The sequence below is a fragment of the Streptomyces sp. NPDC059832 genome (assembly GCF_042731715.1).
Taxonomy (GTDB): domain Bacteria; phylum Actinomycetota; class Actinomycetes; order Streptomycetales; family Streptomycetaceae; genus Streptomyces.
The window spans coordinates 87,432-202,774 of the sequence record NZ_JBHWIY010000014.1 but is presented as its reverse complement, the minus strand read 5'-3'; the positions used below and the strand labels follow the sequence as shown (position 1 = coordinate 202,774).

Below are 115,343 nucleotides of genomic sequence, written 5' to 3'. Positions count from 1 at the left end.
GCCGCGGTACCGATGCAGCGGGAGGGCCGCAGCACCGGCGCCACCGATGCCTCCGGCGCCGTTGTCTCCGACGCCGATCTGATCCGGCAGATGCGGGACGGCGACGACCTCGCGTACGAGGAGCTCTTCCGACGGCACTCCGACGCGGTGCGACGCTACGCGCGGAGCTGCTGCCGGGACGCCCACACGGCCGACGACCTGACGGCCGAGGTCTTCGCCCGCACGCTGCAGGCGGTACGCCGCGGCAAGGGGCCCGAGGAGGCCGTACGGGCCTACCTGATGACGGCCGTCCGCCATGTCGGCGCCGCCTGGACCAGGACCGCGAAGCGGGAGCATCTGGTCGACGACTTCGCGGTGTTCGCCGCGCAGGCCTCCCAGTCCTCCCAGGTGTCGGACGCGGACACGCTCGACCTCGGTGCCGATGTGCTGGCGATGCACGAGGCCGAGCAGTCGATGGCCATGCAGGCGTTCCGCAGTCTGCCGGAGCGCTGGCAGGCCGTGCTGTGGCACACCACCGTCGAGGAGGAGTCGCCCAGCGAGATCGCCCCCCTCTTCGGACTGACCGCCAATGCCACGGCGGTGCTGGCCAGCCGGGCCCGCGAGGGCCTCAAGCAGGCCTACCTGCAGGCGCATGTGAGCCAGGCCCTGACCGCGGGCGGCGACTGCGCGCGCTATGCCGACCGGCTCGGCGCGTATGCCCGTGGCGGCCTCCGTATGCGGGCCGAGCGCGGCCTGCGCGGACACCTGGAGGAGTGCTCGAAGTGCCGGCTCGCCGCGGGCGAACTGGCTCATGTCAACGCCGGGATTCCCGCGCTGCTGCCGGTCGCCGTCATCGGCTGGTTCGCCGCCGGGTACGCGCTCAAGGCCGCCGGAATCGTCGCCGGTGGCGCGGCGGGAGCCGCGGGTGCGGGTGCCGCCGCGGCGGCGTCCGGGGGGAGCTCCGCCGGGAGTGCGTCCGGTGGTGCCGCGGCCTCGGAGGGGCTCGGTGCACCGGCGAAGGCCGGTATCGCGGCGGCGGTCGTCGTGGCCGCGACGGCCGGACTGGTCTGGGCGCTGGTCGGCGACGACCAGCCGAAGCCCGAGGCCAAACATGTGGCGAAGCCGGCTGTCGTGGCGCCCCCGGCGCCGACACCGCCGCCCGCGCCGAAGCCGCCCGCGCCGAAGCCCGTCCCGCCGGCGCCGCCCGCGCCCCCGGCGCCCGCAGCGCCCACACCGCCGCCCAAGCCCAGGCCCAAGCCGACACCCACCCCGACACCGCCCCCGAAACCCGCTCCCAAACCGACGCCACCCGCGCCGACGCCACCCGCGCCGAAGCCCAAACCGACCCCGACGCCCACCCCGACGCCCACTCCGACGCCTCCCGCGCCGACCGTCTACCAGGTCAACCAGCTGAGCTACTCGATCCTGGGCGACCACACCGAACCGGAAGTGGTCTTCGGTGAGAGCAACTGGGTCTGGCAGCGTTCCCAGGTGTCGATCGGCGGCACGACGTACGCGCACGGGGTGACCGTCAACAGCAATTCCTCGGTCGTCATCCAGCTGAACAAGCAGTGCACGCGGTACGAGGCGATGGTCGGGATCGACGACATGACGATGGGGCTCGGCTCGGTGCGCTTCTCCGTCTTCAACGGTGACGGGGCGCGGCTGTGGCGGTCCCCGGTGATGAACGGCGACGACCCGGCCGTGCCCGTGGACGTCGGTATCGCCGGTCAGGGGCGGATCCGGCTCGTCGTCGAGTCCGCCCGGCCCGGTGGCTTCATGGCGCTCGCCGACTGGGCGAATTCGAGGATCAGTTGCCGGTGAGCCGGTCCGGGGTGAGGCCGGAGGTGAAACCCGGCAATTCCGGGCGCCGCGGAGCGTCCGCGCACCCCGGGGCATCCATGCACCCCGGTGTTTCCGGGAGCTCCTCCGTGATGCGGGTCAGGAGCTCGATGACGCCGTCGACGGTCAGTGCGCGTCCCGCGGCGCGCTCGGACTCGTACAGCTGAGGTCCCAGCTCCTCGCGCGCCTGCCGCTCGGCCTCGTCCACCTCGGCCTGTTGCACCACGGTCCTGGGGCCGAACAACCGCCAGTCGTCCGCCGCGGCCAGGATCCGTACAGCGGCTCCGTGGTGGCCCACCTTCGGCAGCGCGGTCGCCACGCAGTCCGCCAGATGCCCGGTGACGAGCTCGGCACACTGGGCGTCCCTCGCGGCGCGGAGTGCCGAGGTCAGGCCTCGTACCCCGGCGACCGGACCACGGCCGGGTCCCGGCTCGTGCACCGTGATCCGTGCGGCCAGCCCCTCGATCACCACCTTGAAGTGCGACGGCGGGCTGCCCCGCCCGACCGCGTACGCCGCCTCGGTGACCAGACGCCGTGCCTGCGCGATCTCCCCCAGCTCCAGGGCCGTGGTGGCGCGCAGGAATTGGCCGTAGGCGCGGGCGTCGTGCACCTGGTAGCGGTCCGCCTCGCGCTCCGACTCGGTCAGGGCCCGCTCGTACTCCGCCATGTCCCCGGTCCGGTAGGCGAGTTCCGCGATGCGGGCGAGGAGGAACGGCGCCTCGGCATGCGCCCCGACCTCCCGGGACAGCAGCAACGCCTCCTCGTACGCCACTCGGGCCTGCGGGAACCGTCCGCGCATCACGCCCGCCTCCGCGGCAGCGCCCGCGACCTGCGCGCGGATCCAGCGGTCGCCGACGCGGCGGCTCAGCTCGCGCAGTTCCGCGAGATCGTCGTCGACCCCGGGCATGCCGCCCGGCATGTCGACCGCCATGTGGGTACGGAACATCAGGGCGAGGCAGTACTCCCAGACGCCGCCGTGGACACGGGTGTTGTCGACCACCTGGTCGATCAACGCGTGGGTGTCGGCCGCCGTGCCGGTCGCGAACAGGACCATCGGCCAGAGCAGTCCCGGGAAACGGGCGGACTGCGGGCCCGAGGACCTGAACGCGTCGCCCACCCGGCACATCAGCTCCTGATGGCGCTCGTCGCCGTAAACGTCCGCGGCAGGTCGGCTCTCCACGGCGAGGAAGTGGCGCAGCATCTCCAGATGCATGCGCGGCCAGTAGCGGGGGTCACTGTCGTCGGCCGGTTCCGGCCCGAGCGCCACGGCCCGCTCGGTCCAGGTGAAACCCTCGGAGCGGAAGTTGCGCAGCCACCAGAACCACCCCATGCCGAGAACCAGTCGTACGGCTTCCGCTTCGGACGGGCTGGTGACGGTGGTCCGGTGGAGGGCGGCCCGGATGTTGTCGAGTTCCGTCTCCAGGCGTTCGATCCAGGGCAGCTGGTCGCCGGAGCGGAGGCGGGGCTCGGCCTCCTCGACGAGCGCCAGGAAGTACGCGGTGTGCGCGCTCGCGGCGGCGGCCCGTATCTCCGGGACCTCGGCGGCACGCTCGGTGGCGTACTCGTGGATGGTCTCCAGGAGGCGGTAGCGCATCTCGCCGGTGGCGGTCGGAGTGGCGACGACGAGGGACTTGTCGACGAGCGCACCGATCAGGTCGGCGGTGGAGAGGCGGGCGGAGGCCTCGGCGGCGCGGGCACTGCCGACGTCGGCCGACCCGGCAGGCACCGCTCCGGTGGGCGCCGCTCCGGTGGGCGCTCCTCCGACAGGCGCTGCCCCAGCAGGTGCTGACCGGACAGCTGCTGCTCCGACCGGTGCTGCTCCGGGTGTGATGACGGCTTCTGCGGCCGGCAGATCCCAGCTGCCCGCGAAGACGGACACCTGTCGCAGAGCCGTGCGTTCGTCCTCGTCGAGAAGGTCCCAGGACCAGTCGACGACGGCACGCAGCGTCTGCTGACGCGGCAGTACGGTCCGGCTTCCGCCGGTCAGCAGAAGAAAGCGGTCGTCGAGCCGGTCCGCGATCTGACGCGGACTGAGCATCCGCAGCCGCGCGGCGGCGAGCTCGATGGCGAGCGGCTGCCCGTCGAGCCGTCGGCAGATCTCGGCGACGGCGTCCGCATCGTGCGCGGCCTCCTGCTCGGGATCGAAATCGGGGCGTACGGTACGGGCGCGCTCGGCGAACAGCCGGTGGGCGGGGTCGGCCGGGAGCGGGCCGACCGGGCGTACGGACTCACCGGGGACACCGAGGGGTTCACGGCTGGTGGCGAGGATGCGCAGCTGCGGACAGTGGGTGAGCAGGGTCTCGGCGAGGGTGGCGGCCGCCTCGATGACGTGCTCGCAGTTGTCCAGGATGAGCAGGAAGGGGCGGATGCGGGAGCAGTGCGCCAGGTGCTCGACCAGGAGGTCGGTCGGGTCGGTGCGCAGCAGCTGTCCGTCGCGGTTGCTGTCACGGAGGAGGGCCGTCTCGCGCAGCCCGAGAGCGGAGAGCACGGCTCCGGGTACGTCGACGGGGTCGTCCACGGAGGCGAGTTCGGCGATCCAGGCGTCCGTGTCTGTCGCGGAGGCGGTGGAAGCAGAGGAGGGGGCGGTGGAGGTCGCGGAGGCCGTGCCGGCGGCGGCCTCCTCGGCGAGCCGGGTCTTGCCGGAGCCACCGGGACCGGTGAGGGTGACCAGTCGGGAACGGCTGAGATCGGCGCGGATGGAGCACAGTTCGGGCTCGCGCCCGACGAAAGAGGTGAGCCGGGGCCGGAGGTTGCCGTACACGACGGCGGGGCCGGACGGTTCGGGCGGACGCGGTTCGAGCGGACGCTGCGGGCGCGCCGCCGCCCCCGCCACCGCTCCGGACGAAACCTGCGGCGGGGCGAGCAACTCCCGGTGGAGCGCGATCAGTTCCGGCCCCGGGTCGGTCCCGAGATCGTCGGCGAGGGCGCGGCGGGCCTCCTCGTAGGCGGCCAGCGCATCGGCCTGGCGGCCCTCGGCGCGCAGGGCCCGGATCAATTGGGCCCGGAAGCGCTCGTCGTACGGGTGGGCGGCCGTCAGCTCCATGAGCTCGGGCACGAGGGTCCGCGGTCCCGCGGCGGGCCCCGCACCGCCACCCGCACCCGTCGCCGCGCACCGCAGGTCGGCCTCGATACGGCGTTCCAGCGTGGCCAGACGGTGGCCCTCGGGGCGCAGGGCGTGGCCGTGGTCCCGGTCCGGCAGATCGGCCAGCACGAGGCCGCGCCACAGGGCGAGCGCGGTACGGAGCGTGCGCGCGGCCGTCACGGGATCGCCCGCGTCGAGCTCCTCGACCCCCTGGCGGGAGAGCCGCTCGAACACGTACAGGTCGACCTCGTCGGGGCCGGCCGCCAAACGGTAGCCCCCGTGGGTACTCGTGATCGCGTCCCTGCCCAGCACCCGGCGCAGCCGGCCCACCAGTGCCTGGAGCGCGGCGGGGGCGTCCTGCGGGGGATCCGCGGCCCATACGTCGTCGACCAGATCGGCGACGGGGACGGGGCGTCCCGCACGCAGCGCGAGGGCGGCGAGGAGAGCGCGCAGCCGCGTACCGCCCACGGGCAGGGCACTGCCGTTCTCGTCTCGCGCCTCGGTGACGCCCAGGATCAGATACCGCACCGGGCCATTGTGTCCCGCGCCCCGGCCGAGGGCAGGCGGCCACCCGCACCGGCACCCGATACCCGATACCCGATGCCAGATACCCGATGCCAGATGCCAGATGCCAGATGTCCGCGCCCACGGCCCCGGCCCCGGCTCCCTACGGCTGCAGTGTCCGCCTGGCCGGAACGACTCCGCCCGCGACCGCACGCTGGCGGGGCGCCGCCGTGCCCGTCCAGCAGGTGCCGCGTCGCGACACGAGCCGACGGAGCCAGAGCTCCGTGGACGCCAGGTGCGCGAGGCCCTCCAGCGGGAGCGGTTCTCCCTCGGAGGCCGCGCGCAGGGCCTTCCGTACGACACGGGCCTCGACCAGGCCCGCGTCGGCGAGCAGCGGGGCGTCGAAGAGGGCGATCAGCTCCGGGAGGGCGGCGCGCAGACCGGTGCGGGCAGTCGCGTTCGACGTGGCGAGGGAGGGCGTGCCCCAGCCCGGCGGCAGCTCGTGGATACCCGCGCCGGCGAGCACCCGGCGCAGGATCGCGGCGCGGGCGCCCGGCTGGACCCGGAGCGATTCGGGGAGCGCACGGGCAGCGCGGACGACCTGGTTGTCGAGGTACGGGGCGTGCAGCCGCTGGCTGCGGTTCTCGGCGGCCTGCTCCAGGATCCGGTGGTCGGCGGCGTACCGGGCCAGGGCCGCCCTGGCACGGGCCTCGCCGGGACGCTGGACGGAGACGGGGCGGATGGCCGCCTCCTGGAGCCGGACCGAGACTTCGGCCAGCGCCTCCCCCGTGAGCCAGCGCGCGGCGGGTCCGGGCCGCGACCAGGCGAGGGCGGCCAGCGACGCGTCGGCGGGGGTGTCGAGGTCGGGGGCGTGCCGGTTGGCGTCCGGCAGCCGGTCGGCCGCCACTTCCAGGCCGGTGCGGTACGACGTACGGGACAGGCGGCGGGCCGCGCGGTAGACGGTCAGCGGGACGAACAGGGAGCGCGCGCTCGGGCCCTCCGCCTTGGCGAGCGCCGCGACCGGGCGCAGCAGATGGCGTCGGCGGCGGTCCATCAGCAGGTCGGCGAGGCGGGCCGGGTGGGCGTCGAGGACCTGCCGGGCGCCGCCGCCGACGAAGTGGTCGGCGCTGCCCGAAGCGAGGCGCCTGCGGTGGCGCTCGGCGACGACGAGCGACGGGGCGGGTTCATCGGTGAGCGGGCCGCCGCCCAGGTCGGCGTAGGGCAGGGCCTCCTCCCCGGCGGCGACGACCACATGGTGCAGGCGCGGGTTGGCGGCGATGACGCGGGCGCGTTCGAGTTCGTCCTCGTGTCCGCGCGCGGTGAGGTCGTTGAGGGTGACGGCGAGCAGCCGCTCCCCCGCTCCCGCGCCGTGGCCGAGGAGGGTGCCGGGCAGGCCCGGGAGTCCGGCGGCGAGCAGGGCGAGGGTGGCGGAGGCGCTGCCTCCGGACAGGTCGGCGCCGATGCCGGGGACGGGTGCGCCACGGGCGGCGCGCCGTTCGGCGGGGCCCATGCCGGGGACCGGTCCGGGGTCGGGCGGCAGTGTTTCGGGCGCGTGGCGCGGGGCCAGGAGTCTGGCGCGTACGGCTTCGACCAGCGCGTCGCGTACGCCGTCGACGGCGCTGACCGGGTCGAGCTGGGGAGCGGCCACGGCGAGGGAGGCCACCGCCTCGTAACCGGTGATCTCGCGCGAGCCCTCGCGGAGGATGAGCGCGTGGCCCGGCGGGATGCGCTTCACGCCGGCGTACGGGGTGCCGTCGCGCAGCGCCTCCGGCGTTTCGGGGCAGGCGAGCAGGGCGGCCAGGTGGCCGATGTCCAGCTGGGCCTCGATGAGGTCGGCGAGGGGGAGTGCGGCGGTGGCGTACGCCGTGCCGCCCGCCCAGGGCGTGTAGAAGACGGGGCGGGCACCCGCGAGGTCTCCGATGACGGTGATCCGGCGGCCGATCTGGACGACGGTCGTGTAGCTGCCGGGCCAGGAGGTGAGGTGGCGCAGGGCTCCGCCGCGGGCGGCGAGGAGGCCGGAGCGCAGTTGTTCGTCGGTGGCGCTGCAGCAGCCGAGGACGGCCATCCGGGCGGTGGGCGCGCCCTCGCCGGTCTCGACCGTGGTGATCCGGATCTCGTCGGGCCGCCAGTCGCCCACGGCCCAGAGCGGATCCGGGTCGCCCCACAGGAGTTGGGAGCCGACGGGGTGCATCGTGCGCCCCTCGTCGCTGGGGCCGACCGCACCGGCTGTGCCGAAGCTCGCGGCGATACTGCTCCACCCCACCAACCAACGCATCGCCGCCTCCACAGGCTGTGGACAAAACGGCGCAGCAGAGCTGCATCAGGAGAACCCCGGTAACGCGCGGCGCCGTTGCGAACATGCTGCCACGACAACGGCGCACAGGAGGGGCTCCGTAGGGCGCACGTCGGAAGGGCATGCGCCCCTGGCAAAGGCCCCGCCGGACAGGAGGGCGACCCTGCCGCGGGCGGGCGCGCACCGGGCGGGCCGCGAGCGGCGCTTCCGGCGGCATGACGTCACGCATGGCCCGCGCCAAGCGCGTCGTCCACCAACTGGCTTACATGACAGGTGCGTTGGCTTTTCCGTGTGAGCCAGATCCACCAGACGGGATCCAGCCATCCTCGAACCGCCCACGAGCCGCCCGCGCACCGTCGCCGGGCGACTGCCGGACGGTCGACGAGATGTCCGCGAAACGGGCGGCCCAACCTCGGACGACCGGCGATATTCGGCCATTCTCAGGGCAGTTCGCAACCCTTCGAAGGGGAACTCGCCGCACCAGAAGTACCCTTTCGCCCCACTTCACTCCCCGAATCTTCCCGAATGCCTCCTGGAGCCCTCCGGCAGCTGCGAAAGATCTCCACCAAAACCGCCGATGCACAGTCCGGGAGGCGTCGTTCACCTCCCGGACCGGTCCGCCGCCTGCGGGGAATGAGGCGGCAGTGTCCCCCAGCCCACTGAGTCCTATGCAGTGGGCCGACCCACGCAGCACCCATGGAAACGCCTCCGAAACTGCCCGACGAGAGCGCACGGCCAGGCGCACGGCCACACACCAGGAGCACGTACGGAGCTCGGCGCGCGGCGCCGGCACCACGGACGAACGACGCCTCCACGTGCCGTTCCCGTGCGCCGTCGAGCGGGGTCACGAGCCCGGTTCGCACAGCGGCCGACCCGCATCCGAACCGCATCCCGCCCCCGCCCGGACCGCTCCCGAACCGCTCCCGACTCCCACCCGGACCACCGCCCCCGTCCGTACGGACAACAATCCCGCCATACGGACGTCTGCCCCTTAACGGTAGGGATGCGGCGAACTACGCTGGGTTTACTGAGGTTCTCTGCAGGGGGCATATTCCTCGGGGCTCGGCCATATGCGTGTGCGGCCGGAGTGCCGGGGTTCGTCGCTGGGGAGGACACGGTACGAATGCCGCGCGCCGCAACGGTGACGCGGCGGCCGTCTGTGTGTCGAGGGGTGGCGCATGTCCAGGGAGCAACGCGGACCGAACGAGAAGCTCGGAACCGTTCTCGCCCTCGCGGGAATCAGCAACGCCGGGCTCGCCCGGCGGGTCAATGACCTCGGGGCGCAGCGCGGTCTGACACTTCGGTACGACAAGACCTCGGTGGCCCGGTGGGTCGCCAAGGGCATGGTGCCGCAGGGCGCCGCGCCCCATCTCATCGCCGCGGCGATCGGCGCCAAGCTCGGCCGGCCGGTCCCGCTGCACGAGATCGGGCTCGCGGACGCCGATCCGGCGCCGGAGGTCGGCCTGGCCTTCCCGCGCGACGTGGGCGAGGCGGTCCGTTCGGCCACCGAGCTCTACCGGCTGGATCTGGCCGGGCGGAGGGCGGGCGGCGGCGGTATCTGGCAGTCGCTCGCGGGCTCGTTCTCGGTGAGCGCGTACGCGACGCCCGCGTCCCGCTGGCTGATATGCCCCGCCGACGCGACGGTGGCACGAGAAGCGACAGCGATCGGGGCAACCGCCCTCGACACCCAAGGCGCACGGGGCGCACGGGGCGCACGGGGCGGTGCAGGGGCGCAGGGCCCGCCGGGCAGGGCGGCGAAGGGCACGGAGCCGGTACCGGTCGCACAGCCGGCATCCGGGGTGCAGCCGCGACCTGGCACCCAGGCCGCGTTGAACGCACAGGCGGCCCAGACGGCGCTGGGCACACTGGGAGCGCTGGGTACGCGACCGGCCCCCTCCATCCCCGCCCAGCCGCGCCCGGAATCCACGTCCGCGGCCCCGGCCACCACCACGGCCACCACCACCGTCATCAGCGACATCTCCCCGCTGCGGGTCGGCCACAGCGACGTCTCCAAGCTGCGGGAGGCTGCCCAGGACGCCCGCCGCTGGGACTCCAAGTACGGCGGCGGGGACTGGCGCTCCTCCATGGTTCCCGAGTGTTTACGAGTGGACGCCGCACCGCTGCTGCTCGGTTCGTACAGCGACGAGGTGGGCCGGGCGCTCTTCGGCGCGGCGGCCGAGCTGACCAGGCTCGCCGGGTGGATGGCCTTCGACACCGGCCAGCAGGAGGCCGCGCAGCGCTACTACATCCAGGCGCTGAGGCTCGCGCGCGGCGCGGCCGACGTACCCCTCGGCGGCTACGTCCTCGCGTCGATGTCGCTCCAGGCGACCTACCGCGGCTTCGCCGACGAGGGGGTCGACCTCGCGCAGGCCGCCGTCGAACGCAACCGCGGCCTCGCCACGGCCCGCACCATGAGCTTCTTCCGCCTGGTGGAGGCCCGTGCCCATGCCAAGGCGAACGACGCGTCCGCCGCGGGATCCGCGCTGAAGGCCGCCGAGGGCTGGCTGGAGCGCTCCAGGGACGGCGACGCGGACCCGTCCTGGCTGGGTTTCTACTCGTACGACAGGTTCGCGGCCGATGCCGCGGAGTGCCACCTCGATCTGAAGGCGCCCCGGCAGGTGCGGCGCTTCACCGAGCAGGCGCTGTCCAGGCCCACCGAGGAGTTCGTCCGCTCGCACGGGCTGCGGCTCGTGGTGTCGGCGGTGGCCGAGCTGGAGTCGGGCAATCTGGACGCCGCCTGCGCCGCGGGCACCCGGGCGGTGGAGGTGGCGGGCCGTATCTCCTCGGCGCGGACCACGGAGTACGTACGGGATCTGCTGCACCGGCTCGAACCGTACGGGCATGAGCCGCGCGTCGCCGAGCTGCGCGAGCGGGCCAGGCCACTCCTGGTGGCGCCCGCGTAAACGGAATCCGACGTGCCACGAGCCGGGCCGTAAAGATTCGGCGCCACGCTGGGCCCCGCTGGTTTGAGTGGGTTGTCAGTGGGTCAGTGCACTATCGGGGTGGGAGGTGGCGTGATGATGACGCACGCGGCGTACGACTGCGACGTGCTGGTGATCGGCGGCGGGATCGTCGGCCTGTCGACGGCGTATGCGATCACGCGCACCGCTCCGGGCACCCGGGTGACGGTCCTGGAGAAGGAGCCGGGCCCGGCCCGGCACCAGACCGGACGCAACAGCGGAGTGATCCACAGCGGCATCTACTACCGCCCCGGCTCGCTCAAGGCCCGCTACGCGGTGCGCGGCGCCGCCGAAATGGTCGAGTTCTGCGCCGAGCACGGCATCGCGCACGCGGTGACCGGCAAGCTGATCGTCGCGACCGAGCGCTCCGAGCTGCCCCGGCTGCACGCCCTGGTCCAGCGCGGCCGCCAGCACGGACTGCCGGTGCGCGAGCTGGGCCCCGCCCAGATCACGGAGTACGAGCCGCAGGTGAGCGGCCTCGCCGCGATCCGGGTCGGGTCGACCGGGGTGTGCGACTTCGGGGCGGTAGCGGCCCGGTTCGCCACCGAGGTGAGCGGAGCCGGCGGAGTGATCCGCTATGGGGCGGAGGTCACCGCGATCGACCGGCGCCCCTGGGGCGTGGCGGTGCGCACGGCGGACGGCGTGGTGGTCCGGGCCCGGGTGCTGGTCAACTGCGCGGGGCTGCACTGCGACCGGGTGGCCCGGCTCGCGGGCGACGACCCGGGGATGCGGATCGTGCCCTTCCGGGGGGAGTACTACGAGCTGGCGCGGCCGGAGCTGGTGCGCGGCCTGGTCTATCCGGTGCCCGATCCGGCGTTTCCGTTCCTCGGGGTCCATCTGACCCGGGGCCACGACGGCAGCGTCCACGTCGGACCGAACGCGGTGCCGGCGCTGGCCCGCGAGGGGTACGGCTGGCCGGTCGTACGCCCGCGCGAACTGGCGGACACCCTGGCCTGGCCCGGCACCTGGCAGATCGCGCGCAGGCACTGGCGGTACGGGGCGGGCGAGGTGCGCCGTTCGCTGTCGAAGCAGGCCTTCACCCAGGCCGTGCGGCGGCTGCTGCCCGAGGTGACGGAGGCCGATCTGAGACCGGCCCCGGCCGGGGTCAGGGCCCAGGCCGTGCTGCGGGACGGCACCCTGGTGGACGACTTCCTGATCCGCGAGGCCCCGCACACCGTCCACGTACTGAACGCTCCGTCGCCCGCCGCCACGGCTTCGCTGCCCATCGGGCGGGAGGTGGCACGCAGGGCGCTGCTCCGGGCACGGGAGACGGGGTGGAGACCACCCGCCGTAGAATCGGGGCATTGTGTCTGAGCCCATGAACCCCTCCGAGACTCTCTCCGGGGACTCCCCCGAGAACCTCTCCTCGTCCGCTGCCGGGATCCCGGACGATCTGCGCGCCGCCGCCTTCGAGCGGCAGCGCAGGCTGCGCCAGGAGCCGCGCTTCCCGGGCGGGCCCGCCGTCGACCCGGCCGGTTCGCACCACGAGCGCCGGATCCGCAGCTTCCAGCCGCGCCGCAGCCGTGTCACGCCCGGCCAGGAGGAAGCCCTGCTGCGGCTCTGGCCGAAGTGGGGCCTGGACATCGACGGGCAGCGCGTCCTCGACCTGCCCGAGCTGTTCGACGGGCTCCCGGTCGTGCTGGAGATCGGCTTCGGCATGGGCGAGGCCACCGCTCGGATGGCCGCCGACGACCCGGGCACGGGCATCCTCGCCGTCGATGTGCACACCCCGGGCCAGGGCAATCTGCTCGGCCTCGCGGACCGGAACGGCCTGTCCAACATCCGGGTGGCCAACGGCGACGCGATCATCCTGCTGCGCGAGATGCTCAAGCCGGATTCGCTGGACGGACTGCGGGTGTACTTCCCCGACCCGTGGCCCAAGAAGCGACATCACAAGCGCCGGCTGATCCAGCCCGAGTTCCTCGATCTGGTGGCGCAGCGGCTGAAGCCGGGGGCAGTGATCCACTGCGCGACCGACTGGGAGCCGTACGCCGAGCAGATGCTGGAGGTGCTGAGCGCGCACCCCCTCTTCGAGAACACCCGGGCGGACGGCGGCTACGCGCCCCGGCCCGCGTTCCGGCCGCTGACCCGGTTCGAGGGGCAGGGCCTGGACAAGGGCCATGTCGTGCACGACCTGCTCTTCGCCCGCAGCTGAGACCCGCACGCGGCCTCCGGCCCCGTGGCGGGCCGGGCGCCCCGTGGTCGGGCGCGGTCGCCCCATGGCCGGTCGCCCCATGGTCAGGTGTCAGTGCCGCTGGTTAGGGTCATTGCGTGGTCTCCGACGGGTCTGTCCAACAGCGGCAGTCGCAGCCGGCCGTCCCGCTCCTCGAGGAGCAGCGGGTCGGCGAGATCCTGGCTGCCGTGCCGGAGCGCAGGCACTGGCGCTACCGGCCGCGCCGCGTCGGCATGGTGTGGCGCAGCCGGACGTTCCGTGTCGCGGCCGTGTTCACGGTGCTCGCGCTCTGCGGTCTGGCGATCCTGGCCCTGGTCCGCGATCAGACCGGCACTCAGGGCTTTCTCGTCGGTCTCGGTCTCGCCGTGCTGCCCGTACCGCTCCTGGTGGCGGCGTTCCGCTGGCTGGACCGGGTCGATCCGGGTCCCTGGCGAAATCTGCTGTTCGCCTTCGCCTGGGGTGCGTTCGCCGCCGCCCTGGTCGCGATCCTCGCGAATTCTTTCGCGACCCGCTGGATAGCCACGGCCACCGCCGACCCGTCCAACGCCGACAACCTCGGTGCCACGGTCATAGCCCCGGTCGTCGAGGAGAGCGCCAAGGCCGCCGCGGTCCTGCTGATCTTCCTGTTCCGAAGACGGGACTTCACCGGGATCGTCGACGGCGTCGTGATCGCCGGCCTCACCGCGAGCGGCTTCGCCTTCACCGAGAACATCCTCTACCTCGGCAACGCCTTCGGCGAGGACCAGCAGATCGGCACCTCGGGCGTCGTATCGGTGACGGCCGCGACGTTCTTCGTGCGGGCGGTGATGTCGCCGTTCGCGCACCCGCTCTTCACGGTGCTGACCGGCATAGGTTTCGGGCTCGCCGCGGCCGGCTCACGACACCGGCGCCTCCGCCGCATCGCGCTGCCGCTGCTCGGGCTCGTCCTCGCCATGGGCATGCATTCGCTGTGGAACGGATCGGCGGTCTTCAGCCCGTACGGCTTCTACGCCGTGTACGGGGTGTTCATGGTCCCGGTCTTCGGCCTGGTGACCTGGCTGGCGATCTGGTCCCGCCGACGGGAGCTGCGTACGCTCTCGGCCGAGCTGCCCGCCTACGCGGCGGCCGGCTGGCTGACCCCGGCGGAGCCGCTCGCCCTCTCCTCGATGCGGGCCCGCGGCCTGGCCCGCGACGCGGCCCGCCGACGGTACGCCGTCGCCGCCACGGGAAGCCTGCAGAGCCCGTACGGCCCCGCCCCCGGTTCCTGGCCCGCTGCCCAACCGAGTGCCCGGCCGAGTGCTCACGCGAAAGCCGCGGCGAAGGCCCACGGGAAGGCGGCCGCGCAGGCCGTCGCCGAGTACGAGTCGTTCGCGACCTCGCTGGCCTCGCTGCGTCTGCAGGCCCGCCGCGGAGCGGCCGGTCCGGACTTCGCGGAACGCGAGCTGGAGCTGCTGCACCACCTCTGGCAACGCAGGGAGGTGGCCGCCCCCGCCCTGGCATACGCGGCCCAGGCGACGGGCCGCCTGCGCCCCTCGTACCCGCCGCCCCCGTGGGCGGTCCCGGCGCCGTACCCGCAGTACGGCGCCGGCTACAACCCATACATGCTGCCGCCGCGGCAGTCGGCCCAGAACGGGCCGGTTCAGCACTGAGGGCTTCGGCGCACCGCGGCCACGAAACCGTCGAACAGTTCTTTCCGTGGCCGCAGGCACCGGACACCCGGGCTTGCTCCGGTCGGAGCCGTCGAAGGAGCCCCACTCGTCATGCGCCATGAGGCGCCGCCGCATGCTCGGGAGCGGTGCGGTGCGGTGCGCTCAGTGCGCGTGTCAGGCGGATGCCTCGGTGAGTTCGGCCAGCTGCTGCTCGGTCAGCGAGAGGTCCGCGACGGCCACCAGCGCGGGCAGCTGCTCGACCGTACGGGCCGAGGCGATCGGCGCGGCCACGGTCGGGCGGGACGCGAGCCAGGCCAGCGCGACGGTCGCGATCTGGGCGTCGTGCTCCTGAGCGACCTTGTCCAGCGCGGCCAGGACCTTCTGGCCCCGCTCCGAGTCCCGGTACTGGCTGACGCTCTCGGCCCGCGCGCTCTCCACCGTGGCGCCCGGACGGTACTTGCCGGTGAGGAAGCCGGAGGCCAGGGCGAAGTACGGCACGGCGGCGAGCCCGGCGCGGGCGGCCGTGTCCTGGAGCTCGCCCTCGTAGGTGTCGCGGGAGACCAGGTTGTAGTGCGGCTGCAGGGCCACGTAGCGGGTCAGCCCCTCGCGCTCCGAGAAGTCCAGGGAGGCCTGGAGCCGCTCGGGGCTGATGTTGGAGGCGGCGATCTCCCGGACCTTGCCCTCCTTCACCAGCTGGTCGAGGGCGGTCATGATCTCCTCGACCGGGACGGTCTCGTCGTCGAAGTGCGTGTAGTAGAGGTCGATGTGGTCGGTGCCGAGCCGACGCAGCGACGCCTCGGCCGCGGCCTTGATGTTGGCGGGCGCGAGCCCCCGGTACGAGGGGTGGGTGGAGACCTTGGTGGCGACGACGATGTCGGCGCGGTCGGAGCGGCCGGCGAGCCACTTGCCGATGACCGTCTCCGACTCCCCGCCCTCGTTGCCCGGCACCCAGGCGGAGTAGCCGTCGGCGGTGTCGATGAAGTTGCCTCCGGCCGCGACGTACGCGTCCAGCACGGCGAACGACTGCGCCTCGTCCGCGGTCCAGCCGAAGACGTTGCCACCGAGGGCGAGCGGGAAGACCTGAAGGTCGGAGGAGCCCAGCTTACGAAGAGAAGTCATGGGTGGAACAACGAATTCCGGCGGGTCCGCTATTCCGGGCACCCGCCGTTTTCCGGACCGGTCGTGACCGATCCCAGCGCCGCTCGCAACGGGTTCCGGACCGGTATCAGGAGGTCCCCGCGCCGCTCGCAACGGACTCCCGCACCGCTCGCAGGAGATCCCCGCACCGCTCACAACAGACCGGCAGCCCTGACGTCGGGGGGTGAGCGTCAGGGCTGCCGGGGTTCATCGGGCGGGCGTCGCCTCAGGGGGTGAGGCCCTTGCCGCGGAGCCAGGCCATCGGGTCGATGCCCGAGCCGCCGGCGGTGTGGACCTCCAGGTGGAGGTGCGGCCCGGTCACGTTGCCGGTCGCGCCGACCCGGCCGATCGTCTCACCGGTGCTGACCTTCTGGCCGACACCGACGCCGATCGAGGACTGGTGGCAGAACCACAGCTCCGTACCGTCGTCGAGCTCCAGCACCGTGCGGTAGCCGTACGCACCGGACCAGCCGGCCGACTTGACCGTGCCGCTGTGGATGGCCTTGATCGGGGTGCCGGTCGGAGCCGCGAAGTCGAGGCCGGTGTGGTAGCCGGAGGACCACATCGAGCCGGCTTCGCCGAAGGTCGAGGTGATCGTGTACGAGGAGGTCGGGATGGCGTAGCTGGCGGCGAGCTTGGCGAGCCGCAGAGCCTCCGCCTTCTTCTTGGCCTCTTCCTCCGCCTTCTTCTTCTCGGCGGCGGCCTTGGCCTCGGCCTCGTCCTGCTGCTTCTTGGCCTCGGCGGCGGCCTTCTCCGCGGCTTCCTTCTCCTGGGTCGCCTTGGCCTCGGCGGCGGCGGCGTCCTGCTGCTGCTCGGCCTGCTGGAGGATGCGGGCGCGGAGCGCCTCGCCGGCGTCCGTCGTGCCCTGCTCGGCCTCGGCGGTGGTGAGGCCGGCGGTGGTCAGCGGGGCGGAAGCGGCTGCGATCTCGGCCTTGTCCGCCTCGGACTCACCGGAGAACAGGGAGCCCACGCCGGGAAGGGACTTGGCGTCGGGGAGGTTGTCCGAGATGGCGTCGGGCACGGAGATGGAGACCGGCGGCTTGCCCTGCGCGGTGGCCATGCCGCCCGCGCCGACCGCCGCTATGACGCCGACACCCAGCACCGTGGAGCTGCGGGCGAGTCCGTTGCGCTGCTTGGCGACGCGGTGCCTGCCGCGTACCGGGCGGACGGACTCCTCGGTGGGGTTCCACTCGTCCCAACCGCGTTCGGACTCACCGTCGTTGCCCTCGGCGCGGAAGTCGGCGCGGAAGTCGGCACGGAAATCGGCACGGAAGTCGCTGCCGAACTCACCGGTGAAGTCGCCACCCGGCTCGGTGCCGTAGTCGGTTCCGAACGCCGTCGCCGTCCCGGTGGGTGCGAAATCGGTGCCGTGGCCGGAGTCCGGCCGGGGGCCGAAGTCGGCGCCATAACCGGTGCCGTAGTCGGGATCGAACCGGGACGGGGCCTCGGGGGCAGGCTTGTTGGACGCCACGGGGGCGCACTCCTTTCCTTCCTTCTCGCCTACCGGGTTAGCTGACGGGTTCGGAGCAGGAAGGTCTCCTACGGGCCCCTCCGTCTCTCACGAGACACAGGTGTCCGATTCACCCCATGTAGGTGGTTCCCCGGTTCCCTTGCGGAATTCGGCGCTCGCGCACGGTGCCGCCATTGATGACGGCTGGGACGACCGCGCTGCGTTATCGAACGTTAATAGACACCGGGGCCGTATTCCAAGCTGTTCCCACTGATCGTTCACGTCTTTGGCCTGGACTTTACGGGACACAGTCGGGTGGAATCGGACGAGTTGACCGGCCCTCAGCCACTACCCCGATTCTGACGTTGCGTCAAACGTTATGCGGAGCGGCGCCTTTCGATTACGCACGGTGGCATCGCGCATTCCGCCGCCCCCACATCGCGCATTCCGCCCCTCACGTCGTCTCCGCGCCGACGATCCGCACGGTCCTCCGCCGGTCCGGCTGCCCCTCCGCGGGACGTACGACCGCGAGCAACGCCATGTCGTCGGTCGTCTCGCCGCCCGTGTGCAGCCGCACGTCATCGGTCAGCGCGGACAGCAGTTCCTCGGGCCCCGGAAAGATCCGCCCGCGCAACCGGGCCGCCGGGTCGTAGAAGACCCCTTCGGCGTTCCGCGCCTCGGAGAGGCCGTCCGTGTAGAGGAGCAGGGTCGTCCCGGCCGGCAGATCCCACTCGTCCGTCCGCTCCGCCCACACTCCCAGGCCCATGCCGAGCGGCAGCGCGGGCACGGAGGGCTTCAGCACCTCCAGCGCCCCGTCCGGGTGCAGCAGGATCGGCTCGGGGTGACCGCGGTTGACGATCCGCACCCGGGACAGCCCGGACGGGATCTCGGCCAGCACGGCGGTGATGAAGCCCTCCAGCACATCGAGCCCGCCCCGTCGCGCCTCCTCCCGGGCCAGCGCCCGCTCCAGCCGCTTCGCCACCCCCTCCAGCGAGGACTCCTGCTCGGCCGCCTCGCGGAACGCCCCGATGACCACCGCCACCGTCTCCACGGCGTCGAGCCCCTTGCCCCGTACGTCCCCGACCACCAGCCGCACCCCCCACGGGGTGTCCGAAACGGCGAACAGGTCGCCGCCGACGAACTCGTCCGCCTGCGCCGCCTCGTACCGCGCCGCGACCTGCAGTCCGCCGGTCCGGTCGGCCGGCTGCGGCAGCACCGCGCGCATCGCCGTCTCCGCGACGAACCGCGCGGAGGCCAGCTGCTCGTTGCTGCGCCGCACGACCCCGTTGATCACGACCGCGAGGACCGAGACGGTGGCCAGGGTGAGCAGCTCGATCAGCGGCACGGCCTGCGGCAACGTATTGCTGAACAGTCGCAGCGCGATGACGGCCAGCATCGAGGCGATACCGATGCGGATGGTGCTGGCCAGCGAGAAGAACGGGGCGGCGATCAGCGGAGCGGCCACGAACAACGGAATGGCGGTGAAGGTTGGCGGAGTGAGGGCGTCGAACACCAGTCCGCCGAGGATCATCAGGGCGGGCAGCGTGCGTACGAACTGCCGGGTACCGCCCCCGGCATGCTTGCCGCGCCGCTTCTCCCGCTTCCACACCTGTGGTCTCCTGCCCGGATACGCGCGCGGCTGCGGACGGTACCGCGCCCCACTCCCAGGCTCGCCGGAGCGGAACGAAGCGGCGACTCCTCCTCGGCCAATGGGAGGACATCCGAGGTGCGGACCAGAACGAATCAGGCCCGGCACGCTGCATGCGTGCCGGGCCTGAATTCTTCAGTAGCGGGGACAGGATTTGAACCTGCGACCTCTGGGTTATGAGCCCAGCGAGCTACCGAGCTGCTCCACCCCGCGTCGGTAAACACAACTCTACGCCATGTCCGGCGCTCTCTTGACCACTCGGGTTCGCCCGGCCTTCACCCGTCCGCGTCAGGACGGGTTCGTCTCGGAGATACGGGGTGCGGAAGTGGCCTTCCCGTGGACCGCCGGCGGCTTCATCGGGTTCGCGCCCCGCTGGAGCGAGTGGAGGATCGCCAGCCCCTGGCCCACGACGCCCGCCGCCATCTCGTTGACACCGTTGGTGCCGTTGAGAACGGTGAGGTCGGCGCCGGACATGCCGCGGGCGGCGGCGTCGGCCAGGGCGGGCAGGTTCTCCACGATGCGGTTGGCCGCGATGAGCTCCTGGTTGCCGTCACGCAGCGAGGCGGCGCGGACGCTGTTGGCGTCGGCCTGCGCCTGGGCGAGCGTCCGCTCGGTGTACGCGCTGCCGTCGGCCTCGAACTTCATCCGGTCGCGGGCCGCCTCCGCCAGGGTGCGCTGCCGGTAGGCCTCGGCGTCCGCCGGGCGCCGGACCTCCGCCTCCAGCCGTTGCGCGGCGAGCGAGGCCTGCCGCTCGGCCAGTGCGGTCTGCTCCTCGATGACCTCCTGCGAGGCGCGGGCCTGGGCGAGCGGCCCGGCCTGCGCGGCGCGGGCGTTGTACTGCTCGGTCTCGGCGAGGAAGCCGGCCCGCTTCAGCGCGGTGTCGCGTTCGTACTCCGCCTTGAGCGCGGCGGCCTGCTGCTCGCGCTGACTGGCCTCCTGGTCGGCCTTGGCCTCGGCGATCCGGGCCTGGCTGGCCACCGCGGCGGCGTGCGGGGCCGCGAGGTTCCTGATGTACCCGGTGGAGTCGTCGATCTCCTGGATCTGGAGGGCGTCCACCACGATGCCGAGCTTCTCCATCTCGCCGTGGCTGCCCGCGATGACCTCCTGGGAGACCCGGTTGCGCTCACGGATGATCTGCTCCACGGTCAGCCCGCCGACGATGGAACGCAGGTGTCCGGCGAAGATCCGCCCGACGAGCTCCTCCATCTGCTCCTGCTCGGTCAGGAAGCGGCGGGCCGCGTTGGCGATGGACACGGCGTCGTCGCCGACCTTGAAGACGGCCACGGCCCGGACGTTGAGGCGGATGCCCTGCTGGGTCACGCAGTCCTCGGTGATCTCCGCCTCGCGCAGCGCCAGGGAGAGCATGCGCGCCTTCTGCTTCACCGGGAGCACGAAACTGCCGTGCCCGGTGACGATCCGGAACTGGGTGTCCAAGGTCTGCCCCTTGGAACCGGATATGAGCATCGCCTCGTTGGGGGCGGGAACGTGCCAGAAGAACATCGGAGGACTCCTGCCGTATGTCACTGCTTCCGTGGGTACGTCACTGCTTCCGTGGCCACGTCGCTGCTTCGGCTCAGGACGGCAGGCGCTCCACGATCACGCCGCGCGCCGAGACCGAGTCGACGACAACGACGCGCACGTCCCTGTCGATCGACGTCGCCGACCATGCGGTGTAGGCCTCGGACCCACCCCGTACGGCCACCAGTACTTCCCCCGGCCCATCGGGCGGAATCGGCACGGTCACGCGACCGATCGCCCCGACCGGGCTGCGGGCGGACTCATCTGCCCTGTGCATGCGCCCTCGCGAGCGTCTGTGCGTACGCCGGCTCACGCCGCTTCTCACGCGGTGTACCGCACCGCTTCATGGACACGAGGCGACCCCGCCTCCTGGAGGCCCGTGCCTCCTTCGACACTTCCACGGTACTCCGCACCCGCCTCCACGGAACCTCCCATAACATCCCAGAACGTCCCACAACAGCAACGAGCGGGCGCAGATATGTGGTGGTATGACTGATTCATCATGTGCCTGCCGAATGTGTCTGACGACGCGATGAACTCGCGCTGATCGAGGAGCGATCCGTGGACGACTACCCGTTGCTCGACCTCTTCTGGACCATGCTCTGGTTCTTCCTCTGGATCATGTGGCTGTTCCTGCTGTTCAAGGTCATCGCGGACATCTTCCGCAGCCACGACCTCGGCGGCTGGGGCAAGGCCGGCTGGCTGATCGTCGCGCTGCTGCTGCCGTACATCGGCGTCCTGGTGTACGTGATCGTGCGCGGCAAGTCCATGAGCAAGCGGGACATCAAGGAGGCCCAGGACCGCGACGCGGCCTTCAAGGCGTACGTACGGGAAGCCGCCGGCACCTCCGACGCGAGCGGTGCCGATGCCACGAAGAAGGGCAGTCACGTCGACGACCTGGCGAAGCTCGCCGAGCTCAAGGACAAGGGCGCCATCACGGAGGAGGAGTACCAGCGGGCGAAGACGAAGCTCCTCGTCTGATCGCCCCGTCCGGCCCGATCCCACGCGGCGCGTATGTCTCTCTCCACCCGGTCCGGCGAACTGGCAGGGCGCCAGGGCCGCGGGGAGGCTTGAGACATCAGCCGCGGCGGGAGGCCGATCGGGGGTGCGGTCCCCATCTCGGCGCCCGAGGAGATGGCCGGCCATGAAGGGCACCACGCTCGAAACCCTGGACGCGATGCGGACCGCGCTGCGCGGTCCCGTCATCGGCCCGCAGGATCCGGAGTACCGCCGGGCCCGCACGGTCTACAACGCCATGATCGACAGGCGTCCGGCGGCGGTGGTGCGGTGCGCCGACACGGCGGACGTCATGGCGGCGGTCGACTTCGTACGGGACGAAGGCCTCGCGCTCGCGGTCCGCGGCGGCGGGCACAGTGGTGCGGGCCTGTGCCTGGTGGACGACGGCGTCACCCTCGACCTCTCACCGATGCGCTGGGCACACATCGACCCCGGCGCACGGACGGCCACGGTCGGCGGCGGCACCACGCTCGGCGACCTCGACCACGCCGCCCACGCGTTCCGGCTGGCCACGCCCTCCGGAATCCTGTCGTCCACCGGCGTCGCCGGCCTCACCCTGGGCGGCGGCCACGGCTACCTCACCCGCAGATATGGCCTGACGATCGACAACCTGCTGGCCGCGGACGTGGTCCTGGCGGACGGCACCTCGGTGACGGCGGACGGCACCACCCACCCCGACCTGTTCTGGGCGCTGCGCGGCGGCGGCGGGAACTTCGGCGTCGTCACCTCCTTCACCTTCCGGATGCACCCGGTCGACACCGTGGGCGTCGCCATCACGGTCTGGCCGGTCGACCTGATCCAGGACGTACTGCGCTGGTACCGCGACTTCCTGCCGCAGGCCCCCGAGGACCTGAACGGCTTCTTCGCCGCGCTCACCGTGCCGCCCGGCCCCCCGTTCCCGGAGGAGATCCACGGCCAGAAGATGTGCGGTGTGGTGTGGTGCTGGACGGGCGACCCCGACCTCCTCGAAGCCACCCTGAAGCCGGTCGAGGACCCGGGCCCGCCCGCCTTCCACTTCATGGCTCCGATGCCCTACACGGCCCTGCAGTCCATGTTCGACGAACTGCTCCCCGCCGGTCTGCAGTGGTACTGGCGCGGCAACTTCTTCGACCGGATCAGCGACGACGCCATCGACGTACACGCCAAGTACGCCGAGAACCTCCCCACCGATCTGTCGACCACGCACCTGTACCCGGTCGACGCCGCCGCCCACCGGCTCGGCCCCGACGACACGGCCTGGGCCTACCGGGACGCGGTCTGGTCCGGCGTCATCGCGGGCATCGACCCGGACCCGGACAACGCCGAGAGGCTCAGGCAGTGGTGCGTCGACTACTGGGAGGAGCTGCACCCGCACTCCATGGGCGGTACGTACGTGAACTTCATCGGCGCCGGCGAGACCCCGGACCGGGTACGGGCCACCTACCGCGACCACTACGACCGCCTCGCGGCCGTCAAGCGGACCTACGACCCGCACAACTTCTTCCACGCCAACCAGAACATCGAGCCGACGGCCTGATCCGGCGCGCATCAGGCTCTCCGGCGGGAACGCGGCAGAACCCTGCCGGGACTTTTAATCCGCTGGTTGTGGGTTCGAGTCCCACACGGCCTGCACATGGCGAGGGCGGAGTTCGCCCCTGCGACCTGCTCCACAGCGCCCCGACCGGTTCTGCCCGGTCGGGGCGCTCGTCGTTTTCCGGGGAGGGACCGGCGGCACCCGTACGGGGGGAGCGGGTGCCGCCGGGGTCCTGGGCGTGCTACCTCGCGAGGGAGGCGACGCCGGCCTGGGCGAACTTCTCGTCGAGGTCGCCGCTCGGGGCGCCGGCCATTCCGATGCCCGCGATCGGGGCACCCTTCGCCGTGACGGGGGAACCGCCCGCGAGGAACAGGGTGCCGGGGATGTCCTTCAGGGTGGGGGTCTGGGCCAGGCGCTGGGTCAGCTCGGAGGTGGGGGCGTTCCAGGAGACGGCGGTGTACGTCTTCTTCACGGCCGGCTCGTAGGCCTGCGGGCCGGCGCCGTCGCCGCGCAGCGTCACGACGGCGTTGCCGCCGCCGCTGCGTTCCCGCTCTGCGATCCATCCTCGGGCCGGATCCGGCCCGCCCCGGTCGACCTGCGGGGCTCCCTCCCCGGCCCTCGACAAAGGACGCATCGCTCACGCATCCAGGTCCCGTGAAGACGACCGGCACCTGCGCAGGTCAGGGGCCTTGGTCGTCATCGGTTTCGGGTGGTGTGACGGACTCTTCGGGAGGAGACCGTCCAGCGGATTTCTCCCACCGGCAGGTTCTTGCGCGGGAAGCAGGTGGGCGTCGCCATGCGGTTCTGGCGGCTCTACGGCTTGGCCCGTGCCCGGTCCGGCGCTGCGGCCGGTCCGGTGGGTGGTGTCGGGAGGAGGGTGCGGGTCGGCGACTGGGGCGGGACGAGCAAGGCTCGTCGAGGGGGAGTCGGGGACTCGCGGGAGCGCAGGCGGGCGAGGGTACGACGGGTGGCGCGGGCCGCCGCGCGGTAGAAGCGGTCCGGGAGGAAGGCGGTGTCGGCGACGATCATGGCGGCGGAGAAGATCGGGAGGCCCAGAAGGACCGCGATGCCGATGTGCATGCCCAGGAGCATCACGAGGAGGGCGTACTTCAAGCGGCTGAACAGAGTGAACGGGAAGGCGACCTGGATCAGTACGGTCAGGTAGCCGGCCGCCGCGATGAACAGCGGGTAGCTGTCGACCAGGGCGGACAGAGCCGGCCAGGGCCGGAAGAGGTCGAGGTTGACGACGTAGTGCAGGGCGGTTCCCGCCTGCCACGAGCCACCCTGCACCTTGTACAGGCCCGCCGAGCCGTAGAGCAGGCAGACCTGGGCGGCGATGACGAACATCCCGCAGTTGTGCAGGACCGTGGTCAGTGACGCGCGGGCCACGGCGAGTTGGGGCCACAGGTCGCTGCCCGCGCGCCACAGCGCCCAGCGGCCGGGCCGGCCGGTCCGGACGCGGAGGGCGGTTCGGCGCGCGTCGAGTGACCAGCGGCGTCCGCAGGCGGTCACGGTGAGGTAGAGAGCCATCAGGAGGATCAGGTTGTCTCCCCCGTCGGTCATGAAGATCGACCGCGCGTGGAACGACACCACGACGAGGGCGAACAGCACGGACGTCACCCGGGTCCGCCAACCGAGCAGGAACATCACGCAGACGGCGAGCGCCGCCACATAGCAGAGGTTGAAGTACACCTTGCTGTCGGAGAGCGTGAGGACGCTGAACCAGCCGGTCTGGTCGAACAGCCGGTTCGCCAGCGCCGGGGTCCACTGGGAGCCCGGCCCCCAGATCTCGTCCCGGTGCGGGAGTTCGCGCAACAGGAACACGAGATAGCACAGGCCGTAGCCGATGCGCAGCGTCGCGGCCGCATACAGCGAGACGGGGCGGTGAGTGAGCAGGGTGAGCAGGTCGCCGAGGTGCCGGAACGTCACCGGCACGTTCTCCGCCGTGGACGTTCGTGAGGCATCGTCCTTGCTGAGCAAGGGCATCGGAGTCCGGTCAGTGGCCATGCGCGGGCACCTTCCACCAGGGCAGATTGCGGGTGTCGACTACCGACGGCGATACCGGGCGGCGTTGGCCGGTTGCGTCAAAGGCGGCCACCGGCCGTGTGAGGACACGGAGTTGAACTCCGTCGACGGGGCCCGGCCGCGTGGCGGTGATCCGGTCCACGGCGATGTTCCGCAGGTACTCCTGCCACATCACCGCACGATCCGAGTAGGAATCGTCGCTGTTGCCGTGGGATTCGAGATAGCCCGTCCATGCCCTGCGGAGCATGTTCTGGTTGGTGTGGCTCGGGAAGGGGTTGTGCCGGACCTCGGCGTCGTCCACGGCGGTCAGGTCGAACCAGCCGCTGATCCGCTGCGAGCCGTCGGCGGTGGTCCTGACCGTACGAGCCGAGATCTGCGGTACGGACGACTCCGGCTCGGGGGCGAAGAGCCGCCAGTTCTGCTCGAACAGCGGGTACACCCAACTCTGGACCTGCCGGGCGTACCGCTGCGAGATCTGGTTCGGCGGAGCTACGTGCAGGAACAGGAAGAACATGTGCAGCAGGGACACGCACACCAACAGGACCGCGGCACCCTTCGTCACGGCGCGCAGCGGAAACGGCAGCCGCGACAACTCGTCGGGTCCGGGCTGGGCGCCCCCCTGCTGTCCCGTCACCGCGCGACGGACGGTGCCGGGGCTACCAGGCGCAATGGCGTCCGACGCCTTCACACTCACCGGCTCGCCCCCGTTCAGTACGTCTCCTGGGCCAGTCGGTGTCATCCCGGCCCTCCTCTCACAACTCTTCCGCTGAACTTCCTTGTGCCTGACGGGCGTACGATGTCCGGCCCTGCGAGCGCATCGCTGCGCCCGCACGGCCGGAACGGCGAAGCGTCAGTACTGCTGGACCGACTTGTCGTAATCCTGCTTCTTATCCCACTTATCGGACTTGCCAGGCTTGCCTTCGTGGTCCGGCTTTCCGTGCTGCGACGGCTTGCCCTCGTGGTCCGGCTTTCCGTGCTGCGACGGCTTGCCCTCGTGGTCCGGCTTTCCGTGCTGCGACGGCTTGCCCTCGTGGTCCGGCCTTCCGTGGTGCGGCGGTTTGCCCTGGCCGCCCCCGATGTTGCCGCCGGTGTTCCCGGCCGTGTTCCCGGCCGTGTTGCCCGCTGTGTTGCCCGCCGTGTTGCCGCCCACGGTTCCGCCGACGGTGTTGCCGCCGACGGTGTTGCCCGCGATGGAACTGCCGCCGATCAGGCCGCCGGTGGTGACACCGCCCAGCAGGCCACCCGTGGTGACACCGCCGAGAAGTCCGCCTGTGGTCGTGCCGGTGGTCGTGCCTGCGGTTGTGCCGGTTGTGGTGCTGCCGGTGGTCGTGCCGCCGGTGGTGGTGGCGCACGAAGGCCTGGTGATGGAGTTCGTGTCCATCGTCACGGAGCCGTTGCGGGCCAGCGCGCGGCCGGTGATCGACGCGCCGGTGTTCAGGGTGGTCGAGGTGAGCGCCATGATCGTGCCGACGAACGTGGTGTTCGTGCCGAGGGTGGCCGAACTGCCGATCTTCCAGAACACGTTGCAGGGTGAGGCGCCGTTGACCAGCAGAACCCGACTGGCGGACGCGGTGGTCAGCGTCGAGCCGATCTGGAAGACCCACACCGCGTTGGGGTTGTTGTTGGCGTTGAGGGTGAGTGTGCCGGTGAGCCCGATGGAGGACGACGCGTTGTAGACGCCGGGGGCCAGGGTCAGGCCGCCGAGGTCCGCGGAGAGACTCGCGTCCGGGGCCTGCCCCGCGGCGTTGTTGTACGCGGTGGTCAGGTCGGTCTGGGCCTGGAGCGCGACCGCGTCGGCGGAGTGTGTCGCGCCGTTCACCAGTCCTGGTGGAAAGCCGCTGATCGCCGTACCCGGGCTGACGCCCAGGTCACCCGTGACCGTTGAAGCGCCGGTGTTGGTCACGGACTGACCGGCAAGCACCGCGAAGCTGTCGGCGGTACCGAGGGGAACGGCCGTCGCGATCGCGGCGGCAGGGGTCGGTGTGACCACCACCCCGGCAACGGCGACCATCACGGCCGACGCGATCGATGTTGCCAGGGCACGCCGACCCGGCAAGCCCCGAGCACTGAATTTCATCGATGATTCCACTCTCTTCGTGGGGAGAGGCGAGAGTCCGTCGGACATCCCGCCCACGGACAGCAATTCATCAATCCCCTCTTTCCAACGGCGGCCTGAAAATGGCCATTTGCCCGAGAGGCGGGAGCCCGCAGAAAGAGATGCGTACAAGAGTAGGCATGAAGCAGACAGGGGGTGATGCGCGAACGAGTGAAACATCCCGGAGGACGTCGACCGATGCCCCGTGATCGACATATGCCCAGGTCGCAGTCATGGCTAGACAGGATCGAAGAATTCTCACGCCACGCCCGGGTGCAACCCGAAAGGACTTAAAGGCAATTAATACATAGTGTGTTGAGGTGCCAGCACGGGCACCATGGGCCGAGCCTGTTCGGCACGGCAGGACGTAGGCCGATCAAGGGAATTCGGCGCGGTTTACGCGTACGCGAGAATGGTCAGTGCGGGAAGTTGACCGCATACGCCGAGGTGCCTCCCGGTATCCGTTCGCGATTGTTCACCACGAGGCGGTACGCCCATTGGGCGGAGGGGCGGCAGACGGAGCAGTCCGCCCGGGACGGCCCATCTCCGGCCGGAGCCGAATTACCGAGACCGACGCGCCCACTCTCCAGCACGGCACTCTTCGAATTCAAAGGCTTGTCACAGCCGTACGCGATTGAGGCATTGGAGTTCAACTCGGCGGTGCTTTCGTGTGATGCTTCGCGCACGTGTACGGCAACGCGGCGGACCGGCCGGACGTGTACGGCAACGCGGCAGACATGGCCGACACCGGGTGGGCACAGATCAGACCGCTGCTGCCGGCTCCGGCCTTCGGCAACGACTTCAAGCGGCGGTCCGTGCCAGCCGGTTTCCCGACCGGCACCGTGTCTACGCGTTCTCCGGCGCTGGCAGCCGCAAGGCGCGGAGTTCCACGACCGGCTGCGCAGCCGGGTCGGCGAGGGCGGGGGTCGGTCCGCCGAGCCGACCGCCGGGGTGATCCATCGGTCGCCACTGCCTCTCTACCCGTGCTCCGATCTACCCGTGCTCCGACAAATGCCATCCGGAGCCGGACGCTATGGCTGGTTCGGAGACGGCTCATCCCGGGCGCTTTGGCGCGCGCTGGCAATGCATGCCGTGGAGGGAGCAGTTGCCACGTTGACGCTCATTGTGTTCATCAGCCCAGGTCCTGTCTGGCAGCGCTTGTGCCCGGCCTGCGGTGTGTCAACCGCACGAGCCCGCGCGTGTCCTGAGCGATCCATCCGCATGGCCAGACGTGGCGACTGCGGTGTTCGCGGCGTCGAGGCTGCGCGTAACGGCGCTGCTGGCCGGAGCGGGCGAGCCTGGCTGGAGCGGGACTCGTTCGGCCGTCTCGACGACGACTACCCCGCCTGCACGATGGGCCGGGCCGCCGAGATGCTCGGCACCACACAAGGTTTCCTTCGCGCCATCGGCGAGGCCCGCCTGATCACCCCGCTCCGCTCGGAGGGCGGCCACCGCCGCTACTCCCGCTACCAGCTGCGCATCGCCGCACGCGCCCGCGAACTCGTCGACCAGGGCACCCCCATCGAGGCCGCCTGCCGCATCATCATCCTCGAGAACCAGCTGCCCTTTCGCCTCACCAGCCTGACTTCGCCTTCATCTGCCGAGCCGGCGGTCTCCAACGAGTGGGTCACAGGGCAGCCTGGTGCGGGGCTTCGGTGCATGTGCTCGGCCGGCATACGCGCCAGGATCCGCTCGTTCCCTGCCGTCGCGCCGACAGTGCACAAGGCCCCGATGTCTACGCACCGGGGCCGACCCATTCACCATGTTGTGCCTGTGCTGCTTATCTAACATAAGGCGCTTTTGGGTAATCCCATCCTTGACCGGAAAGGGCTCAACGCCCCGTCAGTCGCGTGCCATGCCGCACCCGCCCCGGGGCATCGCTTCAGACTTCGCCCGTCTGAGTACGGTCCTGACTGGAGGACGGCTGGCTCGGTCGTCGGGGAACTGTTGGAGCGCTGGGAATTGCTGTCCGAATGGACCGTGGAGAGCTGCGAGGTACGACCAAGCGCTTCACTCAGGGGGCCTCCCCGTCGCTGAGCTGCTCGGCCGAGGAACTGGCCCTGCGGCTCCCGCTGAGCGAGGCCGAGGTCATGCTCTTCGAGACGTTCGATCCGGGCACAGGGGACCTTGGGGTGGACGGCTGGAGAATTGCCTCGTCAAGGGGGCGAAGACCAGGTGCAGGGTCGTGTGGTCAGCTGAGGAAAGACAGCCGGACTTGGCGTTCTGGGTTGTCCCGGTCGGTGTTCACGAGTACGACGGACTGCGAGGTCCCCAGCTCCAGCTCACCGTCGACTACGGGCAACGTGGCGTGTGGTGGGACCAGAGCCGGGAGCATATGGGCGCTGCTGTGGCCAGGACTGCCGTGGCGGTGTTGCCAGCGGTCGTCCGCGGGAAGAACGTCGCGGAGGGCCGCCAGCAGGTCATCGTCGCTGCCCGCGCCGGTCTCGATGATGGCCAGGCCGGACGTCGCGTGGGAGGTGAAGATGTTCAGCAGTCCGTTTCGCCCGTGAGCCACCTCTCGGAGGAACGCGGAGCATGCGTTCGTGAGGTCGTGCAGGGTCTCGGTGGAGCCGGTTGTGATGTTGATCGTGCGGGTGGTGAAGGTGCCAGTCATGGTTCACCGGTACCCGTCGCGGAGCCTGAGCGCTAACGGCCGGATGGGTTGTTCCTCCGGAACTCCGCGAGTAACGGCGACGGGCCGCGAACGCGGTGAGCGGCGAGGAAGCCGTCGAGGCTTCGACGCTCCTTCGGTGAGGGGGAGATCCAGCCTGTCGGTTGGGGTCGTCCGGTCAGCGTCTCGCCTCTCGGCGGACAACCGTTCGCCCCCGACGAGGCCGCAGGAGAGCGGCCCCCTGGCCGACTGGGCCGCTTGGGTTACCACGTGCGGCGCGTCGTCCTCGGGGCCGCTCTGAAAAGCACGGCGAGCGCTACCTCGCGGCACTCAACGCCGGTGAATCAGCAGACGCACACGAAGCCGCTGTCGCGGTTGATCAAGTGCTGGAAGAGCAGGGCGTCGGCGGAAACGAGACGGGTCCGAAACTGGAAGCCTGACCGCCCTGCCGGCCAGATCCTGCTTGCCCGACCCGCGCGCCGCCCAGACGGGGAGGGCGGTGCGGCGCCCGCCTCATCGCCCTCTCCAGGGTCACTACCCCTTCAACGTCGCGACCTGGCGAGCACGCTCGCCCAGTTCCCTTACGGCCCGGACGGGGCGGGTGGCTGTTCCTGGACTGGCGCAAGCCCGGTGACCCGGACGGTTGGCCCGAGGGATTCCCGCACCGTTCAGCCGCCGCTCTGCGAGCTGCACGCCCGCCAGGCCATGAACCAGTGCCCGCACCTGGGCCAAGGTGAGCACGTCGCGCTCCGCGTCCGATCGCCACGGCTCTGGGGGACCGCCGGAGCGCTGTACACCCTGACTGCCCAGGGCTGGCACGTCCACCCCGGCGACGTCTGGCTGCACAAATGCGACGCTCGGCAGCGCGGGCTGCTCGCCTCCAAACTTGTTCGCGAGTTGGTCGGCGTCACCATCGTGGACCTCGCCCCCTGATCTCCCGTCCGCGGCTGCATCACGCCGGCCAGCCGCGGGCGGGTCCTGCCCTTCCGTACCCGAGGCCGGCAGCGACCGGGGTCACCTTTTCCACCGGGTCGCAGCTGTGGGCGGCAATCACCGCCGCGTCCACCAGCGACAAATACGACCGCCCGGAGGTCCCCGTCATAGACGTGCCTCCAGTGTCAGGGCGGATGCCCCGCCTGCGGCGCCATCGTGGGATCCCCGCCCGGCACCCCGACCACCAGCCACCAGGCGCAGGGCTCACGTGAGATGTGCCCTGGCAGCGGGCAGTCCGCCCTGTGACCTGATGAACAACCGGAGCCCCGGCCGCGAGTGCGGCCGGGGCTCCGGCGCGTCTTGATCATTTTCCGTTCGGGCCGGCAGGGGGCCAGCTAACGATCTCGAGTCGACTCGAAACGAGATCAGCCCCAGTTCAGATGCGCTCTGACCTGGGGCTGTTCGGTAGGCCGTGTGGGACTCGAACCCACAACCAACGGATTAAAAGTCCGCTGCTCTGCCAATTGAGCTAACGGCCCTCGGCGAATCACCCCTGAGCATAGCCCGCCGGGGCCCGGCCGCCGATCGGGTATCGGCCACCGGGCCCCGTCGCGGTGAAATCCCGGGCCGTCAGAGGGATTCGTCCGGGGGGTTCGTGCGCTTGTGATCCGGTTTGAGGAACCAGTGCCTCGCCGACGCCAGCCACCATGTCGCCGCGAAGCCCAGGACCACCAGCACCGCGACGGGTGCGTAGTTGAACGTCTCCCAGGTGACCGGCGAGAGCTGCGGCAGCATGAAGAGCACCGTGATGATCACGACCCAGGCCACCGCCACGATGCCGATCGGGCGGGACCAGCGGCCCAGGTGCCAGGGGCCCGGGGTGAATTCGTCGCCCCGGAGCAGGCGGAGCAGCGTGGGGATGACGTAGGCGATGTAGAGCCCGATCACCGCGATCGAGGTCACCGCCGCGTACGCCGTGACGTTGATCAGATACGGCAGGCCCAGGGCGAGGGCGCCGGCGGCGGCGAGCCAGACCGCGGCGACGGGGGTGCGGGTGCGGGGGCTGACCGTGTGCCAGACGCGCGAGAAGGGCAGGGCCCCGTCCCGCGAGAAGGCATAGATCATGCGGCTGTTGGCGGTCACGGACGCCATGCCGCAGAAGAGCTGGGCGCCGATCACGATCAGCAGCAGGAGCTTGCCGGTGGTGGCGCCGAGAGCGTCCAGGAGGATCTGGGCGGGCGGGGCGCCGGTCGGCGAGTCCAGCGCTCCGTCGTACGACTGGATGGCGAAGGTGAAGCCGAGGAGCAGGACGAAACCCGCGATCCAGGAGGTCCAGATCGACTGGACGATGCCCCGCGGGCCGGCCGTCGCGGCGTCGTGGGTCTCCTCCGTCATATGGGCGGAGGCGTCGTAGCCGGTGAAGGTGTACTGCGCCATCAGCAGACCGATCATCACGACGTAGAAGCCGCTGCCCCAGCCGGTGTTGTTCACGAACTCGGTGAAGACGAACGACGCCGACTGGTGCGAGTCCGGCACGAAGGTCAGGGCGCCGACGATGACGGCGACACCGACGACGTGCCACCAGACGCTCACGCTGTTCAGGATCGCGACGATCCGTACCCCGAAGGTGTTGAGCAGCCCGTGCAGCAGCAGGATCGCGGCGAAGAGCAGGATCGTACGGGTGGGGGTGACCCCGAAGTCGAACTGGAGGTTCAGATACGCGCCCAGGAACGACGCCGCCCCGAAGTCGATCCCGGCGGTGACGGCGACCTGGCCGAGTACGTTGAACCAGCCCGTGAACCAGGCCCAGGCCGCGGCCGAGCGCGGCGGGGCCAGCCGGTGCGCCCAGAAGTAGAGGCCGGCGGAGGTCGGGTACGCCGAACAGATCTCGGCCATCGCCAGGCCGACGAACAGCGTCATCAGACCGACGCCGACCCAGCCCCAGGTGATGACGGCGGGGCCGCCGGTGTTCATGCCGAAGAGGTAGAGCGTGAGGCAGCCGGAGAGCACCGAGATGATCGTGAACGAGACGGCGTAGTTGGAGAATGCGGACATGCGCCGGGCCAGCGTCTGCGTGTACCCGAGCTGCGCGAGGCGCTCCTCGTCGGAGACGCCCGGTGGTGGTCGGTCCTCGCCCGTGTCGGTTGTCATGCACCCAGCAATGCCCCGCGCCGGAGCACACATGCGGTCGCCGGGGTCACGACTGGGAAAACCTGCCCCGGCAGCGGAGGAGGGCGCGGCCCGCGGGCCGTGCCCGCCATGGACCCCGGCGTCGCACGGCACACGCTTCGCATGCGCACCGGTCGCGCAGGTGTCGGCGCATGACCCTCGCAAAGCCCCCGGCCGCACCCCTGTGCAAGTGGCCGGATGCCAGCAGCGGTCACTCATGCGAGGGAAGTGAAAAGAAAAGCGGGCCCGCTCGTGAAGAGCGGGCCCGCTTCGCAGACCTTTCAGCGGACCTTCAGCAGGTCCTTACCGCGTTCAGCCGTTGCGCTTCCAGCGCGGCTTGTCGTCGCGGCGGCCGAAGGAACCGGTGTTGGTGCCGGTGCCGGTGCCACCGCGGTGGTCGTCACGACGGCCGGTCGGGCGGTCGCCGCCGCCGGAGCGGAAGCCACCGGACGGACGGTCGTCACGACGGTCGCGGTTGAACGGACGGTCGCTGCCGCCGGAGCGGAAGCCACCGGAGGGGCGGTCGTCACGACGGTCGCGGTTGAACGACGGACGGTCGTTGTCACGACGCTCGAACGAACGGCCACCACGGTCGTCACGACGGTCACTGCCACCGGAACGGAAACCACCGGACGGACGGTCGTCACGACGGTCGCGGTTGAACGACGGACGGTCGTTGTCACGACGCTCGAACGAACGGCCACCACGGTCGTCACGACGGTCGCCACCACCGGAACGGAAACCACCGGACGGACGGTCGTTGCTGCTGCGGAAGGACGGACGGTCGTTGCTTCCGCGGTAGCCGGACCCGCCGGAGGGACGGCCACTGCGCTCGCCGACACGGTCGTTGTTCCCGCGGTATCCACCACGGTCGTCACGGCGGTCGCCACCGCGGTCGTCACGGCGACCGTAGCTGCCCCGGTCGTCGCGACGGTCGTCACGCGCGGCCGGCTGCTCGGGGACGGACGCGGCTGCGACGAGCGCGGCCTCGGCCTCGGCAGCGACCTCGGCGACCGCCGCCTCCGGGTCGTCACCCCGCTCGCGCGCGGCACGGGCGACGAGGCGGTCGGCCTCCTCGCGCAGCTCACCGGCGCGGCGCTGGACGCGCTCCAGCTGCTTGGTCAGGTCGGCGGCCTCGCGCTCGGCCTGCTTGGCGGCATTGTTCGCGGAATCGGCCTGGACCTCGGTGAGCGAGCGGGCACCGGTGATCTCGGCGACCTCCGGCTCGAAGACGCCCGCGCCCTGCACGATGTGACGCGAGGCGTCGACGCCCGCGTCCTCCATCAGGCGGAAGATCTGACGACGCTGGTGCGGCAGCGCCAGCGAGACGACGACACCGGACTTGCCGGCACGGGCGGTACGGCCCGAGCGGTGCAGGTAGTCCTTGTGGTCACCGGCCGGGTCCACGTTCAGCACCAGGTCGATGCCGTCGACGTGAATACCGCGGGCGGCGACGTCGGTCGCGACCAGCGCGTTGACGTACCCCTTCTTGAAGTCCTCAAGAACGCGGGTACGGGCGCCCTGGGTCATGCCGCCGTGCAGCGCGTCCGCCTTGACGCCCGCCTCGACGAGCTGCTCGGCGATGCGGTCGGCGCCCAGCTGGGTGCGGACGAAGATGATCGTGCGGCCCTTGCGGGCGGCGATGGCGGAGGTGACCGGCGCCTTGTCCTTCGGCTTCACGACGAGGACGTGGTGCGACATGGTCGAGACGTTGCCCTGGGCGGAGTCGACCTCGTGGGTGACCGGGTTGCTCAGGTAGCGCTTGACCAGGGTGCCGATCTCGTTCTCCATGGTGGCGGAGAAGAGCATGCGCTGGCCGCCACCGGGGATCTGGTCGAGCAGCTCGGTGACCTCGGGCAGGAAGCCCAGGTCGGACATCTGGTCGGCCTCGTCGAGGACGGCGACCTGGACGTTCTCCAGGGAGCAGGCACCCCGGTTGATGATGTCGCGCAGCCGGCCCGGGGTGGCGACGAGGATGTCGACACCGCGCTCCAGCGCGTAGATCTGGTTGCCCATCGACGTACCGCCGCAGACGACCTTCATCTTCAGGCCGAGCACATCGCCGTACGGCTGAAGCGCGTCCGCGACCTGCATCGCGAGCTCACGGGTCGGGGTGAGGATGATCGCGCGGGGCTTCTTCTTCTCCGTGTGCCCCCCGGCCAGCGAGGCCAGGGTCGGCAGACCGAAGGAGAGGGTCTTGCCGGAGCCGGTACGGCCGCGGCCCAGGATGTCCTTGCCGGCCAGGGCGTCCGGGATGGTCGCGGCCTGGATCGGGAAGGGCGCCGTCACACCGTTCTGCGCGAGCTTGCGGACGATGCCCTCGGGCAGGCCCAGGTCGGCGAAGGTGACGGTCGGCTCGGCGTCCGCAGCGGCGTCGGCGGAGTCGGTGTCGGCCTGCTCGGCCAGGGGAGCGTCGGCCTCGATGGACTCGGCGGACTCGGCGACGACGGCCTCTGCGGCCTCGACGAGCTCGTCGTTCTCGATGTTCTCGGGCATGACGGTGTGGTCAGAACTGGAAATTGACATGCGAAATGCGAAACCTTCCGGAGTCTCGGCACGCGCCCGTAACTCCGTGATTCGCAATTTCGACCGCCTCAATGCGGTCCAGCCACGGCAAGGGAGAGTACGCGCCACACGGCGCGCTTCTGTTTCGGCGCCGGGCAATGGGATCAAACGATCTACTACCATACGCACTCCCCCCCACTTCGCGCAAACCAGCCTTTCCCCGCCCCCCGCTACACCGGCCCCACCTGCGGCGATACCTCGGGCGTCCGCAGCGGCGCCGACTCCGCCGACGCACCCAGCGCCTCGCTGCGCAGCTGTGCCGCCGGCGAGGCGGACGGCGGCGGTGGCGAGGGTTCGGACGGCTCCGGCTCGGGGGAGCTCGGCGGCTCGGGGGTCGCGGGCCCGGAGGGCACCGGGGATGCGGGCTGCTGCGGCACCCCGGGCCCCGGCGGTGAGGCCGAGGGGGCCGGCGGCACAGTGCCCCGGGACGGCTCCGCACCGCCCGCCTCCGTATCCGGGCGTACGCCACCGGGAGCGGTCGAGGGCCCGGTGGAGCGGCTCGGCCCGGGTGATTCGACGGCCTCCCGTTCGGAGTGCGCCTCGGCCCGGCCACCTCCGGTGCGGACCCGGCCGGTGCCCGCCACCGTGCCGCCGTCCGGCCGGGCGGCGCTCCCCCCGTGTTCGGGCGACGGCGAAGGTGCCGGTGCCGGTTTACCTCCGTCGTCGCCGATGCTCATGCAGCCGGTGGACGTGGCGACCGTCGCGGCGATGACGGCCGCCCATCGGACGGGGACGGACAACTGGCGCACGGGAGGCACCTCCGGGGTACGAGGAAGGAGCGGTACGGGAAGGAGCGGGGGCGCCGTGCCCAACTCCCGTTGCCCCGCCGGGGACACGCCCCGGACCCGGCCCGCACATCACCCGCACGCCCTCCACGCCCGGCCCGCACGCCGCCGGGCACACCCCGCGGACGCCCGGGGCGCACTCATCCGTAGCCGAGCGCGTGCAGCCTCGCGTCGTCGATGCCGAAGTGGTGGGCGATCTCGTGGACGACCGTGATCTCGGTCTCGGCGACGACGTCCTCGCGGGACTCGCACATCCGGAGGGTCGGCCCGCGGTAGATGGTGATGCGGTCCGGCAGCACCCCCGCGTACCACTCGCCGCGATCGGTCAGCGGCGTGCCCTCGTACAGCCCGAGCAGCTCCGGATCACCCGGCTCGGGCTCGTCCTCGACGAACACCGCGACGTTGTCCATCAACCGCGTCAGCTCCGGCGGGATCCGGTCCAGCGCCTCGGCGACCAGTTCCTCGAACTCTTCGCGCGTCATCTCCAGCACCCCGCCATTGTCCCGTACTACCGGTCGCGGCGCCCCGGTCCGGACCGGGGGACGACCGCCTCCGCAGGGGTGCGCGCACCGCTGCCATGTCCTCGCCGTAAACCGTTTTGGCGATAGCCGCTGCGATCCCATATGCTTCTGACGTCCCCGACGCGCTGGGAAGCGCGCAGGTGGGCCCTTAGCCCTCATCGTCTAGTGGCCCAGGACGCCGCCCTTTCAAGGCGGTAGCACGGGTTCGAATCCCGTTGGGGGCACGCTTTACCGTGTGCGAGACTTGTCTCGCACATTAGCTTGGTCCTGTGGAGCAGTTTGGAGTGCTCGCCACCCTGTCAAGGTGGAGGCCGCGGGTTCAAATCCCGTCAGGACCGCTGCAGCCCTTATGAGCTGCGTGGCTGGGTAGCTCAGTTGGTACGAGCGATCGCCTGAAAAGCGATAGGTCGCCGGTTCGATCCCGGCCCCAGCCACCACCCGAAGGCCCCGTCCACCGGACGGGGCCTTCGCCGTGTCAGACCTCTTCCCGGTCGGCCGAGTTCACACCGTCCCGGCCGCGCCACGCCCGTACCGCCAGAACCAGCAGCACCACCGCGACCACGGCCACCAGCGCCATGGCGTCCGGCACGTGCTCGCCGATGCGCTGGGCCCACTGCTCCACGGCGAACGAATCGTCCACGTCCAGCAGTCCGGGCAGCGCCGTCGTCCCGTCGTACGCGAGGAACAGCGCGCCGAGCCCGATGAAGAAGAGCCCGGACAGCAGGGTCGTGGTGTGCAGCTCGAAGCGGCCGAACCGGAAGGCCCGACCGCGCAGCCAGGCCCGGCGGCCCAGGTCGAAGCGCTCCCAGAGCAGCGCGAGCAGGAAGAGCGGGACCGCCATGCCCAGGGCGTAGACGGCGAGCAGCAGTCCGCCGTAGACCGGGCTGCCGCTGACCGCCGCCACGGTGAGGACGCTGCCGAGGATCGGGCCCGCGCAGAAGCCGGCCAGTCCGTAGACGGCGCCCAGTGCGTAGACCGATACGGCGGTGGTCGGACGGATCCGGCCGCTGAGGGCGGCGATCCGGCGCGAGGCGAAGCCCAGACCGACGATCTGGGCGATGCCGAGCACGATGATCAGCCAGCCCGCGCCGAGGACGAGCGCGTCGCGGTGGCGGTAGAAGATCCGTCCGGCGTACGAGCCCGCGGCGCCGAGCGGGACCAGGGTGGTGGCCAGTCCGGCGTAGAAGATGCCGGTACGGGCCAGGAGGCGCGAGGCGGAGTCGATGGAGTAGGCGAAGAAGGCGGGCAGCAGCAGCGCGCTGCACGGGCTGACCAGGGCGAGCAGCCCGCCCAGGAAGGCCGCGAAGTAGCCGATGTCAGCGGTCATTTCGCGTCGTCCCCGGCGCCCTTGGCGTTCTTGCCGTTCCCGGAGTCCTTGGCGTCCTCGGTGGCGCGGGCCTTCTCGGCCGCCGCCTCGATGGCCGAGGTGAAGGTCTCCATGGGCTGGGCTCCGGCGATCGGGCGGCCGTTGATCAGGAACGACGGAGTGGAGGTCGCGCCGATTCCGTACCCCTGTTCCTGGTCCTTGCCCACGGCGGCGGAGGCGGCGGAGCTGTCCGCGTCGCGGGTGAAGCGGTCGAGGTCCGCGACCCCGGCCTGCCTGGCGAGGGCCTTCAGCCGGTCCTTGCCGAACCCCTTCTCCTTGGCCCCCTCGGCGTACGCGGCGGCGTGGAACTGCCAGAAGCGGTCCTGCTGCCCGGCGGCCCAGGCGGCGCGGGCGGCGGCCTCGGACTCGGCGCCGAAGATCGGGAAGTTGCGCCACTCGATGCGCAGGGTGCCGTTGTCGACGTACTTCTTGACCAGGGCGGGTTCGGTGTCGCGGGCGAACTTGCCGCAGTAGCCGCACTTGAAGTCGGCGTACTCGATCAGGACCACGGGTGCGTCGGCGCGGCCCTGAGCGAGCTTGTCGCCGGCGTCGCGGCGGGCGAGCTTCGCCAGCTCCGGATAGACGCCGGCGTCCGGGTCGGCGGTGACATCGGCGACCGAGGAGGAGCCGGAGCCCGAGTGGTCGGGGGCGGTGGCCCGGTAGGAGACGAAGCCGAGCAGCGCGGCGGCGAGGACGACTCCGGCGCCGTAGACCAACGGCTTCCTGTTCCTGGGCGAGGGCTTGCGTGCGGACGTGGACTTGGGCATGCGGGACTCCGTGCTGGTGATGCGGAAGGGAAGGGGGCGGCCGGATGGGACGGCCGGCTACACCCTCAGCACGGAGAGCTCGACGGGAGTGGGCGCGGCGGGCGCGGGGGCGCCCGGTTTCAGCCGCACGGGTGGGTGGACCGGGCCCTGACCGGCGGCGGGCAGGCCCCACTCGGCGAGGCCGGGCGCCTGGTCGTACGCGGCACGGGCCCGCCCGGGGAGCGCGGGTTCGCCGTCGTGCTTCCTGGTCTTGCGGCAGCCCGGCGCCGGATGCCGGTCGGCGGGCGCTGCCACCGTCGGGCCGGCGTCGGCCGGAGCGTCCACGCCCGTCGCGGCGGCCACCACGGCGGTGGCGGGTGCACCGCCGCCGGGGACGGCCGTCGCCGGCCCGCAGAACAGCCCCAGTACGACCGCGAGCACCGCCGTCAGGCAGCACCACTGTGTACGGGACACGGCGACCGGCCTTTCCGGACAGGGGCAACGGGTGGTCAGCTGCCCGAAATGGTACGTGCTGTGATCCCGCGCATCCGCGCGGTGCCCATGTGGTGACCCGGGCCGCACGAAATGTGTTCGCCGTTCGTCGGGCCCGGGTGAGATCCTGGGCTCCGTATGTCTACTTCCTTCGCTGATCTCCAGAACCGGCTCGGACAGATCTCGCTCCGCGACGCGCACCGGCTCGGCCGCCGTCTCGAAGGGGCGCGCCGCATCCGTAAGCCCGAGGCCCGGCAGTCCGTGCTGGACGAGATCGCCGCCGAGGCCGGCAAGGCAGCGGAGCGGCTCTCGCTCCGTGCCGCGCGGATGCCCGCCCTGTCGTACCCGGAACAGCTCCCGGTCAGTCAGAAGAAGGACGAGATCCTTGAGGCGATACGCGACCACCAGGTCGTGATCGTCGCCGGGGAGACCGGCTCCGGCAAGACCACGCAGATCCCGAAGATCTGCATGGAGCTGGGGCGCGGTGTCCGGGGCATGATCGGGCACACCCAGCCGCGCCGGATCGCGGCCCGTACGGTCGCCGAGCGCGTCGCGGACGAGCTGAAGACGCCGCTGGGCGAGGCGGTCGGCTGGAAGGTCCGCTTCACCGACCAGGTGAACCCCGACGCCACGTTCGTGAAGCTGATGACGGACGGCATCCTGCTCGCCGAGATCCAGACGGACCGCGAGCTGCGCGCCTACGACACGATCATCATCGACGAGGCCCACGAGCGGTCGCTGAACATCGACTTCCTGCTCGGCTATCTGGCCAGGCTGCTGCCCAAGCGCCCGGACCTGAAGGTCGTCATCACCTCGGCGACGATCGACCCCGAGCGGTTCGCGCGCCACTTCGGCGAGGCACCGATCGTCGAGGTCAGCGGGCGTACGTACCCGGTCGAGGTGCGCTACCGCCCGCTGCTCGAAGAGGAGGGGGACGACTCCGACCGCGACCAGATCACCGCGATCTGCGACGCCGTGGACGAGCTCCAGACCGAGGGTCCGGGCGACATCCTGGTCTTCCTCTCCGGCGAGCGGGAGATCCGTGACACGGCGGACGCGCTGAACAAGCGCAACCTCCGCCACACCGAGGTGCTCCCTCTCTACGCCCGGCTCTCGCACGCCGAGCAGCACCGCGTCTTCCAGCGCCACACGGGTCGCAGGATCGTCCTGGCGACCAACGTCGCCGAGACCTCGCTGACCGTCCCCGGCATCAAGTACGTGATCGACCCGGGCAACGCCCGGATCTCCCGCTACAGCCACCGCACCAAGGTCCAGCGGCTGCCGATCGAGCGGATCTCGCAGGCCAGCGCCAACCAGCGCAAGGGCCGCTGCGGCCGTACCTCGGACGGCATCTGCGTCCGGCTGTACTCCGAGGACGACTTCCTGACCCGTCCGGAGTTCACCGACCCGGAGATCCTCCGTACCAACCTGGCCTCCGTCATCCTCCAGATGACCGCGGCCGGCCTGGGCGACATCGAGAAGTTCCCCTTCATCGACCCGCCGGACCACCGCAACATCCGCGACGGCGTCCAGCTCCTCCAGGAGCTCGGCGCACTGGACGCGGAGGAGAAGGATCCGAAGAAGCGGCTCACCCAGCTCGGCCGGAAGCTCTCGCAGCTGCCCGTCGACCCGCGTCTGGCCCGCATGGTCATCGAGGCCGACCGCAACGGCTGTGTCCGCGAGGTCATGGTCATCGCGGCGGCGCTCTCCATCCAGGACCCGCGCGAGCGGCCCTCGGAGAAGCAGACCCAGGCCGATCAGCAGCACGCCCGCTTCAAGGACGAGACGTCCGACTTCCTGGCGTTCCTGAACCTGTGGCGGTACATCCGTGAGCAGCAGAAGGAGCGCGGCTCGTCCAGCTTCCGCCGGATGTGCAAGCAGGAGTATCTGAACTTCCTGCGCATCCGCGAATGGCAGGACATCTACGCGCAGCTGCGTACCGTCGCCAAACAGATGGGCATCCATCCGAACGAGGAGGACGCGCCGGAGCAGGCGGTGCACACCTCGCTGCTGGCCGGGCTGCTCTCGCACATCGGGCTGAAGGACACCGAGAAGAACGAGTACCTGGGTGCGCGCAGCGCCAAGTTCGCGATCTTCCCGGGATCGGCGCTCTTCAAGAAGCAGCCGCGGTTCGTGATGTCGGCCGAGCTGGTCGAGACGTCCCGGCTGTGGGCGCGGGTCAACGCCAAGGTCGAGCCGGAGTGGATCGAGCCGCTGGCCCAGCATCTGCTGAAGCGCACCTACAGCGAGCCGCACTGGGAGAAGGACCAGGCGGCGGTGATGGCGTACGAGCGGGTCACGCTCTACGGGGTACCGATCGTCGCCCAGCGCAAGATCAATTTCGGCCGTATCGACGCCGAGGCCTCCCGCGATCTGTTCATCCGCAACGCCCTGGTCGAGGGCGACTGGCGGACCCACCACCAGTTCTTCCACGACAACCGAAAACTGCTCGGCGAGGTCGAGGAGCTGGAGCACCGCGCCCGGCGCCGCGACATCCTCGTGGACGACGAGACGCTCTTCGACTTCTACGACCAGCGGATCCCCGAGCACGTGGTCTCCGGGGCGCACTTCGACTCCTGGTGGAAGCACAAGCGCCGGGACGAGCCGGACGCGCTGGACTTCGAGCGCTCGATGCTCATCAACGAGAAGGCCGGGGCCGTCACCAAGGACGACTACCCGGACTCCTGGCGCCAGGGGAAGCTCAAGTTCAAGGTCACGTACCAGTTCGAGCCGGGTGCGGACGCCGACGGCGTGACCGTCCACGTCCCGCTCCAGGTGCTCAACCAGGTCACCGCCGAGGGCTTCGACTGGCAGATCCCGGGCCTGCGGGAGGAAGTGGTCACCGAGCTGATCCGCTCGCTGCCCAAGCCGATCCGCCGGCACTACGTCCCCGCGCCCAACTACGCGGACAAGTTCCTCGACCGGGCCGTACCGCTGCAGGAGCCGCTGCCGGTCACGCTGGCCCGGGAGCTCCAGCGGATGGTCGGCGTCCCGGTCACGGCCGACGACTTCGACCTGGGCCGTATCCCGGACCACCTGAAGATCACGTTCCGGATCGTCGACGAGCGGCGCCGCAAGGTGGCCGAGGACAAGGACCTGGAGACGCTGAAGCTCCAGCTGCGCCCCAAGGCCCGTCAGGCCCTCTCCAAGGCCGCCGCGGCCACCGCCGGGCCCTCGGGCGAGTCCATCGAGCGTTCGGGCCTCACGGACTGGACGATCGGCACGCTGAACCGCGTCTTCGAGACCAGGCGGGCCGGCCAGCCGGTCAAGGCGTACCCGGCGCTGGTGGACCAGGGCGACACCGTCGCCGTACGGCTCTTCGACACCGAGGCCGAGCAGCAGCAGGCGATGTGGCTGGGCACCCGGAAGCTGATCGTGCTGAACGTGCCGGTGAATCCGGCGAAGTTCGCCTCCGACAAGCTGACGAACCAGCAGAAGCTGGCCCTGTCCCGCAACCCGCACGGCTCCATCCAGGCGCTGTTCGAGGACTGCGCGACGGCGGCCGCCGACCGGCTGATCGGCGCGCACGGCGGCCCGGCCTGGGACGAGGAGTCGTTCCGGAAGCTGTACGACAAGGTGCGCGCCGACCTCGTCGCCCTGACCGAGCACACGGTCAAGCAGGTCCAGCAGGTGCTGGCCGCCTGGCAGGCCTGTGAGCGGCGTCTGAAGGCCACCAACAGCCTGGTCCTGGTCGACAACGTCACCGACGCCCGGGACCAGCTCGCGGCCCTCGTGCCGCCGGGCTTCGTCACGAAGACCGGGCTGCGCAGGCTGCCCGACCTGATGCGCTACCTGGTCGCCGTGGACCGCCGGCTCCAGCAGATGCCGACGGCCGTCCAGCGCGACACCACGCGCATGGAGAAGGTCCACGAGATGCAGGACGAGTACGCCTGGCTGCTCGAACAGATGCCGCAGGGCAGGCCCGTGCCGCAGGAGGTGCTGGACATCCGCTGGATGATCGAGGAGCTCCGGGTCAGCTATTTCGCCCACGCGCTGGGGACGGCCTACCCGGTCTCCGACAAGCGGATCGTGAAGGTGATCGACGCGGCGGCGCCGTGAGAGGGCCCGCCCGGACGGGCCGTTTCGGCGGTGACGGAGTCGCCACCTACGGTGAGTTCGACCTGACCCTCTGACCTGCTGTACAGTCTGTCTTCGCAGCCAGCCGCAAGGTAAGCAGCGAAAACCTGGTCCTGTGGAGCAGTTTGGAGTGCTCGCCACCCTGTCAAGGTGGAGGCCGCGGGTTCAAATCCCGTCAGGACCGCAGTAACGAAAGCCCGGATCCTTCTGGATCCGGGCTTTCGCGCGTCTTGACTCCGGCAAGCGCCGACGAGTAGTCAGACAACAGAGGCCGCCCCTGATTTCCCGGTGCGGGGCGGCGGTCCACCCGGAGGTGGCGCGTATGACTGCGTCCGCCGCACACGAGACCCGCGCGCTCCTGCGCGCCCATCTGGCCGCCGCTTCCGGCCGCCGTCACCTCACCCACCACTGCCCGGTCTGCCATCGGCTCCTGAGGCTCGCCATGGAGCCCGTGACGGCCCGTCGGACCGATTCCACCCCCGAACCGCCGGAACCGCGCACGGGGCGCCAGGACGGCGCCCTGGAGGCCGAGGACGAAAGTCCCCCGGACGGGTGACCAATGGCGGGGCTTTCCGCTTCCCGACAGTGGCAGGCTCGTACTTGGCAAGCCTCGCACAGTGTGACGGGAGTCACCGAAAGAGTTTTGCGAAGCGGTGACTTTACTCCCTTCCTACAACTGGCGAATTTAATATGTGCAATTGCACCACTCGGACGGGAGCGCCGCGGGACCATCCGAACCGTCCCGGCCCGGCCTCCCCGGACGGTCCGGAACAGTCCCGAACAGAGTCGCTCAAGCCCGCACGCCGACCCGGCCGGACCCGACCGGACGCGCGGTTTCCGGCACCCCCGGCGGACGGGCCGACGCCCGGGTTCGCGGGGGTACGGAAAGGCGCGTGGGCACAAAAAAGATCGCGCTGGACCCGGCGGAGTCCAGCGCGATCGAACGACGCACCCGTATTGCACAGGTATGACGCCCGTTGGGGCGGGCGCCCGTCATTTGGAGCTATGGGTGGGCCTGTACGGGTTGGGGGACCCGGAAGCCCGGTTGTTGCGGCGTGACAGGGGTGTGTCAGGCCTCGCTGCGCTGCTGCGGAATACCCGCAAGCAGTGCGCGGACCTCTGCCTCGCGGTACCGGCGATGTCCACCGAGCGTGCGGATGGACGTGAGCTTGCCTGCCTTGGCCCAGCGGGTAACCGTCTTCGGGTCCACGCGGAACATCGTGGCAACCTCAGCCGGGGTCAGCAGCGGCTCGGCATCAGGGGTGCGAGCGGTCATGAGCGGCCTCCTCGGGAGAACCGAACCATCTCGGTTCTTTCCTCTAAATTCTGCACCTTGACCCACGTTGCCCGAAATGGCGGACGCGGGCCGAGTCGGTTATAGGACGAACGGCTTGTCCTCGGCACTACAACTACACCATCCGTCCAGCCACGTCGGCCAAACCGATGGAATTGCCCTCCCAGGTGTTCATCAGCGACGGAAGCCGATGGACCATGCCATAGCGGACAGTCACTCCGCCGTGACGATCAGTCACAGAGCGATCAGGAGCCACCAGACCCCCCATAGCGTGCAATGCTGAGCATTCCGCCCTTAGTTGGACGGACGGATCCCTCCCCGGGCTCCTTGTCCTATTTTGGCATGAGGAGTAGGGAAGGGCGCAAGAGCCCAGTTAGTGCTATCCATCACGCTTGAGGCAAAGGCCCGGTTCGGGACGTAGGTCCTAAGACCACAGGAGTACGCTTCCGCCTCTTCGTTCCCACGCGTCACACAGGACACAGGGCAGGACACAGGAACAGACGCGGATATCGCCTCGTCAGTTCGCGAACTGACGATCTCTTACGGCCCGCCAGCGCTCCGCCAGCCGGCCGTACGCCTCGCTCGCCCCTTCGGTGTCACCCGCCTGCAGCGCCGCGATGCCCTCGGCCACATCGGCGGCCGACCGGTCCCCGGCGAGCTGCTTCGCCGACAGCGCGTGCACCAGACCGGCGTAGTCCAGCTCGACCAGCGCACGCGGATGGAACTCCTCCAGCCAGCGCCCCACGTCCACGAGCCCCTCGGTCAGCCGGCTCTCGTCCACCGACTCCCGCAGCGTCTTCAGCGTCCGGGCCAGCCTGCGGCGGGCCTGCACCATCGGCGTCCGGTACCGCAGCACCGGCGCCGCACCGTCCTCCCCCGCCCCCGCGTACTCCCGCTCCTCGTCGGAGAAGAGCACGAACCACCGCACCGGCACCTGCCACACCGAGGTACGGATCCACGGCCTGGCGTCCGGATTCCGCTCCGCCCACCGCTCGTGGTCCATGACCGCCTGCCCGCGCACCACCGGCGGCAGCACCGCGTCGAGCACCGGCCCGGGGAACATCTCCGTCAGCTCGTCCAGCGCCAGCCAGCCGCGCAGCCTGGTCCGCCACGGACAGACGCACACCACCCCGTCGACCTCGGCGACGAACGCGTCCCCGCTCTCGTGCACCGGCACCGCGACCGGCGGGGTGGCCGCCAAGTCGGCCAGCGAACGGCGCAATTCGTCCTGGGCGGTGGGGATCCGGGCACCCCCGGCGTACCGCGCCCAGTGGGCGCGTTCGGGCTCCGGGAAGGCGGCCAGCGGCTCGTACACCCGGAGGTAGGACGCGTAAGGGACGAGCACTGAAGACACCACCGACATGCAGCAAATCGTGTCACGCCAGTACTCCGCCGGGGGGTGATCCTGGGCACTGGACCAGATCCGTGCCCGCGCAGGACTTACTCTCTTGCCCAGTCGGACCGGCCGTGCCGGCCGGTCCGCGGCCCTCCCCACCTTCAGGAGGGTCATCGCCGCTTCGTACTTGGGAGTCACCACAGTGACCGATGTGACCAACGGCGTCCTGCACACCCTGTTCCACTCGGAGCAGGGGGGCCACGAACAAGTCGTGCTCTGCCAGGACCGTGCCAGCGGCCTCAAGGCCGTCATCGCCATCCACTCCACCGCCCTGGGCCCGGCCCTCGGCGGCACCCGCTTCTATCCGTACGTCTCCGAGGAGGAGGCCGTCGCGGATGCGCTGAACCTCGCGCGCGGCATGTCGTACAAGAACGCCATGGCCGGTCTCGACCACGGCGGCGGCAAGGCCGTCATCATCGGCAACCCCGAACAGATCAAGTCGGAGGAACTTCTGCTGGCCTACGGCCGGTTCGTGGCCTCGCTCGGCGGGCGTTACGTGACCGCCTGCGACGTCGGCACCTACGTCGCCGACATGGACGTCGTCGCCCGCGAGTGCCGCTGGACCACCGGCCGCTCCCCCGAGAACGGCGGCGCCGGCGACTCCTCGGTCCTCACCGCGTTCGGTGTCTTCCAGGGCATGCGGGCCTCGGCCCAGCACGTCTGGGGCGACCCGACGCTGCGTGGCCGAAAAGTGGGGGTCGCCGGAGTCGGCAAGGTCGGTCACCACCTGGTCGAGCATCTGCTCTCGGACGGCGCGGAGGTCGTGATCACGGATGTGCGGGAGGAGTCCGTACGCCGGATCACCGAGAAGCACCCCGCTGTCGCCGTCGCCGCGGACACCGGTGCGCTGATCCGTACCGAGGGCCTCGACATCTACGCCCCGTGCGCGCTCGGCGGCGCGCTGAACGACGACAGCGTTGCGGTGCTCACGGCCAAGGTGGTGTGCGGCGCGGCCAACAACCAGCTCGCGCACCCCGGCGTCGAGAAGGACCTCGCGGACCGGTCGATCCTGTACGCGCCCGACTACGTGGTGAACGCGGGCGGTGTCATCCAGGTCGCCGACGAGCTGCACGGCTTCGACTTCGACCGGTGCAGGGCCAAGGCGTCGAAGATCTTCGACACCACGCTGGCCATATTCGCACGTGCGAAGGCTGACGGCATCCCGCCGGCCGCCGCGGCCGACCGGATCGCCGAGCAGCGGATGGCCGAAGCCCGCCGCCGCTGACGGTGGCGGACGCGTCACCCCGCGTCCACGCCGACCGTTGCCTGCCGACCCGCCGACCGGCGAGACAAGACTCACGCCGGTCGGCGGGTCGCGTGCCAAGAAGAGGTTAAAATCGCAGTTGACCAGCGAGGACGGGGCTTCTCGCCGGTCTTCTTCCGGGGCGCGTGATGCGGGCGGCGTACCGTATGGCCGCGGAAGCAGGTACCGTTAAAGCCCTACGGGCACGGTCTCTCAGCCGAGAGTCCGTCCTGAAACATGAACGCGTGTCAAGACTCTGGGGCCGTCGAGCCCCGTCACCGAGGGGGTCGAGCCATGGGGCGCGGCCGGGCAAAGGCCAAGCAGACAAAGGTCGCCCGCCAGCTGAAGTACAGCAGCGGCGGGACTGACCTGTCGCGTCTGGCCAATGAGCTGGGCGCATCGCCTTCGAGTCAACCACCGAACGCAGAGCCGTTCGAGGACGACGACGAGGAAGATGACCCGTACGCACAGTACGCGGATCTGTACAACGACGACGAGGACGAGGACGAGGACGACAAGTCCGGTCCGTCGTCACAGCGCCGCGGCGCTTGACCTCGCGCTGACACATCAACCCGGTCCGGGCCTGTCCCGGACCGGGTTCTGTGCTGCCCCGGCCCGGTCCGGCCGCTCGTGCGGGGACCGGATTCGCCGAGGCCTTCCCCGGCGATGCCTTCCCCGACCGCCGGACGTGCAGGGATCCCGGCGGCCGAGGATGTAGCGGACACCGGGTTGCCCCGGTGTGCCCGCCCGTGTCTAGCGCGCGTACCCGCCGACGAGCTCCGCGCCCGAGGTGTGCGCCCCGCGCTCGGTGATCTCGCCCGCGACCCAGGACTCGACCCCGCGGTCGGCCAGTGTCGTCAGTGCCACGTCCACGGACTCGGCCGGGACGATCGCGATCATGCCGACGCCCATGTTCAGCGTCTTCTCCAGCTCCAGCTGCTCGACCTGTCCCGTGCGGCCGACCACGTCGAAGACCGCGCCGGGCGTCCAGGTGGAGCGGTCGACCCTGGCGTGCAGTCCGTCCGGGATGACCCGGGCCAGGTTGTTGGCCAGGCCGCCGCCGGTGACGTGGCTGAAGCCGTGCACCTCGGTCGTGCGGGTGAGCGCCAGGCAGTCCAGCGAGTAGATCCTGGTGGGCTCCAGGAGCTCCTCGCCGAGCGTGCGGCCGAACTCCTCGATCTGCCGGTCCAGCGACCAGCCGGCCCGGTCGAAGACCACGTGCCGGACGAGCGAGTACCCGTTGGAGTGAAGACCGGACGACGCCATGGCGATCACCGCGTCACCCTTACGGATACGGTCCGGGCCCAGCAGCCGGTCGGCCTCGACCACGCCCGTACCGGCGCCGGCGACATCGAAGTCGTCCGGACCGAGGAGGCCCGGGTGCTCGGCCGTCTCGCCGCCGACCAGGGAACAGCCCGCGAGGACACAGCCCTCGGCGATGCCCTTCACGATGGCCGCGACCCGCTCGGGATGCACCTTGCCGACGCAGATGTAGTCGGTCATGAAGAGCGGCTCGGCACCGCAGACGACCAGGTCGTCGACGACCATGCCGACGAGGTCGTGGCCGATGGTGTCGTACACGCCCATCTTGCGGGCGAGGTCGACCTTCGTGCCGACGCCGTCGGTGGCGGAGGCGAGCAGCGGACGCTCGTAACGCTTGAGGGCCGAGGCGTCGAAGAGGCCGGCGAAACCGCCGAGGCCGCCGAGGCCCGCGACCTCGGGGCGCTGCGTCTTCTTCACCCACTCCTTCATCAGCTCGACGGCACGGTCGCCGGCTTCGATGTCGACGCCCGCTGCCGCGTAGGAAGCACCTGTTGTCTCAGACATTGCCTGGGATCTTTCGTGTGGAAATACGGGGCTGGTGGCCGGAGGTGTACGGCTGGGCCGTCACGGACGACGCAGTGCGTCGGACGCGGCGGTCGCCGCCGGGCCTGCTGCCAGCTCGGTCTCCAGCAGCTGCTTGCCGAGCAGCTCCGGGTCCGGGAGCTCCATGGGGTACTCGCCGTCGAAGCAGGCGCGGCACAGATTCGGCTTGGCGATCGTCGTCGCCTCGACCATGGCGTCGAGCGAGATGTACGCGAGCGAGTCCGCGCCCATCGACGTGCAGATCTCGTCGACCGTCATGCCGTTGGCGATCAGCTCGGCGCGGGTCGCGAAGTCGATGCCGAAGAAGCAGGGCCATTTCACCGGCGGGGACGAGATCCGGATGTGGATCTCGGCGGCACCGGCCTCGCGGAGCATCCGGACCAGTGCGCGCTGGGTGTTGCCGCGGACGATCGAGTCGTCGACGACCACCAGGCGCTTGCCCTTGATGACTTCCTTGAGCGGGTTCAGCTTGAGGCGGATGCCCAGCTGCCGAATGGTCTGGGACGGCTGGATGAAGGTCCGGCCGACGTAGGCGTTCTTGACCAGGCCGGCACCGAACGGGATGCCGCTGGCCTCCGCGTAACCGATGGCGGCGGGGGTGCCGGACTCCGGGGTCGCTATGACGAGGTCGGCCTCGACCGGGGCCTCGGCGGCCAGCCTGCGGCCCATCTCCACCCGGGAGAGGTACACGTTGCGCCCGGCGATGTCGGTGTCGGGGCGGGCCAGATAGACGTACTCGAAGACACAGCCCTTGGGCTTCGCTTCCGCGAACCGCGAGGTGCGCAGGCCGTTCTCGTCGATGGCGACGAGCTCGCCCGGCTCGATCTCGCGGACGAAGCTGGCACCGCAGATGTCGAGGGCGGCGGACTCGGAGGCCACCACCCAGCCACGCTCCAGCCGGCCGAGGACCAGCGGGCGGATGCCCTGCGGGTCACGGGCGGCATAGAGGGTGTGCTCGTCCATGAAGACGAGGGAGAAGGCGCCCTTGACCTCGGGGAGCACCTTCGCGGCGGCCTCCTCGATGGTGAGCGGCTTGCCGTCGTCGTCGGTCTGGCCGGCGAGCAGCGCGGTCACCAGATCGGTGTCGTTCGTCGCGGCGACCTGGGTGGCGCGGCCGTCCTTGCGAGGAAGGTCGGCGACCATCTCGGCGAGCTGGGCCGTATTGACCAGATTGCCGTTGTGACCCAGGGCGATCGAGCCGTGCGCGGTCGCACGGAACGTCGGCTGCGCGTTCTCCCACACCGAGGCACCGGTGGTGGAGTAGCGGGCATGACCGACCGCGATATGGCCCTGGAGAGATCCCAGAGACGTTTCGTCGAAGACCTGCGAGACCAGTCCCATGTCCTTGAAGACCAGGATCTGGGACCCGTTGCTCACTGCGATGCCCGCGGACTCCTGTCCACGGTGCTGCAGGGCATACAGTCCGAAATAGGTGAGCTTGGCGACCTCTTCGCCCGGAGCCCAGACACCGAAGACGCCGCAAGCGTCCTGGGGGCCTTTCTCTCCGGGGAGCAGGTCGTGGTTGAGTCGTCCATCACCACGAGGCACGCCACCGAGTGTAGGCGAGATCGACCACTGGTCCGAATTCGCGATTCCGGGCCGGACCACCGGGGAAGCGCTCCCGGAGAGGGTTCGGGGACCGGTTCGGGCCGTCACTGGGAGTGATCATCCATCGGCCGCGGTGGAGTACGGATCGGGCCACAGGGCGGCGGTCACCCGGACCAGCGCCCGGTTACCGTCGAGTTCCGGCCATTCGGGCCGGGGCGCACACCGGGCCGGATGGTGGCGCTCGGTGAGGCGGTGGGCGGCCCTGCGCGAAGCCCGACCGAACGCGCGTTTCGTGGTGAGCCTCACATCGGGATGCCCGGGATGCGGCCTTCCGGGACCCCGGGACTCCCGCGCCGCGGTGCCGGTGGCCGGGGTGGAAGGTCCGTGGGAGGTCCGCAGTGCGAGACCGTCGTCGACAGGCGCATGGCCGGTACGCCGGGTGCGGGTGCTGCGCCGGGGCGACCGGAAGTACTGCCGGGGCAGGAGCGGGACGGACCAGTTGTTCCAGCTCGCCCACGACCACCACGAACAGGCCGGCCGCCGAGCCGGAGCTGCCGGCCGAGCCGCGGGCGTCCTGGGAGCGGATCGACGCCGGACTGCCGCCGCACCCGGCCGGGTCCTGAATCACGCCCGGGTGTCCTCCCGGGGAGCCCGGGTCACTCGCCGGGTGCCTGGGCCGTCGCGCCGAGTCCCTCGCCGTTCGCCGCGGTGAGGGACAGCGCCCGGTGGTCGACCCGGTACGTCACCCGCCCGTCCAGCATCGCCAGCAGGGTGCGCTCCAACGTCATCCGGGGGTCCGGGCACATCATCTTGGTGCCGTCGAGCCGGCCGAACGTGACAGTGGAACCGGTGACTGTCGCGTTGCCGCGGAACGAGTTGCACCCGAGGGTGCCCCGTACGGAGCCGTCCTTGCCGAAGCTCAGCCGCGCCGTCCGCTCCGTGCCCGCGGGCAGCGACGAGGCGGTCGGGCCGGACACCAGGGAGGTGACGGTCCAGGTGATGCCGGTGAGCGGGGCCGGGGGCCGGGAGGTGAGGGCGATGGAGTCGCCGGCCGCCGTGGTCAGGGTCAGGTCCCGGCCCGTGACGGCGGCGGTGAGCTCGCCGCTGAAGGCGCGGGACATGGCCCTCTCGAACCGCTCGACGTTCTTCTCGCAGCCCATCTGCGTGGTGGTGGCCCGCCGCACGGTGATCGTGTCGCCGTCCGTACGGGTCTCGGCGGTGAAGTGGTTGCAGCCGAAGTTCCCCGTGGCTCTGCCCTTGGTGTCGATCACGACGTGGGCGCCGTCCGGAGCCTCGGTCCTCCGGCCGCCGGCCGTCACCGAATCGACCTCCCAGTGGACTCCGGTGAGGCGCTGTCCGGTCCGTACCGAACCGCTGCCCTCGCCGGCCCCCTTCTCCGTACCGCAGGCGGCAAGGACGAGGAGGGCGAGCACTCCCACGGCCATCCGTTGATTCCGCATGGGCCTGGGACGGTGCGGGCGGCCGACCGGTTCCCCCTCACCCCATCAGGGGCAGCAGGGCGGCGAGATCGGCCCGCTCCCCGCTGGCGCCGACCTTCGCCTCGTCGAGCGCCCGCGCCCACTCCGTACGCCCGGTGGCGAGCCGGATCCAGGTGAGCGGATCGGTCTCGACGACGTTGGGCGGCGTACCGCGGGTGTGCCTGGGGCCCTGCACGCACTGGACGACGGCGAACGGCGGGACCCGCACCTCGACCGAGCCGCCCGGCGCCTTCTCCGCGAGGGCGTCGGCGAGCAGCCGGGTGCAGGCGGCGAGCGCCTGCCGGTCGTACGGGATGTCGAGGCCGGCCGCCTCGTTCAGATCGTCGGTGTGCACGACGAGTTCGACGGTACGGGTGACGAGGAAGTCGGCCAGCCGCATCGCCCCGACCCGTGTAGGCAGCAGCCGCTCGTCGCCGGCCCCGGGCACCAGCTCCTCGAACCGCCCCGCGACCTCCCCGTACAGCGCGTCCAGGTCGGGGTGGTCCAGGGCGAGCGCCCTGGTGTCGTCCGCGATGCGCGCGGCCCGGTCCGCGGTCGCGAACGGCCACTGGACGAGCGTCAGATCGGGCTTCGCCGAAGCGGGTTCGGGCAGCTCCAGATTCCGGGTGACGGTCGAGAGCGCCATGGTCAGATGTACGGCCAGTTCGCGCACGGTCCAGTCGCCGAGCCGGGTCGGCAGCGCGAGCTGTCCGGGCGTCAGGGTGCGGACGGCTTCCCGGACATGGGCGAACTGTGCCAGGACCGCGCTGCGGGTCCTGACCGGGTCGTAGCGGCGGGCGCGTTTCTGGGACGGCGGCATGTCCGGGAGCCTACGGCCTGTCCGGCGGACCGGGCTCGGGCAGGGCGCGCGCGCCCGGTGGACGGCTCCGGCGCGCAGGGCGGGGCGGCCCCGGCGCTCTCAGGACCGGGTGGCGAAGTCGCTCAGGCCGGTGGCGAGCAGGCCGAATCCGCGCTCGGCGAGTGCGACGGCGTCCGGCGCGATCGAGTCCGCCGACTCCCCCGCCAGCAACCGCAACTGGTTGGCGTATATGAGGGAGTTGCGGGTGCCGATCAGCTGGGCGCCCGCGATCCGGGCGATGGCCGGCTCCTCCCCCTCCTCGACCAGCGCTTCGGCGAGCAGGTCGAAGGAGCGCATGGAGAACGCGTGGGCCCGGGTGAGCAGCGCCGGGGTCTCCATGATCAGCCGGCGCACCCCGAGCACCACCGGCTCGTCGCTCATTCCGACCGAGGGATCGCGGCGCTCGACGCCGGCCAGGAACTGTCCGCGCACGGCGGCCAGGGCGGACTCGCCGGGGGCCCGGTCCCGTACCGCGCGCGCCACATCGCCGACGTGCTCCTCCATGGGAGCGAGGACCAGGTCCTCCTTGCCGGCGAAGTAGTTGAAGACAGTCATCTTCGACACCTCGGCCGCCTCCGCGATCTCGGCGACCGAGACCTTGTCGAAGCCGCGCTCGGCGAAGAGTGCGGTGGCCGCGGCCAGCAGGCGGTGCCGCGTCTGGAGCTTCTTGCGCTCGCGCAGGCTCATCCCCTCGGTCATGGGCGTCACTGTACCAGGATGAATGTTGATCCAGGATTAATTCTTGACTCGATACATTTTCTTGGGCCAGGGTGGTGCCCGGCCACAGCGGCGCCACGCCGCTCCGGAGGGGAGCCCCGTCATGTCCGCAGTCATGCCCCCAGTCATGACCGACCGTCAACGCGTCATCGGGTTCGTGCTCTGCATCGCCACGATCCTGCTGGCCGTGCTCGACACGAACATCGTTTCGTCGGCGACCGTGCCGATCGTCGGCGATCTCGACCCGGTGCACGGCGTCGACAGGATCCCCTGGCTGATCGCCGCCTATCAGCTCGCCGCGACCGCGGCGCTGCCGCTGTACGGGAAGCTCTGCGACGTACTCGGCACCAAGAAGGTCTTCGTCGGGGCCGTCGCCACCTTCCTCGCCGGTTCGGCGCTGTGCGGAATGGCCGGCTCCATGGGCGGGCTGATCGCCGCCCGCGCCCTCCAGGGCATCGGCGGCGGCGGACTGATGAGCGTCACCATGGTCGTGCTCCGTGAGCTCAAGGGCCCCGAAGAGGACGGCGGCAAGGGCGGCAGCGTCGGCGGGATCGTCGCGGGAGCGGGGATGGCGCTCGGGCCGGGGCTCGGCGGAGTGCTCGCCGACCATGCCGACTGGCGATGGATCTTCTACGTCAATCTGCCGATCGGCCTCGCCGTCCTGGCCGCGGCGGTCCGGGTGCTGAGGCTGCCCGCGCGGACCACCCGCCGCACGATCGACTTCCTCGGCGCCGGGCTCGCAGCCGCCTTCTCCACCATGCTGCTGCTGGTCACCCAGTGGGGAGGCAAGGACCACGCCTGGTCGTCCCCGCTGATCGTCGGACTCGTCGTGGCGGCCGTCGCCGCACTCGTCCTCTTCGTACGCCGCCAGGCCACCGCGGCCGAACCGGTGCTGCCGCTCGGCCTGTTCAGGATCCGTGAGCTCCGGTACGGCTTCGCCATCCAGGGGCTGGTCGGCGCGGCCATGATGGGCTCGATGGTCTACGTGATGATCTATCTCCAGGTCGTACGGGGTATCGCCGCCTCGTCGGCCGGGCTCTATCTGATCCCGATGGCGATCGGGATGACGGGCGTCGGCCTGCTCTCCGGCAAGCTGACCGCGGCCGGCTGGTCGCAGAAGACCTTCGTCGTCAGCGGTACCGTCTGCGCCTCCGCGGCCCTGGCGCTGCTCGCCACGCTCTCCACGGACACCAGCCTCTGGACCGTTCGCGCCGCGCTGCTGATGATGGGCATCGGCTTCGGACAGCTCGTCGGCCAGCTGATCCAGTTGGTCCAGGACACCGCCCCCGCCGAGCAGTTGGGCGTGGCCACCACCGGCGTGCGTTTCTTCCAGACCCTCGGCGGCGCGCTGGGCGCCGCTCTCTTCGGCACCGTCCTCAGCCGGGTCTACGCGGCCCGCGGCCCCGGCGGCACGACCAGCACCATCGGCCGGCTGACCGGCCACGCCCACCAGCAGGCGCTGGACGCCTTCGTCTCCTCGACGAACGTGGTCTTCTGGTCCGCGACCGGGGTGATGATCCTGGCGAGCGTTCTGGCGGCCCGGCTGCCGGGCCGACGCACCCCGGAACCGGCGGACGCGAATTCCGCCGCATTCACCGCGACACCGTCGCTCCACCGGTGAAACGGAATTCCATCTGCCGGAATTCTCCGCACCCGGGAGATACGAGGACGGCCCCGCCCATGAAACAGGGCGGGGCCGTCCTCGTCGGAGGCGGGTGCGTCAGGCGAGCAGAGCCGGAATGGTCGCCTCGTGCGCCGTGCGGAGCTCGTTCAGCGGAATGCTGAACTCGCCCTGGATCTCGATCTCCTCGCCGTCCACGACACCGATACGGGATACGGGCAGACCCCGAGCCCCGCACATGTCGTTGAAACGAAGCTCCTCACTCCGCGGAACGGAGACGACCGCGCGCCCCGCCGACTCGGAGAAGAGGAACGTGAACGCGTCCAGACCGTCCGGCACGACCAGCCGGGCACCCTTCCCGCCGCGCAGGCAGGACTCGGTGACCGCCTGGATCAGACCGCCGTCGGAGAGGTCGTGCGCCGCGTCGATCATGCCGTCGCGGGAGGCCGAGATCAGGATCTCGCCGAGCAGCTTCTCGCGGCCCAGGTCGACCTTGGGCGGCATGCCGCCGAGGTGGCCGTGGACGACCTCGGACCAGGCCGAGCCGCCGAACTCCTCATGCGTGTCGCCCAGCAGGTAGAGGAGCTGGCCCTCTTCCGCGAAGGCGACCGGCGTGCGCCGGGTGACATCGTCGATCACACCGAGCACGGCCACGACCGGCGTCGGGTGGATCGCCGTCTCACCGGTCTGGTTGTACAGCGACACATTGCCGCCGGTGACCGGGGTGCCCAGCTCCAGGCAGCCGTCCGCGAGACCACGGGTGGCCTCGGCGAACTGCCACATGACGTCCGGGTCCTCGGGCGAACCGAAGTTCAGGCAGTCCGAGATGGCCAGCGGCTTGGCGCCGGATGCGGCGACATTGCGGTACGACTCCGCCAGCGCGAGCTGCGCGCCGGTGTACGGGTCGAGCTTGGCGTACCGGCCGTTGCCGTCGGTCGCCATGGCCACGCCCAGGTTCGACTCCTCGTCGATCCGGACCATGCCGGCGTCCTCGGGCATCGCGAGCACGGTGTTGCCCTGCACGAACCGGTCGTACTGGTCCGTGATCCAGGACTTCGACGCCTGGTTCGGCGAGGCGACCAGCTTGAGGACCTGCTCGCGCAGCTCCGCGCCGTTCGCCGGCCGGGCCAGCTTGCCCGCGTCGTCGGCCTGGAGCGCGTCCTGCCAGGACGGGCGGGCGAACGGACGGTGGTACGTCGGGCCCTCGTGGGCGACGGACCGCGGCGGCACGTCGACGATCTGCTCGCCGTGCCAGAAGATCTCCAGCTGGGAGCCCTCGGTCACCTCACCGATGACGGTGGCGATGACATCCCACTTCTCGCAGATCTCCAGGAAGCGGTCGACGTGCCGCGGCTCGACGATCGCGCACATGCGCTCCTGCGACTCGCTCATGAGGATTTCCTCGGGCGAGAGGGAGGAGTCGCGCAGCGGCACGGTGTCCAGCTCGACGCGCATGCCGCCGGAACCGGCGGAGGCCAGCTCGGACGTGGCGCAGGAGAGCCCGGCGCCGCCGAGGTCCTGGATGCCCGCGACGAGCTTCTCCTTGAAGATCTCCAGGGTGCACTCGATGAGGAGCTTCTCCTGGAACGGGTCGCCGACCTGGACGGCCGGGCGCTTCGCGGGACCGGTCGACTCGAAGGTCTCCGAGGCCAGCACCGAGACACCGCCGATGCCGTCGCCGCCGGTGCGGGCACCGTAGAGGATCACCTTGTTGCCGGGGCCGGAGGCCTTGGCCAGGTGGATGTCCTCGTGCTTCATCACGCCGATGCAGCCGGCGTTGACCAGCGGGTTGCCCTGGTAGCAGGCGTCGAAGACGACCTCGCCGCCGATGTTCGGCAGACCCAGGCAGTTGCCGTAGCCGCCGATGCCCGCGACGACGCCCGGCAGGACGCGCTTGGTGTCGGGGTGGTCGGCCGCACCGAAACGCAGCGGGTCGACGACGGCGACCGGGCGGGCGCCCATGGCGAGGATGTCGCGGACGATGCCGCCGACGCCGGTGGCCGCGCCCTGGTAGGGCTCGATGTACGAGGGGTGGTTGTGCGACTCGACCTTGAAGGTGACCGCGTAACCCTGACCGACGTCGACCACACCGGCGTTCTCGCCGATGCCGACGAGCATCGCGTCGTTGACGGGGACCTTCTCGCCGAACTGCTTGAGGTGGACCTTGCTGCTCTTGTACGAGCAGTGCTCGGACCACATCACGGAGTACATGGCGAGCTCGGCGCCGGTGGGACGGCGGCCCAGGATCTCGCGGATCCGGGCGTACTCGTCCTCCTTGAGGCCGAGCTCCTTCCAGGGCTGCTCGACGTCCGGGGTCTCGGCCGCGTGCTTGACCGTATCCAGGCTCATGCGTTGACCAGCTTCTTGATGATCGAGGTGAAGAAACCGAGACCGTCGGTGCGGCCGGTTCCGATCAGCGGCTCGACGGCGTGCTCCGGGTGCGGCATCAGGCCGACGACATTGCCCGCGGCGTTGGTGATGCCGGCGATGTCGCGCAGCGAGCCGTTGGGGTTCATGTCCAGGTAGCGGAAGGCGACCCGGCCCTCCGCCTCCAGCTCGTCGAGCACGCGCTCGTCGGCGACGTAGCGCCCGTCCATGTTCTTGAGCGGTACGGAGATCTCCTGGCCCACGGAGTAGTCCGAGGTCCAGGCGGTCTCCGCGTTCTCGACGCGCAGCTTCTGGTCGCGGCAGATGAAGTGCAGGTGGTTGTTCCGCAGCATCGCGCCGGGCAGCAGATGCGCCTCGGTCAGGATCTGGAAGCCGTTGCAGATGCCGAGGACCGGCATCCCCGCCTTCGCCTGCTCGATGATCGTCTCCATGACCGGCGAGAAGCGGGAGATGGCGCCGGCCCGCAGATAGTCGCCGTAGGAGAAGCCGCCCGCCAGGATGACCGCGTCGACCTGGTGCAGATCCTTGTCGCGGTGCCACAGCGGTACGGGTTCGGCGCCCGCGACCCGTACTGCCCTCAGGCTGTCCTTGTCGTCGAGCGTGCCGGGAAAGGTGACGACTCCGATTCGGGTGTTACTGCGGCCCGAAGGGCCTCCCTCACGGGTGGTGGTGGGAGACGGGCGGGAAGTCACTTCGACTCCTCGGCCTTCTCCACCTTCACGGTGAAGTCCTCGATGACGGTGTTGGCGAGGAAAGTCTCGGCCATCTCGTGAATGCGGCTGAGGGCGGCGTCGTCGACCGGCCCCTCGACCTCGAGCTCGAAACGCTTTCCCTGACGTACGTCCGCGATTCCCTCGAAGCCGAGACGGGGCAGTGCACGCTGCACCGCCTGTCCCTGCGGGTCGAGGATCTCGGGCTTGAGCATGACGTCGACTACGACGCGTGCCACTGGCACTCCCGGTGGTGGTGTGGTGCGGCTGTTTCTCCGGGGGGCTCCCCAGACCCCCGCAGGTCCCCTCAGCGTACCTGGCCAGAAATTCTACGCGGGTAGATATCGAGATCCCTTGATCACGCCCAGATATCGGACGTGACAACACACGGGGAAAGTCCTGCAAAAAAAATCCTCACCAGCAGCACACATAGAAGGCTGACACGCGGAGGTAATTGGGTGGGCTTCACAATGCGGCACCCATCGCTGTACAAATGATTACCGGGGAATGCAGCATTGCCCCTAAACAGTCGGCAACCGTCGACGCCGTATCCGCCTAGCAGCCGGAAGGCCGGCATCAGCGCACGCCAGACGCGCCGATACCGTAGGAAAGGACCGATATCCGTGGCTCAGCGCGTAGTGGTCACGCTCTCCGACGACATCGACGGGGGAGCAGCGGCGGAAACGGTCACCTTCGCCCTGGACGGGAAGTCGTACGAGATCGACCTCAATCCGTCCAATGCGAAGAAACTGCGCAAGGCCCTCGCCCCGTACATGGCGGCAGGCCGTAAGCAGACAAATGCCAGCAAGCATGGCAAGACTCCCGTGTCGTACCGGCACACTTCGCTCGCCCCCGACCCGGCGGCCGTCCGCGCCTGGGCCCGCTCCCACCGGATGGAGGTGCCGGCCCGCGGCCGGATCCCGAAGAAGGTCTACGAGGCTTTCCGCGAAGCGAGTTGACCGGCCGCCAGGACCCGGCCGCCCGCGGCACCCGCCGAGAGCGGCCGGCACCCCCTTCGACGACACCCTGCGGGCACCGACTTGCGCAACACCCCCGCAGGTCGGCTAAAGTCTGGAGCACGCCGAAGGGCAAGGCCGCAAAGCCGAACCCCACGCAGCGTGCGGGTGTAGTTCAGTAGCAGAACATCCCCCTTCCAGGGGGAAGGCGCAGTGTGCAATTCCTGTCACCCGCTCTGCATCACTCTTATCGACCACTCCGGTGGATCGGGTAGAGTGATGCTCGCACCGCCCGATGGATCTCCTCCTGAGGAGTACAATGAGCGGCAGCAATGCGGACGTGGCTCAGTTGGTAGAGCATCACCTTGCCAAGGTGAGGGTCGCGAGTTCGAATCTCGTCGTCCGCTCTTGATCGAAATGAAGGCCCTGGTCGATATCGACCAGGGCCTTCGTCGTATTCCCACCAACCTTCCCCGTGCTCTCCGGGCTCTCCGGCCTCTCCGGCCTCTCCGGGCCCACACGCTCCTCGTCCCATGACGTTTGTCATGAGCAGTGATGACAGCTCGCACTGATGTCGACGGCGATCCGGCGGAAGTCTTCAGGCATGACCAGCGACGACATTCCAAGCGACCACGTGGGCAGGGCTGCGGAGGAGGCTGTGGCATCCACCACATCCGTTTCCGCTTCCGCCCTCTCCTCCGCTTCCGCCTCCGTTGCCGATGCGGTGATCGAGGCGGACGGTGTGCGGCGGCGTTATGCGGGCGGCTTCGAGGCCGTGGCCGGTGTCTCCTTCTCGGTGGCGCGCGGCGAGCTCTTCGCTCTGCTCGGTACGAACGGCGCCGGAAAGACCTCCACCGTCGAACTGCTGGAGGGCCTGGCCAGGCCCGACACCGGCACGGTGCGGGTGCTCGGCCACGACCCGTTCCGCGAGCGCGCCGCCGTCCGGCCACGGATCGGGGTGATGCTCCAGGAGGGCGGGTTCCCGTCCGACCTGACGGTCACCGAGACGGTACGGATGTGGGCGGGCTGCACCAGCGGCGCGCGCCCGACCGGTGAGGCGCTGGACCTGGTCGGGCTCGCCCACCGGGCGGGGGTGCGGGTCAAACAGCTCTCCGGCGGTGAGCGGCGGCGCCTCGACCTGGCGCTGGCTCTGCTCGGCCGGCCCGAGGTGTTGTTCCTGGACGAACCGACCACCGGGCTCGACGCCGAAGGGCGGCGCGACACCTGGGAGTTGGTGCGCGAGCTGCGCGACGGCGGCACCACCGTGCTGCTCACCACGCACTACCTGGAGGAGGCCGAGACGCTCGCCGACCGGCTGGCGATCATGCACCGGGGGCGGATCGTGACGGCGGGCACCACCGCCGAGGTGACGGCCGCCCGCCCCGCCCGCATCCGGTTCGAGCTGCCGGAGGGGGTACCGGCGTCCTGGCTTCCGCTGGGGCTGCGGGCCGCCGCCGAGGACCGCCGGATCGAGATCCGCACCCACCGGCTGCAGGAGTCCCTGGACGAACTGCTGACCTGGGCGAGGGAGTCGGACGTCCGGCTGCTCGGCCTCGATGCCCGGTCGGCCTCGCTCGAAGAGGCGTTTCTCGATATCGCGCAGAGCGCGTCGGAGTCCGAAAGGGTGGCCGCGTGATGACGACCATGACGACCGGCACGACGACCACGACGTTGCGGGGCCGGCTGACCGCCCTCGGGCGCGCCGAAGTCGCCCTGCTCGCCCGCAACCGGACGGCGGTATTCGTCGCGCTGCTGATGCCCGCCGCCATGGTCCTGGCCATGAAGTCGACGCTCAAGCAGTCCGTCCTCGACGGGTCCGGCCTGACCGTCGCCGCGGCGGCGCTCACCGGCGGTATCGGCATCGTGCTGATCCAGGCCGTCTACATGAACCTGGTCTCGGCCTACGTGGCGCGGCGCGAGGACCTGGTCCTGAAGCGACTGCGTACCGGCGAGGTCACCGACCGGGAGATCCTCGTCGGGACCGCCCTGCCGTCGGTCGCGCTGGCGCTGGCGCAGACCGTGGTGATCGTGGTGGCGGGGACGGCCTTCTTCGGCCTCGCCGCGCCGCAGCGGCCCGAACTGCTGCTGGCGGGCCTGCTGCTGGGCGTGGTGCTGCTGACGGCGCTGGCGGCGGCCACCTCCGCGGTGACCCGCACCGTGCAGACGGCGCAGCTCACCACCCTCCCGCTGTTCTTCATCTCGATGATGGGCTCGGGGCTCTTCGTGCCGCTGGAGATCATGCCCGACCCGATGGCGTCCGTGTGCGAGCTGCTGCCGGTGACCGGGGTGATGACGCTCGTCCGGACGGGCTGGCTGGGCGGTGCCGACGGCTCCGACCTGCTCGTGGCCGCTCTGACCGGACTGGCCTGGACCGCGTTCGCCGTGTTTGCTGTGCAACGTCGGTTCCGCTGGGATCCGCGACGCTGAGGGAGGAAGCCGTGTCGGTGCTCGTACGGGGCTGGCGCCGCAGCTGGCAGAAGCGCAGCAAGCTGGAGCGGATCGATCTCTATACGCGGCTGACCCTCTCGGTGATCCCCTGGATCTTCACCCTGTCGTGGCAGCTGACCCCCTTCAAGTCGGACATCCGCCATGCGCCGCTCCCGATCACGCTGGGCGTGGCCCTGCTGCTCGTGAGCCTGGTGCAGTGCCTGCTGAGCAACCGCAACGTGGATCTGTCGTACGCGCACTACCTCGGCACCGCCGTCTTTCCCCGACGGCGGCAGCTGACACCGCTGGTGCTGCTGCTGGTGAACCTGGGGCTCCTGGCGACGATGGCCGGGGTGGACGGGATCGACGATGGCGGGCTGCTCGTCATGACCATGAACGCGCCGATTGCGTTCGCGATCACGCAGACCCTGCTGGTCCCGGTCCGCACCTTCCTGGTCCAGTCGTTGGCCGTCACCGCGCTGGACGTCGGCGTCCTCGCCGCGGTCGGAGTGCGGGGCGGGACGCTGATCGGGGTGGTGCCGACGACGCTCTTCGGCTGTGTGCTCGTGCTGATCTCCGTACGGCCCAGTGCCTGGAGCCTGGGCGTGATGTGGCAGGCCGAGGAGGCCCGCGACCTCCAGGCCCGGCTCGCGGTCGCCGAGGAGCGGCTGCGGTTCGGGCGGGACCTGCACGACGTACTGGGACGCAATCTCGCCGTGATCGCGCTGAAGAGCGAACTGGCCGTGGAGCTGGCCCAGCGCGGCAGGCCGGAAGCGGTGGACCAGATGGTCGAGGTGCAGCGGATCGCCCGCACCTCCCAGCAGGAAGTACGGGATGTCGTACGGGGATACCGGGAGGCCGATCTGAGTACGGAACTGGCCGGTGCCCGGGGAGTTCTGAGTGCGGCCGGGATCGAGTGCGAGGTGGTGGGGGACACCGGCGGTCCGCTGCCGGCGCCCGTGCAGTCGGCGCTCGGCTGGGTCGTGCGGGAGGCGGCGACCAATGTGCTGCGGCACGGCGATCCGCGCCGCTGCACGATCCGGCTCAGGTCCTCGGCGGAGGAGGTCGTGCTGCGGGTGGAGAACGACGGGGTGGCGGTCGCCGCCGCGGGACCGGACGCGAGTTCCGGGGCGGACGACGGATCCGGAGCGGGCGGCTCCGGCCTGGCCGGGCTGCGGGAGCGGCTTAGCGTGCTCGACGGTTCGCTGGACGCGGGCCCGGCGGGGAACGGCCTGTTCCGGCTCACGGCGACGATCCCGCTCGGGCCGGCGGCGTCCTCGGCCCGCGATGAGAAGCCGCCTGCCGCCCGGGAGGCACCCGCCCTTCAGGAGGAACGACGATGACGGCCGTACGGGTACTGCTCGCCGACGACGAGCATCTGATCCGGGGCGCGCTGGCCGCGCTGCTGGCGCTGGAGGACGATCTCGTGGTGGTCGCGGAGGCGGCGACCGGCCCCGAGGCGCTGGCCATGGCACGGGCCCACCGGCCCGATGTGGCGGTCCTCGATCTGGAGATGCCGGGCGCCGACGGTGTGAGTGTCGCCACATCGCTGCGGGCCGAACTGCCCGGCTGCCGGACGATGATCGTGACGAGTCACGGCCTGCCCGGACACCTCAAGCGGGCACTCGCGGCGGGCGTGCGGGCCTTTGTGCCGAAGACCGTCAGCGCCCGGCAGCTGGCCGGGATCATCCGCACCGTGCATGCCGGAAACCGTTATGTGGACCCGGAGTTGGCGGCCGACGCGATCTCCGCCGGGGACTCGCCGCTGACCGCGCGCGAGACCGAGGTGCTGGAGCTGGCGGCGGACGGGGCCCCCGTCGCGGAGATCGCCGAGCGGGCTTCGCTGTCGCAGGGAACCGTACGGAATTACCTCTCCGCGGCCGCTTCGAAGCTCGGCGCGGAGAATCGCCATGCCGCGGTGCGTCTCGCGCGGCAGCGCGGATGGGTATAGTGGTCATCGCGCTTCGGCGCTTGCGGACGTAGCTCAGTTGGTAGAGCGCAACCTTGCCAAGGTTGAGGTCGCCAGTTCGAACCTGGTCGTCCGCTCGGTTCAGCAAGAAGCCCCCGGCCTTCCGGCCGGGGGCTTCTTCGTGTTCCGTCGGCAGGCCCTACTGCCAGGGCGTGCCGGTGAGGAGTTCGTACGCCTCCAGGTACTTCGCCCGGGTGACGTCCACGACCTCCTGGGGCAGCGCGGGCGGCGGCTGCTCGCTCTTCCGGTCCCAGCCGGAGGCCGGCGAGGTCAGCCAGTCGCGTACGAACTGCTTGTCGTAGCTGGGCTGGGCCCGGCCCGGCTCCCAGGTGGCCGCGGGCCAGAAGCGCGAGGAGTCCGGGGTCAGCACCTCGTCCGCGATGATCAGCTCCTCGCCGCCGTCGGCCGTGGGAGCGAAACCGAACTCGAACTTCGTGTCGGCGAGGATGATGCCGCGCTCGCGCGCGATGTCACGTGCCCTGCCGTAGACGTCCAGCGTGGTGCGGCGCAGCCGGTCGGCGGTCTCCGCGCCGACCTGGCGGGCCACCTCCTCGAAGCTCACGTTCTCGTCGTGGTCACCGACGGCCGCCTTGGTGGCGGGGGTGAAGATCGGCGCCGGGAGCTCGGAGCCGTCGACGAGCCCCTCGGGCAGCGCGAGACCGCAGACCGTGCGGGACTCCTGGTACTCGACGAGGCCGGAGCCGGTGAGATAGCCGCGGGCGACGCACTCGACCGGGACCATCCGCAGCGACTTGCAGATCAGGGTGCGTCCGGCCCAGTCCGCGGGGGCTCCGGCGGGGAGTTCCGTGGACAGGACGTGGTTCGGTACGAGATCGGCGAGCTGGTCGAACCACCACAGCGAGAGCCGGGTGAGCACCCGGCCCTTGTCGGGGATCTCGGTCGGCAGGACCCAGTCGTACGCGGACATGCGGTCGCTGGCGACCATGACGAGGTCGCCCGCCTCGTTCCGGTACAGGTCGCGCACCTTGCCCGTGTGCAGGTGGGTGAGCCCCGGGACCTGCACTGGCTCGGGCTTTTCTACAAATCCGGACACGCTGCCTCCGCGTAGGTTGATCCAGGAGTCGTTCCGATTCTCCCGTATCGGGTGCGGTGGGGTGGAGCGGGGGCGTCCGTGGCGCCGACTGCCGTGGCCCCGGGCGCGGTTGCTCTCGCTGGTCAGGGCTCGGTTCGGTCATGGTGGTCCGGGCTCGGTTCGGTCGCGGTGGCCGGGCGCGGTTCAGTCGCGCTTGCAGATGCGGTCGAGGAGATTGGCGGTGGCCCGCTGGATGCGGGGGTCCACATGGCCGGGGCGGTCCAGTGCCGGGGACCAGGCGAAGGTGCCCGAGGCGAAGACGATCGCCCCGGACGGGGCCCGGTACACGGATGTCTCCTGGTGACGCTTGACGCCTTCGCTGTCCAGGTACGGGGAGTGGGCGAGCAGGATGCGGCTCTCGTGCTCGGGGAGTGCGATGCGCGGGAAGTAGCGGTCGGCCTCGCCCGCGACCAGGCCGTCGAGCTCGTCGCCCTCGCCCGCGCCCGTCGCCTCCCAGAGCCAGTGCTCGGCGTTCCGTACGACCAGGGGGTGGGGATCGGGGACCCGGCCCGCGTACTGGATTCCGAGGAGCTGCTGCTCGGGGCGGTCGATCTCGCGCCAGAGGGCGGGCTTCCCCGGGCCGCGCCGCTTGCGGCAGGTGAGCAGGCGGTCCGGGACGCCGGACGGCGACGGGGAGAGGCTGACCTGCCAGTACATGGTGTTGGCGGAGAGGAAGACCAGCGAGGTGCCGCCGTCCCGGGCGCGTTCGACCGTACGGCGCATGGGCACCGACCAGTACTCGTCGTGGCCGGGGAAGACCAGGCCCCGGTAGCGGGCCGGATCGACCCGGCCCGCGTGCAGATCGCGGGTGTCGGCGTACGCGATGTCGTAGCCGTACCGCTCGGCCCAGCGGATGAAGTCGTAGGCATGGCCGACGTGGAGCGGCAGACCGGCGCCCGCGTAGGGGCGGTCGAAGGAAACGGTGACCGCGGCGTCCTCCTCGCCCAGGAGGCAGCCCTGCTCGTCCCAGGCGTGGTAGAGGCTGGCGCCGGTGCGGCCGTCCTCCGGGTAGAGGTTGTACGCCTGCCAGGTGATGTCCGGCAGGACCAGCAGCAGATCGGCCGGCTGGTCGTCGCGGACCGTGAACGGGATGTGGGAGCGGTAGCCGTCCACCGTGGTGAGCACGGCGACATACGCGCCGATCGACCAGTAGCTCGGGATCTGCAGCCGCCAGGACTGCCACCAGTGGTGGCAGGAGACCGTGCGGTCGGCGGTGAGCGGCGCGGGCTGGACGATGCCGGAGAGCCGGGGGCTCGTGGTGATCTGGGCGGCGCCGTCGCCCCCGTAGTGGCCGATGCGGTAGATGTCCACGGAGAACTGCTGGGGCGGGTCCACGGTGATGTGGAAGTCGATCGCCTCGCCGGGGGCCGCGGCGCCCGTGGAGATGAAGCCCTTGATCTGGCGGTGCACGTCGTCGGCCGTACGCGTGCCGCCGTCGGTGGAGCCGCGGGCCAGGGCGGGGTCGGCGTACCAGGGCACGACGTGCCCGGTGTCGTCGAAGTAGTTCTCGCTGCCGCGCAGCCAGGGCAGGGGGCCCTGGCCGAAGGGGTCGGAGACGGCGTGCGCGAGGGCACCCGACTCCCAACGTCGAATGTGCTCCGCCCCCATACCGTTTCCCTCCCTCAGGTCCCCCGAGACAGCAGTCGATGGCCGATGGTCGATCGCCAGTGGTCATGCGTCATCAGTGCGCCAACAGTGGTGCGCCGACTGTCAGCGTCGATCCCCAGCACATCACATAACGCATGCAGTCCGTCACCGTTCGTCGCGAATTGACGTGAACGGAACGTACCGTTCCGGGTGTTGGGGTGTGACGGCGGGGGCAGGTGGTTCAGACGAGGCGGACGGGTTTGTCGGTTCGTACACCGATCGAGTCCAGCCAGGAACGCAGCGGTTCCGCGTCCCCGTCCTCGACCAGGCTGAGGACGGGACTGCCCAGGTCGGCCCCGCGCTCGCCGTCGATCAGCAGCGCGGGACCGTCGAGCCAGTCGAGGCCGGGCGCCGCGCCCGCCGTGTCCACCGCCGCGCAGCAGACCATCGCCGCGACATGGTCGGCGAGCAGCTCCGTACCCGTGCGGGGTGGCTGGAGCGGGAAGAGCGGGAGGGGGTCGGGGCCCCAGACGTCCAGGGCGTCCCCGCCGACGGCGGCCGGGGCGCTCGCCGGGCGCGATGCGCCACCGGCCCGGTGCTGCTGGGCCGCCGCCTCCTCGCGGGCCACCGCGGCGCTGATCCCGGCGGCGAGCGCCTCGCCGCCCCCGGTCCGGCCTGCCAGATGCTCGACGACACGGGCCAGCGTGGGCACCCCCGCGTCGATGGGGCAGGCGGGACGGGAGGGGGCGTGGGCGGCGCCCTCCGGGCCGTCGGGACCCGGGCCCGGGGCGGGCGCGGCTGCCGGGGCGGGCGTGGCGCTCATCGAGTCGAGGACGCGGTGCAGGCGGGCGGCCTCGGTGCGCCACTTCCGGTCGACGACCTCTTCCGGGTACTGCTGCCAGTCGACCGGCGACCAGTCCGGACCCGACCGGGCCGGGCCGCCGTGGAACAGCCGGGCCGCCAGCAGCGATGCCGCCTCGTCGGCCGCACCCGGCTCCTCCAGGAGATCGCAGGCGGGGCGCTCGCCGAGCCGTGAGGCGAATCCGTCGGCGAGCCGGTCGCGCCGGGACAGCTCGGTGAGGGCGGACACGACGCCCGCGTCCAGCCGGGACGGCCAGCGGCCCATCCGCCAGGCGGGCAGGGCGACCCGGGTGAGCAGCCGGTCCCAGCCCGCGTAGGCGAGGCCGACCTGCTCCTGGGCGACGATCCGCAGACCGTAGTCCACACCCTGTGCACGGACCGACGCGGCGGCGGCGACGCTCCGCTCCATCTCTGCGGCATGGCTGCGACAACTGCGCAGCAGCAGCCTGGCGATCCGGCCGACGAAGACACGGGGCACTCCGCGCACCCCGGCCAGCGGTCCCTGCACGGGCACGGCGGCGTCGGCGACCGCTCCGTCGAGCCCCCGGACGAAACGACGGGCGGCTGCTATGTCGGGATGGGCGGACGGGCCTGTACCCGCGACGACCGGGGCGAGCACCGCCCGTAGCTCCGCGACCCGCATCCACCACAGGAACGGCGATCCGATGACCAGCACCGGAGCCGCCTGGACCCGGCGGCGGGTCCGGGCCGCGGAATGCGCCGCCGGATCCTGGCCGGTGTCCGCCGCGGACTGCGCCGAGGGGTGGGTGCGGTCCTCCAGCCAGCTGTCGCAGTCGGGTGTCAGAGCTATTGCCGACGGCGCGGGAACCCCGAGCCGGTCGGCGAGGTCCCTGACCAGGCGATAGAGATCGGGGGCGGCCTTCTCCGGGAGCGGGACGGTCGGGCTGACCGCCGGCCTCGCCCGTACGATCGCGACCGCGACGGCCGCGGCGAGCAGGAGCACGACGACCGCGCAGGCCGTCACGACCCAGCGCGCCGTGTCCCAGCCGCTGCCCACGGCCAGGCCCTGGGCACCCGCCACGAGCAGCACGACGGCCACCGCCGCCGGCAGGATCGCCACGGCTGCCGCCCTGCCGCGGATGCGCAGCAGCGCGTGAGCTCGGGCACGCGCATTCAGCGCACCCAGCTCCTCACTTGTACCGATACCGGACACGGCCGGACGTCACCCCCTCTGCCCCCGCGGCGGTGTTGCTCACTCCCCCACTGTGGCACCCGTCACCGACATCGCAATGCCAGTGGGCCAAGTGCCGGAATGCTTGCGCCGCACCCTAGTTGGGGCCTCGGCGGGCGTCATCCGGATGGCTCAGCCGTCACTCGATGGAATGGCTTTGGGCAAAGGTGCTGACGCGCCGCCGTCCTTGAGGCAGCGGCGCGTCGAGGCATGTCGGGGCGCGTCGGCGGGACTGCGGGAGGCCGGATGCGGGAGGGCGGATGCGGGAGGCCGGAGGGCCGGATGCGGGAGGGCCGGTCTCGGCGCTCCGCGGCCGGTCTCCCGCATCCGGCGGCCCGTCTCAGCCCTCCGCGGCCTTGCGGGCAATGTCCGTACGGAGCTGCGAGCCGTCGAGCCGGATCCGGGCCGCCGCCGCGTAGGCACGCTCCCGGGCGCCCGCGAGGTCCTTGCCGGTCGCGGTCACGGACAGCACCCGGCCGCCCGCGCTGACGATCGTGTCGCCCTCCCGCCTGGTGCCCGCGTGCAGGACGTACGCGTGCGGGGCATCCTGCGCCGCCACGTCGTCGAGCCCTTCGATCGGGTCGCCCGTGCGCGGCGTACCCGGGTAGTTGTGCGAGGCGATGACCACGGTGACGGCGGCCTCGTCGCGCCACTTGAGCGGGGGCAGCTCGTCGAGCGTGCCGTTGGCGGAGCCGAGCAGGACGCCGGCCAGCGGGGTCTTCAGGCGGGCCAGGACCACCTGGGTCTCGGGGTCGCCGAAGCGGGCGTTGAACTCGATCACCCGGACGCCGCGCGAGGTGATCGCGAGGCCCGCGTACAGCAGCCCGGAGAACGGGGTGCCGCGGCGGCGGAGTTCGTCGACGGTCGGCTGGAGCACCGACTCCATGACCTCGTCGACCAGCTTGGGGTCGGCCCACGGAAGCGGGGAGTACGCGCCCATGCCGCCGGTGTTCGGGCCCTCGTCGTCGTCCAGGGCGCGCTTGAAGTCCTGCGCGGGCTGGAGCGGCAGCACGGTGGTGCCGTCCGTGATCGCGAAGAGGCTCACCTCGGGGCCGTCGAGGAACTCCTCGATGACCACGCGGTCGCAGGCCAGGGCGTGGGCACGGGCCGCCTCGACGTCGTCGGTGACGACGACGCCCTTGCCCGCGGCGAGACCGTCGTCCTTGACGACGTACGGGGCGCCGAAGGCGTCGAGAGCGGCGTCGATCTCGGCCGGGGTGGTGCAGACGTAGCTACGGGCGGTCGGGACGGCGGCAGAGGCCATCACGTCCTTGGCGAACGCCTTGGAGCCCTCCAGCTGGGCCGCCTCGCCGGAGGGGCCGAAGCAGGGGATGCCCGCGGCGCGCACGGCGTCGGCGACCCCGGCGACGAGCGGCGCCTCCGGGCCGACGACCACCAGCTCGGCGCCCAGGTCGGTGGCGAGGCGCGCGACGGCGTCGCCGTCGAGGGCGTCGACCGGGTGCAGTTCGGCCACCTCCGCGATACCGGCGTTGCCGGGAGCGCAGTACAGAGCGGTGACGTCGGGGTCGAGGGACAGAGAGCGGCACAGGGCGTGTTCGCGGGCGCCGCCGCCGATGACGAGGACCTTCACGGGGTGCAGCCTAGCCGCCGGGGCGTAGCGCCCTTGACGGGACGCCGCTCCGTGGACACCGCGGGAGCCGTGGCGGACACCCCGGGCGCCCCCGCAGTCCGTTATTCGTTATCCGTCATTCGTTGGTGAACTCCTCGACGACCGTGGCTCCCAGCTCTCGGACGATCAGGTCGTGCCCGGAGAGCGCCGAGTCGACGAGGTCCGGGTCGTCGGCCTCGGGGGTGTCGTCCTCGGGCGCGACCGCGCGCGGGGGCTCGGGCGCGGAGTACGGCCGCGGCGCGGGCTCCGCGGCGGATGCGGCGCCCGGCTGCTGGTGAGCCGGCTGCTGCTGGTGACCCGGCTGCTGGTGCGGAGAGGCGGCCGGCCGGGGCTCGTAACTCTGCTGGGGCGCGGGGGCCTGGTGCTGCGGCATGGACGGCGCGGCAGAGGGGCGGCCTCCGCCGGTCTGCGGGGGTGCGCCGGCGCCGCCCGACGGGTCGACGACGGCCTCGATCTTCCACTGCGCGTTGAACCGCTCGGCGAGGGCCTGCCTCAGCACGTCCTCGCTGCCGCTGCTCGCGAAGTTGTCACGCGCGCCCGCGTTGAGGAAGCCGATCTGCAGGGTGCTGCCGTCGAAGCCGGTGACCTGGGCGTTCTGGCTGAGCAGGATCCAGGTGAACCGGCGGCGGTTCTTCACCGCTTCCAGGATGTCCGGCCACATGTTCCGCACCTGGCCGGCACCCTGGGTCATGCCCGGACCCGGCTCGGCGACGGCAGGCACCGGTGCGGCGGGCGCGGCCTGGACCGGCGCGGCGGCCGGAGCGGCCTGCGGGGCGGGCGACTGGCCCGGGGCGGAAGCGGTCGGCCAGCCACCGGGACGTCGGCCCGATTCCGGCGCGGCGGCGGTGGGCCAGGCACCGGGACGCTGACCGCCCGCGGGAGCCGGGGCCTCGGCCGGCGGCTGCGGGGCCACGGGGGCGGCGGGGACCTCGGGCGGTGCTGCGGCGGGGGCGGGCGGCGCCGCCTGGACCGGCGCGGGCGCGGGCGCCTCGCCCCGTACCGCCGCACGCGCGGCGGCGGGTCCCGCACCGGGCTGCACGACAGGTGCGGTGGACGCGGCGGGCGCGGGCGCGTGGGCCGGCGCCTCCGGGCCGGGCACGTATCCCATGGCGGGCCCCGGGCCCGCGGTCGCGAAGGACGCGCCCCGCTCCAGCCGGTCGAGCCGGGCCTGCAGCGAACGCTCGTCGTCGAAGGCCGCGGGCAGCAGCACCCGGGCGCAGATCAGCTCGACCTGGAGACGCGGCGAGGTCGCCCCGCGCATCTCCGTGAGCCCCTCGTTGACCAGGTCGGCGGCGCGGCTCAGCTCGGCGGCGCCGAAGACGGACGCCTGGGCCTGCATCCGCTCGACGACATCGGCGGGGGCATCGATCAGCCCCTTCTCCCCGGCGTCCGGCACAGCGGCCAGGATCACCAGGTCGCGCAGCCGCTCCAGGAGGTCGGCGACGAAGCGGCGCGGGTCGTTGCCGCCCTCGACCACCCGGTCCACGACCTCGAACGCCGCAGCCCCGTCGCCCGCCGCGAAGGCGTCCACGATCGAGTCGAGCAGCGAGCCGTCCGTATAACCGAGCAGCGAGGTCGCCATGGCGTATGTCACACCGTCGTCGCCCGCACCGGCCAGCAGCTGGTCCATCACCGACATCGAGTCACGCACGGACCCGGCCCCGGCCCGCACGACGAGCGGCAGCACGCCGTCCTCGACGGTGCTGTTCTCCTTGCCGCAGACCTCGGCGAGGTATTCGCGCAGCGTCCCCGGCGGCACGAGACGGAACGGGTAGTGGTGCGTACGCGACCGGATGGTGCCGATGACCTTCTCGGGCTCGGTCGTGGCGAAGATGAACTTCAGATGCTCCGGCGGCTCCTCGACCACCTTCAGCAGGGCGTTGAACCCCGCCGACGTGACCATGTGCGCCTCGTCGATGATGTAGATCTTGTAACGACTCGACGCGGGCCCGAAGAACGCCTTCTCCCGCAGATCACGGGCGTCGTCCACGCCACCGTGCGACGCGGCGTCGATCTCGATGACATCGATCGAACCCGGCCCGTTGCGCGCGAGGTCCCGGCAGGACTGGCACTCCCCGCACGGCGTGGGCGTCGGCCCCTGCTCGCAGTTCAGACAGCGGGCGAGGATGCGCGCGCTGGTCGTCTTGCCACAGCCGCGCGGACCGCTGAACAGGTACGCGTGATTGACCCGGTTGTTCCGCAGCGCCTGCTGCAGCGGGTCGGTGACATGCTCCTGCCCGATGACCTCGGCGAACGACTCGGGGCGGTAGCGGCGGTACAGCGCAAGGGACGACACACATACGAGGTTATCCGGGCGGACCGACAACCGGCCCCGGACCGTGCGAAGCGCCGCCCGGCACCCCAGGAACCGCAGGCCCGGGAAGCACAGGCCCGGGAAACGAGAGCCCGGGAAGCGAAAGCCTGGCAAAGCAGCAGGCCCGGGAAACACAAGGGCCCCCCACGCACCCGCCAGAGCCGACCTACCCTTGCTGCCTTCCGGCCCTGGGGGAGTTCAGTCAGATAGCGCCACGTGAGGGGCTGACGCCCACCTTAGCCGATCCCCACCCCTGCCGGTCCACTGCCCCGCCTCCCGGATCCCCCGCGAACGAGTCCGAGGGGGGTCCGGGAGAAGTCCGGGGGGAACGGGTTCGCGAGCACTCCTCAACGTCTTGTATTGTTTGCCGCGGAGGATTCGCCTAGTGGCCTAGGGCGCACGCTTGGAAAGCGTGTTGGGGGCAACCCCTCACGAGTTCGAATCTCGTATCCTCCGCCATTGCTCTCACCGGGCAATACGTCGAAGGGCCCCACCGTTCACGGTGGGGCCCTTCGACGTTGTCTCAGCCCCCGTTGTTCTGGTCTTTGTCCACAAGGCCGTTCGGTGAGGGCCCCAGATGGCGTCCGCGAGCTTCTGCGCCACGTCCTTCAGCATGGCGTCGGGCACATGCAGGTACCGCGCGCGCATCCGGGCGGACGTGCCTGCCTCCCAGCCCATGATCTGGTCGATCACGCGGTCCGGGACGCCAAGCAGCATGAGGACGGTGGCGGCGGTGTGCCGTGCGTCGTGCAGCCGCGCGTCACGCACCCCCGCGTCCTCCAGCAGCCTCTTCCAGTCGTGGTAGTCCGTGTTCGGACTGAGCGGGCCCCCGAGCGGCTTCGTGAACACGTAGTCCGATTCGGTCCACAGGTTCCCGGCGGTCTTGCGCTCCCGGGCCTGGGCTTCCCTGTGCGTTCGCAGCATCACGACCAGAGGGCCCGGCAGGGGAACCGCACGGCGGCCGGCGCGCGACTTGGTGTTCTTCGTCTCGCGCCGCACCTGCTTGCGCTCCGGGCAGTACCCGGCCTTTCGGCCGCACGGGTCCGCCTCCTTGCACCCGTGCTCGTACTTCGGGCGCAGTCGATTCCGGCGCAGCTTCAGGTACTCGTGATGCAAGTCAACATCGGACCAACGCAGCCCCAGCGTCTCTCCCTGTCGCAGTCCAAGCGCCAGCGCCAGCGCCAGCATCCAACGTGCACTGTTGCGGCGTTTGTTGACCTCGATCAGCAGGCTCTGCACCTCTTCGACCGAGTAGGGCTCGATCTCCTCCTCCGGCTCCTCCACCCGTGGCGGCTTGGCAAGCGCGGCGGCGTTCTTCGCGGCGTGGCCACGTCGTACCGCCTCACCGAGTGCGGTACGAGCGGTGCGATGCGCCTGATGGGCTGTGGCGGCCTTGCTGCCATTCTTCTGCATCCGGCGGTACAGGCTCTCCAGGTGCTCCGGCTCCAGGCGGTCGATGCGGTGCTTACCGATGCCGGGTACAAGGTGCACGCGAACCGCGGCCTCGTACCCGTCGTAGGTGTTTTCGCTGACGACGTCCTTGGCGATGTTCTCGACCCAGTGCCAGAGCCACTTCTCAACTGTCCACAGCTTGCCGGGCTGCTGTGCAGTCCCCTGGTCACGCTGTTTCTCCAGCCGTTTGACCTCTGCGGCCAAGGCGTCTTCGGACGGGCGGGTGATGTGCCTGCGGTCCTCCGGTTCTGCCACCGGTTCGTGGATGACGTGCCGTGGTCGACGCAGGCGACCTACTACCCCGACTGGCTCGTGAAGGAAGCGCCACGACTCGCGGAGCCAGGTGACGTGGCAGAAGGGACCACCCGCTACCTGGCAGGGGTCGGCATCGAGCAGATCGGCTACTTCGACGAGATCTCTGCCCGCATGCCCACACCTGACGAGGCCCGAATGCTGGACATCAGCGCCGGGGTGCCCGTGCTGCTCTGGACTCGTACGGGGTACGCGGAGGACAAGCCCGTCCGATGCACGATCACGACATTTCGCGGCGACCTGAACCACATGAACTACGAGATCGGAACGCTCACCGCTCGGGGGGATGCGCCGCAGTGATCATCGAGAGCGCCACACCGGCGGACCTGGAAAAGCTGCTGGCCTTTCGAGAAGAGGCCGCCTCCTGGCTCACCGCCCTTGGCACCGATCAGTGGCGACGCCCCTACCCGGCCGACAAGCTGCGCGCCACGATCGACGCAGGTGTCGTCTTCATGGTCCGGGATGGGGCGACCACCGCAGCGACAATAACGCTGACGCCCGAGGCGGAAGCTGGACTGTGGACGGAGCGGGAGCTTGCCGAGCCGTCGATGTTCGTGAACAAGCTGACCGTGGCACGCACCCACGCCGGGCAGGACCTGGGCGGGAGGCTCCTCGACTGGGCAGATGACCGAGCGCACCGCTCCGGCGCCGTTTGGCTTCGGCTCGACGCATGGACCACGAACGAAACGCTCCAGAGCTACTATCTGCGCCACGGGTTCGATCACGTCCGCACCGTCACCGACGGTGGGGCTGTGAACGGCGGCCCCCGGGTCTCCGGATGGCTCGCCCAACGCTCGACTCGGCTGAACAGCGACCACGGCCTGACAGACGCGACTGACCTACCGCCCGCACAACCTGCGCACCACCTCCGCACCACGTAGGGCGGTAAACCACGGTCAATGACGGGTCGCCGGTCGCAACGCAAGGGCGTCCGGCGCCCGCATCATCCAAGGTCAGGCGGGGGGGCTAGCGGGGCTCGGGGCAAGATTCCCAAGCTCAGGTGCCAGACGCGTCTGCACAGCGGAAGCCGTAGGGTTCCGTCCATGGTGACTGCGACTGTCCGCGAGTGGGACGACGAGGAAGGGTGGGGTGTTCTTGACTCACCCGAGACCCCCGGCGGCTGCTTCGGCCACTACGCCGACATCCAGGCGACCGGCTTCCGCACGCTGTCGGCCGGCCAGCACGTCGAACTCACATGGGAAGCCGTCGGCTTCAAGCAGGACAGGTACGACTACCGCGCGGTGAGCATCGTGCCTCGGACTGCCTGACATCCACAGCAATTGGTAGGCGGCATCCCTGGCAGCCCGGGCCACCCCCGGTGCAGCCAGTAGGTCCAGTTGGTACGGCTTCGAGTGCATGCCGTGGGCCAGGGTGCTGCCGCGAGCGAGCTCGGTCCGTTCATCCAGCGGTAGATGCCCCGCAGACAAGGTCTAGCCACGCGCAACCCGCCGCCAGCCGTCCGAAAAGGCCCACTTGCTATCCGGGTGGTAGGCACGCGGACCGCCGACCCTGGTCGCGTACTGCGGTTCTTCCGTCACCTTCCAGTCCCCGTCCTCCCACTTGAGGATCAGATAGGTGGTCTCGTCCTCCAGCGATTCGCCATGGCCACCGGCGGCAAGGCGGTCGTAGACCATCCATACGACGACAACATCGCCGCTGCCGTTGAGACTGCGTTCGAGGATCGCTTTCACGACTGCGCTTCCCTCATTCGGTACTTCGCCCCAATCAGGTGCTCCAACCAGCCCGCTGACACCTCTGTCGATGGTTTCGGGGGAGCCCTTAGAGGTGACCGCAGTCCACTGTTTGCGTGCGATCTCTTCATCCCGCAGGTCGAAGCCTTGCCAGTAAGAGACCGCAGCAGAGGCCGCGCCGAGCGCAGAGTGCTCGAAGCCAGTCCCTATGCCTTCAGCGGTCGAATCCGGTTGCAGCAATGCACGAGCACGGGCGGTGGCTGGCGTGAACTCCTGCCCCGGCGGTTCCGAGGGCTTGTCGCCTTCCGGGCTCGGGGACGTCCTGGCGTCCAACTGAGGACGAGAGTCATCGCCCATAATCGATGTCACGACGAGGATGCCACCAACAGCGAGCGTGGCACCGGCCGCGGCCCCGATCGCCAGAAGCCGAAGCCGGTTCTTGCGCACTTTGCCGTCATTGGGGCCTAAATCGGGCTGCGTGGTGGGGCCGCGGTCGGTGGCCGCTTCGTGGCTCATCGTCTCTCCGCATCTCAAATCGCCATGGCTGCAAGACACACCACCCTAAGGGCTGATCCGTAACTCGCAGTAATGGGGCGGGTCTTAGAGCTACAGATCAGAGGTGCCCGTGCCACAACCGCGCCAGGTGGGGCAGGGACTCACGGGGAACTGCGGCTGCTGGCAGGGACCACAGCGGACAGGGCGCCCTAGTCGCCGTCCCGCAGGTCAGACCCCAAGTGGCCCCACCTCGCTCCTAAAGCGGGTGTCGTAGATCATGCGCGAGGCCCCTAATGAGCTCAGGTCGCTCGGCGGACAATGGCCACATGACGTTGACGATTTGGATCGATGACTGGCAGATCCAGTGCTGCGGACAGAGCTTCGCGCCAGGGGATGTTGTCTCCTGGACGCTGCTGGAGGTCGATTCGGAGGATTACGCCGACGTCGTTGGCGGCGAACGTGCGGATGAGATCGACTTCCGCGAGGAGCATCACGGCCAAGGGGATGGGCATGCACCCACCTCGGTGGAGGTGGTGTCGATTGCCGAGGTGCACTGCCGTTACGGGGTACCCCCGGGCGCTACGGACAAGGTGAACTACCCCGTTCCGGGCACGACCGTGCTGGTTCCGGTGAAGGAGGCGGACGGGTGGGCGAAGGCCAGGCCGGACCTTAGCTTCGCGGGCTATCTGGTGACGGCTCGGCGTGCCACAGACGGACCGGAAGGTGCTGCTGCTCGCGGTCAATGAAGGAGTCGGCGGGGCAGGCTTCCTGCCCGGTCGCTGTACAGCAGCTCCGTACCGCAACCCCAGCAACCGCCCCTGTTCGGTAGCGTCCCTCCGGGGCCTCGGGGCGGCCGGTATGGCCGTCGCTGACCGATCCGGCTAGAGCTACGGATCAGAAGCCCGTGGAGGCCGTAGATCACGGCACTGACGGCAAACTTGGGCCAGCATCCGCCGGGCAAGGGCCCGCTCCACCGCCGCTTGTTGTCCTGTTCTTTGTTCAGTTTGCTCACGCCCGCCGCAGTTCACCGCCGTACGCCGGTCCTCTCTGAGCTGCCGAGTGACCGTGCATGAACGCTCACGAACAGCCACTCGCACAGTTGGAAAGCGTGTTGGGGGCAACCCCTCACGAGTTCGAATCTCGTATCCTCCGCCATTGCTCTCACCGGGCAATACGTCGAAGGCCCCCGCAGCTTGCTTAAGTTCTAGTGGTCGTCGCAACACCCCAGCTCAGGGGATGCGATGGACTTCAAGATCCGAGAGAGTCGGACGGCCCAGGGGCCCACGAAGCTGCTGCGTGAGCGGGAGGCATACTCCCAGCTCATGCAGCAGGGCGTGGGCAACAAGGAAGCGTGCCGGATCATCGGCATCAACGAGAAGACCGGGCGACGCTGGCGGAACGGCCGAAGCGCCGACCGGCGGCAGAAGGAGGCACCTCCGATCCACAAGGAGGTGCCTCCTTCAGGTCCGTCCCGCTACCTGCGCAAGGCCGAGCGCATCCACATCGCGGACCGTCTACGGGAGAAGGTATCCATCCGACGGATCGCCGCCGAGCTGGGCCGCAGCCCCTCCACCATCAGCCGGGAGATACGCCGCAATGGCATGCCCCTACGAGGTGACGCCTCCCGCTGGGCTCATCGCCCTCATGCCGCACAGAGCCGCGCTGACGCCCGTCGGCCCCGCCCCAAGCCCGGCAAGATCGGCCAGAACCCCGAGCTGCGGGACTTCATCCAGCACCACCTCGAACGCCGTTGGAGTCCCGAGCAGATCTGCCACGCTCTCAAGGCACGCTTCCCCAAGCGCCCGGAGATGCACGTGACCCACGAGACGGTCTACCAAGCTCTCTACGTCCAAGGCCGCGGTGAACTCCGCAGGGAGCTGGCCCGGGCTCTGCGGACCGGACGCACCTACCGGCGTCCCCACCGCAGCTCCACCAAGCGCCAGCCCCGCATGGCACCCAACATGGTGATGATCAGCGAGCGCCCGGCAGAGGCCGCCGACCGGGCTGTCCCCGGCCACTGGGAGGGCGACCTGATCATCGGCAAGGGACTCAAGTCCGCGATCGGGACGCTGGTCGAACGCTCCAGCCGCTTCGTCGCCCTGGTCCACTTGCCCGACGGCCGGCAGCCCGCCCAGATGCGAGACGCGCTCATACGCACCGTCTCGGCCCTTCCCGCCCAGCTCAAGCGCTCGCTCACCTGGGACCAGGGCTCCGAGATGCACCTGCACACGCAGTTCAGCATCGCGACGGACATGCCCGTCTACTTCTGTGACCCCGGCAGCCCCTGGCAGCGCGGCTCGAACGAGAACACCAACGGCCTGCTGCGGCAGTACTTCCCCAAGGGCACCGACCTGTCCGCCCATGCCCCCGAGGACCTGGTGGCCGTCGCCGCCGAGCTGAACAGCAGGCCACGCAAAACGCTCGGCTGGGAAACCCCAGCCGAGCGTCTCGCTAAGCTCCTGGCCACAGCCAGTTGATCACTGTGTTGCTACGACCCCTGGAATTCGCCTTGCTGCGGGGGCCTTCGACGTTGCGGAAGGACGCGTCGCCACCGCGCGACGCCACGCTGCATCGCCACGGCCGAACCAGCACGAACTGATCTTCAGGACCGATCGTCGTCGCGCTCTCCCCGGGTGAACAGGCGGGCGGCCTCACCGACAGCCACCTGTACGCCGCTCCGGTCCCTCGCCTTGGTTCCCGTTGTTCCGCCTCAGGTGTCGGCCTCCCCACCGGCGAACCGTGCCCCTGCTTCGATGTCGTCGTAGCTCACCCGCACGTCCTGAATGCCGAGCTCACGCATCAGGTCCGAAAGCCGCACTATGTACCGTCGCCCGGTCTTCCGCACTGGGCAGGGAAAGTCACCGTTTCTGACCTGCCGATACGCGGTGGTCAGGCTCAGGTTCAACGCCTCCGCGGCTATGCGCAGCCCGACTTCTACCGGAAGTCCGAATACCGCGGAGAAGGCCACGGACTCGTCACGATGACGCTTCATCGGCAGACCCCTGCATCTCGAACAGGCGAGGCTGTTCGCTCGACCCGCCCGGCTTCTGGTGGACACCGGCACGCGGTTGACGTTGCACGGACCGACTGTGTCGGCGCTCCTGGCGCACGCGCGCCAGGAGGCCCATGCGGTACGCCAGCGAACCCAGCCGTTCGCCCTGTGCCCGTTGAGCGAGTGCACTGGACATCGCGTCGACGCGTACAACCTCGCCAAGCCTGGCGGTCAGCGGCTGGAGCACCATCTCTTCCCGCGCCGAATAACGTTCCCCGACTTCCCCGACGGGCTTCTCCTTCGGACTGCGACGATCGGTCCGCCACCCGGCGGCGAACGCCGCATCAACCAGATGCTGCTCGATCCGCGTTGCATCCACTCTCTCGATGGCCCGTGCGGCTTCCAACGCCCCTTGCAACAGAGCGGAGCAGACATCGGCCCACTCAGCGCCCGTACGGCGGGCGATCACGTACGCCGCTCCCCGCAAACGGGGCGCGATCAGCCATACCGTGATCAGCGTCCAGTCCCGTTCGCCCCCAACCGCTGCCTCATCGCGCAGGTGGCGGGCGATGTGCCGCCACGCAGCAATTCGTTCCGGACTCCCTGGTTCGCCGCGGACGGCGCGAGTCTTCAGGATATCCAGCGTGATTCCTTCTCCGTCGCAGAGCGGTGTGGAGCGCCGGGCAGTACGCCCGCACAGCAGCGCTGTGTCGGCGTACCGGTCCTCCACGGATTGGCAGATGCGGGCGAAGACATCGTGTGCCGGGGACATGCTCACCGCTCGCCCCCTTCATGGTCCGGGCCGGGGGCGCCCTGCCCCGGTCCGTCAGGGCCCGACCAGTTCGTCTCGTCCGTTTCGGATACCACGCCCTCCGGCGTGACCTGCCAACTCCCGGCTCGGGGTGGCTGGGCTCCGTCGGTCCGGTAGCCGTCCGGCCCGCCTTCGCACGGCGACGGTGTGTGGACGCTATCGGCAGCCGACGACGGATCCGGCGGGCAGTCCTCGGAGGCGCCAGCAGCGGTCGGTCCTTCCTCTCGCCGCTCCCCGCGCGTTTTCCTGCGGATGTTCTCCGCAGCCTCCGGCCGGCCCGCTGCATCCGACATCTGCGCGAGGCGGTGCAAGAACACCGTGCCTTCGACAGACCCCTCGTCGATCCCCATACTCTCCATCCAGCTGGACAGTTGATCGCTCATCGAGGGCTGCTGGTCCGCTGCCAGCCAGTTGGAGTCATCGCTCGGCACAGTCTCCTCACCGATCGGCTCCGGGTGGTCGAATCCGCCCGTCGGATCCTTCTCGGGCGAACTCTCGGACGTCTGGAACAGGTCGCGGTACTCCTCCGGAATCTCCTCGTCATTGGCAGCGGCAGACAGGACTGTCAGGGGAGCGATCATCTCCACCGCGCGTTCGATCTGATCGTCGTGGCGGGCCATCCACCACACCACCGCGCTGCCGGGGCTCTGCAGAACGTCATCGCCGAGGTACTCGCGGACATTGCGCTCGTGCTGCCTACGGCTCTCCCAGGTGTCCACGGCTTTGCGCAGCCCGTCCAGTTCATCGAGATGCTCCTGGTCCTTCTGCCGCAGGACGAGCCGGATGTCCGTGGCGAAGGCGACCACCAGTCCCTCGTCATCGGGAGCGGGCATCCCCAGTACGCCCTCCATGGAGTGCTCCAGGAACGTGCACCGGTTGGGGTGTTCCGTGGATGTCATCCGCTGCACGCGTCTCAGGACGGCCGTCGAGGCCAGGGCAGCGGGGTTGCCATGCCGCCAAGAGCCACCCTCATCGGCGAGCCGCCACCAGACGGTTGCCGAGAACAGGAACGGGCAGTCCGCGACGGCGCTCTCGACCGGCACCACCACCACCGAGGTCTCCTGGTAAGGGCTCTCCGCAGGGCGCTCGGGCGCTGCCTCACCCGGCTCGGGAGCCTGGGCCGAGCTCCCTTCCTCCGGGCGCGGTACCCGCATGTCGACCAGGAGGGCGCCGGCGCAGAGAGCCGGAAGCAGAAACCACATCCAGATCGGCCAGTCGAGCGCGGCTCCCATCGTCAGTACAGCGGACAGAAGGCCGGCGGACAGAAGGCGCGTGACGTGATGGGTATTCATGTTCCTTCCCTGGTAACTCGTGTACCTGTACCGGAGGAGACGCCCCCGACGCCTTGTGCAAGGTCGATTTCGCGGCAGAACGCCTCTGCGGTTCGTGCCCTGTCCTCGCGGCGTACCTGCCGGACGATGTCGGTGGCCTGCGAGTCGGCCCATTCACATGTGGTCACGTAGAGCTGGTTCAGTAGATGCCGTTCGCCCGAGGCCGCCAGCAGCAGAGCGCACAGAACCCGGTCGCTCGCTTCCCGCCGCGCCAACAAAGTGAGCCAGCGCTGCACGACCGGACACCAGGCAGCGGCGGGCCTTCCTCCCATGACCGCCCGCCATGCCAGCGTGAACTCCTGCCAGGGCGGCTCGATCGCCAGATCCACGGGGTCCAGCAGAGCCAGGAGAACGTCGAGGTTCCCGCTGTCCGGCCTCGCCCCTGGCAACAGCGGCAGTACCGAACGCATGTACAAGCGGCGGTTCTTGCGGGCCAGTTGCATCAGGGCAGAACGCGCCTCTTGCGCAAGCTCCTCGGGCGTCTCCCGGCGCAGTGCGAGGTGACGGAGCCTGACCATGGCCTGCTCCGGGTGGGTGACGGCGATGACGTGCCGACAGACGCCGATCAGTACGCGTGCGAGATCGGGCTTCAGGCGCGCTGCTGTCGCCCACTGGTAGACGCGGAAACGGAAGCGGGAACCGTACTGTTCATGGCTGAGGCCCAGTTCCAGCGTCGTCGCAGCCGCAGCGCTTAGCCTGCCGCCTGACGAGGGCTGGGTCCACTTCTCGACGAGTACGCATAGATCGTCGGGCCGGCCGGATGAGAGTGCCTGTTCGGCGAATCGGCCGACGAGACGCCCACGGTCCTCCGGGCCCAGTTCCGGGAGTGCCGCACATTGCTCCACCCAGTCCCGGAAGCCCGGGCGAAGGTCGGGAAAGTTCTCCCAGAAGTGGCGTCGCACCGCACCGTCGTAGGCGAGTCCTCCGAAGCGGACCCGCCCGTCGGCTTCCCGGACGAGAGACAGCTTCTCGAACTGCTCCCCCAGACCCTCCTGCGCCAGCCTCGGCGTCTCGTCCCTCGGGTGCCGCACGAGCTCCAGCAGCCGGTTCGCGGCGCCCATGACCGCGTCCGCCGCCGCGCCGCTCATCATGGCGGCCGCCAGCAGCAGCGCCCGCTCCTGGCCGCTGCGGTGATCCCGCAACTGCTGGGCCACCTGCTGCGACCAGTTCGTCGCAGCGGCCACGGCTTCATCCCGCCAGTGGGTGAAGTCCGTGCCGTACCGGGCGCTGTCCCGGGCCTGCGACACCAGGTCCGCCAGGCGGTCGAGCTCCCGCATCGGAGCGGCGGCAAACATATGGGCGAGCTCATCCGTGCTCAGCTGTTCGTACTCGAAACTCACGCCCCGTATACGCAAATGCCTGCTCAGGACGGCCCGCCCGCGGGGCCGCTCAATGGCCACCGCCAGCGGGGCAAGCTCCGCATCCAGCATCCACTCCAAGCCGGCCGGGAGGACGGCGACCATACGGGCCCCGTGCTTCTCGACGAGCGACCGGTACATCATCAGGGTGCGCTGCGCAGCCGCGTAGTCGTCCTCACCGACGTGGGAGAGGTCCAGCAGGTAACGGTCTGCGGGCGACGGTTCGGGGACGCCCTCCTCCGGGTTCGACTGCATTTCCTCGATCCGGCCGCCGGGTGCCGAGGCCTCCTCCAGCAACATCGTCGCTGCCGCACGCCGGCCCGACCCGAGGGCGCCCTGCAGGATCACCACGGCACCGGGCTGTGCCAGCCGGTCGGCCGCCCGGCCGATACCGCGTGGGCGTACGAAGCACCTGGCGAGCCGAAGCCGGTGCTCCCGTACGATCTCCAGCCGGTCAACACCGCACCTGACCAGCGGATCTTCGCTCCCGATCGACCAGTGGTAGTTGTACTGATTCCCTCCCCCGCTGTGCAGGGGACCCTGCGGGTTGTTGACCGACGTGCCGCCCGGGCCGGTCAACGCTTCCCGTCCTCGGGGCGTCCGTTCCGGTCTCCCTGCTGGACATCCCCGTGGTTGTCGGCCACGTAGTTCACCGCACCGCCGTCGCTGGAGATGCGCGAGCCCAGGTACTGTTCACGCGCCTGATAGAGGTGCCCGCTCCCGGTGTGGACGGGGCCCTGGGGCTCGCTGACGAAGGTCCCGGAGAAATCGCCATTGAGGTTTCCGATACCGCCGCGCTGACGGTGCTTGATCACCCTCGCCCGCACCCGGGCGTCCCCGGACCCGTCCGGGTCCCCGCCCCCGTCGTCGTCCGACGTAGCTGAGGGCGACCGATAGCCGTTGCTCCGAGCGGCGGCGGCGAGTTCGGGCAGCAGCCTCACGAGATCGTCGGCCAGCCCCGTCAGATCGGCTTCGGCGTTGCGGTGGTTGAGCCGACGGTACTGGCAGTCGGCGAGATCCCCGATCTCCGCGGGAAGGTCCTCGCTGCCCAGCCGCTTCGCCCCGCCGACCAGAAGAGGAATGACGACGGCTCCTGTCTCGAGCGCTTCCTGGATCTCCCGCCGCGTCCAGTCGCTCTCGTCCTCCAGAGGGCTCCGGTACCCGGTGCCTCCTGCCTTCAGCCAGCGGGGGCCGATGACAGCCAGCAGCACGCTGCTGCGCCGAACGGCAGTGAGCAGTTCCTGAGGAAACCGGCTCCCCGGCCCGATGGACTTGCTCGCCCGGAAGACGTTCTCATTGCCGAATACCCGAGAGAGCTCCCTGTCCACGAGCGTGGCGGTGGCTTCCTCGTCGTCGGTCCGGTAGTTCACAAAGATCAGAGGCATGCGGGTTTCCATTCTGCGTGATGGGCGCCCAGGCTGAAGAAGGTGCGACAGCAAGCCGCCGGGATATGGAAGGCCGGTCGGCCTTACCGCGGCGGAGGGCATGAGAAATAACCGCCGGGCGAGGAAGAATTTCCCAGCCCGGTGGACAGGGCGGCATTACAGCTTGCAGCCGATAGGTGTGGCGAGAATTAGGCGGTTAGTTGCCGCAGTTCAGTACATTGGCGAGTGCGGGCCGCAAACCACGCACCACCACATTCCCGCGAAACCGTGACCATTCACGGTCCAGCCGAAGCACGTCCGTGCGCACAGTGGCGGAGGGAATGACGGTCATGAAGGCGAGCAGTTCGCGAGCCGCCTCACAGGAACTCTCGGCCTCACCTGCCGCGGCCAGTGACAGGGCACGTCGCAGCCCGTACCGCGTACGGGTGTTCAGGGCGTGCGGTGCGATGCGGCGGCACTCGCGTTCCAGAACGTCCGCCGCCTCCCGGGGACGCCCCAGGTCATACAGGCACCAGCCGGTCACCATCGAGACGGGGTCGAGGAGTTGCGTCGTGCCCAGCGCCGGAGTGCCGGAGGGATCCTCCGCCACCGAGAGCAGATCGCGGGCCCGGTCCAGAGCGCGTCCGCAGGCCCGCTCGTCGCCGAGGAGCGCATGCCCCTGAGCCTCGCGCTGGGCCGCGAGGCCCCTGACCCGCGGAGGCGCACTGCTGCGCTGAGCCTGCTGGGCGAGCGCGATCGTCCGGGACGCGTCTCCGTTGTAGTACGTAACGAGTGCACGACGGACCAGCGCATAGTCCGCAAGGTGCTCGTCACCGCCAGCCCGAGCCAGTTCGACCGCCTCGGCCGTGGCGTTCAGCGCCATGGTCTCATCGCCGCTCTCCTGGGCCATCCACCCGATGTACTCGGCGAAGCGGGATGCCGTGACCAGCAGCCCGGCCCGGGAAGGGCCCGTACTCCGGGAAGCAAGCGCGATCACGTTCGATACCTGCGAGTGCAGAACCGGCAACATCGCGGTGGGAGCCAGGTTCTGCCCCAACTTCTTCATCTGGTGCAGCTGATCCTGGTAAAGCGCCCCCGGCGGCAGTTCCCTGTCACTGGCGTGACCGTTCTTTCCCCCGTCGGTCAGACCGGTGGCGAGCAGGGAACCTACCCCCGTGACGATCACTTGGCGGCGCGCCGGCTTCGACTTTCTCCCAGCGGAATCCACCTCGGCGGAGTACGCCTTGCGCAGTCGTCCGCCGGCACCGAAGTGGGCGTCACAACGCTGAGCCAGGCTCATGGTGGGGGGATTGGTTCCCCGCTCGATCTTCGAGAGGTGCCCTCTGCTGTAGCTCGTGACGTCAGCCAGTTGCTGAAGCGTCATGCCCGCGTCCTCCCGTAGCCGACGCAACTCCGCTCCGAAACGTAACGGGACGCCCATACCCCCACCCTTCTCCACTGTCTGGTTGGCCGAATTCCGCTTCGGCTGCCGATGAAGAAGAGTCTGGCATGACCAGACGTTCGTTCCGTGGGGTAAGCAGAAGTTTCATGTTTCCTCCTTCTGCGCGGGCGCACGGTGCTAGGGAACGAGAGGCATCCCACGCACCGGTTGTGCATGACCCCAGTGCCTGCGAATTGTTCCTATCAGCCAAACCGACTGGATATCGTGGCTAGAAGCCGATCAAAGAGGGAGGGGTGCTGCGGGAAACCTTGCGCACTATCACGGCCAAGTCGGGAATCGCCCGCCTGACAGAGACTGCATCCGCTCCACGGACGGCCAACGGTGCGTACCTCCCGAGCATCACCGCCCGGCACAGCACAACGCCTCCCACCGGCCGACCGGGTGTGATCACGTCGACCTGGGTGCTGCCCATACCGATCGAGTGGGGTTACAAGTTCGAATCTCGTATCGTCCGCCCGCCATTGCTCTCACCGGCAATACATCGCACCCGTCTCAGCCGCCGTCCCGGAGTCCCTTCTTCTCGGCGTCCGCCAGCCAGAAGAACAGCCGCGACAGCACCAGTTCGACGACCGCCAGCACCACCTGGAACCAGTGCGGCCACGTCAAGATCGCCGCCCCGGCACGCGCCTGCCGCGAATGCGCCCGTCTGTCCCTCACCGGACCGTGACGTTCCGGCCGGGGTGGCATCGCTACGATCGCCGGTCATGGACTGGCTCGAACGCGCGGCGAAGCTGAGGCAATGGACCGGGAACGGGATACGGGCTCCGCACAAGCCCCTGTTGCTCCTGTACGCCCTCGGCCGGTTCCGGGAGGATGTCGACGGCGAGTTGCGGTACAGCGTGGTGGAGAAGGATCTGAAGCGGCTGCTCACCGAGTACGGGCCGGCCAACCGGACGACGCCCGCTTATCCCTTCCACCATCTGGTCAGCGACGGGGTGTGGGAAGTACGTACCGATCGGGGGCCCGGCAGTCCCGGCACGGGGGTGCTGGAGCTGCGGGCGACGGGCGCGGCGGGGCGGTTGGTGCCGGAGCTGCGGGCAGCCCTGCGACGTGATCCGTCGCTGCTCGGCCGGATCGCCCGGGTGCTGCTCGATCAGCACTTCCCGCCGTCGCTCCACGGCGATCTCTGCGAGGCCCTGAACCTGGAGCTGGAGCCGACGGTGTCCGGACCACTCCCGGCCGGGCGGCGGCAACGAGACCGGCGGATGCGGGAGATGGTGCTGACCGCCTACGAGTACCAGTGCGCCTTCTGCGGCTACGACGGCAGAATCGGCGCGGTGCCGGTCGGGTTGGAGGCCGCGCACGTGCGCTGGTGGGCGTTCGACGGTCCGGACGACATCGACAACGGGCTGTGCCTGTGCGCACTGCATCACAAGCTGTTCGACAAGGGCGCCCTCGGCGTCGGCGAAGGCCACCGCATCCTGGTCTCGCAACAGTTCGTCGGGCGGAGCCCGACAGCGCGCGAGCACGTCATAGCGCTGGCGGGCCACCCACTGATCGGCCCCCAGTCGGGCTCGAGCCCGGTCGCAGAGCACCACCGGTCCTGGCACACCAGGCAGGTCTTCCACGGCATTCCGCGCCCCGCCTCCGTGGCGTGATCACACGGCCGTGGGCGCCTGTGCACACGACAACACTGCCGAAGATGGACCGCACACCGGTGGCGAATGCGCCCGGCGGGGCCGGGTCACACCCCCGCCCCTCCGCCTGCCACGTCGGTCTCTCAACCCCGGCAATGAGGGCGCGCACAGCGCGTTCGCTCATGGACACATGCAGTCCCCGGTAGTCCTTCTCGGTGCCGGGACTTCCAGCCGTCGCTGAAAGCTCCGTGCCCGGAGGAGCTGCCGGGGGCCTGGCCAGAGCCGACGAGGGGGTCACTCGGTCGACGGGACGTCTCCGTCGGCGGTGCGGCTCGCTCTGGTTTTCTGGTGTATTGAAGATTCTCCTCCCAATTTCTCGCTGGTCAAGGGGTTTGATACCTCTTTCTCATGTATGCCCGGGGTCGAGAGGGTGTGTGATCACCGTCACCTCGTTTCTTCGGGTTCGGTGTCGTCCGGATGCGGGGTGCCGGGCGTATGCCGGGTGAGACCGAGGAGATCCAGGAGTTGTTTGTTGACCGTCGAGGAGTTCGAAGAGTTCTACGCGCAGACGGCTGCCCGGCTGACCGGGCAGCTGTTTGTCATGCTCGGCGACCAGCACGAAGCGCAGGACGTGGTGCAGGAAGCTTTCGTCAAGGGCTGGAGCCGGCGGCGCCAGCTCGACCGCGACGGGCAGCCCGAGGCGTGGATCCGTACGGTCGCCTGGCGGCTGGCGGTGAGCCGGTGGCGGGGGCGGCGCCGTACGGCGGAGGCCTGGCAGCGCAGTGGTGCCCCGCCGCATCCGGAAGCGCCCGGACCCGAGTCGGTGGCGTTGGTGGAGGCGCTGCGAGCACTGCCGCCCAAGCAGCGCCGCACGCTGGCGCTGCATTACGTGTGCGATCTGACCGTCGAACAGATCGCCGCGGAGACCGGTCTGGCGGCCAGCACCGTCAAGACGCATCTGGCCCGGGGCCGGGCCACGCTCTCTCACCGTCTGCAGGATCCGCGTACCGAGGAGTGGCCCTGTGTCTGAACCCCATGACCCGCTGAGGTCCCTGTTCAAGGAAGCCGCCGCCGCCGGGCAGGCCCGCGCGCGGTCCGCTCCGTCCTCGGTCATCACCGAGCGCGGGGAACGAGTGCGCAGGCGCCGGATCGTCGCGCTGACCGTGGGGGCCTGCCTGGCCTTCTCGGGCACGGGCGCGGCCGTGGCCTCGCTGGTGCCGGACAACACGGGCACCACCGTCCCCGCCACCACTCCCTCGCCCGCTCCCTCGCCCCGGCTCTCTCCGTCCCCGACCTCCCCGAGCTCGTCGAGCTCCTCGCCCTCCTCGCCGCGGACCAGTCTGCCGCCGTCGGGCACGCCCTCCGACAGCCCGACCACGGCACCGCCCTCGCCCACCAGGAGCGTCACCTTCCCGCCTCCCTGACCTCCCGCCGCTCCCCCGACTTTCGTGTGCCCCCGGTGCCGCCCGGCCGGGCCATGCGGTGTGCGCTGAACCGACCCAGGAGATTCTGTTGTGAGCCTTTCGACCCACCAGCGGCCCCGCGACGCCCCGTCGCCGGGCACGGAGCCGGGCATGGAACCGGGCACGGAGCCGGGTACGAGCCCGGGTACGAACCCCTTCGCCCGGCTGTTGCTCCGGATCGGGCCCGCCGACCGCGAGGTGCTCTGGCTCTACCTGCTGACCCGGGTGGGCATCTGGACCATCGCCTACTGCACCCGCTGGATATTCCCCGACGAACCGGGGACCCATCACGCCGCCTCGTTCTTCTCGTCGTGGCAGCGCTGGGACTGGTGGCACTACCTGCACATAGCCCAGCAGGGCTACTTCCCGGGCCAGTCCGGCCCCTGGACATCCGGCTGGGACAACAGGGAGGCCTTCTTCCCCGGCTTCCCGTTCCTGCTGCGGGCCGTGCACACCGTCGTCCCGAGCTGGCCGGCCGCCGGTGCGCTGATATCCCTCGTCGCCGGCGGCGTCGCCGTGCTGGCCCTGGCCCGTATCGCCCGGCTGCATCTGCCCCAGGCCGAAGCCGGGCAGCGCGCGGCCCTGTTCTTCCTGCTCTCCCCCTGCGCGGTCTTCCTGGCCGTCGGCTACACCGAAGCGCTCTTCCTCGCCCTGGCCCTGCCCGCCTGGCTGGCCGCCCAGCGCCTCAACTGGCCGCTCGCGGCCGTCCTGACGTGCCTGGCCACCACCGTCCGGGTCAGCGGCCTCTTCCTCGCCGCGGCCCTCGCGGTCCACTTCCTGACGACCGCGCGCACCCCCGCCCACTGGCGCCGTCTGCCCTGGCTGGCGCTGCCCGCCCTGCCGCCGTTCCTCTACAGCTGGTACCTGCACGCGCACACCTCCGACTGGATGGCCTGGAAGCACGCCGAGGAACGCGGCTGGTACCGCGACTTCCACGCCCCCTGGGAAGCCTGGAAGAACACCTGGCACGCCGCCTTCGGTCACTCCCAGGCCACCGGGTACGCCCTGATGTGCCAGGCCGAACTCCTCACCATGCTGATCGGCATCGTCCTGTGCGCCCTGCTGGTCCGGCGGCGGCGCTGGGCGGAAGCCGCGTACATCGCGCTCAGCCTGTGGGCACTGGGCACCTCCTACTGGTACACCTCCATTCCCCGCGCGACCCTCCTGTGGTGGCCGCTGTGGACCGGTCTCGCCGCCTGGAGCCTGCGAAGTCCCCGCGTCAAGACCGCCTATCTCGCCGTCGCGGCACCCCTGATGACCGTCTTCGCCGTCACCTTCCTCTCCGGACGCTGGACCGGCTGACCCGCCCGCGGCCGGGGCGGCTCACCCTCCCGGCCGGTCCGGGTGGCACCGGGGCCCGCGCGGGTGCTTGCTGGTCCCGGGGTGGGTCGGTCCGTCGACCGCCCCGGAGCCGAAGGAGGCGAGCGACCGCCCATGGAGACGCGAGGCCGGGCTCTGCGCACGCCGCGGGCCGCGGGAACGGCCGGGGTGGTCTTCGCCCTGCTGCTCGCCGCCGCCATCGTCATGATCCGGCTGGCGATTCCGTCCGCGCAGGGCCAGGGCTCCGGCGAGTGGCTCACCGACCCCTCGCGTCGGCGCACGGTGCGGACGGCGCTCGAACTCGTCCCGTTCGCGGGCATCGCCTTCCTGTGGTTCATGGGGGCCGTACGCGCCCGGATCGGGGACGCCGAGGACAAATTCCTCGCCACCGTCCTCCTGGGCAGCGGACTGGTCTTCGTGGCGACCCTTTTCGGGGCCGCGGCGGCGGCCGGAAGCCTGCTGGCGACGGCCGACGTGTCCGGGGCCGATCCCGGGCAGCAGCTGTGGCTCTTCGGCGGGCACTTCACGTACGGCCTGCTGACGACCTACGCGATGCGCATGGCCGCGGTCTTCGTCTTCTCGACCTCCGCCATCGGGCACCGGCTCGGCATCCTGCCGCGCCCGCTCACGGTTCTCGGCGTCCTCGTCGGCCTGAACCTGCTCCTCGTGACCGGCACCGTCGCCTGGTCCGAGCTGGCGTTCCCGCTGTGGGCCCTGGTCGTCGGCCTCCACATCCTCGTACGCGCCGCGGCCGACCCGTCGGGCCGCCGATGACCGCATAACTCCATCGGTCCGCCTGATAACTCCATCGGTCCGCCTGTGCTCGCGGATCCGGAACGGCCCTCGCACGCTGATGCGGGGGTACCTACTGGAAGGGCGGCCCCTTGATGAGGCTTGTCGTCGATCTCAACCGGTGTCAGGGGTACGCACAGTGCGCCTTCCTGGCACCCGATGTCTTCGCCATGCACGGCGAGGAATCGCTGTTGTACAACCCGCACGCCGACGAGACGCAGCACGAGCAGGTGCGGCGTGCCGCCACCGCGTGCCCGGTGCAGGCCATCCTGGTGGAGGACCCGGACGGCGCACCTGCCTCGGTGGAAGAGGGGCTGTCCGGTGTCCGGTGACGGTGCCCTGGAGCAACTGAGGCGCGAGGGACGGATCGTGATCGTCGGCGCCTCCCTGGCCGGCCTCCGGGCCGCGGAGACCCTGCGGGAGGAGGGCTTCACCGGTTCGCTCACGCTGATCGGTGACGAGCCCCACGAACCGTACGACCGCCCGCCGCTCTCCAAACAGGTCCTGCTGGGCCACGCCTCCGCCGATCGCACCGAGCTGCCCAGGATGCGCGGGCTCGACGCCGAATGGCGGCTCGGGGTCGCCGCCGCCGGGCTGGACATGGCGGCCGGACGGGTGCGGCTGGCCGACGGCGACGAGGTGGAGTACGACCGGCTGCTGATCGCGACCGGTGTACGTGCCCGGCCGTGGCCGCATCCGACGGAGGCCGAACTGGACGGGGTCTTCGTGCTGCGCACCCGCGACGACGCGGCCCGGCTCCAGCGGCGGCTGGCCGCATCGCCCCGCCGGGTGCTCGTCATCGGCGCGGGCTTCACCGGCTCGGAGATCGCCTCGGCCTGCCGCGAGCGCGGGCTGCCGGTGACCGTCGCCGAACGCGGGGCCGCTCCCCTCGTGGGCGCGCTCGGCGGTGTGATCGGCCAGGTGGCCGCGGAACTGCAGCGTGAGCACGGCGTGGACCTGCGCTGCGGAATCATGGTCACCGGGCTGGAGGGCGACTCCGCGGGACGCCTGCGGCGTGCCCATCTGTCCGACGGCACCGCCCTCGACGTGGATGTCGCCGTCGTCTCGCTCGGCGCCACCCGGAACACCGAGTGGCTGGCCGGATCCGGGCTCGGCGCCGGTCCGCGCGGAATCGCCTGCGACGCGGGCTGCCGGGCCTTCGACGTCCGTGGCATCGTGACCGACGACGTCTTCGTCGCCGGTGATGTCGCCCGGTCCCCGCACGCGCTCTTCGGCTACCAGTTCCTCTCCCTGGAGCACTGGGGCAACGCCGTCGCGCAGGCCGCGACCGCGGCGCACAACATGATCAGCAGCAGTTCCGAGCGCCGCCCGCATCTGTGGGTCCCCGCCTTCTGGTCCTCGCAGTTCGGGGTCAGCATCAAGTCGGTCGGCGTCCCGTCCCTGGGCGAGGAGGTCATCGTCACCCAGGGCTCGCTCGCCGACCACCGCTTCACCGGCGTGTACGGGTACCAGGGCCGGGTCATCGCCGCGGTCTCCTTCGACCAGACGAAGTGGCTGGAGTTCTACCAGCGGCAGATCGAATCGGCCGCCCCGTTCCCTCCGGAGTACTCCTCGGTGGACCGCCGCCCCGAAGGTCTGCGACCGGTCCCGGCCGACTTCCCGGACCCCTCGCTGCCCACCCACGGGCCGTCCGTCACCGTCAGCGGCTACTCGCCGACCGACCAGCGGATCACCTTCACCCCCGCCCGCGCCTGACCCCAGCAAGGACCCCACCACCATGACGCAAGACACGCTCCTGCGGCAGATCACCGACTACGCCAACCGCGCCGACCCGTACCCGCTGTACACCGAGCTCCGCAAGAAGCCGGTGCGCCAGGAGGGGGACGAGCTGTTCGTCGTCAGCACGTACTGGGAGATCAAGAGTCTGCTGCACGATCCGCGGATCAGCTCGGACGCCCGCAACCTCTCCCCCGGTGCCGCGGGCACCCTGCTCCAGGAGGAGGAGGCCTCGTCCCTGCCGCCCGCCTTCCTGCGGCTGGACCCTCCCGAGCACGACCGGTTGCGCCGTATGGCGATGCGCCCGTTCGGGCCGCCGGAGACGCCCCGGCGCGTCCACAACATGCGCGGCGAACTGGCCCGCATCGTCACCGACCTCATCGACGGTTTCGGGGACCGGAAGCAGGTCGACATCGTCGACGACTTCTCGTACCCCTTCCCCGTCACCGTGATCTGCCGGCTGCTGGGCATTCCGCGCGAGGACGAGGCCCGCTTCCACTCCTGGGCCGACATCATCGCCGCCGGCCTCGACCCGGACCCCGGCCAGGACGCCGGCGAGCGGCGCCGCGTCACCCAGCAGGCCCGCACCGAACTGGGGACGTACCTGTCCGGGCTCATCGACGAACGCAGCGGGGCGCCCGGCGACGACATGCTCTCCGAGCTGGTCGCCCAGCACGGACCGGACGGGCAGATGACCCGGATGGAAGTGCTCAGCACCGCCGCCCTGCTCCTGATCGCCGGTCATGAGACCACTGTCAACCTCATCACCAACGGGATGCTCACCCTGCTGCGCAACCCCGATGTCCTCGAACGGCTGCGCAACGACTCCCGGCTGGCCGTCCCGCTCGTGGAGGAGCTCCTGCGCTTCGAGCCCCCCGTGCAGTTGCTCCCGCAGCGCACCACCCTCGCGGACATCGACATCGCGGGCACCACCATCCCCGAGGGCGCCTCCGTCTGGCTCGTCCTGGCCTCCGGCAACCGGGACCCGAAACGGTTCCCCGACCCCGACCGCTTCGACCCGGACCGGCAGGACATCCAGCATCTCGGCTTCGGCAGCGGCATCCACAACTGCTTCGGCGCACCCCTGGCACGGCTGGAGGCGCAACTCGCCCTGACCGAACTCGCCCACCGGCTCGACGGCCCGCGGCTGGTGGAGGACCCTCCCCCGTACCGGCAGAACGCCGTGCTGCGCGGGCCCCGTCATCTGAACGTCGCGTTCGACGGTCTCCGTCCCCAGGGCCGGTTGTTTGGAACATGATGGGCGGATGCCGACGCACGAACCGGACCGGCGCGACCCCGGCCCCTCGCTGGAGCAGATCCTCGGGCTGATCGCCCCCGGGATGCTCGATGTCGTCGTGGCGCCGCGCGGTACCGGTGTGCCGGTGACCGATGTGGCGCTGCACGACCCCGGCGAGGAGCGGGACGACGGCACGTGGGCGGCGGCCGGGCTGATCCTGCTCGCGGTCGGGGTGGAGGTCGCCTCGCCCGACGCCGTGGACGTGCTGCGCGGCGCCGACCGGGCCGGGGCCGCGGCCGTGGTGATGCGGCGGGGCGACCGGGGGCCGCGGGCGGCGCTGCTGGAGGCGGCGGGCCGGGGACGTACGGCGCTGCTGACCCGGCGGCCGGATCAGGGCTGGACCCAGGTGCTCGGCCGGCTGCGGACCGCTCTGGTGCACAGCGCCCCGGCCGGGCCGGGCGGAACGGCCGGGCTGGCGGGGCTGCGGCTCGGCGATCTGTCCGGGCTGGCCAATACGGTGGCGGACCTGGTCGGCGGAGCCATCACGATCGAGGATCCGCAGTCGCGGGTGCTGGCCTATTCGCGGCTGGACCACGAACCGGATCCGATGCGCCGGCTGACGATCCTGGGCCAGGAGGTCCCCCGCTGGCGGGTCGTCGAGCTCCGCGAGAGCGGCTTCTTCCAGGCCCTGTGGAGCACCGAAGACGTCGTGCGGCTGCCCGCCGACGCCCGGTACGCCGAGCGGCTGGCCATCGCGGTGCGCCACGGGTCCGAGGTGCTCGGGTCGCTCTGGGCCGCCGCCGACGGACAGCCGCTCGCCGAGGACGCGGCGGCCTCGCTGCGCACGGCGGCGCGGGCCGCCGTACCCCATCTGTCCCACCACCAGACCTGGGGCCGGGCCGCGGCCAGGGCGCGGGAAGGGGCGGTGCACGCGCTCCTGAGGGGGGACGTCCGGGCCGCGCAGGAGGCCGGGGTAGCGACGGACCGGCCGTACGCGGTGGTGGTCGCGGAGGCGTACGACGGGCGGGTGTCCGGTGCCGGTGAGGCGTACGACGGGCGGGAGCCGGGGGTCGGCAAGGCGTCCGGCGTCGCCGGGCAGCGGGTGCTGGATGTGCTGGCGCTGCAGGCCGCCGCGTACCGGCCGGGGTGCGTGAGCGCGCGGTCCGGGCGGCTGCTGTACGTCCTGGTCCCGGCCGGGGACGGTGAGACCGATCCGGCCCGCACCCTGCTGACGACGGCGCGCTCGATGCCGCGCGGCGTGGTCCTCGCGGGCGCCGGACCGGTGGCGGCCGGGCCGTCGGGGCTGTCCGCCTCGCGGGAGACCGCGGAGCTGGTGGTGCGGGTGCTGCGGGAGCGGGCCGCGAGGCTGCCGGCCGGGGAGGCGGTTTCGGCGGTGGCGGCGTACGACGAGGTGGTCCCCGGGACGACGGTGCTCCGGCTGCTCGACCGGGTGGAGCCGTTGTGGGGCTCGCTGTCCGGGCCGGTGCACGCGATGGTGGAGCACGACCGGGCACACGGTTCGGCGTACGGCGATTCGGTCGCCGCCTACCTCGACGCGTCCTGCGACACGGGCACGGCCGCGCGGCGCCTCAATGTGCACCCCAACACCCTGCGGTACCGGCTGCGCCGGGCCCGGGAGCTGTTCGGCGTCGATCCGGCCGACCCCGCCGTGCGGCTGCTGGCGGAGGTCGGACTGCGGCTCGCGGCCCGCCGGCCGCCCGGGACGGACGGGCATTGATCGTTCGGCTGTCCGGTACGGCAAAGGAATCGGGCCGGCGTCGTCGTGTCGGTCGAAGACGCGCCGCCCCCTCCGCGCCGAAGCTGTCCGTACAGCCGATTCGAAGCTGTCCGTACGCCCGGCGCGAAGCCGTCCGTGCGGACCAGGTGGCAGATGGAGGGGTGTTGTCGTGGTTCGCATGACTTCAGGCTCGGCGGCCCGGCAGCGCGGTGACCGCCGCACGGCGGCGCTGGCGCGTGCCGTCGAGGACGGGCTGCTCGGTCCGCACGCGCCCGTGGTCGGGCTCCTCGACGTGGACGGTGTGCTCGACGCGGTGGACGCGCTGAACGAGGCGTTCGAGGGGCCCGCCCCGGTACGGCACACCTTCGCGGCGAAGGCGTGCGGTCTGGTGCCGGTGCTGCGGCTCCTCGCGGACGCGGGGATGGGGTGCGAAGTGGCCTCGCCCGGTGAGCTGGAGCAGGCGCTGGCGGCCGGGTTCGCTTACGACCGGCTGGTCTTCGACAGCCCCGCGAAGACGGTCGAGGAGCTGGAGTTCGCGCTCGGCCACGGCATCGCGATCAACCTGGACAACTTCCAGGAGATGGCCCGGGTGGACCGCCTGCTGGCCGGCCGGGAGGCCGCCGGACCCATCGGTCTCCGGGTGAACCCGCAGGTGGGGGCGGGGGCCATCGGCGCGATGAGCACCGCGACCGCGACCTCGAAATTCGGCGTCGCGCTGCGTGATCCGGGGGCCGTCGACGCGGTGGTCGAGGCCTTCGAGCGCCGGCCCTGGCTCAACCGGCTGCACGCGCACGTCGGTTCCCAGGGCTGCCCGCTGCCGCTCATCGCCGAGGGCATCCGCGCGGCGTACGAGCTGGCCGAGCGGATCAACACCCGGCTGGGCCACGCCCGGATCACCGGGATCGACATCGGCGGCGGCCTGCCCGTCAACTTCGCCGACGAGGACGACCGGCCCACGTACGCCGACCACGTCGCCGGACTCCGCGAGGCCGCACCGGGTCTCTTCGACGGCCGCTACACCCTGGTCACCGAGTTCGGCCGCTCCCTGCTCGCCAAGAGCGGGACGATCGGCACCGTCGTCGAGTACACCAAGTCCGCGGGCGGACGGCAGATCGCGGTCACGCACGCGGGTGCCCAGGTCGCCACCCGTACCGTGTTCATGCCCGGCTCCTGGCCGCTGCGCGTCGGGGTCTTCGACGCCGCGGGCCGCCCCAAGCAGGGCCCGGCCCAGGTCGTCGACATCGCGGGCCCCTGCTGCTTCGCCGGGGACCTCACCGCGAGCGGGCTCGAACTCCCCGTCGTCGAACCCGGCGACGTGGTGGCGCTCTACGACACCGGGGCGTACTACTTCTCCTCGCACTTCTCGTACAACTCGCTGCCCCGGCCCGCGGTGTACGGCTACCGCACCGGCGCCGACGGACAGGTGCGCTTCGCGCTGGTGCGCGAGGCGCAGAGCGTGCGCGGGGTCGTCGAGGAGAGCGGCCTCGCGCAGGCGGACAATCTGGTGGCGCTGACCACGTCGTGAGCTCCCGTCAGGACCTCCGGCCGAAGAACTCGATCTCGGCGACGGCGAGCCGGCGGCCGGGACCCGCTCCGTAGGTGGTGTCGGTCGTGAGCCGGGCTCTGACGATCTCCGATCCGCGCAGGTCGAAGGTCTGCTGGCCCGGCTGGTCCTTGACCCGCAGCTTCTTGCTGACACTGGTTCCGTCGGCGGAGGTGAGCAGGACGGTGATCCTGGCCGGGCGGGCCTGGGTGAGGAACTCGTCCATCTTGGCCGACGTACCCGAGAAGACGACCAGCTTCAGCACCCGTACCGGCTGCTCGAAGTCGCACTCCAGGTACTGGCCCACCCCGGTGTCGGGCCCGGCGGCCGAGGGCGCCCAGTAGCGGTTGTTGAAGCCGTCGAAGGCCGCACCCGCCGGGTGCCCGGCAGCCCGGCTGGAGGCCCGGAACCGGGTGGGCGGCACCGCCTCCGGCGTCCCGGTCTCGTCCTTGGCGAAGCCGAACCAGCCGGACACGTGCGGAAGGGCGAACCAGACACCGCACGCCAGCACGATCAGCACGATCGGCAGCGCCAGACCGGGGCGGCGCCACAGCCGGCGCCTCGGCCGGGTGCCCGCGGTGGGCGCCTGACGCGGTCGCCGGCGGAGGATCCGGCGCCACCAGGGAGGCCGGACATCGGGCGGCGGGCCCGGGTCCAGGAGCAGCGCGCAGCGGATGCACAGGGTGCGGTCCGGGGCGTTCTCCGTACGGCAGTTGGGGCAGCGGACGGGCGGGGCGGGAGGCGGGCCCGGGGGTGTGCTCGGCGGGCCGGGCGGTACGTCGGGCAGCGCCTCGGGCCCCGGGACCGGCTCGTCCGGGTCGTCGCCGGGGCGACGCGGGGCGGCTGCCGCGACGACAGGGGGAGGGGGCTGAGGGGACGGCTGGGGCGCCGGGCGTGGTTGGGGTGAGTGGTGTGGCTGGGGACTCGGCTGCGGCCGGGGTGCCGGGGTGGCCGGCGGCGCCGGGGAACCGTTCTGCGGCGCCTCCCACTCCAGGAACGCCTGGCACGACGTACAGAACTGCGTCCCCGGCACGTTGTTCTGGCCGCACGCCTCGCAGATCACGAGACCTCCAGGTCGAAGCCCACGTGCGCCGGGATCTCCGTACGGATCAGCTCCTCCAGCCGTACCCGGTCGACCTGATACGGCTGCGCGGCCCGGACCCGGACCGTGACCCATGGCCGCGGGCCGCCCGGGAACCGGGTGTGCGGCGTCGTCGACCACGCCGTCCCGCCGCTCTCCACGATCTCCGGCTCGATCCCGGTCTCCAGGAACACCGCCTCCGCGAGACCGCGCCGGGTGCCTCGCCGGCTGTGCCGCTCGACCGCGCCGCGCACCGTCGCGCGGCGCTGCTCGACCGGGCGGTCCGTGCGGGTGTCGACGGCCACCCACTGGGCCAGCCAGGCCAGGAAGTCCTCGGGCGCGCTGCGGGGGTCGAGGTGGGCGGGCAGATTGTCGATGGAGAGCAGGACCGGGGCGAGTACGTCGTCGAGCGCCGCGAGGAACCGGCGCAGGAAGTCCTGCTCCAGGTAGACCGCCGGGAGCTGTTCGATCAGCGGGTGCGGTGTCGGCAGGCCGGTCACGGCTGTGCGCATGGCGGTCAGGCCTCCCGTACCCGGAGCTGGTGCTCGTAGCTGAAGACCAGCGCGTGCCGGTCCAGTGCGATCTTGGTGGTGGGCTCGCCGCGCTGCCCGTTCACGGGGTCGGCGGGGAAGAGGCGTACGTCCTCCACCAGGTCCACGCCCGGTACCTGTTGCAGTACGGCGAACGCCTCGCCCGACTGGATCGGCCGGCCGAACGGCCAGCCGTCGCGGCCCGGTCCGCCGCTCAGCGGGTTGAAGTAGCTGTAGAGGGCGGTCAGCGCCGCCTCGCGCACCTGCTCCAGCACGACACCTCTGCGGGCCTGGACCGAGGCGACCACGGTGACCCCCTGGTAGAAGGGCCGCTCGACCACCAACCGGGCGCCGATGGGCCTTCGTTCGTCCAGATGGCCCGCGATCAGAGCGAGGGTGTGCTGCGGCGGGATCAGCTCGTCGAACTGGATCCGGCCCTGCTCGTCGCTGCGCCCGGCCGGTACGACGAGCAGCCGCACCCCGCCCGCCTCGACGTCCGGGTCCCCGCCGGCCGGGATGCACTGCACCCGGGACGCGTCGGGCGCGACCTCCCGGGCGAGCAGTTCGTAGTCGTGCGGCACGACGGCCCGGTGCAGGGTCCGCAGCGTCATCGGGCCGCGCACCCGGGCGCTCTCCACCGTCTCGCCGTCGACCCCGCCGAGCGCGGGGCGGCGGTTCTCCACCCGGGCCACGTACGGGATGGCGCTGCGCAGCACCCGGAGCGTGGCGCGGGCGACATTGCCGCGCAGCCCCCCGCCGGTGCGGTACGAGCGCACGCGCACGGCGGCACCCTTCGGCGGCACCTTCCCGTAGTAGCGGATGGAGCCGTCCCGTTCCCGTACCGCCGGCCCGAATTCGACCCGCCCCGAGTTGGGGTCGAGCGTGATGTGCCGGTCCTCGGGGCCGGAGTGCGCGAAGTCGTCGACCCGGGTCCACTCCGTGCCCTGCGGGTCCCCCGCCGGGTCCGCGACCTCGACGACGAAGTCGCCGGGGACGACCGGCGGGCGGCTCACCGCGAAGGTCTGGCCGGGTACGCCCTCGGCCGGGCCGAGCACCTCGTCGGTCACGGTCTCGGCGTGCACGGCTCCGACGGTCGCGCCGATCGTGAACGCGGTGATCCGGCGGACCACCGGGGGCGCCATGTAGGTGGGCTGGCCCGGGACGGCCTCCACCAGGCGGCAGCGCAGCCAGCCGCCGGTCCGGCGTACGACGACGGCGGGCGTGTGGCCCTGAGGGAGGTGCAGGATCAGCTCTCCGGACCGGTTGAAGCCGCCGGTGTCGTCCTTCTCGATCTCGCAGGCCGTCCAGGCACCGCCGTCCCATGCCTCCCAGAGCAGCGGCGGCCGCAGCGGGTCCACGCCGACGCCCTCGACCGCGCAGTCCAGCCGCAGTACGACGACTCCCGAGGGGACGGCCGCGGACAGACCCACGTACAGGGCGTCGCCGGGCGCGGGCGTGGCGCCGAAGCAGGGGACGGACCGGCCGAGCGCGAGTTCCTCGGTACGGTCGACCGCGTCGCCGGATGTCGGCCAGGTGGCGAGGTGGGCGAACTCGCAGGGAACTATGGACAGTTCGCCGACGGTCGTGAAGACCACCGCCTCCTCGGTCTCCGTGCGTACGGTCGCGACCTCCGTACCGGCCCGCACCCGCACCGGTTCGGGCTGCGGCGCGGAGAGCCGGAACGTCACATCGGTGTGGGCGGCCGTGGGCGGGTGGAGCCGCACCCCGATCAGGTCGAGGAAGGTCAGATAGCTCTTCTCCGGGACCCGGTTCACCCGGTAGACGAGCTGGTCGACCATGGTCGCGAAGGCCTCGATGAGGGTCACGCCCGGGTCCGACACATTGTGGTCGGTCCACTCGGGGCAACGCTGCTGGACGAGCCGTTTCGCCTCGTCGACCAGGCCCTGGAAGCGGCGGTCGTCCAGATACGGGCTGGGCAGCGTCACGCGCCGTCCACCTCCTCGTGCTGCGGGATCACATAGAACGGAAAGACCAGGTTCCGGGGGTCGTTGGCGCCCCGGACGGTGTAGCCGATGTCGATGTACAGGACCCCGTTGTCCACCTCGTCGAACCGGACGACGACCTCGGTGACCTCGATCCGGGGCTCCCACCGGTCCAGCGCGAGACGCACCTCGTACGCCAGCTGTCCGGCCGTGCCCGCGTCCGCCGGGGCGAACACGTAGTCGTTGACGGCGCAGCCGAACTCCGGCCGCATCGGCCGCTCGCCCGGTGACGTCGCCAGGATCAGCCGGATCGACTCCTCCAGCTCGTGCTCCCCGCGCACCAGGGCGATGGAACCGGTGGCGTCGGTACGCGGCGGGAAGGCCCAGCCCGCGCCGATGAACTCCTGTCCCATGGACGCTCAGCCTCCGATCAGCACCGTCGGGCACCCGGACACGATCGGCGCGCCGCAGGCGGCCCGGTCCCCGACGCGTGCGGCGGGCCGCCCGCCGATCAGCACCGTGGTGCTGCCGGGCGGGACGATCACGGACGGGGCGTGCACCGCGGGCGGCGGAAAGGCACACAGGTGCGGGGTGCCGACCGTGGCGGCGGGGAGCCCGCCGATCAGCACGGTCGGGACGCCGGGTGGCCCGACCGTGCCGGGGTGTCCGGTGGGGTCGCCGACCCGTGCGGCTGCCGCCGCGGCTGCTGACATGGAAGTCCGTTCCTCTCGCTCAGCGCGTCCGCGCGGTCAATTGATCTTCACCATGGGTGCGTTGATGGCCAGGGAGGAGCCGCCCTTGATGTCGGTGCGCTGCGTTCCGTTGACCGCGACCTGGGCGCCCCGGACGTCCACCGTGCCGCCGGTGGAGAGCTTGACCTCGCCGGTCCCGCCGTCGACGCTCACTCCGCTGCGGGACTTCAACGTGACGCTGTCACCGCTCAGTTCGAGCGTTCCCTGCCCGCCGTCCAGCGCGACCCCGCGGGCCGCCTTGATGGACACCTGCTGCTTGGCCTCGATGTTCACGCTGCCGTCGCTGTTGATCACGATCACGGTGCCCTTGCGGTCCAGATCGATCTTCAGCTTTCCGTCGCCGGTGAGCAGGCGTACGCCCTGCGGCCCGTTGGCGTTGTCCAGGATCTCCAGCTGGTTGCCGCTCTTGGAGGCGACCGAGCGTCGGTTGACGGCCCCGCTGGTCGGGTCGACCAGCGGGTCTCCCGGGGCGGACTCCGGGGCGGGTCCCGCGGTGGGCGGTGCGCCGGGGACGGCCCCGGGCACCGCGCCGGCCGCACCTCCCGGTCCACCGCCGGCCGGGCCTCCGCCCCCGCCGCCTCCGCCGCCCCCTGCGCCCCCGCCGCCGCTGCCGCTTCCCGGGGAGGGCCGGTCCTTCCCGTTGTACAGACCGGCGAGGACGTACGGACGGTCCAGGTGCCCATGCTCGAACCCCACCAGCACCTCGTCCCCGACCTCGGGGATGAACGCCTCGCCGCCGCTCGTCCCGCCCGACTGGGCCGTACGCGCCCAGTCGCTCGCGTACTCGTCCGACAGCCAGGGGAACCGCACCTTGACCCGGCCCGAGCCCTCCGGGTCATGGGTGTCGGTGACCGTCCCGCTGACCAGCCCCACGCAGCGCGACCCGCCCCCGCCGGCTCCGGACCCGCCTGACCCCGGCCCTCCGCCGGTCAGCCCGAACAGCGAGCGCTCCTGCTGACCGGAGACGGTGAGCCAGGTCTCGTACCCGCGTACCGGGTCGAAGACATGCCGCGACGACGTGACCGTGTACCGCCCCTCGAAGGGCGCCCCCACCGCGTTGAGCGCCACCGCGCTGCCGGCCCGCACCTCCGGGTTCCCCCGGATCACCGCCTCCAGCTCCGCGAACGACCCGGCGATCCGCTCGGCCAGCGCCTTCGCCGCCTGGTCCACCTGCGCCTGCGCCCCGTACGCCGCGTCCGTGACCACGAAGCGCGCCTCGCCGAACGGGGCGGACACCTCGGCCGCGCTCACCCCCAGCTCCAGCGTCGCCGACTTCCCGGCGGGTGCCCGCCCGACCAGCGGCTGCTTGGCCTTGATGTCCCAGCCGCGCACCTCGACCTCGGAGACCTGCTCGGCGGAGGACACCCCGGCCCGGCAGCGCAGCAGATTGCTGCCCATCTCCAGGACCAGCGGATTGCGGTCGGCCCGCGCCGAGCCGTCCGGTGCGCCGCTCGCCTCCGCGGGCCGGGTGATGTGCAGCTGCCCGTCGAGCACGTACGCCTGGGCGCCCGCCTCCTCGGCCAGGTCCCGGATGAACTCCCAGTCGGTGACGTTGGGCTGGGCGATGTGTTCGAGCACGGGACCGGCCACGTCGACCGTTCCCGGCTTCAGTCCGGCGCGCTGGGCGACCTGGGCGCAGATGTCGGCGAGCGTCATGTTCTGGTAGCTGGCCACCCGACGGCCGCGGAACAGCCGGTGCGACTCGTCCAGACCGCGTACGACGGTGAAGGTGCCGGTCTCGTCGAGCTCCACCTCCAGCGCGGTGACCACCCCCTTCAGCAGCGGTTTCGGTGCCGGGTCGCCGCCCGCCCGAGCCAGCAGCCTGACCTCGCTGCCGATCTTCAGCCCGGTCTGCTCCAGCAGCACCCGGTCCGGATCGCGGAAGCGCAGGAGGAACAGGTCGGGCAGCGTCCGGCTGTCGTCGACGTACCCCTCGACCAGCGTGTTCACGAACTTCGCCGGCAGCGGACTGCCGCCGAACTCCACCACCAGCGCCGTCGCGACGCCCGGCTGCGCCATCAGGACCGCCCTCCGTCCCGGCCCTCTTCGAGCCGGCTCAGCTCGTCGAGCGCTGGGAGCAGCAGCTGCCGGCCGGGGGCCAGCCGCATCGGGTCGTCGATCCCGTTCGCCTCCGCGATCACCCGCCAGGCCGCCGGGTCGCCGTACTCGCGCTGGGCGAGCGACGGCAGCGAGTCCCCGGCGTCCAGCCGGTGCACCCGGCGGGCGGCGAGGGCGCCCGAGGTCGGGTTCTGGCCCGGGGTGTCGCCGCTGATCTCCTCCATCGTCACCTGGCAGACGGCCCGGATCGGCACGCCCGACGTGGTGAACAACGTGTATTTCGCCTGTACTTGACTGACGTAGCCGGGGAATCCGGTCAGCCCGCCCCAGTGGAAGACCACCCACGGCGGCGAGGAGCGCTGCTGCTGCCGGGTCTCGTTCGTCGGCACGCAGCACGCGAAGAGCTGTTCCACGGAGGTCACCACGCGGGTGTCCTGGGTGTCGCTGGCGTCGAAGAACATCTCCACGGTGAGCTTGCTGGGCTGCGAGCCCTGGTACTCCGGCGGGCCCGAGCTCTTCGCGCCCTTGGCCGGGCTCCGTTTCCAGGAGGCGGCCTTGGTGAGGCTGAGCTCCTTGGGGTTGAACTGGAAGTCGATCCGCCCGCACGGGCCGCCGGGGGTGAGGCCGCCGCCGGTCGGCGGGGTCCGCAGTTCCAGATAGGCGTGCTCCAGCTTGGGCCTGGCCGAACCTCCCTTGCCCGCCTTCGCGGCCGACGCCCCGGACGTACCGGCGGCGCTGAAGGCGATGGGACCCGCACCGCTCACGACGCTCAGCCCTCCATCACATAGCCGTGATGGGCGATCTCGATCGTCTCCATCGCGACCTTGGGCGATTCGGGGGTGAAGGAGGGGCCGGTCCAGCGGACGGGTACGACCTCCAGCAGCCCCCACTGGGCCACCTTCTGCCCGTCCCCGGTGCGCGCCTCGATGTGCGCCGTCTTGCGGCTGAACCCGGTCGTCATGGTGGCGAACCAGCGCGCCACCTTCTCGGTCTCCTTGGTGAGCGGCCTGGACAGCTTGACGTTCGAGTACTTCAGGCGGGTCGGCAGCTGCCACAGATGCCCGTTGTTGCCGCCCTCCTCCCGTGTTTCGAGCACCACTTCGCAGCCCAGCCCGTCACATGTGTTGAACGATCCGAGCTCGATGTCGTCGATCGTGACGACGAAGCAGACACTGACGGCGGGATCGTTGTCCTGGGCGGTGGCCATGGCGCGTACCTCTCGATTTCAGTGCCTGATGGTGATCTCAGTGCCTGGTGTTGATGAGGAATCCCGCTCGTTCGCGTTCCAGCCGCAGATCCGCCTTGAAGAGCCTGCTGAGCGGCGGATACAGGGCGCGTACCAGCTCGTCGGTGACGACGGGCGCTCCACCCGGGGCGGTGGCGTGGGCAGGAGCGCCCGGCGCACCGTGGCCCTCGGCCGTGGACCCGGGTTCCGGTTCCGGTCGGGGCTCCGGATCGGGTTCGGGCGAGGGCTCCTGGGGCGGATCCGGTGGCGGTGGCTCCTCGGCCTCCGTCTCGCGCTGGACGACGGGCGGCGCGTACGGCGGGGGCGGCGATCCGAAGACCACACTGCCGTCGGCCATCCGCTGGGCCACCCCGGCGGCCACGGCGACCGAACCGGCCGAGGTGAAGGAGGGCGCGGACGGAGTGTGGACGGCGGACGGTGCGGTACGGCTACCGGGACCCGGCCATGAACGCGGCACCGGTGGCCCCCCGGCTGCCTGACGCTGCAGGGCGGGAAGCGGCGGGGAGGGCGCACCCGTGGCCTGCCCCGGAGGTGTGGCGGTACGTTGCAGCGCCGCCGGTACGGACGGTGTCGCCGCCGCCATCGACGGCGCACCCGGCCCGGCGGGCGTCCAGCGCACCGGTACGGCATCGGGCAGGGACGGCAGCCCGGGACCCGGCACCGGCCCCGCAGCGGCCGGCGGCGACAGCGCCACCCCGTCCGCGGCGGAGCGCTGCACGGCGCCCGTCCCACCGCTCCGACCGTTCTGGAGCGTCACGGGCCGGTCGGCGAGCAGCGGCGCGACCGGAGCGGTGGTCGGGGGCGGCGCCAGGGGCGCCTGCGGCGGCACGGCGGGAGTCCGCTGCACGGCCGGGGCGGGCGCGGGCGTCGGTACGGGCTCCGACGCGGCGGGGAGCAGGGGAGAGTCGCCGAGCAGCGGCGCGGTGGGCGCGTCGGAGTCGGTGGCCGCCTCGGTGGCCGCGGGCGCCTGAGGGACCTCGGGCACCTCACCGGCACCACCGTCCGTCACACTCCGGGCGACCGGAACCGCTCCGGCCGCCCCTTCCGCCTCCGGACCGGCGTGGGCAGCCTGTCGCTGTGCCGTGGGCGGCAGCGCGGGCATCGGCGCGCCGAGGCCGGGCGCCCGCCGGGGCCGGTCCGGGACCGGCAGCCTGACCGACCGCTGAACGGGCGGGGCCGGGGTGGTCGGCCGGGGCGCAGCCGGCTCGGGCGCAGCCGATTCGGGTGCAGCGGATTCGGGCGCCGCCACCAGGGGCTGTTCGCCGACCAGTTGGCGTACCGGCAACTCCGCCACGGCCGACTCCCCGGCCGACGTCATCGCGGGCTCACCACCCGGGACAGCGCGCTGCACGGGCACGGACAGAGGGACGGACAGGGGCACGGACAGGGGGATGGACCTGGCGCGGACCGGCAGCTCCACCGAACGTTCCACGGACCGCTGCACGGACCGCTGCACCGGCGACGGACGCTCCGCGGTCGCCGGGCCGGCCGGGGCGGTGATCCCGTGCACCAGTCCGGTCGGCGCGTCCGGGCTGACCAGATGCCCCAGCGGTGTCCCGAGCGAGGCGTCCTGCCGGGTGGAGAGCGATCCCTGGAATCCGGAGGGGTCGATGACCAGATCCTGAGCGCCCAGGGTCCGCTGGATGGGCGGCAGTTCGGCCAGGTCGACCCGCTCGCGCAGCGGGGCCGGCACAGCGGCGCCCGCGCTGCCCGCCTCCGCGGCCGTACTGCTCGTACTCGTCTCCGTGCGCCCGCCACCGCGCAGCCAGGACATCAGGCCCATGGATTCTTCCGCCCTCCCTGCGCTGTTCGCTACTGCCCGTTGAGGCGAGCGATCTGTGCGACGAACCTCAGTCGTTCCGGGTGCTCCAGATCCAGCAGCTCATCGAGCGGCCAGTGGAAGTGATAGGCGAGGTACGCGACCTCCTCGTAGAGCAGGTCGGCCGCGTACGTCACGATTCCCCCAGGCGGCCACCGGCGAGATTCACCGCGAACTCCTCCTGGCAGGCCGGACAGGTGACGGCGGCGCGGGTGTGCCCCTCGGCGTTGATCCGCCGGTAGAAGTCCTGGAGAAAGGCCAGGTCGGAGGCGAAGAGGTCCTCGATGATGCCGGGGTGGATGTCGTCGATCGTGCCGATCCGGGTGACGACCCGGGCGATGAGCACGACCGAGAGGTACGCGGAGTTCTCCCGCACCCGGTCGTCCCGCAGCGGTACGAGTTCGTCGCGCGCGGTCGCGAGCCGCATGACGCCCGTATGGTGCACGACGCCCGCATCGTCGACGTACCCGCGCGGCAGCTCGAAGGTGAACTCGGTACGGAGCGTGTCCCGTTGGCCGGTCCGCCCGCTCCCGCCGGCCGGGAGGTGCGCGTCCGGCCGTTCGACGGCCTCCGCCGGAGCCGTACGTCGCATCAGTCGAGTTCCATGCTCTCGTAGGTGATCGCGAGCTTCTCCGTCAGGACCGAGGTGTCACCGGCCTTGAGGGTGCCGATCTCCAGGGACTTCGGCCAGGCGTTGATGAGCTTGTAGCGCTTGATGGCGATGCCCTCGTGGTCGTACACGATGACCGCGCCGTTGCGGCGGGCCGCGGTCATCCGGCCGAACCGGGAGTCCTTGATCCACCGTTCGAAGCTGTTGTCCTCGGTGAGACCGCGGGTCACGGTCACCTCACCGGCCTTCGGCCTGCCGGGGAGCTTCTTGATGGCGTAGCGGCCGTCCGCGGTGTTCTGCTTCAGCTCGATGACGTCCTGCTCCATCTTCAGACCGCTGACCTCGGTGATCTGCTTGATGACGACGCTGTCGAATTCGAGGCCGAAGGAGGCCCCGACGGTGCTGTCGAGATCGGGAAGTGGCACAACAGGCTCCTTTACCGCTTTAACCGCTTGGTGGACCTCAGGACGGCCGCGCTGCTACGGCCCGGCTCCCGGCGGCGCTACTCGTCGACGCCGCCGGTGCCCCCGGTCAGCTGGGAGAGGCGGAAGACGACGAACTCGGCCGGCCTGACCGGTGCCACCCCGATCTCGCAGATGACCTGACCTGCGTCGATGCTCTCCGGCGGGTTGGTCTCGCGGTCGCACTTGACGTAGAACGCCTCTTCCGGAGTGAGCCCGAACAGCGCCCCCTTGCGCCACTCGTTGACCAGGAACGCCGAGACGGTGCGCCGGATACGGGCCCACAGGGCGTCGTCGTTCGGCTCGAAGACGACCCACTGCGTGCCGGCGAGGATCGACTCCTCCAGGTAGTTGAAGAGGCGCCGGACGTTCAGATAGCGCCAGGCCGGGTCGGACGCCAGCGTGCGCGCGCCCCAGATCCGGATGCCGCGCCCGGGGAAGGACCGGATGCAGTTCAGCCCGATCGGGTTGAGCAGATCGTGTTCGCCCTTGGTCAGCTGGGTCTGGAGGGCGACCGCCCCGCGCACGACCTCGTTGGCCGGGGCCTTGTGCACACCGCGCGACTCGTCGTTGCGCGCCCAGACCCCGGCGATGTGGCCGCTCGGCGGGACGAGCCGGGCGCGTCCGGACGCGGGGTCGGCGACCCGGATCCAGGGGTAGTAGAGCGTGGCGTACTTGGAGTCGAAGTTGGCGCGGTCAGTGAGCCAGGCGCGGATCTGCTGCGGGCTCAGTCCCGGCGGCGGGTCGAGAATGGCGACGCGGTCGCCCATCAACTCGCAGTGGCTGATCAGCCCCTGCTGCACGGCGATCACCGACTCCAGGTCCAGCAGCCCGCGTTCGTACGCGCTCATCAGGTCGGGCACGGCGATGGTCGTGACCTCCTCGACCGCTTCGAGCCCGCCGATCCCGGTCCGACGGTCGGGGTCGCCCACGTACAGCTCGGGGGTCAGTGCCCCGGCGTCGGGTGAGGCGGGCGCGGCGGGGGCCAGGGTCACGCTCTGCGGCCCGGGTTTGGCCGGGGCGGCTCCGCGGGCCGTCTCGCGTATCTCGATGAGCTCCGACTTCGCGTTGACCCGGGTGGCGACGTTCTCCTTGCTGCGCTTGGTCGTGACGCCCGGGTACGTCTCCGCGACCTGCCCGTCCCGCTTCACGATCAGCTGGAAGACGTCGGAGGGCGGATCGTCCCCCTCCGCCTCGGCCACCTCGACGGTCACCTCTCCCGTCACACCGGGGCGGGGCTTCACCGCGTACGGCCCGAGCTGTGTCTCCGACCCCGCGGGCAGCTGCCCGGCGCCCTGGTCGTCCTCCCCGTCCACCGGGGGCTCGGTGCCGTCACCGATGCGCACCACGTAGCAGACGCCGCCGCCGTTGGCGAAGAACCCGTACACGGCCGACGCCAGATACGTACCGTCGACGAAGTCACCGAACGTCCCGGCGAACTCGCTCCAGTTGGTGATCAGCGTCGGCTCGTCGAACGGGCCCTTCTGGGCGAAGCCGACGAAGGCGGCGACCGAGGTGCCCACCCCTTCGATCGGCCGGGACCCGGACTCGATCTCTTCGACGTAGACGCCCGGGGACAGGTACGACGGCATGTGAGTCTCTCCTTGGCCGGGGAACGCCCGCAATTCTTGCGAGAGCGGCGATCACCGGGAACGGACACTCGGCCGCCCACCCGTGCACCGGCCGCTGCCCGATCAGGCAATGCCCCCGCGCTGTACGTGCCGGCGGGCACTGCCCCCGACCGCGGTGCGCCTGCCCTGCGCACCGCATGGGCACTGCGCACACCCTGGGACGGCGACAGGGCACATGTGCGGCCGGGAGGACGGATGAAGGCGGTTCCGGAGAAGGACCCCTCCTCCGGGGCCGGCCGTGGAGGTACCCCCCGTCAGGGGAACGTGACAGTCACGCCCGATGTGTCACGTTCGCAAGCACCCCCACCCCGCCGGCCGTCCGGGGACCGCCCCGCCCCCGACCCCCGCAGCCTGCAACGCCTGCAACGCGCGGCGGGCAACAGGGCCGTCTCCCGCCTGGTGGCCCAGCGCTACACGGCCCCGGTAAAGCCCTCCCCCGCCCAGGCGCCCGGCTTCCGGAAGGTCAAGTCCGATGTAGCGGCGAAAAGGGTCCGCCTGGCCGCGCATGTCCCGGCCGCCACGGAGTCGAAGTCGGCGCAGGACGCGGCCGTCGCACCCCCCGACGACAGGGAGGCGCAGGGCAAGGCGGCGAACGCGGAGAAGATGAACGCCGCGAAGCCGGGGGAGTTCAACAAGCAGGCGTTCATCGACGCGGTGAACAAGGCCATCGACGCACAGGCCCCGAAGAATCTCGACGACGCCGACAAGTTCTCGAAGTCCGGTAAGGCGGACAAGATCAAGGGCGAGGTCGACGGCAAGGTCAAGGACGGGAAGGAGTCCTCCGCCAAGGACATCGACACGGCGACCAAGGCCCCGCCGGACACATCGGCGGCCAAGGACAAACCCGTCACCCCGATGACCCCCGACCAACCGCCCGCCAACCCCGGCGCCCCGTCCGCGGCCGATGCCGTGCCCGCCCAACAGCCCGCCTCTGTCACGGACTTCTCGCAGGGCCCGGCCGCCAACGACCAGACAATGGCGGACGCCGAGGTCACCGAGGACCAGCTCGCCAGGGGCAACGAACCGGAGTTCGACCAGGCTCTGTCCGCGAAGAAGACCGCGGAAACGGACTCCGCGAAGGCCCCCGCCAAGGGCAGAACCGCCGAAACCCAACAACTCTCCACAGCCAAGGCCGGGGCGGCGGCCTCCGGCGCCCAGGCCATGAACGCCCTGACCGCGACCCGGGCTTCGGCGGGCAAACAGGTCGACGGCGGCAAGGGCGAGACGAAGACCAAGGACGAGAAGAAACGCGCCGAGGTGACGGCCAGGCTCCAGAAGGTCTTCGACACGACGAAGAAGGACGTCGAGGGAACCCTCTCCGACCTGGACAAGAAGGTCGACACCGCGTTCACCCAGGGCGAGAAGGCGGCGAGGGACGCCTTCACCGCCGACCACAAGCGCCGCATGAAGAAGTACAAGGACAAGCGCTACTCAGGGATGCTCGGCCCGGCGAAGTGGGCCAAGGACAAGCTGATGGGCATGCCGAAGGAGGCCAACGACCTCTTCCAGGAGGCCCGCAAGCTCTACGTGGCGAAGATGCAGATGGTCATCTCGTCGGTCGCCGACATCATCGGCACCGAACTGGGCAAGGCCAAGGCCCGCATCGCCAAGGGCCGCACCGAGCTCAAGGCCGAGGTCGACAAGCTCCCCGCAGACCTGCGCGAGTTCGGTCAGGAGGCCGCCACCGACTTCGCCGGCAAATTCGACGACCTCGAAGCCACCGTCAACGAGAAGTCCGAACAACTGGTCCAGGACCTGGCCACGAAGTACACAGCGGCGCTGAACAAGGTCGACGAGGAGATCAAGAAGCTCCAGGAGGCCAACAAGGGGCTGATCGACAAGGCGAAGGACGCGATCGTCGGCGTCATCAAGACGATCAACGAGCTGAAGAACCTCCTGCTCGGCATCCTCGCCAAGGCCGCCTCCGCGATCATGAAGATCATCAAGGACCCCATCGGGTTTCTCGGCAACCTCGTACGCGCGGTCGGCGCCGGACTCAACCTCTTCGTCACCAATATCGCCGAACACCTCAAGACCGGCGTCGTGTCCTGGCTGCTGGGCACCGCCGTCAAGGCCGGCCTCGAACTCCCCCAGAAGTTCGACCTCAAGGGCATCATCCAGCTCATCGGCTCCCTCCTCGGCCTGACCTGGGCCAACATCCGCGCCCGCATCACCCGCAAGGGCATCCCCGACCAGGCCCTGACCGCCGTCGAGTCCTCCGTCCCCGTAGCGAAGAAACTCGCCGCCGAGGGCCCCGCCGGTGCCGTCAAGGAAATCGAGTCCGAGGCCGGCGATCTCAAGGCCACCATCCTCGAAAAACTCACCAGCTACCTGATCCCCACCGTCATCATCGCCGGGATCACCTGGATCATCTCGCTCCTCAACCCCGCCTCCGCCTTCGTCCGCGCCGTCAAGGGCATCATCGACATCGTCACGTTCATCGTGAACCAGGGCGCCCAGATCGTCGAATTCGTCAACGCCGTCCTCGACTCGGTCATCGCCATCGCCAACGGCGGCTCGGCAGGCGTCCCAAAGATGGTCGAGGCCGCCCTCGCCGCCAGCGTCCCGCTGCTGATCGGCTTCCTCGCCTCACTCCTCGGCATCGGCAACCTCGCCAACAAAGTCAAATCCGTCTTCCACGCCGTCGCCAAACCCGTCAACCGCGCCATCGACAAAATCGTCAACTTCATCGCCAAAAAAGGCAAAGCCCTCTGGAACAAACTCAAGAGCAAGAACGACAAAACGAAGGACAGGAAAGACACGCAGGGGGATCCCCGTGATCCCAAGGCTGGGAAGTCTCAGAAAGAGCTTGCGCAACTGGCCCGAAGAGCGGCGGAGGAGGCTAACCGCCGCATCGTACGTGGAGTGTCGCCGACCCAGGCAAAGTCCATACTGCGTGAGGTAGAGAGCCGCTACAAGCGCCAGGGACTGACCAGCCTTTCCTTTGTCACTGGGACCCATGGTCAAAATTCGGTTCGCATTCGAGCGAAGGTGAACCCGGAATATTCTGCCTCCGACATGGACACTGTATCGTTACCTGGGGATAAATTTGCAGAACTCCCATGGATCCATGAGGTGAGGGGCTGGGCAACACTTAATGAGGCCGCGGCAAAGATGGAAGTAAATCCCAATGGAGGTGCTGATAAGAAGAAGGAGTGGGCGCCGCCCACCTATGCACGAGGCATCATTTCATGGAGCGGAATAAGCGTGGCGCAGAGCAGAAACACGAAGACATTCGAGAGCAGCAACATGGAGGCGTCAGACAAGAAATTCATGCGAAGTTACGCCGAGGCACATGGGGAGGAAAAAGTTATCCAGGCCTTCGACCGGCTGCTCTGGGGAGCCTACGGAGAGGGTAGTCTGGAGGGCGTCGTCATCAGTATGGACCTATTCATCAACAGAAGTTCCTGTGTGAACTGTGCAGATTTTATCGCAGAGTTTGTCAGAAAAATTGAGAAGCGTGGGGCCACTGTCACCGCCAAGGCCAACGTAACAGCACCGTACAGAGGTGGGGCAGTAATCAGCGAAGAGGTTCGAAAGCGGAATGGCGACCTCATCAAACAGTTTGCCAGTAAATCACTTATCACCCACGAGCAGCTTGAGAAAGCCCGCACGGAGGCACAGAAAAAGAATCCCTCCAAACCACTTCCGGAGCCGAAGGTCAGGCGTTTCTGGGGAACCAGCGAAGAGGACTCACGCAAGCGAATCAAGGAAGTTCGGATCGAGTATGAAAAAGCACAGAAGGATATAGCCAAACAGAGCGGAGCCAGCGCCGGTGCCGTTACCCCGTCACAAGTCCCAGACGAAATGCGATGGCACCAGTTACGTGCGACGAATGATACGCAAAAGTTGGGTGTGGCCATCCTCGAAAGGGCAGGCGTGCAAGTTCACGCGATAACCCTTAATTCGATACGCTCAACAAACTTCAACGATAAAGAGATTTCCGCCTTCGACAGCAGCGCCGACCCCTCGGCAACGGAGATCGCGGAGCTCGCGGCCCGACGACCGGACTACCAGGCCCTGGACAAGAGCGGTGGGGTCCATAAAACGGATCAGCAGATGAAAATCCTCCGCCAGCAACTCAAGGATCGCGCAAAACAAGTAAACGACTTGGTAGCCGACGAGAGGATTCAGGAAATCCGGCAACAGGCTCAGGAACGCAAGGAAGCAGAACAGAAGGCGGCACAGGACTTGATGTCAGGCGGGTAGCCCGCACATCAGAATACTCGATAATCGTCCGCACTGATCTGCTCAATGATCCAGCGCCAGAATGAAGAGGCGGCGCCCCAAGCAACCTCATCGGATTCCCGCAGCAAATCGGACAGCTCCTCCCGCTGGACTGCGACATCCTCTTCATCGAGAAAATCGAAGCGTTCACGTTCTTTCTCCAGCGTGCAAAGCGCCTCAATATACCTGTCGACTGACGTGTTGATCCGGCGAATAAAGTCAGCTTCGGGGACTGCGTAGTAGACATCTCCAGTGCCGGGCTCAACAAGAATACTTCCCGTACCCGCGAAGCCGATCCGATACATTGTGTGAACGCGCTCATCCGATTCGATGCCGACATCTTCACAATGCTCGCCGTACGTCTTCATTCCCTCTTCCAGGCCGGGTACGGAAGAGATCGCATCCAGCAGGTTCCTGGGAAGCCCGGTATGCGTCAGAGTTTGCCCAGCGGGCTGCCGTCGTAGTTCTTCTGGGACCGCTTCAACGGGAAGGAGAAAAGCATCTTCTCCGAAAGTTTCTACAAGACGTTCATGAGAGACCATTTCCGTCCTTCTGATGCATTTGGCCCAACTCGGTGCGAAAGGCAGACACAAAGCTACGCACGGACAACCCTGTACTCCAACACCGCTACAATATTCCGGCTGGTCAGCGGCCCGATTTAAGTGTAGCCAGATGCTGTTCCCCTGGAACAGAGCAGCGGACGCCGAGCCGATGGTGCTCCTACTGCGGCCCCTGGGCAGGGTTAAGGCAAAGTCTGTTGGGTCGATATTTTCGCTGGTAAGAGGGTCGTGCCGACGATCGCGTCCACCTGGACCTTGTTGGACGCGACCAAGGTTGTGCCCCAGCCGAGTCATGGGTCGAGGATCGCTGGGGTGCCACCCGGATACGGCACCAGGCGCACCCGCTGCGGAGTCCACCCACGGAGATCTCGACGCCATCGGTCGCGATGCTGCGCGTGGCCAACCTGTGAGGTGCGCCAAACTCTGGCCGAACAGCTTCCGCAGCTTCGCGGATCTTGTGGAGGCTGAGCCCCAGGTCCCGGAGCGCGTGCAACACGTACGCCTCGCACGTCGACGAACGGCACCGCCGGCCCGCCCCTCTTCCTGGCCTTGACAGCATGGACCAGCGGTTCGCCAACTGCCTTCTCGCGAAGCCAGCGGTCCAGCGTTCTCTCGTTGATTTGGAGATGCGGCGCAGTCTCCAGCGACATCGTGATTGGGTCCCGGAACTTGTTTCACCAGCAACGGCACCTTCCTCATCCTTCGATATCGTGTATGCGGTTTCGCCGCTCAGAACGGCAAACCGCTGCTCGAAGTCACCGGCCAAGCGCGTCCATCAAGTGGTCGTCCAAGGCCGCCACGAAGTCCTCCCGGCGCCACGGTCGAAGCTCCTGACGGGCCCTCCTTAAGCGGATCACGGGCACCCTCCCACCGGTCGAATCTGCAGCCGTGATGCACTCGTGCAGCAGATCGGCGGCCGCATGCGGCTCGCCGAGCCGGATCCTCGCCAGCGCCTGATCCGTTGTGACGATGATGCGCTGCACCTTTTGCCGTGGAGATCCGAGCGAGCCGGCCGAGGCCGCGAACTGATCGTGTGCGACGACCGGATCACCCACGTGCAGTTGGCACACACCCTCGAAGCCCCGCAAGTACTCCGCAGAGAACGCGCCGGGCAGGGGGTCGTCGGAGGACTGCCGCTCGATGTCGTACCAGGCCAGCCCAAGCGCAGCGCCGGATTGCCGGACCTGGCCCGACCGAGCAGCGACTTCCGCCTGCAGTGCATGCGCTCGTGCACGGATCAGCCGGCTTTCTCCACCACCAGCTGCTCGAACCGCCTTCTCAACGAGCGCAGCCGCGCTCGTGACATCGGGCGACGCATGGAGGACCGTGAGCGCATGGCTCAGGTACACCGCGGCCTGTCGCCAAGGTTGTCCCAAGTAGGCGGCTTCCCTGGTCGCCTCCTCGTACAGAGCCCGGCTGGCGGCATCGTCGCGCGTCTCGAACGCAAGGCGCCCTGCCAGTGTCGCTGCCTC

General features: G+C 70.4%; 88 protein-coding genes, 10 tRNA genes, 1 other RNA gene, 4 pseudogenes and 1 riboswitch (2 of these 104 cut by a window edge). Of the genes and pseudogenes, 43 read left to right on the top strand and 60 right to left on the bottom strand.

The annotated features are described in order from the left end of the window. On the top strand, positions 1 to 1,803 hold the 3' portion of the coding sequence (locus tag ACFV8T_RS25275) for a sigma-70 family RNA polymerase sigma factor (protein ID WP_385331392.1). The gene continues 195 nt to the left of window position 1, outside the view; 1,803 of the gene's 1,998 nt are visible here — the last part of the coding sequence; the start codon falls outside the window, past its left edge; the stop codon is at positions 1,801 to 1,803. On the opposite strand, the gene ACFV8T_RS25270 is transcribed toward ACFV8T_RS25275, so the two are convergent. After that, entirely contained in the window at positions 1,790 to 5,431 is a 3,642-nt protein-coding gene (locus ACFV8T_RS25270) for an ATP-binding protein (protein ID WP_385331389.1), read from the bottom strand. The two genes, ACFV8T_RS25275 and ACFV8T_RS25270, sit on opposite strands and share 14 nt — an antisense overlap. Before the next feature lie 139 nt (positions 5,432 to 5,570). Next, positions 5,571 to 7,682 carry an asparagine synthase-related protein gene (locus ACFV8T_RS25265; RefSeq protein WP_385331386.1) on the bottom strand — a complete coding sequence of 704 codons (2,112 nt, stop codon included), beginning with the start codon at positions 7,680 to 7,682 and terminating at the stop codon, positions 5,571 to 5,573. 1,196 nt (positions 7,683 to 8,878) lie between these two features. On the opposite strand from ACFV8T_RS25265, the gene ACFV8T_RS25260 reads away from it, so the two are divergent. The 4 genes from ACFV8T_RS25260 to ACFV8T_RS25245 all read left to right on the top strand — a co-directional run bounded on the left by ACFV8T_RS25260 (position 8,879) and on the right by ACFV8T_RS25245 (position 14,461). After that, entirely contained in the window at positions 8,879 to 10,603 is a 1,725-nt protein-coding gene (locus tag ACFV8T_RS25260; protein WP_385331384.1) for a sporulation protein, read from the top strand. A gap of 114 nt (positions 10,604 to 10,717) precedes the next feature. Continuing rightward, positions 10,718 to 11,974: an L-2-hydroxyglutarate oxidase gene (gene lhgO, locus ACFV8T_RS25255; protein ID WP_385331382.1), complete on the top strand. Its 1,257-nt coding sequence runs from the start codon at positions 10,718 to 10,720 to the stop codon at positions 11,972 to 11,974. 4 nt (positions 11,975 to 11,978) lie between these two features. Next, the gene (trmB, locus tag ACFV8T_RS25250) at positions 11,979 to 12,815 is read left to right on the top strand and encodes a tRNA (guanosine(46)-N7)-methyltransferase TrmB (RefSeq protein WP_385331379.1); all 837 of its coding nucleotides are present in this window, start codon (positions 11,979 to 11,981) and stop codon (positions 12,813 to 12,815) included. Between the two features lie 116 nt (positions 12,816 to 12,931). After that, the gene (locus ACFV8T_RS25245; RefSeq protein WP_385331377.1) at positions 12,932 to 14,461 is read left to right on the top strand and encodes a PrsW family intramembrane metalloprotease; all 1,530 of its coding nucleotides are present in this window, start codon (positions 12,932 to 12,934) and stop codon (positions 14,459 to 14,461) included. Between the two features lie 174 nt (positions 14,462 to 14,635). Here ACFV8T_RS25245 and ACFV8T_RS25240 read toward each other — a convergent pair whose 3' ends face one another. The 6 genes from ACFV8T_RS25240 to ACFV8T_RS25215 form a co-directional block, all read right to left on the bottom strand. Further along, positions 14,636 to 15,580 (bottom strand): aldo/keto reductase, encoded by a 945-nt coding sequence (locus ACFV8T_RS25240; RefSeq protein WP_385331375.1) that lies wholly within the window; start codon positions 15,578 to 15,580, stop codon positions 14,636 to 14,638. A gap of 244 nt (positions 15,581 to 15,824) precedes the next feature. Then, on the bottom strand, positions 15,825 to 17,069 hold the full coding sequence (locus ACFV8T_RS25235) for a M23 family metallopeptidase (protein ID WP_385331373.1): 1,245 nt from the start codon (positions 17,067 to 17,069) through the stop codon (positions 15,825 to 15,827). Positions 17,070 to 17,080: 11 nt separating this feature from the next. Further along, positions 17,081 to 17,233, bottom strand: a riboswitch (cyclic di-AMP (ydaO/yuaA leader). A 269-nt stretch (positions 17,234 to 17,502) separates the two neighbouring features. Continuing rightward, positions 17,503 to 18,657 (bottom strand): PP2C family protein-serine/threonine phosphatase, encoded by a 1,155-nt coding sequence (locus tag ACFV8T_RS25230; RefSeq protein WP_385331371.1) that lies wholly within the window; start codon positions 18,655 to 18,657, stop codon positions 17,503 to 17,505. 178 nt (positions 18,658 to 18,835) lie between these two features. Next, positions 18,836 to 18,909: transfer RNA gene (locus ACFV8T_RS25225), tRNA-Met, on the bottom strand. 75 nt (positions 18,910 to 18,984) lie between these two features. Next, entirely contained in the window at positions 18,985 to 20,196 is a 1,212-nt protein-coding gene (locus ACFV8T_RS25220; RefSeq protein WP_385331369.1) for an SPFH domain-containing protein, read from the bottom strand. Positions 20,197 to 20,269: 73 nt separating this feature from the next. After that, a complete protein-coding gene (locus tag ACFV8T_RS25215; protein WP_385331367.1) occupies positions 20,270 to 20,440 on the bottom strand; it encodes a hypothetical protein in 171 nt (56 codons plus the stop codon). A 335-nt stretch (positions 20,441 to 20,775) separates the two neighbouring features. Here ACFV8T_RS25215 and ACFV8T_RS25210 point away from each other — a divergent pair, with 335 nt between their 5' ends. Together ACFV8T_RS25210 and ACFV8T_RS25205 are read left to right on the top strand one after the other, a co-directional pair. After that, positions 20,776 to 21,195 carry an SHOCT domain-containing protein gene (locus tag ACFV8T_RS25210; RefSeq protein ID WP_385331364.1) on the top strand — a complete coding sequence of 140 codons (420 nt, stop codon included), beginning with the start codon at positions 20,776 to 20,778 and terminating at the stop codon, positions 21,193 to 21,195. A gap of 163 nt (positions 21,196 to 21,358) precedes the next feature. Beyond that, a complete protein-coding gene (locus tag ACFV8T_RS25205) occupies positions 21,359 to 22,747 on the top strand; it encodes an FAD-binding oxidoreductase (RefSeq protein ID WP_385331361.1) in 1,389 nt (462 codons plus the stop codon). A gap of 238 nt (positions 22,748 to 22,985) precedes the next feature. Here ACFV8T_RS25205 and ACFV8T_RS25200 read toward each other — a convergent pair. The 4 genes and pseudogenes from ACFV8T_RS25200 to ACFV8T_RS25185 all read right to left on the bottom strand — a co-directional run. Continuing rightward, positions 22,986 to 23,276, bottom strand: a pseudogene (locus ACFV8T_RS25200) (heme-binding protein); the annotation flags it as partial. Positions 23,277 to 23,557: 281 nt separating this feature from the next. Continuing rightward, on the bottom strand, positions 23,558 to 24,751 hold the full coding sequence (locus tag ACFV8T_RS25195) for an HTTM domain-containing protein (RefSeq protein ID WP_385331359.1): 1,194 nt from the start codon (positions 24,749 to 24,751) through the stop codon (positions 23,558 to 23,560). Then, complete coding sequence (locus tag ACFV8T_RS25190) at positions 24,741 to 25,508, bottom strand: DUF5819 family protein (RefSeq protein WP_385331357.1); 768 nt, start codon at positions 25,506 to 25,508, stop codon at positions 24,741 to 24,743. Before ACFV8T_RS25190 ends, ACFV8T_RS25195 begins: the two co-directional genes overlap by 11 nt. Positions 25,509 to 25,619: 111 nt before the next feature. Further along, on the bottom strand, positions 25,620 to 26,780 hold the full coding sequence (locus tag ACFV8T_RS25185) for an ice-binding family protein (protein WP_385331426.1): 1,161 nt from the start codon (positions 26,778 to 26,780) through the stop codon (positions 25,620 to 25,622). Positions 26,781 to 28,217: 1,437 nt separating this feature from the next. Here ACFV8T_RS25185 and ACFV8T_RS25180 point away from each other — a divergent pair. Beyond that, positions 28,218 to 28,427 (top strand): annotated as a pseudogene (locus tag ACFV8T_RS25180) (MerR family transcriptional regulator); the annotation flags it as partial. A 628-nt stretch (positions 28,428 to 29,055) separates the two neighbouring features. Here ACFV8T_RS25180 and ACFV8T_RS25175 read toward each other — a convergent pair. Next, positions 29,056 to 29,478: a secondary thiamine-phosphate synthase enzyme YjbQ gene (locus ACFV8T_RS25175; protein ID WP_385331354.1), complete on the bottom strand. Its 423-nt coding sequence runs from the start codon at positions 29,476 to 29,478 to the stop codon at positions 29,056 to 29,058. Between the two features lie 627 nt (positions 29,479 to 30,105). Between ACFV8T_RS25175 and ACFV8T_RS25170 the strand changes: the two genes are divergently transcribed. Continuing rightward, positions 30,106 to 30,408, top strand: a complete 303-nt coding sequence (locus ACFV8T_RS25170) for a hypothetical protein (protein ID WP_385331351.1) — start codon at positions 30,106 to 30,108, stop codon at positions 30,406 to 30,408. Positions 30,409 to 30,874: 466 nt separating this feature from the next. On the opposite strand, the gene ACFV8T_RS25165 is transcribed toward ACFV8T_RS25170, so the two are convergent. The 5 genes from ACFV8T_RS25165 to ACFV8T_RS25145 form a co-directional block, all read right to left on the bottom strand. Continuing rightward, positions 30,875 to 30,947, bottom strand: a tRNA-Lys gene (locus ACFV8T_RS25165). A 91-nt stretch (positions 30,948 to 31,038) separates the two neighbouring features. Continuing rightward, entirely contained in the window at positions 31,039 to 32,559 is a 1,521-nt protein-coding gene (locus tag ACFV8T_RS25160) for an amino acid permease (protein ID WP_385331349.1), read from the bottom strand. 330 nt (positions 32,560 to 32,889) lie between these two features. After that, positions 32,890 to 35,073, bottom strand: a complete 2,184-nt coding sequence (locus tag ACFV8T_RS25155) for a DEAD/DEAH box helicase (RefSeq protein ID WP_385331346.1) — start codon at positions 35,071 to 35,073, stop codon at positions 32,890 to 32,892. Positions 35,074 to 35,312: 239 nt separating this feature from the next. Beyond that, on the bottom strand, positions 35,313 to 35,891 hold the full coding sequence (locus ACFV8T_RS25150) for a hypothetical protein (protein ID WP_385331344.1): 579 nt from the start codon (positions 35,889 to 35,891) through the stop codon (positions 35,313 to 35,315). A gap of 176 nt (positions 35,892 to 36,067) precedes the next feature. Next, positions 36,068 to 36,418, bottom strand: coding sequence for a metallopeptidase family protein (locus ACFV8T_RS25145; RefSeq protein ID WP_266416458.1), 351 nt, complete (start codon positions 36,416 to 36,418; stop codon positions 36,068 to 36,070). 181 nt (positions 36,419 to 36,599) lie between these two features. Here ACFV8T_RS25145 and ACFV8T_RS25140 point away from each other — a divergent pair. The 3 genes from ACFV8T_RS25140 (at position 36,600) to ACFV8T_RS25130 (ending at position 36,885) form a co-directional block, all read left to right on the top strand. Then, positions 36,600 to 36,672 (top strand) — tRNA-Glu (locus ACFV8T_RS25140). Positions 36,673 to 36,711: 39 nt separating this feature from the next. Then, positions 36,712 to 36,786, top strand: a tRNA-Asp gene (locus tag ACFV8T_RS25135). Positions 36,787 to 36,808: 22 nt separating this feature from the next. Beyond that, a tRNA-Phe gene (locus ACFV8T_RS25130) sits at positions 36,809 to 36,885 on the top strand. A gap of 38 nt (positions 36,886 to 36,923) precedes the next feature. Here the strand turns inward: ACFV8T_RS25130 and ACFV8T_RS25125 are convergent. Genes ACFV8T_RS25125 through ACFV8T_RS25115 form a run of 3 tightly spaced genes read right to left on the bottom strand, consistent with a single transcriptional unit; the run spans position 36,924 to position 39,034 of the window. After that, entirely contained in the window at positions 36,924 to 37,775 is an 852-nt protein-coding gene (locus ACFV8T_RS25125; RefSeq protein ID WP_385331342.1) for a cytochrome c biogenesis CcdA family protein, read from the bottom strand. Further along, entirely contained in the window at positions 37,772 to 38,581 is an 810-nt protein-coding gene (locus ACFV8T_RS25120) for a DsbA family protein (RefSeq protein WP_385331340.1), read from the bottom strand. Before ACFV8T_RS25120 ends, ACFV8T_RS25125 begins: the two co-directional genes overlap by 4 nt. A 57-nt stretch (positions 38,582 to 38,638) precedes the next feature. Continuing rightward, positions 38,639 to 39,034 carry a hypothetical protein gene (locus tag ACFV8T_RS25115; RefSeq protein WP_385331338.1) on the bottom strand — a complete coding sequence of 132 codons (396 nt, stop codon included), beginning with the start codon at positions 39,032 to 39,034 and terminating at the stop codon, positions 38,639 to 38,641. 156 nt (positions 39,035 to 39,190) lie between these two features. Here ACFV8T_RS25115 and hrpA point away from each other — a divergent pair, with 156 nt between their 5' ends. The 3 genes from hrpA (at position 39,191) to ACFV8T_RS25100 (ending at position 43,685) form a co-directional block, all read left to right on the top strand. Further along, positions 39,191 to 43,111: an ATP-dependent RNA helicase HrpA gene (hrpA, locus tag ACFV8T_RS25110; protein ID WP_385331337.1), complete on the top strand. Its 3,921-nt coding sequence runs from the start codon at positions 39,191 to 39,193 to the stop codon at positions 43,109 to 43,111. A gap of 127 nt (positions 43,112 to 43,238) precedes the next feature. Continuing rightward, positions 43,239 to 43,313, top strand: a tRNA-Asp gene (locus ACFV8T_RS25105). 138 nt (positions 43,314 to 43,451) lie between these two features. Next, positions 43,452 to 43,685, top strand: a complete 234-nt coding sequence (locus tag ACFV8T_RS25100) for a DUF6274 family protein (RefSeq protein ID WP_385331334.1) — start codon at positions 43,452 to 43,454, stop codon at positions 43,683 to 43,685. A gap of 513 nt (positions 43,686 to 44,198) precedes the next feature. Here ACFV8T_RS25100 and bldC read toward each other — a convergent pair. Both bldC and ACFV8T_RS25090 read right to left on the bottom strand, forming a co-directional pair. After that, positions 44,199 to 44,405 (bottom strand): developmental transcriptional regulator BldC, encoded by a 207-nt coding sequence (bldC, locus tag ACFV8T_RS25095; RefSeq protein WP_003949541.1) that lies wholly within the window; start codon positions 44,403 to 44,405, stop codon positions 44,199 to 44,201. Positions 44,406 to 44,940: 535 nt separating this feature from the next. Then, positions 44,941 to 45,786: a hypothetical protein gene (locus ACFV8T_RS25090; RefSeq protein WP_385331331.1), complete on the bottom strand. Its 846-nt coding sequence runs from the start codon at positions 45,784 to 45,786 to the stop codon at positions 44,941 to 44,943. A gap of 175 nt (positions 45,787 to 45,961) precedes the next feature. Between ACFV8T_RS25090 and ACFV8T_RS25085 the strand changes: the two genes are divergently transcribed. Together ACFV8T_RS25085 and ACFV8T_RS25080 are read left to right on the top strand one after the other, a co-directional pair. Beyond that, positions 45,962 to 47,044, top strand: a complete 1,083-nt coding sequence (locus ACFV8T_RS25085) for a Leu/Phe/Val dehydrogenase (protein WP_385331328.1) — start codon at positions 45,962 to 45,964, stop codon at positions 47,042 to 47,044. 312 nt (positions 47,045 to 47,356) lie between these two features. After that, positions 47,357 to 47,614 (top strand): DUF3073 domain-containing protein, encoded by a 258-nt coding sequence (locus ACFV8T_RS25080; protein ID WP_072488579.1) that lies wholly within the window; start codon positions 47,357 to 47,359, stop codon positions 47,612 to 47,614. A gap of 201 nt (positions 47,615 to 47,815) precedes the next feature. On the opposite strand, the gene purM is transcribed toward ACFV8T_RS25080, so the two are convergent. From purM to ACFV8T_RS25055, 5 genes are all read right to left on the bottom strand, one after another. Continuing rightward, positions 47,816 to 48,889, bottom strand: coding sequence for a phosphoribosylformylglycinamidine cyclo-ligase (gene purM, locus ACFV8T_RS25075; RefSeq protein WP_385331325.1), 1,074 nt, complete (start codon positions 48,887 to 48,889; stop codon positions 47,816 to 47,818). Positions 48,890 to 48,949: 60 nt separating this feature from the next. Further along, positions 48,950 to 50,476: an amidophosphoribosyltransferase gene (gene purF / locus ACFV8T_RS25070; RefSeq protein ID WP_385331322.1), complete on the bottom strand. Its 1,527-nt coding sequence runs from the start codon at positions 50,474 to 50,476 to the stop codon at positions 48,950 to 48,952. 656 nt (positions 50,477 to 51,132) lie between these two features. Continuing rightward, positions 51,133 to 51,936 (bottom strand): META domain-containing protein, encoded by an 804-nt coding sequence (locus ACFV8T_RS25065; RefSeq protein WP_385331319.1) that lies wholly within the window; start codon positions 51,934 to 51,936, stop codon positions 51,133 to 51,135. Between the two features lie 37 nt (positions 51,937 to 51,973). Then, positions 51,974 to 52,774: a sterol carrier family protein gene (locus ACFV8T_RS25060; protein WP_385331317.1), complete on the bottom strand. Its 801-nt coding sequence runs from the start codon at positions 52,772 to 52,774 to the stop codon at positions 51,974 to 51,976. A gap of 99 nt (positions 52,775 to 52,873) precedes the next feature. Beyond that, positions 52,874 to 53,512, bottom strand: coding sequence for a TetR/AcrR family transcriptional regulator (locus ACFV8T_RS25055; RefSeq protein ID WP_385331315.1), 639 nt, complete (start codon positions 53,510 to 53,512; stop codon positions 52,874 to 52,876). 145 nt (positions 53,513 to 53,657) lie between these two features. Between ACFV8T_RS25055 and ACFV8T_RS25050 the strand changes: the two genes are divergently transcribed. Next, complete coding sequence (locus ACFV8T_RS25050; RefSeq protein WP_385331312.1) at positions 53,658 to 55,151, top strand: MFS transporter; 1,494 nt, start codon at positions 53,658 to 53,660, stop codon at positions 55,149 to 55,151. A 99-nt stretch (positions 55,152 to 55,250) separates the two neighbouring features. Here ACFV8T_RS25050 and purL read toward each other — a convergent pair whose 3' ends face one another. From purL to purS, 3 genes are all read right to left on the bottom strand, one after another. After that, the gene (gene purL, locus ACFV8T_RS25045) at positions 55,251 to 57,500 is read right to left on the bottom strand and encodes a phosphoribosylformylglycinamidine synthase subunit PurL (protein ID WP_385331310.1); all 2,250 of its coding nucleotides are present in this window, start codon (positions 57,498 to 57,500) and stop codon (positions 55,251 to 55,253) included. Beyond that, a complete protein-coding gene (purQ, locus tag ACFV8T_RS25040) occupies positions 57,497 to 58,165 on the bottom strand; it encodes a phosphoribosylformylglycinamidine synthase subunit PurQ (RefSeq protein ID WP_385331424.1) in 669 nt (222 codons plus the stop codon). The genes purL and purQ overlap by 4 nt, the downstream gene beginning before the upstream one ends. A gap of 62 nt (positions 58,166 to 58,227) precedes the next feature. Next, on the bottom strand, positions 58,228 to 58,488 hold the full coding sequence (gene purS / locus ACFV8T_RS25035) for a phosphoribosylformylglycinamidine synthase subunit PurS (RefSeq protein ID WP_176729353.1): 261 nt from the start codon (positions 58,486 to 58,488) through the stop codon (positions 58,228 to 58,230). Between the two features lie 384 nt (positions 58,489 to 58,872). On the opposite strand from purS, the gene ACFV8T_RS25030 reads away from it, so the two are divergent. The 8 genes from ACFV8T_RS25030 (at position 58,873) to ACFV8T_RS24995 (ending at position 63,678) form a co-directional block, all read left to right on the top strand. Then, complete coding sequence (locus ACFV8T_RS25030; protein ID WP_385331307.1) at positions 58,873 to 59,208, top strand: Lsr2 family protein; 336 nt, start codon at positions 58,873 to 58,875, stop codon at positions 59,206 to 59,208. A gap of 161 nt (positions 59,209 to 59,369) precedes the next feature. Next, a tRNA-Gly gene (locus tag ACFV8T_RS25025) sits at positions 59,370 to 59,441 on the top strand. A 98-nt stretch (positions 59,442 to 59,539) separates the two neighbouring features. Then, positions 59,540 to 59,612 (top strand) — tRNA-Gly (locus ACFV8T_RS25020). Between the two features lie 197 nt (positions 59,613 to 59,809). Then, a complete protein-coding gene (locus tag ACFV8T_RS25015; RefSeq protein WP_385331305.1) occupies positions 59,810 to 60,841 on the top strand; it encodes an ABC transporter ATP-binding protein in 1,032 nt (343 codons plus the stop codon). After that, positions 60,841 to 61,632, top strand: coding sequence for an ABC transporter permease (locus ACFV8T_RS25010; RefSeq protein WP_385331303.1), 792 nt, complete (start codon positions 60,841 to 60,843; stop codon positions 61,630 to 61,632). The genes ACFV8T_RS25015 and ACFV8T_RS25010 overlap by 1 nt, the downstream gene beginning before the upstream one ends. A gap of 17 nt (positions 61,633 to 61,649) precedes the next feature. Then, a complete protein-coding gene (locus tag ACFV8T_RS25005) occupies positions 61,650 to 62,975 on the top strand; it encodes a sensor histidine kinase (RefSeq protein ID WP_385331421.1) in 1,326 nt (441 codons plus the stop codon). Next, positions 62,972 to 63,583: a response regulator transcription factor gene (locus tag ACFV8T_RS25000; protein WP_266416498.1), complete on the top strand. Its 612-nt coding sequence runs from the start codon at positions 62,972 to 62,974 to the stop codon at positions 63,581 to 63,583. Before ACFV8T_RS25005 ends, ACFV8T_RS25000 begins: the two co-directional genes overlap by 4 nt. A 22-nt stretch (positions 63,584 to 63,605) precedes the next feature. Then, positions 63,606 to 63,678, top strand: a tRNA-Gly gene (locus ACFV8T_RS24995). A 62-nt stretch (positions 63,679 to 63,740) separates the two neighbouring features. On the opposite strand, the gene ACFV8T_RS24990 is transcribed toward ACFV8T_RS24995, so the two are convergent. The 6 genes from ACFV8T_RS24990 to ffs all read right to left on the bottom strand — a co-directional run bounded on the left by ACFV8T_RS24990 (position 63,741) and on the right by ffs (position 72,507). Then, on the bottom strand, positions 63,741 to 64,655 hold the full coding sequence (locus tag ACFV8T_RS24990) for a phosphoribosylaminoimidazolesuccinocarboxamide synthase (RefSeq protein ID WP_385331300.1): 915 nt from the start codon (positions 64,653 to 64,655) through the stop codon (positions 63,741 to 63,743). Between the two features lie 183 nt (positions 64,656 to 64,838). Continuing rightward, on the bottom strand, positions 64,839 to 66,302 hold the full coding sequence (locus ACFV8T_RS24985) for a N,N-dimethylformamidase beta subunit family domain-containing protein (protein ID WP_385331297.1): 1,464 nt from the start codon (positions 66,300 to 66,302) through the stop codon (positions 64,839 to 64,841). A 220-nt stretch (positions 66,303 to 66,522) separates the two neighbouring features. Next, positions 66,523 to 68,316, bottom strand: coding sequence for a hypothetical protein (locus ACFV8T_RS24980; RefSeq protein ID WP_385331294.1), 1,794 nt, complete (start codon positions 68,314 to 68,316; stop codon positions 66,523 to 66,525). Between the two features lie 358 nt (positions 68,317 to 68,674). After that, the gene (gene purD, locus ACFV8T_RS24975) at positions 68,675 to 69,925 is read right to left on the bottom strand and encodes a phosphoribosylamine--glycine ligase (RefSeq protein ID WP_385331292.1); all 1,251 of its coding nucleotides are present in this window, start codon (positions 69,923 to 69,925) and stop codon (positions 68,675 to 68,677) included. Positions 69,926 to 70,040: 115 nt separating this feature from the next. Further along, the gene (locus tag ACFV8T_RS24970; protein WP_385331290.1) at positions 70,041 to 72,260 is read right to left on the bottom strand and encodes a DNA polymerase III subunit gamma and tau; all 2,220 of its coding nucleotides are present in this window, start codon (positions 72,258 to 72,260) and stop codon (positions 70,041 to 70,043) included. Between the two features lie 150 nt (positions 72,261 to 72,410). Further along, positions 72,411 to 72,507: signal recognition particle sRNA small type (gene ffs, locus ACFV8T_RS24965), an RNA gene on the bottom strand. 142 nt (positions 72,508 to 72,649) lie between these two features. Between ffs and ACFV8T_RS24960 the strand changes: the two genes are divergently transcribed. Next, a tRNA-Ser gene (locus ACFV8T_RS24960) sits at positions 72,650 to 72,737 on the top strand. Positions 72,738 to 72,801: 64 nt separating this feature from the next. Here the strand turns inward: ACFV8T_RS24960 and ACFV8T_RS24955 are convergent. Continuing rightward, positions 72,802 to 74,018, bottom strand: a pseudogene (locus tag ACFV8T_RS24955) (tyrosine-type recombinase/integrase). Here ACFV8T_RS24955 and ACFV8T_RS24950 point away from each other — a divergent pair. The 3 genes and pseudogenes from ACFV8T_RS24950 to ACFV8T_RS24940 all read left to right on the top strand — a co-directional run. Beyond that, positions 73,968 to 74,342: pseudogene (locus ACFV8T_RS24950) on the top strand (UTRA domain-containing protein); the annotation flags it as partial. The pseudogenes ACFV8T_RS24955 and ACFV8T_RS24950 overlap by 51 nt on opposite strands. Further along, entirely contained in the window at positions 74,339 to 74,923 is a 585-nt protein-coding gene (locus ACFV8T_RS24945; protein WP_385331287.1) for a GNAT family N-acetyltransferase, read from the top strand. The pseudogene ACFV8T_RS24950 and the gene ACFV8T_RS24945, both read left to right, overlap by 4 nt. Positions 74,924 to 75,085: 162 nt before the next feature. Continuing rightward, the gene (locus ACFV8T_RS24940; protein ID WP_385331285.1) at positions 75,086 to 75,310 is read left to right on the top strand and encodes a cold shock domain-containing protein; all 225 of its coding nucleotides are present in this window, start codon (positions 75,086 to 75,088) and stop codon (positions 75,308 to 75,310) included. Positions 75,311 to 75,472: 162 nt separating this feature from the next. Here the strand turns inward: ACFV8T_RS24940 and ACFV8T_RS24935 are convergent, their stop codons facing one another. Continuing rightward, on the bottom strand, positions 75,473 to 76,249 hold the full coding sequence (locus ACFV8T_RS24935; RefSeq protein ID WP_385331283.1) for a hypothetical protein: 777 nt from the start codon (positions 76,247 to 76,249) through the stop codon (positions 75,473 to 75,475). Between the two features lie 305 nt (positions 76,250 to 76,554). Here ACFV8T_RS24935 and ACFV8T_RS24930 point away from each other — a divergent pair, with 305 nt between their 5' ends. Next, positions 76,555 to 76,974 (top strand): DUF6578 domain-containing protein, encoded by a 420-nt coding sequence (locus ACFV8T_RS24930; RefSeq protein WP_385331280.1) that lies wholly within the window; start codon positions 76,555 to 76,557, stop codon positions 76,972 to 76,974. Positions 76,975 to 77,562: 588 nt separating this feature from the next. Then, positions 77,563 to 78,705, top strand: coding sequence for an IS30 family transposase (locus ACFV8T_RS24925; RefSeq protein WP_385331418.1), 1,143 nt, complete (start codon positions 77,563 to 77,565; stop codon positions 78,703 to 78,705). A gap of 233 nt (positions 78,706 to 78,938) precedes the next feature. Here ACFV8T_RS24925 and ACFV8T_RS24920 read toward each other — a convergent pair whose 3' ends face one another. The 6 genes from ACFV8T_RS24920 to ACFV8T_RS24895 form a co-directional block, all read right to left on the bottom strand. After that, positions 78,939 to 79,196 carry a helix-turn-helix transcriptional regulator gene (locus ACFV8T_RS24920; RefSeq protein ID WP_385331278.1) on the bottom strand — a complete coding sequence of 86 codons (258 nt, stop codon included), beginning with the start codon at positions 79,194 to 79,196 and terminating at the stop codon, positions 78,939 to 78,941. 7 nt (positions 79,197 to 79,203) lie between these two features. Continuing rightward, positions 79,204 to 79,992, bottom strand: coding sequence for a hypothetical protein (locus ACFV8T_RS24915; protein WP_385331415.1), 789 nt, complete (start codon positions 79,990 to 79,992; stop codon positions 79,204 to 79,206). Positions 79,993 to 79,994: 2 nt separating this feature from the next. After that, positions 79,995 to 81,323: a hypothetical protein gene (locus tag ACFV8T_RS24910; protein WP_385331276.1), complete on the bottom strand. Its 1,329-nt coding sequence runs from the start codon at positions 81,321 to 81,323 to the stop codon at positions 79,995 to 79,997. Further along, positions 81,320 to 83,299: a hypothetical protein gene (locus ACFV8T_RS24905; protein ID WP_385331274.1), complete on the bottom strand. Its 1,980-nt coding sequence runs from the start codon at positions 83,297 to 83,299 to the stop codon at positions 81,320 to 81,322. The genes ACFV8T_RS24910 and ACFV8T_RS24905 overlap by 4 nt, the downstream gene beginning before the upstream one ends. Continuing rightward, positions 83,296 to 84,105, bottom strand: coding sequence for a toll/interleukin-1 receptor domain-containing protein (locus ACFV8T_RS24900; protein WP_385331272.1), 810 nt, complete (start codon positions 84,103 to 84,105; stop codon positions 83,296 to 83,298). Before ACFV8T_RS24900 ends, ACFV8T_RS24905 begins: the two co-directional genes overlap by 4 nt. Positions 84,106 to 84,301: 196 nt before the next feature. After that, positions 84,302 to 85,525: a helix-turn-helix domain-containing protein gene (locus tag ACFV8T_RS24895; protein ID WP_385331270.1), complete on the bottom strand. Its 1,224-nt coding sequence runs from the start codon at positions 85,523 to 85,525 to the stop codon at positions 84,302 to 84,304. A gap of 725 nt (positions 85,526 to 86,250) precedes the next feature. On the opposite strand from ACFV8T_RS24895, the gene ACFV8T_RS24890 reads away from it, so the two are divergent. The 10 genes from ACFV8T_RS24890 to ACFV8T_RS24845 all read left to right on the top strand — a co-directional run bounded on the left by ACFV8T_RS24890 (position 86,251) and on the right by ACFV8T_RS24845 (position 96,935). Continuing rightward, positions 86,251 to 87,144 carry a phosphorothioated DNA-binding restriction endonuclease gene (locus ACFV8T_RS24890; protein WP_385331267.1) on the top strand — a complete coding sequence of 298 codons (894 nt, stop codon included), beginning with the start codon at positions 86,251 to 86,253 and terminating at the stop codon, positions 87,142 to 87,144. A 511-nt stretch (positions 87,145 to 87,655) separates the two neighbouring features. Then, a complete protein-coding gene (locus ACFV8T_RS24885) occupies positions 87,656 to 88,153 on the top strand; it encodes a SigE family RNA polymerase sigma factor (RefSeq protein WP_385331265.1) in 498 nt (165 codons plus the stop codon). Further along, positions 88,146 to 88,547 (top strand): hypothetical protein, encoded by a 402-nt coding sequence (locus ACFV8T_RS24880; RefSeq protein WP_385331262.1) that lies wholly within the window; start codon positions 88,146 to 88,148, stop codon positions 88,545 to 88,547. Before ACFV8T_RS24885 ends, ACFV8T_RS24880 begins: the two co-directional genes overlap by 8 nt. A gap of 150 nt (positions 88,548 to 88,697) precedes the next feature. Then, positions 88,698 to 89,888, top strand: coding sequence for a mannosyltransferase family protein (locus ACFV8T_RS24875; RefSeq protein WP_385331412.1), 1,191 nt, complete (start codon positions 88,698 to 88,700; stop codon positions 89,886 to 89,888). Positions 89,889 to 90,020: 132 nt separating this feature from the next. Then, on the top strand, positions 90,021 to 90,680 hold the full coding sequence (locus ACFV8T_RS24870) for a hypothetical protein (protein WP_385331260.1): 660 nt from the start codon (positions 90,021 to 90,023) through the stop codon (positions 90,678 to 90,680). A gap of 113 nt (positions 90,681 to 90,793) precedes the next feature. Next, complete coding sequence (locus ACFV8T_RS24865; protein WP_385331258.1) at positions 90,794 to 91,030, top strand: ferredoxin; 237 nt, start codon at positions 90,794 to 90,796, stop codon at positions 91,028 to 91,030. Beyond that, positions 91,020 to 92,414 carry an NAD(P)/FAD-dependent oxidoreductase gene (locus tag ACFV8T_RS24860; RefSeq protein ID WP_385331256.1) on the top strand — a complete coding sequence of 465 codons (1,395 nt, stop codon included), beginning with the start codon at positions 91,020 to 91,022 and terminating at the stop codon, positions 92,412 to 92,414. The genes ACFV8T_RS24865 and ACFV8T_RS24860 overlap by 11 nt, the downstream gene beginning before the upstream one ends. 22 nt (positions 92,415 to 92,436) lie before the next feature. Continuing rightward, positions 92,437 to 93,693 (top strand): cytochrome P450, encoded by a 1,257-nt coding sequence (locus tag ACFV8T_RS24855; RefSeq protein WP_385331253.1) that lies wholly within the window; start codon positions 92,437 to 92,439, stop codon positions 93,691 to 93,693. A gap of 7 nt (positions 93,694 to 93,700) precedes the next feature. Next, on the top strand, positions 93,701 to 95,410 hold the full coding sequence (locus ACFV8T_RS24850) for a PucR family transcriptional regulator (RefSeq protein WP_385331251.1): 1,710 nt from the start codon (positions 93,701 to 93,703) through the stop codon (positions 95,408 to 95,410). 178 nt (positions 95,411 to 95,588) lie between these two features. Further along, positions 95,589 to 96,935, top strand: coding sequence for a diaminopimelate decarboxylase (locus ACFV8T_RS24845; RefSeq protein WP_385331249.1), 1,347 nt, complete (start codon positions 95,589 to 95,591; stop codon positions 96,933 to 96,935). Positions 96,936 to 96,942: 7 nt separating this feature from the next. Here the strand turns inward: ACFV8T_RS24845 and ACFV8T_RS24840 are convergent, their stop codons facing one another. The 13 genes from ACFV8T_RS24840 to ACFV8T_RS24780 form a co-directional block, all read right to left on the bottom strand. Further along, a complete protein-coding gene (locus ACFV8T_RS24840; RefSeq protein WP_385331247.1) occupies positions 96,943 to 98,016 on the bottom strand; it encodes a discoidin domain-containing protein in 1,074 nt (357 codons plus the stop codon). Continuing rightward, positions 98,013 to 98,546, bottom strand: coding sequence for a phage tail protein (locus ACFV8T_RS24835; RefSeq protein ID WP_266416548.1), 534 nt, complete (start codon positions 98,544 to 98,546; stop codon positions 98,013 to 98,015). Before ACFV8T_RS24835 ends, ACFV8T_RS24840 begins: the two co-directional genes overlap by 4 nt. 5 nt (positions 98,547 to 98,551) lie before the next feature. Then, positions 98,552 to 100,510, bottom strand: a complete 1,959-nt coding sequence (locus ACFV8T_RS24830) for a putative baseplate assembly protein (RefSeq protein ID WP_385331244.1) — start codon at positions 100,508 to 100,510, stop codon at positions 98,552 to 98,554. Next, positions 100,507 to 100,920 (bottom strand): GPW/gp25 family protein, encoded by a 414-nt coding sequence (locus tag ACFV8T_RS24825; protein WP_072488546.1) that lies wholly within the window; start codon positions 100,918 to 100,920, stop codon positions 100,507 to 100,509. The genes ACFV8T_RS24830 and ACFV8T_RS24825 overlap by 4 nt, the downstream gene beginning before the upstream one ends. 6 nt (positions 100,921 to 100,926) lie before the next feature. Next, entirely contained in the window at positions 100,927 to 101,220 is a 294-nt protein-coding gene (locus ACFV8T_RS24820; RefSeq protein ID WP_385331241.1) for a PAAR domain-containing protein, read from the bottom strand. A gap of 36 nt (positions 101,221 to 101,256) precedes the next feature. After that, positions 101,257 to 103,278, bottom strand: coding sequence for a VgrG-related protein (locus ACFV8T_RS24815; RefSeq protein ID WP_385331238.1), 2,022 nt, complete (start codon positions 103,276 to 103,278; stop codon positions 101,257 to 101,259). Then, the gene (locus ACFV8T_RS24810) at positions 103,278 to 104,081 is read right to left on the bottom strand and encodes a peptidase M23 (RefSeq protein ID WP_326766754.1); all 804 of its coding nucleotides are present in this window, start codon (positions 104,079 to 104,081) and stop codon (positions 103,278 to 103,280) included. Before ACFV8T_RS24810 ends, ACFV8T_RS24815 begins: the two co-directional genes overlap by 1 nt. 5 nt (positions 104,082 to 104,086) lie before the next feature. Further along, positions 104,087 to 104,524, bottom strand: a complete 438-nt coding sequence (locus ACFV8T_RS24805; RefSeq protein ID WP_093549687.1) for a phage tail protein — start codon at positions 104,522 to 104,524, stop codon at positions 104,087 to 104,089. A 37-nt stretch (positions 104,525 to 104,561) separates the two neighbouring features. Next, positions 104,562 to 106,346: a hypothetical protein gene (locus tag ACFV8T_RS24800; protein WP_385331235.1), complete on the bottom strand. Its 1,785-nt coding sequence runs from the start codon at positions 106,344 to 106,346 to the stop codon at positions 104,562 to 104,564. 29 nt (positions 106,347 to 106,375) lie between these two features. Continuing rightward, positions 106,376 to 106,519, bottom strand: coding sequence for a DUF6760 family protein (locus ACFV8T_RS24795; RefSeq protein ID WP_093896703.1), 144 nt, complete (start codon positions 106,517 to 106,519; stop codon positions 106,376 to 106,378). Continuing rightward, complete coding sequence (locus tag ACFV8T_RS24790; RefSeq protein WP_385331232.1) at positions 106,516 to 106,974, bottom strand: hypothetical protein; 459 nt, start codon at positions 106,972 to 106,974, stop codon at positions 106,516 to 106,518. Before ACFV8T_RS24790 ends, ACFV8T_RS24795 begins: the two co-directional genes overlap by 4 nt. After that, positions 106,974 to 107,417: a phage tail protein gene (locus ACFV8T_RS24785; protein WP_072488539.1), complete on the bottom strand. Its 444-nt coding sequence runs from the start codon at positions 107,415 to 107,417 to the stop codon at positions 106,974 to 106,976. Before ACFV8T_RS24785 ends, ACFV8T_RS24790 begins: the two co-directional genes overlap by 1 nt. A 77-nt stretch (positions 107,418 to 107,494) precedes the next feature. Continuing rightward, complete coding sequence (locus ACFV8T_RS24780; protein WP_385331229.1) at positions 107,495 to 109,045, bottom strand: phage tail sheath family protein; 1,551 nt, start codon at positions 109,043 to 109,045, stop codon at positions 107,495 to 107,497. A 438-nt stretch (positions 109,046 to 109,483) separates the two neighbouring features. On the opposite strand from ACFV8T_RS24780, the gene ACFV8T_RS24775 reads away from it, so the two are divergent. Further along, complete coding sequence (locus ACFV8T_RS24775; protein WP_385331226.1) at positions 109,484 to 113,293, top strand: hypothetical protein; 3,810 nt, start codon at positions 109,484 to 109,486, stop codon at positions 113,291 to 113,293. Between the two features lie 8 nt (positions 113,294 to 113,301). Here the strand turns inward: ACFV8T_RS24775 and ACFV8T_RS24770 are convergent, their stop codons facing one another. Together ACFV8T_RS24770 and ACFV8T_RS24765 are read right to left on the bottom strand one after the other, a co-directional pair. Then, complete coding sequence (locus ACFV8T_RS24770) at positions 113,302 to 113,853, bottom strand: SUKH-4 family immunity protein (protein ID WP_385331223.1); 552 nt, start codon at positions 113,851 to 113,853, stop codon at positions 113,302 to 113,304. A 773-nt stretch (positions 113,854 to 114,626) separates the two neighbouring features. Next, on the bottom strand, positions 114,627 to 115,343 hold the 3' portion of the coding sequence (locus ACFV8T_RS24765) for a hypothetical protein (RefSeq protein WP_385331220.1). Its footprint extends 618 nt past the window's final position; 717 of the gene's 1,335 nt are visible here — the last part of the coding sequence; its start codon lies beyond the right edge, outside the window; the stop codon is at positions 114,627 to 114,629.

What these genes read in the sequence shown, in the direction of transcription:
- ACFV8T_RS25265 (WP_385331386.1), bottom strand. Translation starts at nt 7,682, where the DNA reads ATGCGTTGGTTGGTGGGGTGGAGCAGTATCGCCGCGAGCTTCGGCACA.
- ACFV8T_RS25260 (WP_385331384.1), top strand. Translation starts at nt 8,879, where the DNA reads ATGTCCAGGGAGCAACGCGGACCGAACGAGAAGCTCGGAACCGTTCTC.
- lhgO (WP_385331382.1), top strand. Translation starts at nt 10,718, where the DNA reads ATGATGACGCACGCGGCGTACGACTGCGACGTGCTGGTGATCGGCGGC.
- trmB (WP_385331379.1), top strand. Translation starts at nt 11,979, where the DNA reads ATGAACCCCTCCGAGACTCTCTCCGGGGACTCCCCCGAGAACCTCTCC.
- ACFV8T_RS25240 (WP_385331375.1), bottom strand. Translation starts at nt 15,580, where the DNA reads ATGACTTCTCTTCGTAAGCTGGGCTCCTCCGACCTTCAGGTCTTCCCG.
- ACFV8T_RS25220 (WP_385331369.1), bottom strand. Translation starts at nt 20,196, where the DNA reads ATGTTCTTCTGGCACGTTCCCGCCCCCAACGAGGCGATGCTCATATCC.
- ACFV8T_RS25205 (WP_385331361.1), top strand. Translation starts at nt 21,359, where the DNA reads ATGAAGGGCACCACGCTCGAAACCCTGGACGCGATGCGGACCGCGCTG.
- ACFV8T_RS25195 (WP_385331359.1), bottom strand. Translation starts at nt 24,751, where the DNA reads ATGGCCACTGACCGGACTCCGATGCCCTTGCTCAGCAAGGACGATGCC.
- ACFV8T_RS25190 (WP_385331357.1), bottom strand. Translation starts at nt 25,508, where the DNA reads ATGACACCGACTGGCCCAGGAGACGTACTGAACGGGGGCGAGCCGGTG.
- ACFV8T_RS25185 (WP_385331426.1), bottom strand. Translation starts at nt 26,780, where the DNA reads ATGGTCGCCGTTGCCGGGGTGGTGGTCACACCGACCCCTGCCGCCGCG.
- ACFV8T_RS25175 (WP_385331354.1), bottom strand. Translation starts at nt 29,478, where the DNA reads ATGACTGGCACCTTCACCACCCGCACGATCAACATCACAACCGGCTCC.
- ACFV8T_RS25160 (WP_385331349.1), bottom strand. Translation starts at nt 32,559, where the DNA reads ATGACAACCGACACGGGCGAGGACCGACCACCACCGGGCGTCTCCGAC.
- ACFV8T_RS25155 (WP_385331346.1), bottom strand. Translation starts at nt 35,073, where the DNA reads ATGCCCGAGAACATCGAGAACGACGAGCTCGTCGAGGCCGCAGAGGCC.
- ACFV8T_RS25125 (WP_385331342.1), bottom strand. Translation starts at nt 37,775, where the DNA reads ATGACCGCTGACATCGGCTACTTCGCGGCCTTCCTGGGCGGGCTGCTC.
- ACFV8T_RS25120 (WP_385331340.1), bottom strand. Translation starts at nt 38,581, where the DNA reads ATGCCCAAGTCCACGTCCGCACGCAAGCCCTCGCCCAGGAACAGGAAG.
- hrpA (WP_385331337.1), top strand. Translation starts at nt 39,191, where the DNA reads ATGTCTACTTCCTTCGCTGATCTCCAGAACCGGCTCGGACAGATCTCG.
- ACFV8T_RS25100 (WP_385331334.1), top strand. Translation starts at nt 43,452, where the DNA reads ATGACTGCGTCCGCCGCACACGAGACCCGCGCGCTCCTGCGCGCCCAT.
- bldC (WP_003949541.1), bottom strand. Translation starts at nt 44,405, where the DNA reads ATGACCGCTCGCACCCCTGATGCCGAGCCGCTGCTGACCCCGGCTGAG.
- ACFV8T_RS25090 (WP_385331331.1), bottom strand. Translation starts at nt 45,786, where the DNA reads ATGTCGGTGGTGTCTTCAGTGCTCGTCCCTTACGCGTCCTACCTCCGG.
- ACFV8T_RS25080 (WP_072488579.1), top strand. Translation starts at nt 47,357, where the DNA reads ATGGGGCGCGGCCGGGCAAAGGCCAAGCAGACAAAGGTCGCCCGCCAG.
- purM (WP_385331325.1), bottom strand. Translation starts at nt 48,889, where the DNA reads ATGTCTGAGACAACAGGTGCTTCCTACGCGGCAGCGGGCGTCGACATC.
- ACFV8T_RS25065 (WP_385331319.1), bottom strand. Translation starts at nt 51,936, where the DNA reads ATGCGGAATCAACGGATGGCCGTGGGAGTGCTCGCCCTCCTCGTCCTT.
- ACFV8T_RS25060 (WP_385331317.1), bottom strand. Translation starts at nt 52,774, where the DNA reads ATGCCGCCGTCCCAGAAACGCGCCCGCCGCTACGACCCGGTCAGGACC.
- ACFV8T_RS25055 (WP_385331315.1), bottom strand. Translation starts at nt 53,512, where the DNA reads ATGACCGAGGGGATGAGCCTGCGCGAGCGCAAGAAGCTCCAGACGCGG.
- ACFV8T_RS25050 (WP_385331312.1), top strand. Translation starts at nt 53,658, where the DNA reads ATGACCGACCGTCAACGCGTCATCGGGTTCGTGCTCTGCATCGCCACG.
- purL (WP_385331310.1), bottom strand. Translation starts at nt 57,500, where the DNA reads ATGAGCCTGGATACGGTCAAGCACGCGGCCGAGACCCCGGACGTCGAG.
- ACFV8T_RS25015 (WP_385331305.1), top strand. Translation starts at nt 59,810, where the DNA reads ATGACCAGCGACGACATTCCAAGCGACCACGTGGGCAGGGCTGCGGAG.
- ACFV8T_RS25010 (WP_385331303.1), top strand. Translation starts at nt 60,841, where the DNA reads ATGACGACCATGACGACCGGCACGACGACCACGACGTTGCGGGGCCGG.
- ACFV8T_RS25000 (WP_266416498.1), top strand. Translation starts at nt 62,972, where the DNA reads ATGACGGCCGTACGGGTACTGCTCGCCGACGACGAGCATCTGATCCGG.
- ACFV8T_RS24985 (WP_385331297.1), bottom strand. Translation starts at nt 66,302, where the DNA reads ATGGGGGCGGAGCACATTCGACGTTGGGAGTCGGGTGCCCTCGCGCAC.
- ACFV8T_RS24940 (WP_385331285.1), top strand. Translation starts at nt 75,086, where the DNA reads ATGGTGACTGCGACTGTCCGCGAGTGGGACGACGAGGAAGGGTGGGGT.
- ACFV8T_RS24935 (WP_385331283.1), bottom strand. Translation starts at nt 76,249, where the DNA reads ATGAGCCACGAAGCGGCCACCGACCGCGGCCCCACCACGCAGCCCGAT.
- ACFV8T_RS24930 (WP_385331280.1), top strand. Translation starts at nt 76,555, where the DNA reads ATGACGTTGACGATTTGGATCGATGACTGGCAGATCCAGTGCTGCGGA.
- ACFV8T_RS24915 (WP_385331415.1), bottom strand. Translation starts at nt 79,992, where the DNA reads ATGTCCCCGGCACACGATGTCTTCGCCCGCATCTGCCAATCCGTGGAG.
- ACFV8T_RS24910 (WP_385331276.1), bottom strand. Translation starts at nt 81,323, where the DNA reads ATGAATACCCATCACGTCACGCGCCTTCTGTCCGCCGGCCTTCTGTCC.
- ACFV8T_RS24900 (WP_385331272.1), bottom strand. Translation starts at nt 84,105, where the DNA reads ATGCCTCTGATCTTTGTGAACTACCGGACCGACGACGAGGAAGCCACC.
- ACFV8T_RS24895 (WP_385331270.1), bottom strand. Translation starts at nt 85,525, where the DNA reads ATGGGCGTCCCGTTACGTTTCGGAGCGGAGTTGCGTCGGCTACGGGAG.
- ACFV8T_RS24890 (WP_385331267.1), top strand. Translation starts at nt 86,251, where the DNA reads ATGGACTGGCTCGAACGCGCGGCGAAGCTGAGGCAATGGACCGGGAAC.
- ACFV8T_RS24875 (WP_385331412.1), top strand. Translation starts at nt 88,698, where the DNA reads ATGGAACCGGGCACGGAGCCGGGTACGAGCCCGGGTACGAACCCCTTC.
- ACFV8T_RS24870 (WP_385331260.1), top strand. Translation starts at nt 90,021, where the DNA reads ATGGAGACGCGAGGCCGGGCTCTGCGCACGCCGCGGGCCGCGGGAACG.
- ACFV8T_RS24865 (WP_385331258.1), top strand. Translation starts at nt 90,794, where the DNA reads ATGAGGCTTGTCGTCGATCTCAACCGGTGTCAGGGGTACGCACAGTGC.
- ACFV8T_RS24855 (WP_385331253.1), top strand. Translation starts at nt 92,437, where the DNA reads ATGACGCAAGACACGCTCCTGCGGCAGATCACCGACTACGCCAACCGC.
- ACFV8T_RS24850 (WP_385331251.1), top strand. Translation starts at nt 93,701, where the DNA reads ATGCCGACGCACGAACCGGACCGGCGCGACCCCGGCCCCTCGCTGGAG.
- ACFV8T_RS24845 (WP_385331249.1), top strand. Translation starts at nt 95,589, where the DNA reads ATGACTTCAGGCTCGGCGGCCCGGCAGCGCGGTGACCGCCGCACGGCG.
- ACFV8T_RS24835 (WP_266416548.1), bottom strand. Translation starts at nt 98,546, where the DNA reads ATGCGCACAGCCGTGACCGGCCTGCCGACACCGCACCCGCTGATCGAA.
- ACFV8T_RS24825 (WP_072488546.1), bottom strand. Translation starts at nt 100,920, where the DNA reads ATGGGACAGGAGTTCATCGGCGCGGGCTGGGCCTTCCCGCCGCGTACC.
- ACFV8T_RS24820 (WP_385331241.1), bottom strand. Translation starts at nt 101,220, where the DNA reads ATGTCAGCAGCCGCGGCGGCAGCCGCACGGGTCGGCGACCCCACCGGA.
- ACFV8T_RS24815 (WP_385331238.1), bottom strand. Translation starts at nt 103,278, where the DNA reads ATGGCGCAGCCGGGCGTCGCGACGGCGCTGGTGGTGGAGTTCGGCGGC.
- ACFV8T_RS24805 (WP_093549687.1), bottom strand. Translation starts at nt 104,524, where the DNA reads ATGGCCACCGCCCAGGACAACGATCCCGCCGTCAGTGTCTGCTTCGTC.
- ACFV8T_RS24800 (WP_385331235.1), bottom strand. Translation starts at nt 106,346, where the DNA reads ATGGGCCTGATGTCCTGGCTGCGCGGTGGCGGGCGCACGGAGACGAGT.
- ACFV8T_RS24790 (WP_385331232.1), bottom strand. Translation starts at nt 106,974, where the DNA reads ATGCGACGTACGGCTCCGGCGGAGGCCGTCGAACGGCCGGACGCGCAC.
- ACFV8T_RS24780 (WP_385331229.1), bottom strand. Translation starts at nt 109,045, where the DNA reads ATGCCGTCGTACCTGTCCCCGGGCGTCTACGTCGAAGAGATCGAGTCC.
- ACFV8T_RS24770 (WP_385331223.1), bottom strand. Translation starts at nt 113,853, where the DNA reads ATGGTCTCTCATGAACGTCTTGTAGAAACTTTCGGAGAAGATGCTTTT.